The organism is Leeuwenhoekiella marinoflava DSM 3653 (assembly GCF_900129005.1).
Lineage (GTDB): Bacteria > Bacteroidota > Bacteroidia > Flavobacteriales > Flavobacteriaceae > Leeuwenhoekiella > Leeuwenhoekiella marinoflava.
On the sequence record NZ_FQUN01000010.1, the window covers coordinates 1 to 115,343 of the forward strand.

At 36.5% G+C, this 115,343-nt stretch carries 102 protein-coding genes, 1 tRNA gene, 2 other RNA genes and 3 pseudogenes (1 of these 108 running past the window's edge); 72 read left to right on the forward strand and 36 right to left on the reverse strand.

The features are described 5' to 3' along the window. Positions 1-389 (forward strand): annotated as a pseudogene (locus BUB91_RS09725) (Na+:solute symporter); the annotation flags it as partial. A 563-nt stretch (positions 390-952) separates the two neighbouring features. Here BUB91_RS09725 and BUB91_RS09730 read toward each other — a convergent pair. Then, on the reverse strand, positions 953-1,942 hold the full coding sequence (locus BUB91_RS09730) for a family 43 glycosylhydrolase (RefSeq protein ID WP_073099056.1): 990 nt from the start codon (positions 1,940-1,942) through the stop codon (positions 953-955). Positions 1,943-2,342: 400 nt separating this feature from the next. On the opposite strand from BUB91_RS09730, the gene BUB91_RS09735 reads away from it, so the two are divergent. The 4 genes from BUB91_RS09735 (at position 2,343) to BUB91_RS09750 (ending at position 6,315) form a co-directional block, all read left to right on the forward strand. Beyond that, the gene (locus BUB91_RS09735; RefSeq protein WP_073099057.1) at positions 2,343-2,822 is read left to right on the forward strand and encodes a hypothetical protein; all 480 of its coding nucleotides are present in this window, start codon (positions 2,343-2,345) and stop codon (positions 2,820-2,822) included. 108 nt (positions 2,823-2,930) lie between these two features. Then, complete coding sequence (locus tag BUB91_RS09740) at positions 2,931-3,494, forward strand: helix-turn-helix domain-containing protein (RefSeq protein WP_073099058.1); 564 nt, start codon at positions 2,931-2,933, stop codon at positions 3,492-3,494. A gap of 86 nt (positions 3,495-3,580) precedes the next feature. After that, the gene (locus BUB91_RS09745) at positions 3,581-6,001 is read left to right on the forward strand and encodes a heavy metal translocating P-type ATPase (protein ID WP_073099059.1); all 2,421 of its coding nucleotides are present in this window, start codon (positions 3,581-3,583) and stop codon (positions 5,999-6,001) included. Between the two features lie 92 nt (positions 6,002-6,093). Then, positions 6,094-6,315 (forward strand): heavy-metal-associated domain-containing protein, encoded by a 222-nt coding sequence (locus tag BUB91_RS09750; protein ID WP_073099060.1) that lies wholly within the window; start codon positions 6,094-6,096, stop codon positions 6,313-6,315. A 484-nt stretch (positions 6,316-6,799) separates the two neighbouring features. On the opposite strand, the gene BUB91_RS09755 is transcribed toward BUB91_RS09750, so the two are convergent. The 4 genes from BUB91_RS09755 to sbnA are packed head-to-tail and all read right to left on the reverse strand — an operon-like array spanning position 6,800 to position 11,418. Beyond that, entirely contained in the window at positions 6,800-7,216 is a 417-nt protein-coding gene (locus BUB91_RS09755) for a hypothetical protein (protein ID WP_073099061.1), read from the reverse strand. Between the two features lie 44 nt (positions 7,217-7,260). After that, positions 7,261-8,685 carry a Y4yA family PLP-dependent enzyme gene (locus tag BUB91_RS09760; RefSeq protein WP_073099062.1) on the reverse strand — a complete coding sequence of 475 codons (1,425 nt, stop codon included), beginning with the start codon at positions 8,683-8,685 and terminating at the stop codon, positions 7,261-7,263. After that, positions 8,675-10,438 carry an FAD/NAD(P)-binding protein gene (locus BUB91_RS09765; protein ID WP_073099063.1) on the reverse strand — a complete coding sequence of 588 codons (1,764 nt, stop codon included), beginning with the start codon at positions 10,436-10,438 and terminating at the stop codon, positions 8,675-8,677. The genes BUB91_RS09760 and BUB91_RS09765 overlap by 11 nt, the downstream gene beginning before the upstream one ends. Further along, positions 10,435-11,418, reverse strand: a complete 984-nt coding sequence (gene sbnA, locus BUB91_RS09770; RefSeq protein ID WP_073099064.1) for a 2,3-diaminopropionate biosynthesis protein SbnA — start codon at positions 11,416-11,418, stop codon at positions 10,435-10,437. Before sbnA ends, BUB91_RS09765 begins: the two co-directional genes overlap by 4 nt. Positions 11,419-11,598: 180 nt before the next feature. Between sbnA and BUB91_RS09775 the strand changes: the two genes are divergently transcribed. Beyond that, complete coding sequence (locus tag BUB91_RS09775) at positions 11,599-12,153, forward strand: DUF421 domain-containing protein (protein WP_073099065.1); 555 nt, start codon at positions 11,599-11,601, stop codon at positions 12,151-12,153. 35 nt (positions 12,154-12,188) lie between these two features. On the opposite strand, the gene BUB91_RS09780 is transcribed toward BUB91_RS09775, so the two are convergent. The 4 genes and pseudogenes from BUB91_RS09780 to BUB91_RS09795 all read right to left on the reverse strand — a co-directional run bounded on the left by BUB91_RS09780 (position 12,189) and on the right by BUB91_RS09795 (position 16,471). After that, positions 12,189-13,265, reverse strand: a complete 1,077-nt coding sequence (locus tag BUB91_RS09780; protein WP_073099066.1) for a sensor histidine kinase — start codon at positions 13,263-13,265, stop codon at positions 12,189-12,191. A 338-nt stretch (positions 13,266-13,603) separates the two neighbouring features. Beyond that, positions 13,604-13,873 (reverse strand): annotated as a pseudogene (locus tag BUB91_RS09785) (HipA domain-containing protein); the annotation flags it as partial. Positions 13,874-13,956: 83 nt separating this feature from the next. Beyond that, complete coding sequence (locus BUB91_RS09790) at positions 13,957-15,495, reverse strand: vanadium-dependent haloperoxidase (RefSeq protein ID WP_073099068.1); 1,539 nt, start codon at positions 15,493-15,495, stop codon at positions 13,957-13,959. Then, a complete protein-coding gene (locus BUB91_RS09795) occupies positions 15,485-16,471 on the reverse strand; it encodes a transporter family protein (RefSeq protein WP_073099069.1) in 987 nt (328 codons plus the stop codon). The genes BUB91_RS09790 and BUB91_RS09795 overlap by 11 nt, the downstream gene beginning before the upstream one ends. A gap of 216 nt (positions 16,472-16,687) precedes the next feature. Between BUB91_RS09795 and BUB91_RS09800 the strand changes: the two genes are divergently transcribed. Continuing rightward, on the forward strand, positions 16,688-17,959 hold the full coding sequence (locus tag BUB91_RS09800; protein ID WP_073099070.1) for a sensor histidine kinase: 1,272 nt from the start codon (positions 16,688-16,690) through the stop codon (positions 17,957-17,959). 4 nt (positions 17,960-17,963) lie between these two features. Next, positions 17,964-18,662, forward strand: a complete 699-nt coding sequence (locus tag BUB91_RS09805; RefSeq protein ID WP_073099071.1) for a response regulator transcription factor — start codon at positions 17,964-17,966, stop codon at positions 18,660-18,662. A 387-nt stretch (positions 18,663-19,049) separates the two neighbouring features. On the opposite strand, the pseudogene BUB91_RS09810 reads toward BUB91_RS09805, so the two are convergent. Then, positions 19,050-19,397 (reverse strand): annotated as a pseudogene (locus BUB91_RS09810) (single-stranded DNA-binding protein). Then, entirely contained in the window at positions 19,384-19,560 is a 177-nt protein-coding gene (locus BUB91_RS21015; protein WP_164917856.1) for a hypothetical protein, read from the reverse strand. The pseudogene BUB91_RS09810 and the gene BUB91_RS21015 overlap by 14 nt, the downstream one beginning before the upstream one ends. Positions 19,561-20,103: 543 nt before the next feature. Between BUB91_RS21015 and BUB91_RS09815 the strand changes: the two genes are divergently transcribed. From BUB91_RS09815 to BUB91_RS09855, 9 genes are all read left to right on the forward strand, one after another. Next, positions 20,104-23,319, forward strand: coding sequence for a SusC/RagA family TonB-linked outer membrane protein (locus tag BUB91_RS09815; protein ID WP_073099072.1), 3,216 nt, complete (start codon positions 20,104-20,106; stop codon positions 23,317-23,319). Positions 23,320-23,330: 11 nt separating this feature from the next. Then, the gene (locus tag BUB91_RS09820; RefSeq protein ID WP_073099073.1) at positions 23,331-24,773 is read left to right on the forward strand and encodes a SusD/RagB family nutrient-binding outer membrane lipoprotein; all 1,443 of its coding nucleotides are present in this window, start codon (positions 23,331-23,333) and stop codon (positions 24,771-24,773) included. A 68-nt stretch (positions 24,774-24,841) separates the two neighbouring features. Then, positions 24,842-26,512, forward strand: coding sequence for an alkaline phosphatase family protein (locus BUB91_RS09825; protein ID WP_073099226.1), 1,671 nt, complete (start codon positions 24,842-24,844; stop codon positions 26,510-26,512). Positions 26,513-26,519: 7 nt separating this feature from the next. After that, entirely contained in the window at positions 26,520-27,875 is a 1,356-nt protein-coding gene (gene pbfA, locus BUB91_RS09830; protein ID WP_073099074.1) for a (R)-1-hydroxy-2-aminoethylphosphonate ammonia-lyase, read from the forward strand. A gap of 5 nt (positions 27,876-27,880) precedes the next feature. Further along, entirely contained in the window at positions 27,881-29,464 is a 1,584-nt protein-coding gene (locus BUB91_RS09835) for a fibronectin type III domain-containing protein (protein WP_073099075.1), read from the forward strand. A gap of 12 nt (positions 29,465-29,476) precedes the next feature. Further along, positions 29,477-30,523, forward strand: a complete 1,047-nt coding sequence (locus BUB91_RS09840; protein WP_073099076.1) for an alkaline phosphatase family protein — start codon at positions 29,477-29,479, stop codon at positions 30,521-30,523. 152 nt (positions 30,524-30,675) lie between these two features. Next, on the forward strand, positions 30,676-31,953 hold the full coding sequence (locus tag BUB91_RS09845) for a DUF5690 family protein (RefSeq protein ID WP_175551007.1): 1,278 nt from the start codon (positions 30,676-30,678) through the stop codon (positions 31,951-31,953). After that, the gene (locus BUB91_RS09850; RefSeq protein ID WP_073099078.1) at positions 31,943-33,097 is read left to right on the forward strand and encodes a TIGR03364 family FAD-dependent oxidoreductase; all 1,155 of its coding nucleotides are present in this window, start codon (positions 31,943-31,945) and stop codon (positions 33,095-33,097) included. The genes BUB91_RS09845 and BUB91_RS09850 overlap by 11 nt, the downstream gene beginning before the upstream one ends. Positions 33,098-33,103: 6 nt before the next feature. After that, positions 33,104-33,787, forward strand: a complete 684-nt coding sequence (locus tag BUB91_RS09855; RefSeq protein ID WP_073099079.1) for a phosphonatase-like hydrolase — start codon at positions 33,104-33,106, stop codon at positions 33,785-33,787. A 30-nt stretch (positions 33,788-33,817) separates the two neighbouring features. On the opposite strand, the gene BUB91_RS09860 is transcribed toward BUB91_RS09855, so the two are convergent. Together BUB91_RS09860 and ffs are read right to left on the reverse strand one after the other, a co-directional pair. Then, positions 33,818-34,399 carry a helix-turn-helix domain-containing protein gene (locus BUB91_RS09860; protein ID WP_073099080.1) on the reverse strand — a complete coding sequence of 194 codons (582 nt, stop codon included), beginning with the start codon at positions 34,397-34,399 and terminating at the stop codon, positions 33,818-33,820. A gap of 99 nt (positions 34,400-34,498) precedes the next feature. Continuing rightward, positions 34,499-34,598: signal recognition particle sRNA small type (gene ffs, locus BUB91_RS09865), an RNA gene on the reverse strand. Between the two features lie 88 nt (positions 34,599-34,686). Between ffs and BUB91_RS09870 the strand changes: the two genes are divergently transcribed. The 9 genes from BUB91_RS09870 to BUB91_RS09910 all read left to right on the forward strand — a co-directional run bounded on the left by BUB91_RS09870 (position 34,687) and on the right by BUB91_RS09910 (position 45,064). Beyond that, positions 34,687-35,745: a glutaminyl-peptide cyclotransferase gene (locus BUB91_RS09870; protein WP_073099081.1), complete on the forward strand. Its 1,059-nt coding sequence runs from the start codon at positions 34,687-34,689 to the stop codon at positions 35,743-35,745. Between the two features lie 4 nt (positions 35,746-35,749). Next, the gene (locus BUB91_RS09875; RefSeq protein ID WP_317041337.1) at positions 35,750-37,303 is read left to right on the forward strand and encodes a hypothetical protein; all 1,554 of its coding nucleotides are present in this window, start codon (positions 35,750-35,752) and stop codon (positions 37,301-37,303) included. A 3-nt stretch (positions 37,304-37,306) separates the two neighbouring features. Further along, positions 37,307-39,808: a T9SS type B sorting domain-containing protein gene (locus BUB91_RS09880; RefSeq protein ID WP_083557903.1), complete on the forward strand. Its 2,502-nt coding sequence runs from the start codon at positions 37,307-37,309 to the stop codon at positions 39,806-39,808. Between the two features lie 3 nt (positions 39,809-39,811). Beyond that, a complete protein-coding gene (locus BUB91_RS09885) occupies positions 39,812-40,141 on the forward strand; it encodes a gamma-glutamylcyclotransferase family protein (protein ID WP_073099083.1) in 330 nt (109 codons plus the stop codon). A 269-nt stretch (positions 40,142-40,410) separates the two neighbouring features. After that, on the forward strand, positions 40,411-41,724 hold the full coding sequence (locus BUB91_RS09890; protein WP_073099084.1) for a hypothetical protein: 1,314 nt from the start codon (positions 40,411-40,413) through the stop codon (positions 41,722-41,724). Between the two features lie 140 nt (positions 41,725-41,864). Further along, positions 41,865-42,560 (forward strand): HAD family hydrolase, encoded by a 696-nt coding sequence (locus tag BUB91_RS09895; RefSeq protein WP_241652600.1) that lies wholly within the window; start codon positions 41,865-41,867, stop codon positions 42,558-42,560. 193 nt (positions 42,561-42,753) lie between these two features. Then, positions 42,754-43,800 (forward strand): M28 family metallopeptidase, encoded by a 1,047-nt coding sequence (locus BUB91_RS09900; RefSeq protein WP_073099086.1) that lies wholly within the window; start codon positions 42,754-42,756, stop codon positions 43,798-43,800. A 123-nt stretch (positions 43,801-43,923) separates the two neighbouring features. Further along, a complete protein-coding gene (locus BUB91_RS09905) occupies positions 43,924-44,529 on the forward strand; it encodes a GNAT family N-acetyltransferase (RefSeq protein ID WP_073099087.1) in 606 nt (201 codons plus the stop codon). A 1-nt stretch (position 44,530) separates the two neighbouring features. Further along, positions 44,531-45,064: a DUF1697 domain-containing protein gene (locus BUB91_RS09910; protein WP_073099088.1), complete on the forward strand. Its 534-nt coding sequence runs from the start codon at positions 44,531-44,533 to the stop codon at positions 45,062-45,064. Between the two features lie 144 nt (positions 45,065-45,208). Here the strand turns inward: BUB91_RS09910 and BUB91_RS21020 are convergent, their stop codons facing one another. After that, a complete protein-coding gene (locus tag BUB91_RS21020) occupies positions 45,209-45,385 on the reverse strand; it encodes a hypothetical protein (protein ID WP_164917855.1) in 177 nt (58 codons plus the stop codon). Positions 45,386-45,398: 13 nt separating this feature from the next. On the opposite strand from BUB91_RS21020, the gene BUB91_RS09915 reads away from it, so the two are divergent. The 3 genes from BUB91_RS09915 to BUB91_RS09925 all read left to right on the forward strand — a co-directional run bounded on the left by BUB91_RS09915 (position 45,399) and on the right by BUB91_RS09925 (position 47,572). Then, on the forward strand, positions 45,399-45,647 hold the full coding sequence (locus BUB91_RS09915; RefSeq protein WP_241652599.1) for a hypothetical protein: 249 nt from the start codon (positions 45,399-45,401) through the stop codon (positions 45,645-45,647). A 178-nt stretch (positions 45,648-45,825) separates the two neighbouring features. Next, positions 45,826-47,019, forward strand: a complete 1,194-nt coding sequence (locus BUB91_RS09920) for an ImmA/IrrE family metallo-endopeptidase (protein WP_073099089.1) — start codon at positions 45,826-45,828, stop codon at positions 47,017-47,019. A gap of 7 nt (positions 47,020-47,026) precedes the next feature. Continuing rightward, positions 47,027-47,572 carry a hypothetical protein gene (locus BUB91_RS09925; RefSeq protein WP_073099090.1) on the forward strand — a complete coding sequence of 182 codons (546 nt, stop codon included), beginning with the start codon at positions 47,027-47,029 and terminating at the stop codon, positions 47,570-47,572. A 1,043-nt stretch (positions 47,573-48,615) separates the two neighbouring features. Here BUB91_RS09925 and BUB91_RS09930 read toward each other — a convergent pair. The 3 genes from BUB91_RS09930 to BUB91_RS09940 all read right to left on the reverse strand — a co-directional run bounded on the left by BUB91_RS09930 (position 48,616) and on the right by BUB91_RS09940 (position 50,822). After that, positions 48,616-48,691, reverse strand: a tRNA-His gene (locus BUB91_RS09930). A 164-nt stretch (positions 48,692-48,855) separates the two neighbouring features. Continuing rightward, on the reverse strand, positions 48,856-49,572 hold the full coding sequence (bshB1, locus tag BUB91_RS09935; RefSeq protein ID WP_073099091.1) for a bacillithiol biosynthesis deacetylase BshB1: 717 nt from the start codon (positions 49,570-49,572) through the stop codon (positions 48,856-48,858). Positions 49,573-49,646: 74 nt separating this feature from the next. Further along, the gene (locus BUB91_RS09940) at positions 49,647-50,822 is read right to left on the reverse strand and encodes a trans-sulfuration enzyme family protein (RefSeq protein ID WP_073099092.1); all 1,176 of its coding nucleotides are present in this window, start codon (positions 50,820-50,822) and stop codon (positions 49,647-49,649) included. Between the two features lie 178 nt (positions 50,823-51,000). Between BUB91_RS09940 and BUB91_RS09945 the strand changes: the two genes are divergently transcribed. From BUB91_RS09945 to BUB91_RS09960, 4 genes are all read left to right on the forward strand, one after another. After that, positions 51,001-51,462 carry a GNAT family N-acetyltransferase gene (locus BUB91_RS09945; protein ID WP_073099093.1) on the forward strand — a complete coding sequence of 154 codons (462 nt, stop codon included), beginning with the start codon at positions 51,001-51,003 and terminating at the stop codon, positions 51,460-51,462. A 69-nt stretch (positions 51,463-51,531) separates the two neighbouring features. Next, entirely contained in the window at positions 51,532-52,335 is an 804-nt protein-coding gene (locus BUB91_RS09950; RefSeq protein ID WP_073099094.1) for an MBL fold metallo-hydrolase, read from the forward strand. A 133-nt stretch (positions 52,336-52,468) separates the two neighbouring features. Next, a complete protein-coding gene (locus tag BUB91_RS09955; protein WP_073099095.1) occupies positions 52,469-53,596 on the forward strand; it encodes a lactonase family protein in 1,128 nt (375 codons plus the stop codon). Between the two features lie 40 nt (positions 53,597-53,636). Beyond that, positions 53,637-53,867 (forward strand): hypothetical protein, encoded by a 231-nt coding sequence (locus BUB91_RS09960; protein ID WP_073099096.1) that lies wholly within the window; start codon positions 53,637-53,639, stop codon positions 53,865-53,867. A 24-nt stretch (positions 53,868-53,891) separates the two neighbouring features. Here BUB91_RS09960 and BUB91_RS09965 read toward each other — a convergent pair whose 3' ends face one another. The 3 genes from BUB91_RS09965 to BUB91_RS09975 all read right to left on the reverse strand — a co-directional run bounded on the left by BUB91_RS09965 (position 53,892) and on the right by BUB91_RS09975 (position 60,443). Then, complete coding sequence (locus tag BUB91_RS09965; RefSeq protein ID WP_073099097.1) at positions 53,892-55,526, reverse strand: amidohydrolase; 1,635 nt, start codon at positions 55,524-55,526, stop codon at positions 53,892-53,894. Between the two features lie 99 nt (positions 55,527-55,625). After that, complete coding sequence (locus tag BUB91_RS09970) at positions 55,626-57,374, reverse strand: TonB-dependent receptor (RefSeq protein ID WP_073099098.1); 1,749 nt, start codon at positions 57,372-57,374, stop codon at positions 55,626-55,628. 51 nt (positions 57,375-57,425) lie between these two features. Continuing rightward, positions 57,426-60,443, reverse strand: coding sequence for a tetratricopeptide repeat protein (locus BUB91_RS09975; RefSeq protein WP_073099099.1), 3,018 nt, complete (start codon positions 60,441-60,443; stop codon positions 57,426-57,428). Between the two features lie 232 nt (positions 60,444-60,675). Here BUB91_RS09975 and BUB91_RS09980 point away from each other — a divergent pair, with 232 nt between their 5' ends. Genes BUB91_RS09980 through BUB91_RS09990 form a run of 3 tightly spaced genes read left to right on the forward strand, consistent with a single transcriptional unit; the run spans position 60,676 to position 63,183 of the window. Then, positions 60,676-61,359 carry a cell division ATP-binding protein FtsE gene (locus tag BUB91_RS09980; protein ID WP_073099100.1) on the forward strand — a complete coding sequence of 228 codons (684 nt, stop codon included), beginning with the start codon at positions 60,676-60,678 and terminating at the stop codon, positions 61,357-61,359. 14 nt (positions 61,360-61,373) lie between these two features. Next, positions 61,374-62,261 (forward strand): glycosyltransferase, encoded by an 888-nt coding sequence (locus BUB91_RS09985; RefSeq protein ID WP_073099101.1) that lies wholly within the window; start codon positions 61,374-61,376, stop codon positions 62,259-62,261. Further along, positions 62,254-63,183, forward strand: coding sequence for a glycosyltransferase family 2 protein (locus tag BUB91_RS09990; protein ID WP_073099102.1), 930 nt, complete (start codon positions 62,254-62,256; stop codon positions 63,181-63,183). Before BUB91_RS09985 ends, BUB91_RS09990 begins: the two co-directional genes overlap by 8 nt. Here the strand turns inward: BUB91_RS09990 and BUB91_RS09995 are convergent. Then, positions 63,170-63,568, reverse strand: a complete 399-nt coding sequence (locus tag BUB91_RS09995) for a sugar 3,4-ketoisomerase (protein WP_073099103.1) — start codon at positions 63,566-63,568, stop codon at positions 63,170-63,172. The genes BUB91_RS09990 and BUB91_RS09995 overlap by 14 nt on opposite strands. Then, a complete protein-coding gene (locus BUB91_RS10000; RefSeq protein ID WP_073099104.1) occupies positions 63,555-64,571 on the reverse strand; it encodes a glycosyltransferase in 1,017 nt (338 codons plus the stop codon). Before BUB91_RS10000 ends, BUB91_RS09995 begins: the two co-directional genes overlap by 14 nt. 125 nt (positions 64,572-64,696) lie before the next feature. Between BUB91_RS10000 and BUB91_RS10005 the strand changes: the two genes are divergently transcribed. Then, on the forward strand, positions 64,697-65,902 hold the full coding sequence (locus tag BUB91_RS10005; RefSeq protein ID WP_073099105.1) for a glycosyltransferase family protein: 1,206 nt from the start codon (positions 64,697-64,699) through the stop codon (positions 65,900-65,902). On the opposite strand, the gene BUB91_RS10010 is transcribed toward BUB91_RS10005, so the two are convergent. The 5 genes from BUB91_RS10010 to BUB91_RS10030 are packed head-to-tail and all read right to left on the reverse strand — an operon-like array spanning position 65,817 to position 70,842. Then, positions 65,817-66,827: an acyltransferase family protein gene (locus tag BUB91_RS10010; RefSeq protein ID WP_164917854.1), complete on the reverse strand. Its 1,011-nt coding sequence runs from the start codon at positions 66,825-66,827 to the stop codon at positions 65,817-65,819. The two genes, BUB91_RS10005 and BUB91_RS10010, sit on opposite strands and share 86 nt — an antisense overlap. Further along, a complete protein-coding gene (locus BUB91_RS10015) occupies positions 66,821-68,113 on the reverse strand; it encodes an O-antigen translocase (protein ID WP_073099107.1) in 1,293 nt (430 codons plus the stop codon). Before BUB91_RS10015 ends, BUB91_RS10010 begins: the two co-directional genes overlap by 7 nt. Continuing rightward, the gene (locus BUB91_RS10020; protein WP_073099108.1) at positions 68,106-69,206 is read right to left on the reverse strand and encodes a DegT/DnrJ/EryC1/StrS family aminotransferase; all 1,101 of its coding nucleotides are present in this window, start codon (positions 69,204-69,206) and stop codon (positions 68,106-68,108) included. Before BUB91_RS10020 ends, BUB91_RS10015 begins: the two co-directional genes overlap by 8 nt. Beyond that, positions 69,203-70,204, reverse strand: a complete 1,002-nt coding sequence (locus BUB91_RS10025) for a GNAT family N-acetyltransferase (protein ID WP_073099109.1) — start codon at positions 70,202-70,204, stop codon at positions 69,203-69,205. Before BUB91_RS10025 ends, BUB91_RS10020 begins: the two co-directional genes overlap by 4 nt. Before the next feature lie 59 nt (positions 70,205-70,263). Beyond that, entirely contained in the window at positions 70,264-70,842 is a 579-nt protein-coding gene (locus BUB91_RS10030; RefSeq protein ID WP_073099110.1) for an RNA polymerase sigma factor, read from the reverse strand. 134 nt (positions 70,843-70,976) lie between these two features. Here BUB91_RS10030 and BUB91_RS10035 point away from each other — a divergent pair, with 134 nt between their 5' ends. The 3 genes from BUB91_RS10035 (at position 70,977) to BUB91_RS10045 (ending at position 77,510) form a co-directional block, all read left to right on the forward strand. Next, the gene (locus BUB91_RS10035; RefSeq protein ID WP_073099111.1) at positions 70,977-72,128 is read left to right on the forward strand and encodes a FecR family protein; all 1,152 of its coding nucleotides are present in this window, start codon (positions 70,977-70,979) and stop codon (positions 72,126-72,128) included. Between the two features lie 149 nt (positions 72,129-72,277). Beyond that, the gene (locus BUB91_RS10040) at positions 72,278-75,643 is read left to right on the forward strand and encodes a TonB-dependent receptor (protein WP_241652598.1); all 3,366 of its coding nucleotides are present in this window, start codon (positions 72,278-72,280) and stop codon (positions 75,641-75,643) included. 19 nt (positions 75,644-75,662) lie between these two features. Beyond that, positions 75,663-77,510, forward strand: a complete 1,848-nt coding sequence (locus BUB91_RS10045; protein ID WP_073099112.1) for a RagB/SusD family nutrient uptake outer membrane protein — start codon at positions 75,663-75,665, stop codon at positions 77,508-77,510. Between the two features lie 84 nt (positions 77,511-77,594). Here the strand turns inward: BUB91_RS10045 and BUB91_RS10050 are convergent, their stop codons facing one another. Both BUB91_RS10050 and typA read right to left on the reverse strand, forming a co-directional pair. Further along, on the reverse strand, positions 77,595-78,047 hold the full coding sequence (locus tag BUB91_RS10050) for a hypothetical protein (RefSeq protein ID WP_073099113.1): 453 nt from the start codon (positions 78,045-78,047) through the stop codon (positions 77,595-77,597). Between the two features lie 115 nt (positions 78,048-78,162). Further along, the gene (typA, locus tag BUB91_RS10055; protein WP_073099114.1) at positions 78,163-79,959 is read right to left on the reverse strand and encodes a translational GTPase TypA; all 1,797 of its coding nucleotides are present in this window, start codon (positions 79,957-79,959) and stop codon (positions 78,163-78,165) included. A 363-nt stretch (positions 79,960-80,322) separates the two neighbouring features. On the opposite strand from typA, the gene kdsA reads away from it, so the two are divergent. Further along, positions 80,323-81,141 carry a 3-deoxy-8-phosphooctulonate synthase gene (kdsA, locus tag BUB91_RS10060; RefSeq protein ID WP_073099115.1) on the forward strand — a complete coding sequence of 273 codons (819 nt, stop codon included), beginning with the start codon at positions 80,323-80,325 and terminating at the stop codon, positions 81,139-81,141. Between the two features lie 206 nt (positions 81,142-81,347). Continuing rightward, positions 81,348-83,249: a TlpA family protein disulfide reductase gene (locus BUB91_RS10065; protein ID WP_073099116.1), complete on the forward strand. Its 1,902-nt coding sequence runs from the start codon at positions 81,348-81,350 to the stop codon at positions 83,247-83,249. A 55-nt stretch (positions 83,250-83,304) separates the two neighbouring features. On the opposite strand, the gene BUB91_RS10070 is transcribed toward BUB91_RS10065, so the two are convergent. Continuing rightward, positions 83,305-83,649: a DUF1801 domain-containing protein gene (locus BUB91_RS10070; protein ID WP_073099117.1), complete on the reverse strand. Its 345-nt coding sequence runs from the start codon at positions 83,647-83,649 to the stop codon at positions 83,305-83,307. 227 nt (positions 83,650-83,876) lie between these two features. Between BUB91_RS10070 and BUB91_RS10075 the strand changes: the two genes are divergently transcribed. From BUB91_RS10075 to BUB91_RS10120, 10 genes are all read left to right on the forward strand, one after another. Next, positions 83,877-85,022 carry a hypothetical protein gene (locus tag BUB91_RS10075; protein ID WP_073099118.1) on the forward strand — a complete coding sequence of 382 codons (1,146 nt, stop codon included), beginning with the start codon at positions 83,877-83,879 and terminating at the stop codon, positions 85,020-85,022. A gap of 15 nt (positions 85,023-85,037) precedes the next feature. After that, the gene (locus BUB91_RS10080; RefSeq protein WP_073099119.1) at positions 85,038-86,648 is read left to right on the forward strand and encodes a BCCT family transporter; all 1,611 of its coding nucleotides are present in this window, start codon (positions 85,038-85,040) and stop codon (positions 86,646-86,648) included. Then, positions 86,649-87,506 (forward strand): universal stress protein, encoded by an 858-nt coding sequence (locus BUB91_RS10085; RefSeq protein WP_073099120.1) that lies wholly within the window; start codon positions 86,649-86,651, stop codon positions 87,504-87,506. It begins immediately after the preceding gene. 106 nt (positions 87,507-87,612) lie between these two features. After that, a complete protein-coding gene (locus BUB91_RS10090; protein ID WP_073099121.1) occupies positions 87,613-88,290 on the forward strand; it encodes a hypothetical protein in 678 nt (225 codons plus the stop codon). A gap of 24 nt (positions 88,291-88,314) precedes the next feature. Next, the gene (locus BUB91_RS10095; RefSeq protein WP_073099122.1) at positions 88,315-88,614 is read left to right on the forward strand and encodes a winged helix-turn-helix domain-containing protein; all 300 of its coding nucleotides are present in this window, start codon (positions 88,315-88,317) and stop codon (positions 88,612-88,614) included. Beyond that, entirely contained in the window at positions 88,607-89,122 is a 516-nt protein-coding gene (locus tag BUB91_RS10100) for a Coq4 family protein (RefSeq protein ID WP_073099123.1), read from the forward strand. Before BUB91_RS10095 ends, BUB91_RS10100 begins: the two co-directional genes overlap by 8 nt. Before the next feature lie 4 nt (positions 89,123-89,126). Then, positions 89,127-90,503: a cell envelope integrity protein CreD gene (gene creD, locus BUB91_RS10105; protein WP_073099124.1), complete on the forward strand. Its 1,377-nt coding sequence runs from the start codon at positions 89,127-89,129 to the stop codon at positions 90,501-90,503. 34 nt (positions 90,504-90,537) lie between these two features. Beyond that, positions 90,538-91,332 (forward strand): DoxX family protein, encoded by a 795-nt coding sequence (locus tag BUB91_RS10110; protein WP_241652597.1) that lies wholly within the window; start codon positions 90,538-90,540, stop codon positions 91,330-91,332. A 5-nt stretch (positions 91,333-91,337) separates the two neighbouring features. After that, the gene (locus BUB91_RS10115; protein ID WP_073099126.1) at positions 91,338-92,015 is read left to right on the forward strand and encodes a DUF1361 domain-containing protein; all 678 of its coding nucleotides are present in this window, start codon (positions 91,338-91,340) and stop codon (positions 92,013-92,015) included. Further along, positions 91,999-92,388, forward strand: coding sequence for a ribosomal maturation YjgA family protein (locus BUB91_RS10120; protein ID WP_073099127.1), 390 nt, complete (start codon positions 91,999-92,001; stop codon positions 92,386-92,388). Before BUB91_RS10115 ends, BUB91_RS10120 begins: the two co-directional genes overlap by 17 nt. A 176-nt stretch (positions 92,389-92,564) precedes the next feature. On the opposite strand, the gene BUB91_RS10125 is transcribed toward BUB91_RS10120, so the two are convergent. Then, positions 92,565-93,779, reverse strand: a complete 1,215-nt coding sequence (locus BUB91_RS10125) for an NAD(P)-dependent oxidoreductase (RefSeq protein ID WP_073099128.1) — start codon at positions 93,777-93,779, stop codon at positions 92,565-92,567. Between the two features lie 148 nt (positions 93,780-93,927). On the opposite strand from BUB91_RS10125, the gene BUB91_RS10130 reads away from it, so the two are divergent. The 10 genes from BUB91_RS10130 (at position 93,928) to BUB91_RS10175 (ending at position 101,194) form a co-directional block, all read left to right on the forward strand. Next, the gene (locus tag BUB91_RS10130) at positions 93,928-94,302 is read left to right on the forward strand and encodes a GIN domain-containing protein (RefSeq protein ID WP_073099129.1); all 375 of its coding nucleotides are present in this window, start codon (positions 93,928-93,930) and stop codon (positions 94,300-94,302) included. Between the two features lie 19 nt (positions 94,303-94,321). After that, positions 94,322-94,756: a GIN domain-containing protein gene (locus BUB91_RS10135; protein WP_073099130.1), complete on the forward strand. Its 435-nt coding sequence runs from the start codon at positions 94,322-94,324 to the stop codon at positions 94,754-94,756. A gap of 111 nt (positions 94,757-94,867) precedes the next feature. Then, positions 94,868-95,269: a transfer-messenger RNA gene (ssrA, locus tag BUB91_RS10140) on the forward strand. A gap of 284 nt (positions 95,270-95,553) precedes the next feature. Further along, the gene (locus BUB91_RS10145) at positions 95,554-96,798 is read left to right on the forward strand and encodes a site-specific integrase (protein ID WP_073099131.1); all 1,245 of its coding nucleotides are present in this window, start codon (positions 95,554-95,556) and stop codon (positions 96,796-96,798) included. 299 nt (positions 96,799-97,097) lie between these two features. Continuing rightward, entirely contained in the window at positions 97,098-97,385 is a 288-nt protein-coding gene (locus BUB91_RS10150; RefSeq protein WP_073099132.1) for a helix-turn-helix domain-containing protein, read from the forward strand. Positions 97,386-97,403: 18 nt separating this feature from the next. Then, on the forward strand, positions 97,404-98,582 hold the full coding sequence (locus BUB91_RS10155; RefSeq protein WP_073099133.1) for a virulence-associated E family protein: 1,179 nt from the start codon (positions 97,404-97,406) through the stop codon (positions 98,580-98,582). Positions 98,583-98,822: 240 nt separating this feature from the next. Beyond that, the gene (locus BUB91_RS10160) at positions 98,823-99,671 is read left to right on the forward strand and encodes a toprim domain-containing protein (RefSeq protein WP_073099134.1); all 849 of its coding nucleotides are present in this window, start codon (positions 98,823-98,825) and stop codon (positions 99,669-99,671) included. Between the two features lie 91 nt (positions 99,672-99,762). Then, positions 99,763-100,059, forward strand: coding sequence for a mobilization protein MbpA (mbpA, locus tag BUB91_RS10165; RefSeq protein WP_073099229.1), 297 nt, complete (start codon positions 99,763-99,765; stop codon positions 100,057-100,059). After that, positions 100,056-100,883 carry a relaxase/mobilization nuclease domain-containing protein gene (locus BUB91_RS10170; protein WP_073099135.1) on the forward strand — a complete coding sequence of 276 codons (828 nt, stop codon included), beginning with the start codon at positions 100,056-100,058 and terminating at the stop codon, positions 100,881-100,883. Before mbpA ends, BUB91_RS10170 begins: the two co-directional genes overlap by 4 nt. After that, positions 100,880-101,194: a DUF6730 family protein gene (locus BUB91_RS10175; RefSeq protein ID WP_073099136.1), complete on the forward strand. Its 315-nt coding sequence runs from the start codon at positions 100,880-100,882 to the stop codon at positions 101,192-101,194. Before BUB91_RS10170 ends, BUB91_RS10175 begins: the two co-directional genes overlap by 4 nt. Before the next feature lie 129 nt (positions 101,195-101,323). Here the strand turns inward: BUB91_RS10175 and BUB91_RS10180 are convergent, their stop codons facing one another. The 5 genes from BUB91_RS10180 to BUB91_RS10205 form a co-directional block, all read right to left on the reverse strand. Then, positions 101,324-101,608 carry a transposase gene (locus tag BUB91_RS10180; protein WP_073099137.1) on the reverse strand — a complete coding sequence of 95 codons (285 nt, stop codon included), beginning with the start codon at positions 101,606-101,608 and terminating at the stop codon, positions 101,324-101,326. A 295-nt stretch (positions 101,609-101,903) separates the two neighbouring features. Then, a complete protein-coding gene (locus BUB91_RS10190; protein ID WP_073099138.1) occupies positions 101,904-102,938 on the reverse strand; it encodes a hypothetical protein in 1,035 nt (344 codons plus the stop codon). Beyond that, the gene (locus BUB91_RS10195) at positions 102,935-104,254 is read right to left on the reverse strand and encodes a hypothetical protein (RefSeq protein WP_073099139.1); all 1,320 of its coding nucleotides are present in this window, start codon (positions 104,252-104,254) and stop codon (positions 102,935-102,937) included. Before BUB91_RS10195 ends, BUB91_RS10190 begins: the two co-directional genes overlap by 4 nt. Before the next feature lie 769 nt (positions 104,255-105,023). Continuing rightward, entirely contained in the window at positions 105,024-106,121 is a 1,098-nt protein-coding gene (locus tag BUB91_RS10200) for a hypothetical protein (protein WP_073099140.1), read from the reverse strand. A 2-nt stretch (positions 106,122-106,123) separates the two neighbouring features. After that, complete coding sequence (locus tag BUB91_RS10205; protein ID WP_073099141.1) at positions 106,124-106,921, reverse strand: RNA polymerase sigma factor; 798 nt, start codon at positions 106,919-106,921, stop codon at positions 106,124-106,126. A 161-nt stretch (positions 106,922-107,082) separates the two neighbouring features. On the opposite strand from BUB91_RS10205, the gene BUB91_RS10210 reads away from it, so the two are divergent. From BUB91_RS10210 to BUB91_RS10255, 10 genes are all read left to right on the forward strand, one after another. Then, positions 107,083-107,331 carry a hypothetical protein gene (locus BUB91_RS10210; RefSeq protein WP_073099142.1) on the forward strand — a complete coding sequence of 83 codons (249 nt, stop codon included), beginning with the start codon at positions 107,083-107,085 and terminating at the stop codon, positions 107,329-107,331. 360 nt (positions 107,332-107,691) lie between these two features. Beyond that, positions 107,692-108,126: a 4-fold beta flower protein gene (locus tag BUB91_RS10215; protein ID WP_073099143.1), complete on the forward strand. Its 435-nt coding sequence runs from the start codon at positions 107,692-107,694 to the stop codon at positions 108,124-108,126. 4 nt (positions 108,127-108,130) lie between these two features. Then, the gene (locus BUB91_RS10220) at positions 108,131-109,126 is read left to right on the forward strand and encodes a tetratricopeptide repeat protein (RefSeq protein WP_083557905.1); all 996 of its coding nucleotides are present in this window, start codon (positions 108,131-108,133) and stop codon (positions 109,124-109,126) included. After that, positions 109,126-109,392, forward strand: coding sequence for a hypothetical protein (locus tag BUB91_RS10225; protein WP_073099145.1), 267 nt, complete (start codon positions 109,126-109,128; stop codon positions 109,390-109,392). The genes BUB91_RS10220 and BUB91_RS10225 overlap by 1 nt, the downstream gene beginning before the upstream one ends. A 221-nt stretch (positions 109,393-109,613) precedes the next feature. Further along, the gene (locus BUB91_RS10230; RefSeq protein ID WP_128759345.1) at positions 109,614-110,366 is read left to right on the forward strand and encodes a hypothetical protein; all 753 of its coding nucleotides are present in this window, start codon (positions 109,614-109,616) and stop codon (positions 110,364-110,366) included. A gap of 687 nt (positions 110,367-111,053) precedes the next feature. Then, on the forward strand, positions 111,054-111,746 hold the full coding sequence (locus tag BUB91_RS10235; RefSeq protein WP_073099147.1) for a hypothetical protein: 693 nt from the start codon (positions 111,054-111,056) through the stop codon (positions 111,744-111,746). 8 nt (positions 111,747-111,754) lie between these two features. Next, a complete protein-coding gene (locus tag BUB91_RS10240; protein ID WP_073099148.1) occupies positions 111,755-111,985 on the forward strand; it encodes a hypothetical protein in 231 nt (76 codons plus the stop codon). 274 nt (positions 111,986-112,259) lie between these two features. After that, positions 112,260-113,627, forward strand: coding sequence for a dGTP triphosphohydrolase (gene dgt, locus BUB91_RS10245; protein WP_073099149.1), 1,368 nt, complete (start codon positions 112,260-112,262; stop codon positions 113,625-113,627). Between the two features lie 3 nt (positions 113,628-113,630). Then, on the forward strand, positions 113,631-114,401 hold the full coding sequence (locus BUB91_RS10250) for a nucleotidyltransferase family protein (protein WP_073099150.1): 771 nt from the start codon (positions 113,631-113,633) through the stop codon (positions 114,399-114,401). 145 nt (positions 114,402-114,546) lie between these two features. Continuing rightward, positions 114,547-115,343, forward strand: partial view of an HsdM family class I SAM-dependent methyltransferase gene (locus tag BUB91_RS10255; protein ID WP_073099151.1) — the 5' end (the start) only. The gene runs 2,143 nt beyond the window's last position; only the first 797 of its 2,940 coding nucleotides appear in the window; its start codon is at positions 114,547-114,549; the stop codon falls past the right edge of the window.

Consider the following 115,343-nt stretch of genomic DNA (forward strand, 5'->3'; position numbering starts at 1 on the left):
TGTTGCCTAATTGGTCAACCTATCCTGTTATTGTATTGCTCACTTCTATCGTTTGGCTTTCGGTAACCTTTTTGACCAAGCCTGAAAAAGATAAAACCTTATTCGATTTTTATAAACAAACACAACCCGGTGGTCCCGGTTGGGAGCGCATTATTGTAAAAGCACGCGCTGCGGGAACTGCTTTAGTAACGACCAATCAAAAATGGTCTGTACCGGCAGGAATACTGGCAACCCTTGTAGGTTGTGTTACAATATATGGTGCTCTGTTCAGCACCGGATACTGGATCTACGGTTATTATACCAAAGCCAGCATCCTAACGCTGCTCACGCTGATTGCAACTGTAGTTTTGGTGAAACTATGGCAGCGCATAAAAACGAGAGTTTTTTGAGTTTTTTTTAAATTGTTTCTGGTGAAAAGAGGCTATCTAAAAAGTATTTAGGTAGCCTTTTTTTAAATAAAAATTCTTTTTAAAAGAAGTGCTATTCCCTGTTCACTTAAGAGTAGATCCCTTGCCTTTTTCTTGAGACGAATCAGCTTATAATTACGCTTAATAATCCTATTTCCTTTGCTTTATGGCAGCTGTCCCGCAAAGGGCATCCCTAACAGTTCTGCGCCTGATAGCGATGAATCTGCTGCTTAAAACCATTCTTCGTTTCATTTTGGTAGCATCCAGTTTTATTCATCGCCTGGCCCATCGCACAGTAATACGTATCGGTTTCTTTAGCATAGAACAGATTATCTGGATGGAATGGGTTTTCTTAATGCTTTTTATCGCGTTGTTCTTTATAGAAGTAGTTGTATTTCACATAAGCAGTAATTTGCTTTTCTTCTAAATCAGTATAATTCTCTTTCATAAGCATGAAATTACTAAAAAACCGCAAAATAATCCAATAAAAAAGACTGCCTTTTCAGCCAGTCTCTTTTCTAGTTACACACTTTATGAGATAGTGCTTAGAATGCTTTAATTCCTGAAGGCTGTACATTTTCTATAAGTCCGTTTTTATTGAATTTTAAACTATCTACACATAGTTCACGTAATAAATCTATAGACTCTGGTGAATTAGGTGAATGTCTGTGATACAAGATATAATCTTGTTCATTTTTATTGAATATCGTATGATGTCCCGGGCTGTAGGTTATTGAATCTGAATCTGTACTTAAAATAGGACTTGTTTCAGCTTCTTCAAAAGGACCATAAGGATTATCTCCCATTGCATAACGCACTTTATAAGTGTCTTCGATAACTTTTCCGTCAGAATACATTAGGTAATAGATGTCATTTCTCTTTATCATTACAGGAGCTTCAAAATAATTCTCTGGAGTAACATCTTTAATCTCACCATCAAAAGTCACCATATCTTCTTTAAGCTTAACTACAAAACAATGGCCATTTACCCAGTTTAGACCTGAACCCCAATAAAGATAAGCCTGCCCATCATCATCTATAAAAGCTTCTGCATCTATCATGTGATATTCTGGAAAAAGATTTTTAGTAATTAAGGGAGTGTTATCTTCTTTAGCATTTTGCCAAGGACCACCCGGAGCGTCTGCTACACCTACCCAAACTTCACTTCCTACAGAAACATACATATAGAAACGTCCATTTTTTGCTTTAACCACAGATGGAGCCCAAACCATGGAATCGTTAGATGTTGGACTTGTACAAGCTTGCTTAGTGGGCCAATTTAATGTTTTCTCTTCCCAGTTTTTAAAATCGGTAGATTCAAAAAAAGCTAAATCCTCTTTTCCCCAAGGATCTTTGGTCGCATAGATATAAAATTTTCCTTTTGATAAAACAATAGAAGGATCTGCATAATACCCCTTAACTATTGGATTAGTGATTTTCTGATCTTCTGTAATTTTATCTGATACACTTTTAGTGGTATTCTTGCAGCAAATAAATATTGTAGCAATAAAAAAAAGTAGAGCAAGTTTCTTCATCGTTAATTTTTATAAATGATTTTAAAAATAATAAAAAACTCAATATGTAGTACATATTGAGTTTTTATCTTTTCAAAAAAATTAAATGCTGCTATTGATGAGCTTTGTTGATGTAACCCTATTTTCGATTTAGAATTATTAATAAAGAACCAAAATACAAGTAATAAGAGCCACCTAATTCACTCTTTAACAGTTACAAAGGAAAATCCAGATCATTTGTTTGAAGACTATTATTTTTAGAATGCGCAGCTCATTAGGGCAAGATACCCTCCACTATGTACAATGAAATCAATAAAAATACCGTTTATGGTCTAGTTAATAGACCAAATCTAAATTGATAGGGAGTTGTGTGTACTCGATGCTCAACACCTGTTGTTAACAAACTATAATTTTATTAATAATGACTTTTAAAAATCTATATATCTGCTTTTTTTGTCTTTCTATTTTAACTTCTTGCAACAATCAGAATTCAAAGAAAAAAGTGCGGGAACCATCACAAAATGAACAGCAAACAGATAGTAAGCAATTGGCGCCTGGCGAAGAATCAGCTTTTAACACCTCTGAAATTATAGAAAAATTACAAGGAACCTGGAAAGAAGTCCAGTACCCCTATCGTAGGATAACATTTGTGAAGAAGCAAGTCAAATTTGTAGAAGAAGGAACTCAGGTTAAGCCAGATTTTGAGCCTTTTGAAATTGCTCAAAATTGCACTTACGATAATTCAAACATAAAGAATGTAACATCTGAACAGCCAATTTTGAACTTACCGCATTCAGAAAGGTGCGAACAACTGAGCGTTTCGCAAGACTCACTAATGCTTAGTGGTTATTCACTCCATACTCAACAAACTTATGTAATCAAGTACTTAAAAATTGATTGACTATTCTCACCAATAGCTCAGGTTTTTATGTATGAAATTCCTCTTAATAAACCAGATAGTAAATGCTTCAAATATAATTATCTTTATCCCTTAATGAATGCATAATAAATGACCACACTCTTTATTAAAAATATGGTTTGTAACCGATGTATTCTCGTGGTACAAAACGAGTTGGATCAACTTGGTATGCAGGCGAAACATATTAAACTGGGAGAGGTGTTACTAAAGAAAGCCCCCACCAACGAAGAGAAAAAAAAGTTGAAAGAAGCTTTAATTTCTTTAGGTTTTCAACTCATTGACGATAAAAAAAGTCAACTTATTGAAAAAATAAAAAATGTGATTATTGATTTGGTTCATCATCAAAATAACCATACCAAATCCAACCTTTCTGAGGTGTTAAGTAGCAAGCTTCACCACGATTATAATTACTTATCCAATCTATTTTCAGAAGTAGAAGGCACCACTATCGAAAAATATTTCATATCTCAAAAAATAGAAAAAGTTAAAGAGCTATTGGTTTATGATGAATTGTCATTAAGTGAAATTGCTTTTCGTCTTCATTATTCAAGTGTCGCCTACCTCAGCAACCAATTTAAAAAAGTAACCGGACTCACCCCTAGTCATTTTAAAAAAATCCGAGAACATAAAAGAAAACCACTGGACGAAGTGTAAATCTTATAAATCAATTCCAAAATTCCACAACAATCTTCTTTCTTATTAGTGCCACCTTTGTGAGGTAGAATTAATACAGAAAAGAAATGGCAATATCTAGCAATAAAGAAATCATTTATCTTCCTTTAGAAGGTGTAGAAAGTGAACATTGTGCATTGATCGTTGAAAAAGGATTGGCACAGGTTAAAGGAATTGATAGCCACAAGGTAGAACTGAATAACCACAGGGCAGTTATTACCGTGAATAATGAAGAAGTAATTGCTGAAGCGGTAAACACCATTAAAGACCTTGGTTACGGTGTTACCACAGTTAAGAAAACTTTTCCTGTGCTTGGAATGACTTGTGCTTCTTGTGCAGGAAGTGCCGAAAGCATTGTAAAATATGAGTCTGGAGTTGTAAACGCTTCGGTTAATTTTGCTACAGGCAACCTTAGTGTTGAATACCTTCCTAATATGACGAATACCACAAAACTTCAAAAGGCAGTACAAGGGGTTGGGTACGATTTATTGATAGAAGATGAAACCTCACAACAAGAAACCCTAGAGGCTATTCACGCACAAAAGTTTAAACAATTAAAAAGAAAAACCATTTGGGCGGTTCTACTTTCACTACCGGTTGTCCTTATCGGAATGATTTTTATGGATATGCCTTATGCAAACTTAATTATGTGGGTATTTTCTACACCTGTTGTATTATGGTTGGGTAAAGACTTTTTTATAAATGCGTGGAAACAAGCAAAACATCGCTCTGCGAATATGGATACTTTAGTTGCGCTAAGTACAGGTATTGCTTATGTTTTTAGTGTGTTTAATATGATTTTCCCTCAATTTTGGGAAACAAGAGGTCTAGAAGTTCACGTTTATTTTGAAGCAGCTGCCGTAATTATTGCCTTTATTTTGTTAGGTAAATTGTTAGAAGAAAAAGCCAAGGGCAATACCTCTTCTGCCATTAAAAAATTAATGGGTTTACAACCTAAAACCGTTATTGTTATACAAGCAGATGGTACAGAAAAACAAACCCCTATTGAAGAGGTAAATACAGGAGCTGTTATACTTGTAAAACCCGGAGAAAAAATTGCCGTAGATGGTATCCTTATTTCAGGTAGTTCTTATGTAGATGAAAGTATGCTGAGTGGCGAGCCTTTACCTGTACTTAAAAATGAAAACGAAAAAGTTTTTGCAGGAACCATCAATCAAAAAGGAAGTTTTCAGTTTAAAGCCGTTAAGGTTGGCAAAGACACTATGCTTGCTCAAATCATTAAAATGGTACAAGATGCACAAGGCAGTAAAGCGCCCGTGCAAAAATTGGTAGACAAAATAGCAGGCATTTTTGTTCCTGTAGTAATGGGCATTGCAGTTTTAACCTTTATACTTTGGATAATTCTAGGAGGAGATAACGGAGCAGTTCAGGGTTTATTAGCGGCCATTACCGTATTGGTCATTGCTTGTCCCTGTGCTTTAGGATTGGCTACGCCCACGGCTATTATGGTAGGTGTAGGCAAAGGTGCTGAAAATGGAATTCTAATTAAAGATGCCGAAAGTCTCGAATTAGCTAAAAAGGTAAATGCCATCATATTAGACAAAACAGGAACAATCACTGAAGGTAAACCTGTGGTAACGGAAGTAAAATGGTTGAATAATAACGATGTTACTAAAGACATTCTTTTGAGTATTGAAAAACAATCAGAACATCCATTAGCAGACGCGGTAGTAAAACATTTGAATGACGTACCTACTACAGCTTCTTTATCTAATTTTAAAAGCATTACAGGCAAAGGTGCCAAAGCGGACCACAACAACGAAACTTATTTTGTAGGTAATAGAAAGCTGTTAGCTGAAAACAATATTACCATAGCAGATGAACTTTTAAAACAAGCCAATGAATGGGGTAAAAAGTCTAAAACTGTTATTTGGTTTGCCAATAGTAAGCAAACACTTTCTGTGCTTGCCATTTCAGATAAAATAAAAGAAACCTCTGTAGAAGCTATTCGGGAATTGCAAAATATGGGAATTGATCTGTATATGCTTACGGGTGATAATGAAGGAACAGCTAAAGCCATAGCACAACAAACAGGCATTAAGCAGTATAAGGCAGAGGTATTGCCACAACATAAAGCCGATTTCGTAAAAGAACTGCAACAACAAGGTAAAATTGTTGCTATGGTTGGTGATGGTATTAACGACAGTACTGCTCTTGCCATAGCTGATGTAAGTATAGCTATGGGAAAAGGAAGCGACATTGCTATGGATGTAGCCAAAATGACCATTATTTCTTCAGACCTCTCCAAAATACCACAGGCTATAAGATTATCTAAGCAAACGGTTGCAACCATCAAAGAAAATCTGTTTTGGGCGTTTATCTACAATCTTGTAGGCATTCCCATTGCCGCAGGTATTTTATATCCTATCAATGGCTTCCTATTAAATCCAATGATTGCAGGAGCCGCAATGGCATTAAGCAGTGTAAGTGTTGTCGCCAACAGCTTGCGTTTAAAGTGGAAACAGTAAGTCTTGTAAATCAAAAAAGAAATTGCATAACAAACCACAGTATTATTGTGCCGAAATTTGCAGTATGAAATAACATTTTAATTTTTAAAACAATGGGAAATAACAAAGAATTTCAATTTAAGACCAACCTTAATTGCGGGGGGTGTGTAGCCAAAGTTCAATCTGCTTTAGATGACGCAGAAGGACTTTCTCACTGGAATGTAGCTACCGACAATGCAGATAAAATACTTACCGTAAAATCAGAAGGTATAACTGAAGACGAAGTAATAACTATTATTAAAAGTAAAGGATTTAAAGTAGAGCCTTTGTTATAAAAATATAATGGCTATTCCAAAGAGCATATGAGTTAGGGAGAACGCAATCCAATAGCCAACATCATAAAGGCCATAAAGAACATAAGCCTTCTCAAAAAAAATGTCTGTATTCCTTGATGCTCTAATAATTTATTTTACAGGCTTGACATGAGTAGACGGGTTCTAACAATTGGTATTGCTCTATTTATAGGGTTTAATGCCTCTAAAAATCTAGTAAAAACGATTCAGGTAATCTTGTAATCCGAACCTGAAAATGTAAGTATTAGTCAGTTGAAAACGAAATTAAAAGCATTACCCAATATCCACGATTGATACGTTTGGACTATGGACGGCATTCATCATGTAGGCTCGTACAAACATTCAATATTCAGCATCCTACTGTTCAAATAGAAACAAGTGAGATTGAATGCAACCGGCTTATAGTTTAGATTAAATGGCGCTTAAAGGTTTCCCTACTTCTCTTTTTCTTTGACATAACGTTCTCCTACAATCCATATATTATATATAAAGCCGTAAAACTGAAAACAAGATGCGCCCCCAGAAGATTGAAGTAATACCAACGTTTCTTTAACGTTGCAGGCTTAAATTTTATGCTGAATAGGAGTTGCCACATGGCAATTCCTATTATTCCTTCAATCATACCAATAATCAAACCATTAATGAGAAAATTATTTTCCAGAAATTGGAGTAAAAATAACAGGAGATAGAGAAAACCAATTCCGGTAATGAAATGCAAGATCCAAGCTACAGGTTTAAAATTCTGCTTGCCCTTAAACAAGACACGATTCAGCCAGTATGGCTCTACCAGATTAATCTGGAAAATAAGTGTTATTACGTAACTAAAAGCAGTCATCAAGACTGTGCTGATAAATGTTGTTAATAATACACTAGCAAAGTCCATACGCTTAAAGTTTATGACACTGATTCATTTCAATGGCTGTATTTTTACGATTCTTCTTCAAAATCTGCTATCTGATACCGCGTCTTATTTTCGGCAACAGCCAGATTTATTGCACGCTCAAATAAATGGGCTTCCGTTTCAAAAAAGTGCATCATATAACCGGCGGTATTTACAAAAATGATGGTATCACCAGGTTCTGGAAGCTGGGGCAATTCGATTTTTCGTTTTAAAAGCACATCCCGCTCTAGACAGTAAGCACCAGTAAAATAAACTTCAACCGGCTGCGCATCGGGTCTTGGATTTTGAAAACCGACAAAAGGATCGAGTAAAAAATCGGCACTCGAACTTTTCAGCTGTGACATATTCATCTCCAGACCTATTAAATGGTTTCCTCGGGCGTCTATCTTGCGGTGCACCACGCGGGCTGCTGTGATTCCTACTTGATTAAGCAGACTTCTGCCGGGTTCCAATCTCAATTCGACATCCAAGTCTTCTAATCTTTGATACACAGGCTTATGAGACTTATTTTCAGTTCCTAATAGTTTTTTAAGAAAACTCCCCTTCGATTGCTTATTGTAATATGGGTATGTGGCTAATTTTCCTTCTACTGTTCCGTTTCTAATAGTAAATCCAAGACCGTCATTGTTGTAGGTAATTGCGTTTCGGTTTCCTAAAACAGCATCTTTTAAATGTTTTTGAAACTCAATCCATTGAGTTTCGTGCTTCAGGTAATTCATTAAAATTCCGCCGCCTATATCTATAAATGAAAAATTGAAACCTTGAATATTCAGTTTCTCAAGAAGATCTAAGGTTTGGTGCAAAGCTTCACCCCGCTGCCCAGTGCTGTAACCATCCAAATGAAAATGAAACCCTTCAACATTGAACTGCTGTCTCTTTGAATCTTTAAAGTAATGGAGCATCATCTCCTCCACCGCATCCACATCAAAGCCAAAACGGCTCATCAACTTATTTCCTTTATATTCAAAGCCTGAAATTCGAATCGCAATTTTAGCCTTTGTATTCAGGTCTTGACTTATTTCAAAAATCTGGTCGAGTTCATCTTCATTATCAACTACAATTAATACCCGGTTAGAAATCGCAAGTTTTAAGAGTTTCCTATTTTTTATCGCAGCTGTAGATATCAGATTATCTGGATTCAGCTGAAGGTTAACACCCTGTTCTAATTCCCGAAAACTCGCCGTGTCTACCCCAATCCCTGAGGAAATAGCTGCATTGATCAGGTTTTTAAATTTATTAGCTTTTCGTGCAAAAAACACTTTGCTTTTAAAACCATATGTACTTAAAACCTTCTGATATTCTTTACAATTTTCTTCAAAAGCGGGCAGGTTGTGAATATTTAAGGGCGATTGGTACGCTTCAAACAATTCCTTCTGAAGCTGTGTATCTTGTATAATATTCAGCATCCAGTCTGAAGTTAAGGGTTCTAATTGGGGTAGGTTATTTTTCATAGTAAGAGTATGCCATTTTCGTATCTTGAAGCTGTGCAACGGTATCTTTTGCCCATTGCGTCGCGGTATCGTTATGCTTTCTGGAAAGCGTGTCATTATCAAATAAAGTTCCTTCGGTTGGGGTGCCGTACAAGACTATTTTCTGGATCGAATTTCCCTCTATATTTATTGGATTTCCTTCCTGAGTACATCTAATTTCACCTAAATTATCCGATTGATTTTCAAAGGAGAATAGTCCGTTGCCATTCGAATACATCTCTGATTTTTTTTTGTTATGACCACGAGGCAATCGGGCATCCACATAATGTTGAAAATGTACTTTTTGAGTTACAGCATCTGTTTCCAATTGTTTAGAATGCATTGTTATTGTTGGATTTTTAGCAAACGAAAAATCTAATATTTCGGCATCCATTAAGGCTATCATTTTATGGATATTGATTTCAGGTGGTCCGTAAGAAATTCTATTGAATACCCCAAAATAATGCTGTTGAAATCGTATTTTGGAGGCTTCTGTCAATAAATTGTTGCGGTACAAATACTTAAAATCCTCAGCAAGAAAACGCCAGGCGGCCGCAGCTGCCACATACGGACTTGCTTCTTTTTTGTTTTCGTTTAGCCAAAATTTCCAGTAGGTTTTAACGGCTTGGTGTTGATTTTTTTTAGTATTTAATATCGAAAAAAGCAAATCATCTGCCGAAAAACGTTTTAACTCAGAATTTTTTTCGTGAAAACGGTCGATTGCTTTTTGAAGATTTTTAAAATCAGCATCAGGTTCAAAATTAAAATTACAGCGTTTAAACAAGCTATGATAAAATGCAGCAACAATATCTTGTTTTATAACGGGCAAAATATCTTTCTCGAAATCGAATTTCGCAGACGATTTTGGTAAGTTTTCAACAAAACGTTTCAGATAAAAACTCGTTTGTTTGAGCATTACAGTGTTGCTTCCGCGCGGGATTCCTGGAATTCCAGATCTTGAAAACGGTAAGATTAACTTGGGTTCGAGTCCGCTTTTACAATAGGCTAAACCTGAGACAGAAGATCCATTAAAATATCCTGATCGACCTTCGGTTAGTGCTAAAATAGTATCGATAGCCGTAAGACCGATTCCTTTACAGCTAACGATTTCCTGAGCACCTATATGCTTCATTGTTTCTGAGAAAGGATAGACAAAAGGAATCGTACAATCATTCTTTTTAGCATTTTCTAATCTACCGGTTATACTTGGCGAATGCCCCGTCGTGAGCAGTAAAGAATCAAAATACGGACTTTGAAAACCTATATCTTTAGTTTGAAGTTTAAATCGGGAACCCTCGTGCTTTATTCCCATCACAGTTGTGATATGTTTGTGTATGGTAATTTGTGGTTTTGCGTTAGCTACTAATTTCTCAAAATATGAGGTTAAATAACAACCTACCTCGTTTCGCGGTGCTATTTGGGTTTCTTCAAATTCTTCAGAATTCTTAGAACGCTGCGCCCGCCATTTGGTAAAAGGAAGTAGGTCACAAACAGGCAGTGGGTTTGTATGCGGTTTTAAAGAGATATATTGGTTGGGATAGTTCATCACTAAAAAATCTGGCTGATTGCAATCATAAACCCAACCTGTAGCAAAAGCATCCGTTTTGTTGAATAAATGAATCTGAATCTTTGGAATTTCGGTCTTCTCGTTTAAAAAAGCAAGAAGGCGTTCTAAACCATAAAACCCTTTGGGACCAAAGCCTACAATACCTATATGAATTTGTTCTGCGATCATCCGTTTAGTTTATTTGTAACCCATTCTTCATTATAAATCGTATCCAGATAGCGTTCTCCTCGATCGCAGAGTATTAAAACGACTTTTTGATCGCTAGGTATTGTTGCTGCGCGTTTTAAAAATGCTGAAACCACTGCCCCAGAGGAACCGCCCGCCAAAATACTTTCGGTACTCAGTAGTTTTTTACACCCGGTCACGCATTCCATATCCGAAACATGCACTACCTCTTCGATAGTCTTTCTATCCAGAAATTGTGAAGGAAGTCCCGCACCATGACCGGGTATAAAGCGGTCTTTGGGCTTATTGCCAAAAATCACACTACCCAGTGCATCTACGGCTACTAGTTTGGTTGAAAGATTTTCTGCCTTAATATAAGCTGCGCACCCCATTAAAGTGCCGCAAGTGCTAGTAGCCGCAAAAATATAATCGGCATCTGGCAAGTCGTGGGCTATCTCGGCCATAGTCTGATGGTGTGCTAATGGATTTGCCCTGTTGCCGTATTGATTGGTCCATACCGCTTTTGGTATTTTTTCCAACAATTGTTTTACACGTTTTAAGCGAGCTCCCAAATATCCGCCATCGGTACTTGGTTTTTCTACGATATCGACTTTTACGCCATAAGCTTTTAAGATTTTTAAAGTATGCTTATTTGCTTTAGGATCTACCACAATCACAAGCGGAATACTGTAATAGCTGCACACTTGGGCCAACCCAATTGCCATATTACCACTGCTGCTTTCAATCAAGGTCGTGTCAGGAGTAATTGTACCGTTTTTAATGCCTTCATTTAAAATAGAAAGTGAGGTCCGGTCTTTTATGCTACCTCCGGGATTTGCCATTTCCAGCTTACCATAAACATCGATCCCCGTAAGGGTTGACAATTGCTTTAGGTGAATTAAAGGTGTATAACCAACCGTATCGAGAATAGAATCCAACTGATGGGTGATAGGAAGAGTTGGAGAAGTTTGTGTGACTTTCATAGGGTTGAATTAATTGCTGATCTTTTAGAAGTTAAAGTTATATAATTAATAATTTTGCATTATTTACAATAACAATATTTAACACCCAGGCGTTAATTATTTTCCAATTGACTTTAAATCTATTCCTATAGTCTTTTAAAGTTTTATTTTAACTGTTAAATTCAAATAAATCAAATTCTTATGGAAACCTGGACACTTGCTTCCTTTTCTACCTTGCTGAAAGTATTTATATCATTATTAGCAATTTTCTCGATTATCATTCTTATTACGCGTATTTCGGGATTACGCACTTTTGCAAAAATGTCTAGTTTTGATTTTGCATCTACCATCGCAATAGGCTCTATACTGGCTTCGGTTGTAATGAATACCAACCAATCTCTTTTAAAAGGGAGTGTAGCGCTGGCTGGTATTGTACTATTTCAGACCGCGTTTTCGTATGGGGTTCGCAAGTCTAAAGCCATAAGCGATCTGTTAACCAATGCGCCGATGTTACTGATGTATGAAGGGGAAATACTTTATGAAAATCTAAATAAAACAAACGTAGGCGAAGATAATCTGATAGCCAAACTGCGAGAATCAAATGCATTACAAATGAAAGAAGTACGGGCAGTAATTCTTGAATCCACAGGAGATATGTCTGTGCTGCACAGTTCTGAAGGAACAATTCCGGATCGAAAAATTTTTCAAGGAGTTTCCGGAATACCCGCTTCCATTCAGGTCAAAATTAATGGATAAGTTACACTTTAAAATTTCAAATTAAACATATCAGGTCAAATAGCGTTTTTAAAAAAAAGGTTAAAGGTAGTGCCCTCGTTTTCTTTACTTTTCAGTTCTATCCTTCCAGCATTATCTTCGATCATTTTTTTGACGACATAAAGCCCCATCCCGGTACCCCGTATTGTTTTAGATAAGCGTAAGGCTTTTTCAAAAACCCGCTCTTGATGTTCAAGTGGTATTCCTATACCGTTATCCAGAACACTCAAAACCACAAATTCATCCTGAACTGTGGTAGTTATTTTGATTGTTGATTTTTTATTAGGATCACTAAACTTTACAGCATTATGAATCAGGTTATACAACACACTTCTCAAACTGCTTTTTGGGAAAACAAGTTCTCTGACCTTAAGATCTGTAGTGATTCGTATTTTTTTTTCTTTGATCTCTACTTTCAGGGCTGTAAGGATGTTTTCACAAATTGTTTCCACATTCAAAGCCTTATTAGTTAAGTTTTTATCCCCATCAGAAGTGAAGTCTTCCACTAATGATTGTAAGCTCTTAGAAGATGTTTTGAGCGTCGTAATCCATTTTTCAAATTGTACAGAATCGTTTTTTTTATGAGCCAGCAGCAGCCCGTCGGCAATTAAGGTTATGGCAGAAATGGGCTGTCTTATGTCGTGGGCGATCGCGTATTTGTGAGTTTCGTATTGCGAATTTAGTTTTTCAAGCTCTCTTAAAGCCATCAGGCGTTTTGTGATATCCACAAAAGTAATAATGACACCATTTATCAATTTTTCCTCATGCTCAATATAAGGTACAATATTCATCTGAAACCACTGCCCATCTGTGGTTTGCACCTCTTTTTCTAGGATTTTATTTGAGTTTTTTATGACTTCCTGTATGTCTTCAACCACATAATGGTAGCGCAAATTATCCTTTATATCAGCAATGTTTTTGCCTACATGGTCATAGGTAAGCGAAAACTGCCTCATCGCAGGTGGAGTAAAAATCCTCAGAATGAGGTCTGCATCTACAAATAGTTGTGGAATTATCGTATTCGAAAAATAATTGGAAAGGTCAAAATTAAGCTTTCGCAACTGTCTCGCATCAGTTCTTGGGGTTTTGATCATGGCGTTGAATCTAAACAATTATTTTTCAACAATATATAACAATAGAAGCCATTTACAGCAACATGCTAGAAATAACCTGTTTCTCTAAGTTAATGATAAGAGCTGGAGAATAAGTAGACTACGATGGTGATATATGTATTACAGAAACAATTAGGCTTAAGTGTGTATCTTGAGTAAGAACAGCCCTATCCCTACTCAAAAGAGTACATTGTTTAGACTTTAACATGAAAAAAATGAGGGTGTAATTTAACTTACCCTGAATTCTTCAAACCTATTTGTTTCGCAAGCAACTTCCAATCTTTAACCACTGTCATCACTTCTTCAAAAATAGTATTCATTTAATTTTCGTTCAAATGGAGAAACTCTCCAACGCTTTGGGCCAACTCGAAATCCAGCACATTATCATCAACATTAAGTGACAACTCATACTTCTCGATTGACGGATTTAAATCGTAGGCTGGCGACAGTCCCCGTCCTTTTTCTTTAAGAATGAACCCGTTATTGCGCAAATGGTCATCAGTATTAGAGATAGCAATATTAAAAACTATTCTGTGCCCTAGTTGGTATAGATAAATTTTTGTATAATGAACGGCCATTTGGTGTATGGTTTGTGCAACAGACTGTTGATATTATAAAAAATCAGGTAGAAGCCAATGACTGCAAGTGTAGGTCGTACCTAAATAGAAAATAATTAATCTGAACCATCGGCTTGTGCTTTGTGAATGGTATAATTGGCGATCTCTATACCTTGCCGGGTTCCTACGGTAGCATCAAAGCTCCAGTGAATACCCCCATAAACTCTGGAAATAGCTGCTTCTTCCGCCCAGTTTCTGACCAACTCCGCTTTCTCGGGAAAAATATACGCCAGAACTTCTGATGCCGCCGCAGAAAAAACACTGTGACCAGAAGTATAACTGGGAAAATTAGGAGTTCCGGCTATTGTTTTAAACCCCGGAATGGTCTGTATGGGCCGGGGATAATGATAGTAATATTTAGCATCCCAGCAACTTATTCCGGCATCCATCACTGCCATATTAAGATAAGCTAATGTGCGGGCAGCTCGCAACGGATTCATTTTATGTTCTACTATAAATTCGTTTGCAAATCGGTTCCAATGTCCCGGTGGCGTATAGGTGCCCAAGCCGTCCTGCCAGAAATTGGCGATTCTTCGTTTTTCCTCAGTCATATTTGAAGCGTGATCTTTCAGCAGTTGTACATCTTTTAGATACGATTCAGAGTCAATTGCCGGCGGGGCAACAGGTCTTACATCTTCCACATTGGTCACATTCCACATTTTGACTTTACCAAACAAAGGCGTAAGCCCTACAGGACGAGTAGGAAGTTCCAAATTCTCCCATTGCCATCCAAACCTGTTAAAGGCAGCTTGTTTTATAGAGTCGGAAACTGCTTTAGGGGTCTGGGCGTTTTTCATACCATCACTTGCAGCTCTTGTTAACGCCAGTTGAGCGACAGCATCGCCAATCGTTGATCCTGCAGCCAGATCGCTTGCCACGTTTGCTCCCGATACCCCAAGACTTTCTAAATGGTTCTGCTCTAGCTCTTGCAGATAGGTGGCTTCTAAAGGAAAGAGTGCCGTAAGTATTTTTCGGGATACCCGGGCAAGAACTGCCCCGTCTGATGGATAAGACGGAAGCGTATTAGGCTCATAGGCAAAAGAAATTGAGGTATCCTGCTGGTAGGGAGCTTTCCTGTTGTACCGGTATTTATAATGCCAGGCAGCAATCAATCCATCAAATTGCGCAACAGAGAGATATGCAAGGGCTCTGCCGGCATAAGGAGGATGTGCAAAAGGAAAACCCGGAGGTCCGTCTGGAGTAGCTGGAGAGGGCAGCGTATAAGAATCATCATCATTAGGTCCCGGAATGATATTGTACTTTGCAATAAGCTCCAGAGCAATCTCATTCCATCTTACAACAGGATTATTTCCCCAGTAAGCCAAGGATTCTCTTTGGGAATCAGTCATTTGCCCAATGGCGCTTTTTAAAGCCGTTACTTCTGCTTTATAACTTTGAGAAGTTATCTCCTTTGGAGCTTCAAGAGTAATGGAAGATACCTGATCAAAAAGTACCGGTTTCCATGTACCTCCATTTTCATCAAGACCTGTAAAGGAATATTCTTCATATTCCAGGTAGGTTGGCAGGTCTTTTTCGCAGGAGACACAAAGAATTATTCCACAGAAGAGAAAAAATAAAAAAGGTTTAGTTATCATCGAATCCTGTATTAGTTTTTTTTACGAAATTGAATTGATACGTGAGACCCATACTGACATTTGTAAATTTTCCTGTATTTAGTCCATGTACAACCTGGCTGTAATTACCCACAGCACCCAGCCCCTTTGCAAATGGAAAATAATATTGAAGCGAAACACCAATTCTGTCAAAGGTCACCTTGTTTGTAGGCTGTGCGGCATTATAAGCTCTTATATCATCGCCGCTGGTCGATTTGATACCGGTGTAATTGAGTTCAAAACGCAGGGTATTGCTAAAAAACCATTTTCCGATTACGGCTTCGACATTCCAGGCGTTGGGAACGTCCATAAACGAAGTATAATAACTGCCGTCATTATAGTAATAATCGCGTTCAGCTTCGGTGTAGCCTCTCCAAAGATGACCTGCCATACCTCGTGCGTAAAAACCGTTGTTAAGTTGGTATTTTACAATACCGCGCAAAGCAAACTCCGGAGCACCTAACCCCAGACTGTACGGCATATAATCTGATAAATAGTTCGTGGCAGGAGTTGAAAACCCTGCACCTGTTAAGATGTAAAGATTCCCGTTTCCGAGTTCTTTTTCCAGGATTTTATACTTAAGAGCCAGGGTTAGATCCTGAAATCCTTTAGCTCCTTCAAACCGGCCTCCGTTAGGGTTTGATGATTCTGTTTTGACATAAGGAAGTCCTATATATAGATTAAGGTCATTAAAAATACCCACCGCTACCATGGGTAAGAGGGTTTGCCTGCTAACCGTCGCTATGGTCTGATTTTCTCGTAAACGCTCCCCTTCCCAGTATTGGTCAAATGCTCCGTAGTCATAACTTACCAGAAAGCAAACATTTTTAGAAGGCATCATTAATGCATCTGTGGGAGTTTGCGCAACCAGTGTTGATTTTAGAAAAAATAAGCTCAAAAAAACAGTACACTTAAAAGCTTGTTGAACTGTTGTATAATTAAGGAGTGATCTAATCATTAACTAGTGTCTTAAAATCCAAAGCGTCTTAAATGGGTAGCTTATGAGGAAGGTTTTGTGATTGTACCAATGTGCAGGTATAGAGATTTATGGTTTTGACGAATGTAGTTTCTTAAATAAGAACACGGAATTAATGAAAAAACAAATAGATTAATGAAAGATTAATCCTGCCAATAAAATACTAAACCGAAAGGTATTTTTTGTTTATTTGGAAGTATGTTAAAGAAAAGAACGCTTTACCTGTTGGTTTTTATAATTTCTGCGATTGGTCTTTTAGTCGTTCAATACCAGTATTTGAAGGTAGGTCTGGTATTGGCAAATTCTCAATTTTCTAAAAAAATAGACGAGGTTCGTGCGGTGATTTCTAAAGACCTCTCAGAATATAATGCGTTGACCTATTCTTTAGGCAGAACGCTTCGGGAGGATGCATCCCAACTTGCTATAGATCTGGATAGTCTGCAGAAAATGAATCAGTATTACCTAAACGATTACCTGGCTTATCAGCTGCAAGTATCGGGCATAGATGCTCCGTTTTCATACACCTTATCTTCAAAAGATTCGGTAACGTATCTTCTTTCACAACAAACTTTTTCAAACGAGGAAGAACTTAAATTTTATCCTATTCCCATAAAAGGATACCTCTCAGACAGTTTGGGAAAGGACCTGGTGCTTCAACTGGGTTTCAGTGATATTAACTCCTACTTTTTAAATCAGCTTAACGGACTTACGATTCCGGGACTGGTTTTTCTTTGTGCAATCATTCTTGTGGTTATCTGGGTGCTTCGGTCATTTTACTGGCAGAGTACGCTAATCACCACGACTAATGATTTTATCAATAATCTCACACACGAATTAAAAACGCCGGTCTTTTCGATAGGTATAGCAACTAAAATTTTAGAAGAAGAAATTCCACCTGAAAAGCAAAACATTCTCGAGCTTATTAAGCGGGAAACGCAACGACTTAAAATACATATTGATAAGGTATTGGAACTGGCGAGTCTGGAATCGGGTAAACGAATCATTCACTTGGAAGCGGTCGATTTAAGACCAATCATAGCGAGAATAGCTGATGATTTTAAGGTGCTGGGAACCTATGACAACATTGATTTTAGCTACACTCTTGAAGAAGGTCCCTATTGTATTAAAGGCGAAATCTTTCACCTTGAGAATGCTTTGTTTAATCTTTTAGATAATGCAAAGAAGTATTCAAAACACCCAAAAATACATCTGGAAGTAAAAAAGGAAGCGTCACAGCTTTGTATTGTGGTCCGGGATAATGGCAAAGGAATCAGTAAAAAAGAGATTAAACGGATTTTTACAAAATATTACCGAATTAAAAATGACGATTTACATGCTGTTAAAGGCTATGGGCTGGGATTGACTTATGTGAAGAAAATTGTAAAACTTCACGGAGGTAAATTAAAAGTAAGCAGTAAGCCGATGTCTGGAACGCAATTCACGATCCTACTGAAACTCTTAAAAAATTAAAACTATGTATACTATTTTACTGGTTGAAGATGATACCTCTTTAGGATATTTGCTTACTGAATATCTTAGTATCAAAGGCTTTAAAATGAGCTGGACTAAAAATGCAGAAGAGGCGTTGCAGCTTTTAGAGTCGTATTCTTATGACCTGATTATACTTGATGTGATGCTGCCTGATTTGACCGGATTTGATTTGGCAAAAAAAATAGCAGCGACATTTAATACAATTCCTTTTCTTTTTTTGACGGCCAGATCCTTAAAGGTTGATGTTTTAAAGGGTTTTGCTCTTGGGGCTGTAGATTATCTTAAAAAGCCTATAGATGAAGAAGAACTTGTCGTACGCATAAACGCTTTACTCTCCAGATTGTCTCAGAATCCCTCACAAGAGGAAAATGCGCAGGAATTTAAGCTGGGTAACTACCTGTTGAATGCGCGCAATATGGAGCTTATTTTTGAAGGGAAGCCCACTCGTTTGACTTCAAAAGAATGTGAACTTCTTGTGTTTTTGGCTATGCAAAAAAATCAGTTGTGCAGCCATAAAGAGATTCTAATCACACTATGGGGTAAAAATGATTACTTCAACCGAAAGAGCTTAAATGTTTTTATTTCCCGCTTACGAAAATACCTGTCGCAAGATGATTCCCTAAAAATTGAAAATATTCACAGACGGGGTTTTATACTCAGAGAATGGGGATTAGAAAAGTAAACTTTTAGTCTTATTTTTTTGTCCTCGGCGCTTCTCTAGAAATCTTTTTTAAAACTAAAAATAACAGTCAGAAACTGATTTAAGATTTAGAATCTAACTGCTTCTTAAAGTATATAATGCTCTTTTATGCTTCAGTACAAACTCGCAGACAACAAAGGAAACGCTCTGGTGGATTCATATTGTAATCTGAAATGCAAAAAGGATTTGCAGAAATTCTATAAAATTAAAAGAAAGTATCTCCAATACTATTTATAAGGTTTTGATTTAGTTTATAAGCTAAATTTGTGATCGCTCTCGTATTTGTTTACTTTGCGTACTCATTTTAATAGGTTTTAAAGTGATTAATTAGAGGGCGAAACTTTGAGCGGCAACGCCCTCTTTTTAGATTTAAGATTTTGATCTTAGTAACAGGATTTCAAAAGGCTTATACTTCGGTTACATAGCGTTTGATGCCATCTTTATCCTCATAGCTTCGGGATTTGAGTTTCCCGGTCAGCGCTAACTCTTTGCCTTTTGGTGCGTAGTTTTCAATAAGTTCTGCCGTCTTTCCCCAGGCGACAACGGTGTGTCATTGGGTATCCTGCACCTTCTCCCCTTTTGAATTTTTGTAAAACGTATTAGTAGCTAATGAAAAACGAACTACTTTTTTACCGCTCTCCAGCGTGGTTACTGTAGGCTCACCCCTACATTTCCGATTAACTGTACTTGATTTTGATCGTACTCATAAAGTAATATTTATAAAATTAATTAGGCTGTCTAAACCCTTCAGACAGTTTACATTTGTATTGTAAAAAAATGATTTACTTATCTTATCCTGAGCGTTTTCCTTTCCTGCCAGCAGGTTTGTTTTTGATTGTTTTGATCCCGCTTCTTGTTGTATGTTTTGAACTGATTTCATAATACTTCTTTTTGATTTACTTCCCTTAGCGCCTATAGCCGTTCCTTTTTTTATTGCTGATACACCTTCAAGAATTGAATTAGTAAGGACATATAAAAGCGCGGTATAAGCGGTTATGCTTTCCGGCTAACTTCAAACTCTTGGTATTTTACTTTCAAAAAAAAAGAGAATACAGCGATGCTGCTGAAGGATAAAAAACAGCCGAAGCAGGAGCAACATGAATATAGAGTGGTATTGTATTTGAAAGTTAAAAAGGTCCTATTCAAAAATAGAACGAAATAGAAATGCATTTAACGGTATTGGCATAGAGACACTTCCAAAAAATTAAGAAAGCTTTTTATAAATAATATCTAATTAACATTCATCTGTATTATCAACGATATAGTGGATTATTCTTTAAATTAAATTAACATATCTATGTAAAATGCGCCACTTTCTTCAAGTTTCGTTAAGGATTTATTAAAGCATAATTATTTACATATAGTCACTTTTTAACCACATTTGCGATTGATTGTTTACTAATATTAATAATTAATCCAAACAATGAAAAAACTAATTTATGTAACACACATTACCTTGTTCTTATTAACCTCTATTTTATTTGCACAGGATAGAACACTTCAAGGTACGGTAACTGACACTAATGGGATGCCCTTACCGGGAGCCAGTATTGTGGTAAAAAATACAACCATAGGAGTAGTGACAGATTTTGACGGAAATTTTACAATCAACATTCCTGAAAACGAGAATGTGATTGAGGCAACTTTTATGGGGTTTAAATCGCAGGAGTTAAATGTTACCGGTAAGACTACCCTAACAATAGTTCTTGAAGAAGATGCTCAAGGCCTTGATGAAGTTGTAGTAACAGCCTTAGGTATTAAACGGGAAACCAAGAAACTTTCATATGCTGTACAAAAAGTTGATGGCAATGAACTTGCAGAAGCCAAAGAAACTAACGTAGTAAACTCCCTTTCCGGCAAAATGGCCGGGGTACGGGTTACAGGCGGTAACAGTGGTGTAGGTTCTAGTTCCCAAATTATTATTCGTGGAGAAAACTCATTAAATCCCAGTCCTAATGCAAATTCACCTTTATTTGTTGTTGACGGAATCCCTATCAACAATAATGTAAATAATGCAGGTGGTGACGGCAATATGGGTGTAGACTTTGGCAATGGCGCGATGGACATCAATCCGGACGATGTTGCAGAAATGACTGTACTTAAAGGTCCTAACGCTACGGCTCTTTATGGTTCCCGTGGTGCCAATGGAGTGGTTTTGATCACTACAAAATCAGGCAAAGGCTCTAAAGGAATCGGAGTATCATTTAATCACAATACTACTTTTGAAACCCTTTTAACCTTACCAAAATATCAAAACGAATATGGTCAGGGCTCTAACGGTCAATTTGCATTTAACGATGGAGGACAAAATCGCTCAGTAACCGGTGGAATCAACGATCATGTTGATGAAAGCTGGGGACCTGCACTTAACGGTCAGTTGATTCCGCAGCACGACAGTCCTACTACAAGCGGATTCAGAGCAGGAGATGTAAACTTGCGTCCGCGTAACCCGGACGGGAGTTTTGCTGATGAAATTATAGCCACTCCCTTTAGTGCACAGCCTGACAATATAAGAGACTTCTTTGAAACCGGTTTTACGATGAGCAATAATATTGCATTAACCGGAGCCAATAAAGACGGAAACTTTAGAGTTTCCTTTACAGACTTAAACAGTGAGAGTATTGTTCCGAACTCTAATTTTAAAAGACGTACGTATGCGATAAATGGGGCCTATAACCTCACAGACTGGTTAAAGGTTAGTGCCTCAATGAACTATGTAAATTCTAATTCCGATAACCGGCCCAATAACTCCTACGGTACTGAAAATGTTATGTATTTATGGATCTGGTTTGGTCGTCACATTAATATGAATGGACTTAGAGATTACTGGCAACCGGGACTTGAAAATACACAACAGTTTAACTACAATTACAATTACCACGACAATCCGTTTTTTACTGTGTTTGAGAATACGAACTCCTTTAACCGGGATCGTATCATTACCAACATGCGTGCAGACCTTAAACTAGCTGACGGTTTAGACCTAATGTTCCGTACAGGTCTGGATTATTCAAACGAACTGGATATGCGTAAAAGAGCCTATTCTACACAGCGTTTCCCTAACGGGCAATACCGGGAGGATTATATCTATGCCCAGGAGCAAAATACTGACTTCTTGTTATCTTATAATAAGATGCTTACAGAAGATTTTGAATTTGGAGTATCTGCCGGTGCAAACCATCGTGTGGCAAAAAACAGATATCAGCGTATAAGCGCCAACTCCCTTTCAATCCCTGCTATTTATAACTTTGGTAATGCAGCAGAACCGCTTACTACCAGTGATTACGACAGTGAATTCCGGGTAAACAGTGTATACGCTTTTGGTAATATAGCTTATAAAAACTATCTGTTTTTAGACTTAACTGCCAGAAACGACTGGTCTTCTACCCTTCCCGAAGATAACAACAGCTACTTTTATCCGTCAGCAGGTATTAGCGCTATTCTTTCTGATATGTTTGAACTGCCGCAAGCCATTAGTTTTGCTAAACTTAGAGCAGGTTATGCAGTGGTAGGTAATGATACCAACCCTTACAATCTGGCAGCGACCTACGGTTTTGGAGATACCTTTAACGGATTCTCCAGAGTATATTCTCCTTCAGAATTGAAAAATTCTGATTTAAAGCCCGAAAAAACCAATTCAATAGAACTGGGTGCTGATTTGCGTTTCTTCAGCAATCGCTTAGGCCTTGATGTGGCGATATATCAGTCTACTACTAAAAACCAGATCATATCACTTCCGGTTTCTAACACTTCAGGATTTAGTTCTCGGGTGATTAATGCAGGCGAAGTTCAAAATCGCGGATTGGAGATCACATTAAGTGCAACGCCTTTACGTACAGAAAATTTTAAATGGAATTCTTCGGTAAACTTTACAATGAACCGAGGAAAAGTTATTGAACTTACTGACGAACTTGACTTCTATACCATTAAGAACAATTACCTAACTGTAGGTGCTGCTATTGGGGAGCGAATAGGAGATTTATATGGCACAGGCTTTCAAAAGGTAAACGATCCTAACAGCCAGTATAACGGTCAATGGATTATAAACCCTGATTCCGGACTGCCTATTGTAGATAACGAACTGAAAAAATTAGGAAATTACAGTCCGGATTTTATGGTTGGATTCCAAAACAGCTTTCAATATAAAAATTTCAATTTCAGCTTTTTATTTGACTGGCGACAAGGAGGGGAATTTCACTCTCGTACTGTTGCCATAGGTGGTACAACCGGTATGCTAGACTTTACCGTTCCCGGTCGTGAAACCGGCATTGTGGCAGAAGGGGTTATCGATAATGGAAACGGCTCCTATACCCCAAACACTAAAAATGTTTCCGCTTCTAATTATTACTCACACGTGTATGACAGAAGTAATGAGGAAAGCTCCATGTTTGATGCTACCTATGTAAAGTTGCGAGAAGTTAAACTGGGTTATACGCTACCTAAAAAATGGTTTGAAACTGTTCCTTTCTCCTCGGCTACCATTTCCTTAGTGGGAAGAAACCTGGCATTATGGACCGAAAATGATCATGTTGACCCAGAAACAATCTCATTCTCTGGGGGCTCTATTGTTCCCGGGGTTGAAGATATGGCCTTACCCAGCACCCGCAGTTTTGGTGTAAATGTTAATCTAGAATTTTAAGAAAGCACACAATGAAAACAAGTAATATATTACAGATTCTTGTACTGGCCTGTATTTTATTTACAGCCTGTACCGATAATTTTGACGAGATTAACTCTAACCCAAATGCACCTGAAGGAGTAAGCGCTAACCTGCTGACTTCTACGGTAACATCAGAAATTACCAGAACACTAACTCAAGAAGGTTATAGTGACGGAAACTCCATCACGCAGTTGATGGCTAAAAATAACTTTCCGGGCTTTGCGCAATTTGATTGGGGCGATCAAGGTATGTGGAACTTTTTCTACGGAATTCTTCCGGAAATAGATGATATTCTTCAGATATCACGAAACGAAGAAACCCAGAATAGCACCTACGAAGGGATTGCGCTTACTTTACGCGCACTTTGCTTTGCAAATCTTACAGATTTATATGGAAACGTTCCGTATTCTGAAGCTTTAGCGGGAGATACAGAGAATATTTTCACGCCGGTTTACGATTCTCAGGAAATGATTTATAACGGTGTGCTCCAGGATTTAGCAGATGCTGATGCCGCTTTGGCTGTAAATCAAAGTATCACAGGCACCACCGGAGATGTAATTTACAACGGAAATCCTACTCAATGGCGAAAACTAGCCAACTCCCTAAGATTGCGTTATCTCCTACGCATCTCAAAACAACGTGATGTCTCTCAGGAAATGCAAGCTGTTGTAAGCACAGGAAATTATATCCAAACCAATGCTGATAACGCTACACTTACCTACAGCGGAACTTCTAATACAGATTCCTGGCCGGAAAGTACGGGACGTATAGGTGGTTTCGATGAAAAAAGTCTTTGTGATACAGCTTTGGAATACTTCAACACCTTTAACGATCCTAGATTAGATATCTGGTTTGATCGAAATAGTGAAGGCAACTGGGTGGGAATGCCTATTGGTCTCAATCAGGATAACGCACGCGCTTTTGACGATGCCAACAGCCCAAGTCGCTTAGATGTAGAATTGTTTTACAATTCGGCTACCCAAGCAGAAGCTTATATCATTAAAAATTCTGAGGTACAGTTTATTCTTGCCGAAGCTTCTGAAAGGGGTATTATTACGGGTGATGCAGCGGCATATTACAATGCCGGTGTTCGTGCAAGCTTATCGTACTGGGGTGTGGCAGATACGGTTATTGACAGTTATCTCGCTCAACCAGCTGTTGCCTATAATGGTTCTCTTGAATTGTTGTTAACTCAAAAAACTATCGCCTTGTGGAATGTGGATTATCAAGGATGGATGAACTACAGAAGAACCGGCCTTCCTGCATTAGAACCGGGACCAGATACGCTTAACGGAGCACTTTATCCTGTACGCTTCTTATATCCTTCTTCAGAACAAACGCTGAATACTGCTAACTATCAGGCTGCAGTAAGCGCCATGGGTGGAGATACTATCAACGTTAAAGGATGGTGGGAAACCGGAAATCGTTATTAATTCAATAATTAAAAAATCAGGTTGGGTTGCTCATTGAGTTGGGCAACCTCAACTTGTTTTATTTCAGTATGAAACATAAAAATTATCTTTTTAAAAGTCTCAAAGCAGGTCTACTGATTGCCACTGTGTTCTTGAGCTCCTGCACAACAGAAAGTACACCAGATCTGGGCATTAAACATATCATTGTTATAGGAGTTGACGGTCTGAGTCCTGACGGAATTAACAAAGCTCAGACCTCGGTGATTGACAGCTTGATAAAAAATGGCGCATCTACATTTGAAGCACGATCTGTATTACCTTCAAGTTCTAGCTCTAACTGGGCCAGTATGATTATGGGTGCAGATACAGAGCAACATGGTATTACTTCTAACGGTTGGGAAATAAACAATTATACCCTTCCGGCTGTAGTTTCAGGACATGATAGCAGATTCCCTACCATTTTCACCTTATTTCATGATCAAAAACCAGAAGCTCACGTAGGTGCTATCTACGATTGGGATGGTTTTGGCAGATTGTACAATCCAGAGGATGTAGCTTTTGATATTAACGGAGACCTCGAAGACGGCACGACACAAGACGCAAGCTCCTACATTAAAGAGCATAAGCCCGACTTTACTTTTATTCACTTGGATCACGTTGACCACGCAGGGCATAGCGAAGGGCACGGTACCGATTCTTATTACAAAGCTGTTGAAAAAGCAGATAGTCTCATTGGCACCATCATCCAAGCCACTAAAGACACAGGTATTTTCGAAAATACGCTATTTATTATATCTGCAGATCATGGCGGGCTAGGAAAAGGGCACGGCGGAGAATCCTTAGCCGAAGTAAATATTCCATTTATACTTTACGGAGCAGGAGTAAAAAAAGGATATACAATTGAAGAAACTGTTTATCAATATGATAATGCTGCGACCGTTGCTTTTGCAGCTGGTTTAGAAACACCGCAGGCGTGGATTGGCAGACCTGTGAAAAGTGCTTTTACAGGTTATGAAAAACCGGTTTTACCTTACAAAAAACAACAGCAACTCAGTACTCCCGTTCTATTACCCGAAAACGGACCCTATGCACCTCCTGGTGGATTATTTACCGAATCGAAAGTTGAAGTAAACCTAAACAACCCTAATACAATAGGAAACATCTATTATACGCTGGATGGTTCTGATCCTTCCGTTGAAAGCGGTATAAAATATACCGCTCCATTTTCAGTAGACAGCACAACGCTGGTTCGTGCTATTGTTGCAGAAGAAGGAAAAACAAGCAGTACAATTGCTGCAGGGAGTTACCGGTTAATTTCTACACAGAAAAAACCCGGAATTTTATTCAATATATACCCCTTAGAAAATCTTACTTCCTTACCTGACTTCAGAAATCTGAAAACATCCCAAACCGGAAATATTATGGAGTTTGAGAGCGGCATCCTTGACAGTCTGGACTCCGCAGCAAGTACTGCGGTAGTTTTTACTTCAGTATTAAAAATAGATACAGCCGGAAGCTATACGTTTTATACCAACAGCGATGATGGAAGTAAACTTTATATAAACGGGAAACTCGTAGTTGACAACAATGGGGACCACGGTGTACAGGAGCGCAGCGGCACTATAAATCTAAAAAAAGGCATGCATTCTATTAAAATTGAATATTTTAACGGTGGCGGCGGTTACTATCTGGATGCTCAATACAAAGGTCCGGGTATTGGAAAACAAATCATTCCGGCAGATAAATTAAGCCAGAATTAAACGCAATATGAAAAATAAGCTTTCTAAAAACGAATTGATTGTTGAAGGAGACATCAATCTATCTGAAGGACGAAAAAAATGGTTAGCAGAAGAAGTTGATGAGGCAACAAAAGATCTACTGGCTAAAGATGCACAATACTTTTTGCACCAGGCTTTATCTACACCTTGCATGGACGTTCTGGCTCATGCAAAAGGTCCGTTTATCACCAATACTTCAGGTAAAAACTATTTTGACTTTCACGGAAACAATGTGCATCAAATAGGGTTTTCCCATCCTAAACTTATTGAAGCGCTTAAAAAACAATTAGATCAACTTACCTTTTCTACCCGCAGGTATACCAATGAAACGGCTATTAATTTTGCCGAAAAACTCACAAGCCTCACTCCCGGTTTAGATAAAATACTGATGACACCTAATGGCAGTTCTGCAGTTGGGATCGCCCTTAAACTGGCTCGTGCGGTAACGGGTAAATATAAAGTGTTGTCGTTTTGGGATTCCTTTCACGGCGCATCTCTAGATGTGGTAAGCGTAAGCGGCGAATCGGTTTTTAGAGAACAAATGGGACCTTTGATGCCCGCTGTAGAGCATATTCCACCTCCCATAACCTATCGTGGTATTTATGAAAATAACGAAGATAAAGCGATAGAATATTTAGAGTATATCTTGGCGAAAGACAATCAGATTGGAGCATTTTTAGCAGAAACGGTTCGCAACACAGACGCACAGATTCCGTCTAAAAAATTCTGGAAAGCAGCCCGAAAACTCTGTGACAAACATGATGTGCTCTTGATTCTTGACGAAATCCCAATCGCTTTGGGTCGCACGGGAAAACTATTTGCTTACGAACATTTTGATATTGTACCAGACATTCTTTGCTTAGGTAAAGGTCTTGGCGGCGGCATCATACCACAGGCAGCGATTGTTACTAAAAGTGAATACGACCGGTTTAACCACATTTCGCTGGGTCATTATACGTTTGAAAAAAGTCCGATGGGAGCAGCAGCAGCCTTAACTACACTGCAAATTATTGAGGAGGAACACCTACTGGAGCATGTAGTTTATTTAGAAGGAATGGTGCAAGCTACCTTAAATGATTTCCAACATAAATACAAAATCATTGGAGACATAAGAGGTCTTGGTTTACTCTGGGGTATAGAACTCGTAAAAGACCGTACAACTAAAGAAAAAGCTACCGCTGAAGCTGAAGCAATTATGTATGAATGCCTAAAAAATGGACTGAGCTTTAAAGTCTCTAAAGGAAATGTTTTACAACTCTGCCCGGCACTTAGCATTACAACCACACAGCTTGCGGAGGGTCTGGCTATTTTAGAAAACGCATTAGAAAAAATCACTAAATCTTAAAAACGATGAAACACATCATAGGTCTTAGCTTGCTTATTATCAGTTTTTGCACTACGATGCAGGCACAACGAAATAGCTTTCTTGTAAAACCCTATTTACAAGATGCAGAGCCCACATCTATAATTATTAAATGGGAAACCGAGTTTGATGGAGAAAGCACTGTAGAATGGGGTTTGACGGCAAAACTGGGAAATAAAACAACAGGTAATTCAAATAAAGTAAATTTTGGAGAATCGCGTTTACACGAAGTTCAGCTTACCGGCTTAAAACGCTTTACCACCTACTATTACCGGGTAAAAACCGGAAAACTTAAATCTGATATTCTTCAGTTTAAAACCCCTCCATTTTCTGGAGAAGCAGCTTCTTTCAACCTGATTGCAATGAGCGATATGCAAATAGACCGCAGTCAACCTGATAAATTTAGTGAAGTAGTGAATGAAGGTATTCTAAACTATCTGGAGCAGCAATTTGGCGGAAAGGTTCCAGACAATTTAGCTTTGGTTATGATTCCCGGAGATCTCGTGGCTCAGGGAAGTGATTATAAACAGTGGCAAACCGATTTTTTCAGACCTTCAGAAAAACTTTTTTCTCAAGTTCCTGTATATCCCGTTCCTGGAAATCATGAGCAAAACTCTCAATTTTTCTTCAAATACTTCAGCCTTCCAGAAAACGGAGATCCCGCATATGCAGAACACTGGTGGTACAAAGACTACGGCAACGTTCGTATTATTGGGCTCGACTCCAATAAAGGCTATCGCGATATGAGAGAGCAATATGAATGGCTCAAGCAGGTTTTGAAAGACACCGAAGAAGAAGAAGATATTGACTTTGTTTTTGCCCAACTGCATCATCCGTATAAATCAGAATTATGGATTCCGGGTGAAGAGGAAACCACCGGAAAAGTGGTTAAGATGCTAGAAACTTTTTCAGATAAAACCGGTAAACCCAGCATTCACTTTTTTGGACATACACACGGGTATTCCCGGGGACAGTCACGCGATCACAACCACTTGTGGGTAAATGTAGCTTCCGCAGGGGGTGCTATTGACAATTGGGGTGAATTTGAAGGCAGGGATTACGATGAGTTTACCGTGACCCAAGACGAATATGGTTTTGTGATGGTCAATGTAGATCCTAATCCTGCAGATCCAAAAATCAGTCTCAAACGCATTAGCCGCGGTAATGTTCAGAATCCTAAAGACAATACTGTTACTGATAGTATTACCGTATATAAAATAAATCAAAAGCCCGATGCACCTGTTGGGATTGCTCCAAAAGAAGAAAGTTTGCCTATCACTGCTATCACGCTGAAAGCATCTCCGTTTAGTGGAGGAAGAGTTTCTAGTAAACACACCGCTTCGCATTGGCAAGTGTCTACAACAACCAACTTTGAAAAACCGGTTACAGACAGTTGGAAACAAAATGAAAATTGGTATTACGAAGAAAACAGACAAAAAGGTGATGACCTTACTGATGAAGATTTATCACGCCTACACCCCTCAACGACCTATTACTGGCGCGTGCGGTATCGCGATCAATATTTAGGATGGAGTGACTGGTCTGATGTATTAACCTTTAAAACTAACTAAGTATTTGTCATTATGAAGATTAAAAAAATAGCATTCCTTCTTTTCGTGGTCAGCTTAAATCTTTTCAACACACAGGCTCAGAGCAACGAGGATCAAAAAGTCATACTAATCACGTTAGACGGATTTCGCTGGCAAGAACTTTTTAGTGGCGCCGATCCCAAACTTATTCGTAACACTCAATATGTTCACGATACGACGGGTTTAAAGTCTAAGTTTTGGCGGGAAACTGAAGCAGAACGCCGGGAAGCTTTGTTACCTTTTATCTGGAATGAAGTGGTTAATCAGGGTGAAATTCACGGAAATCGCAAGTCTGGAAGCAGGGTTAATTTAACCAACGCTATGTGGTTTTCTTATCCCGGGTATAACGAGATACTCACCGGTAAAGCAGATGATAAAAACATCAGGAGTAATGATAAAATATACAACCCTAATGTGACCGTTTTAGAAGAGTTGAACAATACTTCTAAATACAAAGGCAAAGTCGCAGCCTTTACCAGTTGGGATGTTTTTCCGTATATCATCAATGATAAACGCAGTGGTATTCCTGTAAATGCAGCTTTTGATTCGGCTAAAGACACACCTTTATCAGACCGAGAAATCTTCCTTAATAAATTACAAAAAGAGATTCCGAGTCCGTGGGGAAGTGTACGTCTAGATGCTTTTACTCATAATTATGCTTTGGAATATATGCAAAAAAACCATCCAAGTCTGGTGTATATAGCCTACGGCGAAACAGACGATTTTGCACACGACGGAGCATACGATGCCTATTTAAATTCTGCACATACTACCGATACGATGATCAAAGAATTATGGAACTATGTACAATCTGATCCTTTTTATGAAGACAAGACTACCATTATCATTACAACAGACCATGGTCGTGGTACAGAACCCCTGGACACCTGGAGAAGCCATGGGAGTACTATCTCTGGTGCAGATCAAACCTGGATGATTATTCTAGGCTCACAAGCCATCAAAACAGGTGAGGTTAAAGAAAAAGAACAACTCTATACTAATCAAATAGCCCATTGTATCAAAAAAATGCTGGATCATTAAAATGTTTACAATAACGAAACATGAAGTCTTAAAATAACACTTATTTTTACTAATTGTAAATTTTTAAGACTTTTGTTTAAGTTTGTTTAATTGGATTTTTTAGAACCAGTCGGGAGTTTTTACAATCGGCTGGTTTATTTTAAATGAAAAGTATGAGCATAAAAACACAAGATATTAAGTTCATTAGTCGTGCGTCAATAGCTGCTTTTGGAGCTTATTTCTGCATGTATGCGTTTAGAAAACCTTTTGCAGTTGCCACTTTTGAAAATTTAAGTGTTCTGGGAATCGATTATAAAATACTGCTCATTATCGCTCAGGTTCTGGGTTATATGCTCTCCAAATTTATAGGAATCAAAGTCATTTCTGAATTAGAATCTAAATGGCGTCTTGTCTATTTGTTAGGACTCATTGGCATTTCTGAAGTCGCTCTGCTCTTTTTTGGTTTTGTCCCGCAGCCTTATAATATTTTGTTCATGTTTTTCAATGGTCTGCCGCTGGGTATGATTTGGGGCATTGTTTTTTCCTATTTGGAAGGCCGAAAATTTACCGAAATACTCGGGGTGATTTTATGTACCAGTTTTATTGTTTCAAGCGGGGTTGTAAAGTCTATTGGCCTATATGTTATGACCTCTTGGGGAGTTTCACAGTTTTGGATGCCCGCCGTAACCGGAGCTTTGTTCATTTTACCCTTACTCTTTTTTGCTAAACTGTTAGAAACAATTCCCCCTCCTACGGCTGAAGACGAGTCTTTACGTATTGCACGGGTTCCTATGCATAAAAAAGATCGACAAGAAGTGTTGAAACAATTTACCTTACCCCTTTTTATACTTATTCTCTTTTATACGATTTTAACTGCTTTTAGAGATTTACGCGACAATTACGCCAGAGAGCTCTGGGAAGGTCTGGGTTATGCTGATGATATTTCGGTTTATAGTACCTCTGAGATTGCAGTAGCATTACTTGTCTTACTCATTTTAGCTTCGGTCTATACCATAAAAAATAATTTTAAGGCACTGCTTACCTATCATGGCATTTTACTCATGGGTACATTTTCTGTAGGTATAGCCACGCTTCTTTTACAGGGGGGGTATCTAAATCCTTTTTACTGGATGGTCATCACCGGATTTGGACTCTACATTTGTTATGTCCCTTTTAACGCTCTATTTTTTGATCGGTTTATCGCTGCATTCCGCATTAAAGGCAACGCCGGTTTTTTAATTTATCTCGCAGATGCTTTTGGATATATGGGCAGTATGGGTGTTTTGTTTTATAAAAACTTCGGAATGAATGAAATATCCTGGTTAGCTTTTTTTATTAACGGTGCTTATCTGCTTTCGGTATTGGGAACATGTAGTGTTATCGTTTCTTATTTCTATTTAAAAAATAAACACCGCAACGCCAATCTTAACGTTCTAATTCATGAAAACTAAATATGACCTGCTTGTCGTAGGCGGAGGTGTTTTGGGTACGTTTCACGCTTACCACGCTTTAAACAAGGGTTTGCGTGTAGCTATCCTTGAACAAAGCGCGATGCCACAAGGCGCAACCACACGTAATTTTGGTCAGGTAGTACCTTCGGGTATGAATACGAAATGGCAAAATTATGGTCGGGAAAGTCTGCGTATCTATAAGGAAATTCAGGAGCTTTTTGATATTACGATTCGTCAAAATGGGTCTGTATATCTTGCATCTAATGCCGAAGAATTGCAGCTTCTCGAAGAACTCGCTGCTATAAATAAGCAAAACAATTATACTTCTACAATGCTAACTAAAGAGGAGTGTCTGGCAAAACATCCCGGTTTACGTGCAGATTATGTACAAGCAGGCTTGTTTTTTCCTGATGAAGTTACGGTAGAGCCGCGCACGATGATTCACCGCCTACAGCAATTTTTGGTAGCTCAAAAAAAGTTGGATTTATTTACAAATACGAAAGCTATACAAATTGATCAAAACAACGATGAAGTTGTAATCACCACTGCAGATAGAAGCACTTTCAAAGCTAATCAAACATTAATTTGCAACGGAAGTGATTTTAAAACACTTTACCCACAGCTTTTTGCAGACAGCGACTTACAGCTCTCCAAATTGCAAATGCTACAAACTAAACCACAGCAAAACTATAAACTTCCCGGTTCTATTTTAACAGGTTTGTCTATACGTCGTTACGAAGCCTTTTATGAATGTCCTTCTTTTAAGACAATTAAAGCCAAAGAAAACCCAGATAGTTTAGAAAAAAAATGGGGAGTACATATTCTTTTTAAACAGGCAGCAGATGGTTCTGTGATTTTAGGCGACTCTCATGAATATGCTGATGCAGATCGCATTGAAGATTTAGGGTACGGTCTCAATATGGATATTGATAATTTTATGATTGCCGAAGCTAAAAAAATCATTGATCTCCCTACTTATGAAATTCAGGATCGCTGGTATGGGATTTACTCTCAATGTAAAACACAGGATATATTTCTAGAAACCATAGTAGAACGCATTCACATCGCCACCGGAATTGGTGGAAAAGGAATGACCGGAAGCGCAGGTTTCTCAAAAGAACACCTCAACACAATACTTAATTAATACTGTATGAAAACCATAAAACTTGTCGTTTTTGATATGGCAGGAACTACCGTAAATGAAAATAATATTGTTTATAAAACCGTACAGAAAGTCATCAACGACTTAGGCTATACTGTAACTCTTGATAATGTATTAGAATTTGGAGCAGGCAAAGAAAAACATCAGGCGATTACCGATGTTTTACAAAACTGCACCAACTCTTCAGCTGTTAAGAAAGAAGCTGCAACAGCCTTTACAGCCTTTAAACCCGAATTAGAAGTTGCTTATGACACGCTCGAAATTGGCACATTTGACGGGATGCTTTCTTTCTTCAAGAAACTAAAGAATCATCATATTCGGGTGGTTCTCAATACCGGTTATGATGCCAAAACAGCCGCGAAATTACTGGCGAAATTAGCGTGGAATATAGGTGAGGAAATAGATATGCTCATCACAGCAGATGATGTAAAAAATGGAAGGCCGGCACCCGATATGATTCACAAAGCCATGCAGCAGTTTGAGATTACCGATCCCTCTTATGTGCTCAAAGCTGGAGATTCTGAAATAGATATCATTGAAGGAAAAAATGCTAATTGTGGCTTAACCATAGGTGTTTTAAGCGGAGCACAAACTAGAGAACAGTTAGAAGCTGCAAAGCCAGATTATATTCTTAATTTAGTAACTGAGCTTGAAAGTATTTTACTAAACTAACCCCCTACTTTTTAGATGTTGAAAGCGGTATTAGCTTTCAGCATCTTTTAAATAAAAGTAAAGCACCAGCATAGATGTAGGTGTATCACTCCGGTTAATAGGCACATGGGGTATTCTGCCATCAAAGAATATAGCGTCTCCTTCGTGTAGCGTGACTTCTTCTTCGCCAATATTGTAGACACAGCTACCAGATAGCATATACTTAAATTCATATGCGTCTGTTTCTACTTTAGCACGTTCAGAACCGGGTTGAATCTCAAGTAAAACGGCTTCAAAAGCTATAAAAGCAAGTGACTTACCAAAGATAGATTTGTATTGAAATCCTTTAGCATCATCTTCTTTTTCTATTATTGAATTTTCAGCTTTGCGCGAAACGATAAACGCCGTTTTTCCGCTTTGCGGAAGGCTGTTAAAAAACGCAGCCACTTCGGTTTCTAAAGCATTGATGATATTTAACAATACCGGAAGCGAAGGTATGGTTCTTCCGTTTTCTATACGAGAGATCAAACCGTTACTCACAGCAGCATTTGCAGCTACCGTATTTATAGTTAATCCTTTCTCTTTTCTAATTTCTCGAATGCGCTTCCCTATTCCTATTATATAGTCTTCCAAATATCTAGTTTTACTATTTGTAAATATCTAGTTCTGAAATAAATTTACCTAATTATTAGGTCTATAAATATCAATTATCACGTAACTATAAGGCATAAAAAAAGGCAAGCTACCTACATCACACCGCTACGACCATCTACCCTTGCTGCGTTCCCGCCCTGGGGGAATTCGACAGGAGCTGGTTGTGTAGGACTTGCCGGGTGCAAATATACAGCAATCAAACAGCAAACCAAACGTTTTTTAAACTGAATTTATTGATTTAACTTGACAACAAAATTATCATACCTATGCGCAGTTATAATCTTCTCGCTATCTTAACCTTAAGTCTTACGATTCTCTCATGTGGCAACGGAAAAGATTTGAGTAAAAGCTTTACTTTAACACTAAACAAGCCCGAAGCGACTCTAAAAAACGGAGATCAAGTAACAATAAACCTCAAACCTAAGGGTGATATTAGTATAGATTCTATCGTTTATTCTTTTAACGGAAAAGTACTAGACCGCAAAAAAGACTTAAGCAGCACTGATGCAACTCTCCATGTCACGAAACTGGGTGAAAAAAAGCTGGAAGCTGAAGTTTATGCAGATGGGAAACACGCTACCATATCCGCTACGCTCACTTTTGTAGCTTTAGAGGCACCGGTTTTATATACTTATGAAATAGTAAATACATATCCACATAATGAAACTTCTTATACTCAAGGACTGGAGTTTCACGGCGACACTTTATATGAAAGTGTAGGTGAATACGGGAAGTCTGGTTTGTTAAAAACCGACTTAAAAACCGGAAGAATCCTAAAACGCATTGATCTTGCCAAGAATTTTTTCGCCGAAGGCTTAACAATATTAGACTCCAGATTGATTCAATTGACATGGAGAGAGAATCAAGGTTTTGTTTACGACTTAAACACTTTTGAAAAAACCGATACCTTCAATTATGGAAAAAGTAAAGAAGGCTGGGGTCTTTGCAACGATGGCAATACCATATACAAATCTGATGGCACAGAAAAAATATGGCTTTTAGATGCAGAAACTTATGCTGAAGAAGAATTCATTCAAGTTGTAGATTCTAAAAAACTACGCTCTAAATACAATGAGCTAGAATGGGTTAAGGGTAAAATCTATGCTAACAGCTACCAGTTTGATAGTATTTCTATAATTAATCCAGAAACCGGTGCGATTGAAGGCGTTGTTGATTTGAGACCGCTAAAGAAACAGGTAAATTCTATAGAAGATGCCGGTAATGAAGTTCTCAACGGGATCGCTTATAACCCCAAAACAGACCAGCTTTACGTCACAGGTAAACATTGGGACAAATTGTTTGAGATTCGTCTGATCAAGAAATAATCTGTTGAAAAATCTACTAAAAACCGGACTTCTATTCCTTGCTATCTTTGCTGCTACGCTTTTTATGAGTGCGTGCCGGGAAGATTTTGAACCCACACGCAGTGAAGGGAACCTGAGTTTTTCTAAAGACACGGTTTTTTTAGATACGGTTTTTTCAAATATTGGGAGCAGCACTTATACTTTAAAGGTTTACAACAATTCAACTAATCTTATCTCGATACCTTATGTTGGTTTATCGCAAGGCGAAAACTCCAAGTACAGGCTTAATGTTGACGGCCTGGCCGGGAAGGTTTTTGAAAACATAGAAATTCTATCTAAAGACAGTATTTATATTTTTATAGAAACTACTGTAGATGCAGCCATTCAAACCGAAAACAGCTTTGTCTACACAGATCAGATACGGTTTGACTCAGGTTCTAACCTGCAAACTGTAGAACTCGTAACCCTCGTTCAAGATGCAATTTTTCTATATCCAGATCGAAATGCGGCAGGCATTAAAGAAACCTTAGCAACTGGTGTTGACCAAACCGGAGCTCCCATAACGGTTGAAGGTTTTCTGCTAGAAGATGATCAATTGAATTTTACCAACCAAAAACCCTATGTGATTTACGGCTATGCCGGAATACCTTCGGGAAAAACACTGCAAATTGATGCCGGGGCTCGGTTACATTTTCATGAAAACAGCGGACTCATTTTTGCTAATGGATCACGTTTAGAAGCAACTGGTACGTTGAGTGAAAATCTAGAATTACTTGAAAATGAAATCATTTTTGAAGGTGACCGCTTAGAACCGGAATACAGCGAAATCCCCGGTCAATGGGGAACGCTTTGGTTTACTCCCGGCAGTACAGCTTCATTAGATTACGTCACCATAAAAAATAACAATATTGGTATTCTCGTTGATGGCAATACCGGAAGTAAGAATCCGGATTTTAATATAAATAATACGCAGATTTATAATTCGTCAAATGTTGGATTATACGGTTTAACCGCATCCATTCTTGGGAAGAATGTAGTTATTGGCAATTCAGGTATTTCCAATTTATGGTTGCGATTGGGAGGCAACTATAAGTTTACTCACAGTACATTTGCTAATTACTGGTCTCAAAGTTTCAGAAGTACAGCTGCAGTACAACTCGATAATTATTTAGAAACCGACTCAGAATTATTAATTGCTACATTAGAGCGGGCTACATTTAGCAACTGTATTATCTATGGAAATCAATCTCAGGAAATCAGTTTAAAAGCTATAGCAACCGCTGATTTTAATTTCAGCTTTTCACATTCCTTAATCAAATTTGATGATCCTTTTGATGAATTTGCTGATGAAGCCAATTACGATTTCAATAATGAGAGTATTTATTTAAATATGCTATTCAGCGAGAATCCTGATTTTAGAAATTCAGCTATAAACGACTATAGAATTGGTGATGATTCCGCTGCAAAAAATCTAGGTGATCCCAGCACAGCCCTTAAAGTTCCTTTAGATATTTTAGGAGAATCCAGATTAAATCGGGCAGACTCAGGTGCCTATCAAGCAACACTTTTTGAAGATTAGACTATGAACATAAAATTATCTAAACTACTTTCTCTACTTCTACTCTTCTTGCTTGGTATAAATTCTACTTACGCTCAAGCTCCAATATTAGAAGCTGATGCAGATCAAATTTATTGTCCGTTATCAAGTATTACTATAGCCCCTGATTTTGACCTTCAAAACCCCGGAGGATCTCCTATAGATGCACTTTATATACAGATTTCTTCTGGTTACGAAAGAGGAACAGATTTTTTAGAAATTATCAACTTGCCCAACCTTACTCAATCTTTTAATCCTAGTAATGCAAAGCTTACACTCAACTTTTCTAATACCGTCACCACTTCCGAAATCATTGCTGCGGTCAGAGCTGTTACTTTTAGAAGTTCACGAGCAAACATAAGTGGTAGACGTGTATTTTCAATAACCATAGGTCAGGCAAATTATTTGGCCTCTACAGACCATTATTATGAGTATGTCCCCGATAATTTAATTACTTGGCAAGCTGCTAAAACTGAAGCTGAGGGAAGAACCTACTATGGTTTACAAGGATATTTAGCGACATTAACTTCTCTAGAAGAAGCTGTTTTATGTGGAGAACAAACCCAAGGCGCCGGATGGATCGGTGGTACAGACGAAGCACAGGAAGGAGTTTGGGAATGGGTTACCGGCCCCGAAGGTCTTGCGGGAGGTGTTGAGTTTTGGCGAGATGGTCCAAATGGTAGCACAACACTGTTTGCCTATTGGAATAGCGGTGAACCCAACAATGTAAATGGCGGTGAAAACTATGCTCATATTACTGCTCCGGGTATTGGTATTCCCGGCTCCTGGAATGATCTCAGAACAACCGGGGAGACTAACGTAGACTTTCAGCCTAAAGGCTATCTTGTAGAATACGGTGGGATGCCCGGTGATCCATCACTAAAAATTGCTACCTCAACTAGTATCAGCATACCCACTACTACTGTGACAGGAGATACACGCTGTGGCTCAGGATCTGTAAACTTAAGTGCTACTACAACAGATGGGATCTTGAATTGGTACGATGCTCCATCTGGTGGAAATCTGATTCATACAGGAACTAATTATAATCCAACAATTAATACAACTCAAAATTTTTATGTAGCTGGCGAAGCTTTAGGTTGTAATACCGGTGGTCGTAAAACAGTTACCGCAACAATACTTGATGTAGTAGATGCAGCCGATACAATCACCATTACAAATTGTGATGAAGACGGAACTCCAGATGGCTTTACAGATTTTAATCTAAACAATAGCATTCCGTTTATTACCAATGATACTGGTGTTCAAGTTACTTTTTATCAAACCCGATTTGACGCAGACACTAATTCTGGCACTAATGTAATTGCACCCGAGTCTTATAATAATCAAAATGGCAGCACAATCTATTCTTATACAGAAAATGCAAATGGCTGTTTTAAAGTTTCAATATTAAACCTTAAAGTTTCGACTACTTCCTTTCCTTCTAATTACGTCTATAATTTAACAGAATGTGATACAGACGGTGAAGTAGATGGTTTTCATAATTTTGATTTAACTGAAGCTACTGTTGCTATGCTTGGTCAATTTCCATCTGGGAGCAATTTAGAAGTATCTTATTATAAAAATGAACAAGATGCCCTTCTTGCTAACAACGAAATTACATCTCAAAATTCGTATACCAATGAAATTGTAGATTCTCAGACTCTTTATGTTCGCGTAGAAAATACTTCATCAGGTTCTTGTTTTGGAATAGGACCGCACCTACAGTTAACTGTAGAACCCATACCGGTATTTGATGTTTTAAACGAAGGGAAATTTTGCAGTAATGCCAGCTCTTTTACACTTGAAACAATTAATGCTCGTGATTTGTATACTTATAATTGGACTGATGACACAGGTACCACAATAGGTAATACTCCTTCTATTGTTGTAACCACTCCTGGTATATACACAGTTACAGCAGCAACTACATACGGTTGTGAGTCAGTGCCCAAAACAATTGAAGTTATTGCTTCTGAAGTTGCTACATTAGATATCAGTACTATTGAAGTTACAACCGAAAACGAAATCAATACTATTCGTATTACAGATCTCAACCAGCTGGGAATAGGTGATTATGAGTTTGCTTTAGATGATGCCCTGGGACCCTATCAGGATGAAGCTGTTTTCAGGGATGTAGCTATAGGTTTTAGAATGCTCTACGTACGTGATAAAAATGGATGCGGCATAAGCAATATCGAAATTCCTGTATTGGGTTTTCCGAAATATTTCACTCCTAATAATGATGGTTATCACGATGAATGGGGAGCAGCAGGATTAGATAATTTTAATTTTACTGCAATCACCGTTTATATCTATAACCGCTACGGAAAACTACTTAAATCACTAGTTGGCTTCGATCAAAACTGGGATGGAACCGTAAGAGATAAAACCTTACCTTCTGATGAATATTGGTATACAGCTCTACTGACTGATTCTTCTGGTGAACTGAAAGAATACAAAGGACACTTCAGTTTAAAACGATAAAAAATGCCTCTCTTATTTACTTACGGAACACTTCAAGATATAGAAATTCAAAAAAAATTATTTGGCCGAAAACTCGACGGTGAAAAAGATATCCTGAAAAAATACAAATTAGGAACCATCAAAATTCCTGAAAATCAGGAACAGACACAGACTTATTTTATTGCAATGCATACAGGAAATAAAAGTGATGAAATTGAAGGAACTGTATATGAATTAAGAGACTTTGAATTGAACATTGCGGACGAATATGAAGGTTACTTTTATAAACGAAAACATGTTTTATTAGCATCTAATAAAAAGGTTATTATTTACTGTAAACCAGATGATAAATAACTTAGTTTAAAATGTTAATTATTTATTAAAATAAATAATTTATACACTATTGAGATTGCCTTATTTTTACTAAATTCTATTCTGTTGCTAATAAAAACCAATCATCAACAGCACATTACGGAATTCCTCATCAATTTCAACCTGTAAATCCTGCTATACGTCTAGCTAAACAAGCAAATACAGATTAAATCCTTTTTTATCAGTTGAATAACACCGCATCTAGATTACTAAAAACGGCTTCAATATTTTAGCGTAAAATCTAAAAGCCGATGAGAATAGTTTTTGTACTTATTTTAAGTTTTATTACCCAATTTACTGGCGCTCAAAAACTGAGTCACTTAGATGGTAATGTGACTATTTCTCTTGAAGATGAAACGATAGATGCAACTTACAAAATCACTCATCTTCCGATAGACACCCAAACGCTTTCATTCAGACTTAATGAATACATCAAAGTAGAATCAATTTCTCTTAACGGGGATCGAATCGCATCAAGCAAGGTCCCTCAAGACTGTAAAGATTGCCTGATTTATACCGTTTTGGTTGGTTGTGAAATTGAAATCAATCCACAATCAGAACTTACCATTGTTACCAAAGGTAAATTCAAAAAGTTTGAAGATTTAAAAGATGCTAAACGCTACAAAGGTCAATTAGTTTATTCAAACGGAGTTTTAAGAGCAGGGAATACAGACAAATGGTATCCTGAAATTGTAAACAAGTCGAGTAATGTTTCAGATTATATGAACCCATTTATATACACCTATTCTATAACAGCAAATTGTGATGAATGCGATAACATTTATATAGGTAAAGGCAAACCTCAACCCAGTGGTTCTGTTTTCACAAATGACAATGTAGCAGGAGATTTAGTACTACTAGCAGGAGATTTAAACTATCATACTGGTAAATATGCTAACTATATAAATGTTCCTGAAAAAGACATTCCGCAATTAGAAACTAAGTTTGCAAAAACTCGCGGATTTTTAGAAGAATTGACTCAGACATCAGATCACAATAAAGTAGTATATGCTCAGATAAGTTCTCCTGTTTATGGCAACGAAAGCACTTATAATACCATCATCAATACAGCTCAAAACGTAGATGCGAATAAAGTAGATTATGCTATTAAAGAGAGTGATGCCTATTATTATCTGGCCAGCAATTTCAAACCGGAAAATCAAGTAGACAGAATGCTTTTACAGTCATTAGCAAAATACGTAAAACTTAGGTACCTAAAAAAATACAGTCCTAATCAATATAACTCACTCAACAGCTATCTTGCTAAAAATGCTGTAGCATCAACACCCACTTCTGGTCAAACGCGTTTGCAGGCATTGCTTATAACTCCTGAACAGTTTGTAGATCTAGAAAGTGCGATTGGTGAAGTTGAAATGTCTCGCTTTATCAGCAATATGTTTCAAAATCTAAAAGTAGGCAAACGCAGCCTACAATCATTTACTGATAGCATGAATCAAATTACTGAGAGAACAGATTATATTAATCAGCTTGAAAAAACCTTAATTTATCAATTTGAAATGAGATCTATTATTCCTGAAAGCGAAGAGGTTATTACTGAATATTAATCTTGAATTAACAACACGATAAACTTTTACTCTTAAGTCGCTATTTATATCTTAATAGCGGCTTTTTTTTTGCTCCACTCCCCGCTTTAAAATCAACACTATCCTGTATATTCGTTTTTTAATTTCAAAAAAGCTGCATATTGAATTCTCAAAAAACTAAAATACCCGTAAAAGCACTCATTTTTGATATGGATGGGACGATGATAGACAATATGATGATTCACCACCGTGCCTGGCAAAAAAAGCTTCAAGAACTTGGGCTTGAAATGACACTGGAAGATGTTAAACGGGACATACACGGCGTAAACAACGAAATCATCAAAAGGCTTTTTGACGATCGTTTTACCGATAAAGAAGTAGCTCAGATCGCTTGGGATAAAGAAGCCGCTTATCGCGAAATCTATGCTGATCAAATAAAATTGCTTCCGGGTTTACAAGAGTTTCTTGATACTGCAAAAGAACTGGGCATCCCCATGGGGATAGGTACTGCTGCGCCTAAAGAAAATGCAGAGTTTGCTATGGAGGCCTTAGAACTTCAACCGTATTTTAAAACGGTTGTACACTCAGATATGGTAGCGCGTGGAAAACCTGATCCACAAGTATTTAAGATGGTAGCAGATGACCTTAATATCAACCTTAAAGATTGTTTGATTTTTGAAGACAGTCCCACCGGTGCTCAGGCTGCTGCCAATGGAAATTCAAAATCAATCATACTTACTACTACGCATACTCAGGATGAATTTTCAAGCATAAACGGAATTCAAACCTTTATAAAAGACTACAAAACCCTCAGTCTGATTAAAGATGAAAATAGAAACTTTTATCTTCAGTTTTAAAATTTCAATATAAAAACCTTCACTAAAAAATTTTCAAGCAATAGCCTTAGATTTTTTTTAAACACATTGACTTTAAATAAAAATGCATACCTTAAAATGAGATCTTTTTTGAATTTTAGGCAAGCCTTAGCGCGTTTTAATCTCGATTATCCAGTAAAAGTGTATTTTTAGGGCTTTAAAAAAATAATCATTTATGAAAAAAATAATGTTAATGACCGGAGTACTTGCAAGTATTCTTCTTGTAAAGTGCGGTCCTAAAATGAATGAATCTTCTAAGCGTTCTGGTAAAAGTGTAGATCTAACAAATGTTGATCCAATGCCTTTTGCTGAAAGTATTACAGCAGACGAGTTAAAAGAAATGCTGTATGTGTATGCTTCTGACGAATTTGAAGGTCGTAATACGGGTGAACCGGGACAGAAAAAAGCAGCAGAATATCTTAAAGATTTTTACGTAAGTCAGGATATCCCAGCAGCTTTAGACAGCACCTATTTTCAGACAGTACCAGAAAGCTTTTTTAGAGCAGGAAGTGGTATAAAAGCTTCTGAAAATGTTGTTGCCTATATTAAAGGGAGTACTAAGCCTGAAGAGTATATCGTTGTTTCGGCACATTTAGATCACGTAGGTGTTCGTGAAGATGGTGAGGTATTTAATGGCGCTGATGATGATGGTTCTGGCACTGTAGGTGTATTAGAGATTGCTGAAGCTTTCAATAAAGCTGTAGAAGCAGGTTACAGACCACAACGCTCTATAGTTTTCTTACACGTAACGGGCGAGGAAAAAGGGTTGTACGGTTCGCGTTATTATGCTGAGAATCCTATTTTCCCTATCGCAAATACTGTAGCCGATTTAAATATTGATATGATTGGTCGTGTTGATGATGCACACGCAGATAATGAAAATTACATCTATTTAATAGGTTCTGATAAGTTGAGTACTGAGCTAGATAGCATTTCTACTGCTGTTAACAACACGTATATGAATATTGATTTGGATTATACTTATAATGATGAAAACGATCCTAATCGTTTTTATTACCGTTCTGACCATTACAACTTTGCTAAGCAAGGTGTACCTATCATCTTTTACTTTAATGGTGTGCATGCTGATTACCATAAAGTTTCTGATACTCCAGATAAAATCAATTATCCTATGCTTGCAAAACGTGCACAACTTGTGTTTTTAACAGCTTGGGAATTAGCAAATCGCAAAGACCGAATTGTAGTTGATAAAACTTCGTAATACTTGGTAAAATGATTATCTCGATTATTGAGTAAAAATTTTAAAAGAGCCTCTTCTATTTGGAGGCTCTTTTTTTATTTAAAACCTAATTTTATCACAACAACCATTTCCTATTAACGAATTATGAAACACTGGATTGATAAAATCTTACATTTTAAAAGCGAAAGCGTTACGCTTATTCCTTTAAAAGCAGAGCATAAAGACGGACTTCTAAAAGCAGCTTCAGATGGTAAACTCTGGGAATTGTGGTATACTTCTGTTCCTGATGCCAACTCAATAGACTCTTATATTGCTACTGCTTTAGACCAAAAAGAAAAGGGGCTAGAATATCCGTTCACCATAATAGATACACAAACTGAAGCGCTTATAGGTTGTACCCGTTTCTACAATTTACAACCCGAGCACAGACGGCTGGAAATAGGATATACCTGGTATGCCAAAAGTTATCAACGCACTGCTGCAAATACACAATGTAAGTATTTGCTTTTACAATACGCATTTGAAGAATTGAACTGTATCGCTGTACAAATCGTCACCAACTGGTTTAATATAAAATCTCGAGAAGCTATTGCGCGTCTTGGTGCAAAACAGGATGGTATTCTGCGCAATCATCGTCTTAATGCAGACGGAAGCTATCGCGATACTGTTGTTTTTTCTATTACAGAAAGTGAGTGGATTGGTGTAAAGAAATCATTAGATTATAAATTGAACCTCTATAAAAACTTATAATATGCAACAGTATATTGCGCTCTTGCGCGGGATAAATGTAGGTGGACACCGAAAAGTACCGATGGCAACGCTACGCCAACTAATGAGTGATCTAAACTTTAAAGAGGTAAAAACCTACATACAAAGCGGGAACATCATTTTTCTATCTGATGAGAAACATACCGAAACACAATTAGCTAAAATTATAAGTAATGCTATTTTAGAAGAATTTGGATTTGAGGTTCCTGCAGTTGTTAAAACTGCTGATGCTATAAAAAAGGCTGTTGAAGCAAATCCGTTTAGTGCTGAACCTATTGAAACCTTACATCTTACTTTTTTAAGTGAAATACCAAAACCGGAAGATGTTGCAGCTTTAGACCAAAACAGCTTTGCTCCTGATCAGTTTATAACAAGTACTTCTTATGCATACTTAAATATTCCCGGGAAATACCATAAAACTAAAATCTCAAATGCTTTCTTTGAGAAAAAACTAAACCTTAGCGCCACCACCCGCAACTGGAAGACCGTTTTGAAGTTGGTTGAATTAATAAAGTAATTCTTTATTCTTAGAGTCAACCTTTAAATACATAAAATATGAAGTATGAAGTTGGAAATGCCGGATATCCGTATTTATTTAGATATAGACCTGATACTAAATACACACTAGATGAAATTAAAAATAACATTGCACTGCGTTTTTTTATTCAGTTTTATAATATTCGTCATAATGATGTTTAAATTCAGATTGCATTAAGTCAGATGTTATACCACCAAATTGGATTTCAAATCCGTCGCTGTCCATTCCAATAAAATATGCTCCCCAACCTTTCAATTCGGTTTGCTTGTTGTCGAAAACTTTTAATTCGGGAATTATCATTGTATTGATAAACTTGTCTTCTGGAGAATCATCATTAATTCCAATTCCATTTTTAAGCAATGTTCATCACTGGAAAAAGCCCGAACGAAAACGGAAAAACCTGATTCGTTTGGGGATTGACTATGATCACGCCTATGCTTGGAGCCGTACCAGAATGGGCGGTTGGGCAGTTGCCCAGAGTCCTATTTTGCGTACCACCATTACCGTAGAACGCTTAAAAATGAAAGGTTATGTTAGTCTAATCGAATACTACAATCGATGAGTTTCATTGTTGAACCGCCCAGTACGAGACCTGTACGCTGGGTGGTGTGAGGGGTGCACTCCATCATTTGTTGGCGGAACCATCCACTCGATTGGGTGTATTTTTTTGAGGGTAATTACCCTTTTTTTTATATTTTAATAAAAAATTAGTCTATATTCGCAGGGTTAATACTCTTTTTATGAACGAGTCCAGTTTAGATAATCTTTTAAAATCAATTTTTTCTGACAGCGAAGACCTTGATGTTAGAGGGGAATTTGAGGAGAAATTGAAAGAATACAATATTAGTAAAACTAAAGCATTAAAACTCCTGAAAATTGACAAGGATGTTTTTGAACAAATTATCTCTGGTACTGCGAAGCAACCTAATCTAATTCATGTTATTAAACTTGCTGAGTTTTTGGATATTGACATAAATCGCTTTGTAAAAGTTGTTTTAAAGAATCAAAATGAAGAGAACGTTACGTCAATTGATAATGCAAGAAAAGCTACTTTTTTATTAAAGAATTTTGATGTCAAGACGTTGACGAAATTAGGTTTTTTTGAATCTGATTATGGAACTGATGAACTTGTACAGAAAGTTTTAGATTTTTTCGGATATGAATCTATCCGAGAATATGAGGAAGAACTTGAAGAACCGTTATATAGTCGTACAAAAAGGAATTTTTCTGATAAGATGAAAGATTTCTGGGTAAAGTCTGCGTATCAAACCTTCAAGATTATCGATAATCCCCACGAATATGACAGAGAGAGATTAAAGGACTTAATAATAAAGTTAAAGCCATATTCGCAAGATGTTCAGGATGGGTTGTACACTGTTTGTAAAGCTTTATATAACATTGGAATTACTGTAATCTTTCAAGATTACTTATCTACCACTCAAGTTAGAGGAGGAACATTTATTATTAATGGAAAACCTTGTGTAGTTATTACAGATTTTAATAAAAAATATTCAACAATTTGGTTTACACTTATGCACGAGTTGCATCATGTATTATTTGATTTTGACCTTATTGAGAAAAATAGTTTTCATTTGACTGGAGATGATGATTTGTTTCTTATTGAAGAAAAAGCTGACTCTTTTGCAAGAGATTATTTTCTCTCTGTGGATAAATTCAAGTATATCAAAAAATACATTAATAATTCTTTCCTAGTTTCAAAATTTGCTAATGAGAATGAAATCCATGAATCATTAGTTTACACATTTTTTACTTGGTACATGGATAAGTTATACAACAAAAGTTATCATGCGGCATTTAGAGAATTTTATCCAAACTACAAAAATGCAGTTGGTAAGTTAAATCCAATTTCTTGGAATGATGATAGTATCAAAGTGGCTAGTGAAAGAATAAGAAATATTTTAGAAATTAAATAATTACAACATGGCTGAAGATAATAAAAAGAAAAAAGAAGAATTAAGCGAGGCAGATATTGAAAGAATGGAATTGCTGCAAAAAGCTAATGAAAAAGTTGGCAAGCAATTATCCATAAATACTGAAAAAGGTAATCTTGAGGAAGTTGATGAACTTAGAGAACTTATTGGCAAAGAATTCGAAGATCCTGAGGAAAAGTATAATATTTATTACAGAGGAATAAGAAGACTTTTAATGGATTATCTGCCAAAAGGTAAAGAGTTTAAGGAAGCAAGAGACATTATTTATGACGAAAAGAATATTTTCTTAAATCTTGGGAAAAAGAAGTCTGATAATAATGGCATTCGGAAATCAGATGGACGTATGACTTTTCAACCTGTTATGAATGAAATATTGGACATTATAGTTTCATGGGTAGCAGAATCCCAAAATCCATTTGATCTCTACAGAGAATTTTATGAATTGAACGAAAGACATGGTTATGGACATGAACAATACGATAAAACTTCTCTTAGTATTGCAAAATCTATGTATAAGTTAAGTGAAAAGGACTAAAATCGTAATTAAAAATTACACCCAACTTGTTATATCAACACTAAATATATACATATCCCCGCAAAATTTGCGGGATATCATCACTTTTTGACAATGATATCCGTTTAGTCCTGATAGGACTTGATGCTTTAATGATAAGATACTGTACAATCAAAACTGACTCCCCTCGCAGATACCTAGCCGCTACCCTATTTCAAATTTATTTACTTCCTTTTATAGTACCGCTTTCCTCAATAGCTTCTGGCAGTTAACGTGCAGGCAAAGTCGGAGTGCCACCACACTCCTACCACAGTGCAACCACATTCCTACCACACTTTACCACACTTTTTATGGTTAAATACGGTAGCAAAGTGGTTATAAGTTAGTAGCGCCTAGACTAATCTCAGAACGATACGCTTAGTAGACCGGGAGTAAAATAGGAGTGTGAGAAAAATCGGTTTAGGTATTGGGATAGCATACTTATTATTAAGGATTTATCGCAGTATTCCGGAGGGCAAACCGCTATACTTAGACAGCTGGCTATTTCATAACAAACTCTTATCAGCTTTTTAAAACAGCTTTTTAGGGATTGTGTTTCTTGAAAAGGTAGCATTGCATCCGTAACTATTTGATGAGCCTCAGCCTTGTACCTCCCATAGCGTTAGCATACCGTTACCCTGCCTTTGCTATGCAGTATCCCCGGGTGAAACGTGGGTGAACCTCGGGTGGACTACGGGTGAACCTTGGGTGAATGGAGCTCTGGAAATGTTTAAAATGGAATAATGGCAGCACGGAGTACTCGCTGCAGGTAGTATGGCAAGCTGCTCTTTAAGATCTAACTTATAAAAAAAAGCCTTCCCCCTATCCTAGGCTGTGCGGTTAAGATAAAAGTGTCTTAGCCTAGCGTTGCTAATATAAGGCATTTTTAAGGCCTTGTCAAGAGGTGAGCCTATACAGATCATTAGACTTTGCTGAGCAGCGTTTACTAAATTAGTGTCTTCCTATTTTCCACAAAACACTATAAACGAAAAAATCCCTGCATTTCTGCAAGGATTTTTACTTCCGGGTGGAAGATCGGTCTCGAACCGACGACCTCCTGAACCACAATCAGGCGCTCTAACCAACTGAGCTACAACCACCATTTGTTATTTTTGTCAAGCTTTATCTTGACTTGGTGCTCTAACCTCCCGATAGCTATCGGGATGAGCTACAACCACCATTTTAAAACATATTTCGCTAGCGAATTATGCGGGTGCAAATGTAATGCAAATCCATATTATGGACAATACATTCTTTCAAAAAATTTATATCAAATCAAAAATAGAGTCCACAGCCGGGTAGCGCTCTACGGTAAAACCTTCTGCATAGTCCGTCCCTATAAGTCTTCCTAAGTCCTGAGCCCTATATTTTACACTATCTTGAAAGTTCTTACTAGAAATTGGGGTATTACTATCTGGATTATTAGGATCGTAAAACTGAGAGCTATATGCTAAAACAGACTCCATTTTTACATCCATAAAACCACTTATATCAACAACTACATCAGGTTGCAGGTTTTTCCATTGAATGTAATGATACACATGTTTTGGTCTCCAGGCTTCCTGAGCTTCTCCATCCAGAGTTGTCACAACCTTTTTCAATCCGCTTAGAAAGCAAGCATCACTTGCTAATTTGCTTCCTTTACCGTGATCAATATGTCTATCATCAATGGCATTACACAACACGATTTCAGGTCTGTATTTGCGTATGATCTCAATAATTCTCAGTTGAGATTCTTTATCATTCACAAAAAAACCGTCTGCTAGTGCTATATTTTCCCGCGTACTCAATCCAAGAATTTCAGCAGCTGTTGCTGCCTCTTGATCTCGTATTTCTGCTGAACCACGAGTTCCCAATTCACCACGAGTTAAATCTAATATTCCGGTTTTTTTACCTCTACTGGCTTCCTTTGCAAGTACTCCACTACAAGAAAGTTCTACGTCATCAGGATGTGCACCTATCGCAAGTATATCTAATTTCAATTGGCTTATTTTTAATTCAATTGTATAAGTCGGTCTTTAAACATTTTACTAACCCCTATTCTGTAGTAATTAGGTTATAAACTAAAATTCAAACTGTCTTTAACCACTTTTTCTAACGCTTGTTCCAAATCTGCAATAAGATCTGCCTTATCTTCTATCCCTACAGAAAAACGTAATAGACCATCAGCGATACCTTGGTGAGCACGCTCTTCTGCACTTAATAAAGCATGTGAAGTTTGTGCAGGAGATAAAATTGTAGACTCTACTCCTGCTAAACTCATAGAAGGTTTTATAAGTTTTAATTCTTTTAAAAATGCTTCAGCATCTAGTTCGTCAGCAAGTTCAAAAGATAACATTCCGCCAAAACCGCTCATTTGTGATTTTGCTAATGCATAATCCGGATGCGATTTTAATCCGGGATAATACACAGCTTTAATATGAGTATTTTGATTCAACCACTTCGCCAGTTTTTTAGCATTTTTATTTTGTTGTTTTACCCGTAAAACTAAAGTCTTTAAACTGCGCTCCAACATCCAAACGGTAAAATCGCTTAAGCTTCCACCTAGATTTTTGGCCTTATGCCAAATCTGTTCCATATGTGCTGCAGATGCAGCAACAGCTCCCGCAAGAATATCACTATGACCGCCCATATATTTGGTAGCACTGTGAATAATGACATCTATACCAAACTCCGCAGGATTCTGATTTACAGGAGAAGCAAATGTATTGTCTATCATACTTACAATACCTTTAGATTTTGCCAACTCAGACACCATTTTCATATCGGTTACCGTCATTAACGGGTTGGAAGGTGTTTCGATATAAACCACTTTAGTATTGGGTTGTATTGCCTTTTCAAAATCAGCTTTTTGCAATCCGTCGGTAAACGTATATTCAATTCCCATTTTAGAAAACTCCTCTTCAACGAGATTAAACGTCCCACCGTACAAAGTCTTCTGTAAAACAATGTGATCCCCGGCATTTAAAAAAGCAAGCAAGGCTGTACTTACAGCTGCCATACCGCTACCAAAAACCATCCCGGCTTCTGTACCTTCTAATGCCGCAATCTTTTTGCCAAGCATTTCTTGATTAGGAGTATTAAAATACCGCGGATAACGCTTCACATCAACATCTTCATAAGCATAAGACGTTGACATATAAATAGGTGAAATCGCTCCTTTAAACTGCTTATCTGCTACCTCACCTACGTGTGTACAAATGGTATTTAAACCCGGTTTTTGCTTGGTCATAATTCTATTTTTGTAAATCGCCTCAAGGCAAGCCCACAAGGAAATTATTTGTATTTAATTTAAAAACCGAATTTACAAAAAGACCATTTAAAATGACGTTAAGACTCTTCTAATTGAAAGGATATTTAAGCATACATCTGCTTTTTCTGTTATAACTTCGCTTGCTCTAAATTTTTATATGAATCTTACTTTTGATACCTATAAGCCTCAATATGCTGACGCTTTTAAACAACTCAACCTGCACTGGCTGGAGCGGTTTTTTACGGTAGAACCTCACGATGATGATGTTTTAAGCGACCCCGAAACCCACATTATAAAACCCGGAGGAGAAATCCTGATAGCGCTTCTTGACAATAAAGTCGTTGGTGTAGTGGCGCTGATGCCTGATGAAAACGGGGAGTATGAACTCACAAAAATGGCAGTTGATGTAATGTTGAGAGGTCAAAAAATAGGACAACAACTTTTAGCTCATTCGCTAGATTTTGCAAGTCATAAAGGTTTAAAAACACTTATTTTATACTCAAGTCGTAAGTTAGAAAATGCCATTCACCTCTATCGTAAATATGGCTTTGTAGAAGAACCGCTGCAACAACCCAATCCGTATCTGCGAGCCGACATAAAAATGCGGATTCAACTTTAAGGTTTTACAATTTCTTTAATAGCCTAACCGGCTTATTATTAGTTTATTTGCTATTAAAACTACTGCGAAATGAAAAAACTTATACTTACAGCGTTTACAGCTATGGCACTTATTAGCTGTAAAAATGAAAACAAATCTACAGAAGAGTCAGCTTCAGAAACTGAAGAAATGGCAATGACCGAAGATTCAAAAGCTGTAGAAACTGAGTTTAACATCACTCCTATTGAGCACGCCACTGCTGTATTTGATTTTGGCGATAGCGTTTTTTATATCGACCCTGTGGGTGGCGCTGAAGCATTTGAAGGGCAACCAAAACCAGATGTGATTTTGGTTACAGATATACATGGAGATCATTTAAATGAAGAAACGCTTGCTGCAGTTGCTGTTTCTTCAACCACAATATTTGCACCACAAGCTGTTGTAGATGCATTAAAAACTGATCTCAAAAATCAAGTTACGATCATTAATAATGACGAAACAAAGAATTGGGATGGTTATTCTTTAACCGCAATCCCCATGTACAATTTGCGTGAAGAAGCTAAGCAGTTTCACACTAAAGGTCGTGGTAATGGTTATGTTTTAGAAAAAAATGGGCTGCGTATTTATTTCTCAGGTGATACAGAAGACATCCCGGAGATGCGCAATCTTAAAGATATTGACAAAGCATTTATTTGTATGAATCTACCGTATACAATGACCGTAGCAAGTGCAGCAGATGGCGTTATTGCTTTTAAACCTAAAGAAGTATATCCATATCATTTTAGAGGTCAGGACGGACTAAGCGATGTAGAAAAATTTAAAGGCATCGTAGACTCTGCAAATATAGGAACAGAGGTTATCTTTCTAGACTGGTATCCTAACGGAGCTCAATAAAAGAAGTGAAAATTAAGTCTAATCCCGATTCTAAGTATCAAGTTTAGACTTTCAAAAACAGAAGCTTCAATACGGCAGAATACGTTATTTTTAATGTCCATTAATGCGGAAAATCAACCTAAAATCATTCCTTATGAAATCTGTCTTTTTTAGCCTGAGTTTGATTCTTTTATGTGCTTGTAAAAACACTGAAACAAAAACTGAAAATACTATGAATACTCAGGAAGAACTTAAAAACGAAATTCCTTTTTATGTTGGCACCTATACAGATGGAGACAGCGAAGGTATTTATAAACTAAGTTTACTTGAAGACGGAAGTTTTACAAAACCGGTACTTGCCGCTAAAGCTTCTAATCCTTCTTTTCTAAGTTTCAATTCTAAGAAAGACATTCTTCTCGCTGTAAATGAAAATGACCCGGGTACTATTGAATCTTTTAAAGTTGAAGGTGATACCTTACTGCAAGTTAGTAAATCACAAACCGGTGGTGCACACCCCTGCTTTGTTACTATAAACGATAAGGGTTATGTTTTGGTTGCTAATTATTCCGGTGGGAATTTAGGACTTCTTAAACTGGATAATAAAGACGGGAATTTATCTGAACTGCTGGATGTAGAACAGCACGAAGGTAAAGGGACTACAGATCGTCAGGAAGGTCCACACGCACATTCAGCGTGGTTTATACCAGACGGAAGCGAAATTATTTCAGCTGATTTAGGAACCAATCAATTGTGGTTCTCAAAAATCAATACTAAAACAAACAAGCTAGAACCGGCTAAAACTCCAAAACTAGATTTCCCTGAGGGCGCTGGCCCACGTCACTTGGTTTTCCATCCTAAAAATGACTTTATCTATGTTTTAAACGAACTCGACAATACCATTGCTCAGGTTGCAAAAAACGATGAAAACTATTCGATTACAAGTATCACTTCTATTTTACCGGAAGGTTTTGCAGAGTACAGCAAAGCGGCAGATATACACATCAGCAAAGACGGAAAGTTTATATATGCTTCAAACCGCGGTCATAATAGCATCGCCATTCTTGAAGTGACTGCAGATGGGAGTTTAAGCCTATTAGCTAACGAACCGACAAAAGGAAAGGATCCTCGTAATTTTCAGTTGACACCCGATGAAAATTTTGTGCTTGTTGCTAACCAAAACAGTGATAATCTGGTTTCGTATAAGCGTGATTCAAAAACCGGATTGATGACTTATGTTTCTGAAATAAGCACTCCAGCGCCTGTTTGTATTTTGTTTGAGTAGTAGAATTTATTATATTTTGATCTATTCAAAATATAATATTATGAAACGCTTTGCAGTTATTTTTTTAAGCACGCTCGCATTTATAATCTGTTATATCGCTATTTGGTATCTAACCCTGTGGATTTTCCCTAACTTTAAAGGAGCTCTAAAAGCTGCTGTCTGTGCCGGAATTACTGTGATTTTAACTCCTAAAGTATCACACATTTCATCACAGTCAGGTAGACAAACAGTGATTTCCTGGTTACTATTAGGTAAAAGCTGGGTGGTCTAGTTCTGAGTGACATACCATTTTCACCTACTTTACCTGTTTACCGCCTAACCAAGTTTGATTAACTTTTAAATTAGGGATTGAATCCTCGTCTACGGTCATAATATCTTGATCCATGATGATAAAGTCTGCAAATTTACCAGACTCTATGCTTCCTTTTTCAGCTTCTTCAAAATTAGAATAAGCAGCCCAAATAGTCATTCCCCGTAAAGTTTCCTCACGAGATAATGCATCTTTCATCTGAAAACCGTTTTCGGGATATTGCATCAAATCCTTTCGGGCTACTGAAGCATAAAACGTGTAAAACGGACTCACTTGCTCCACCGGAAAATCTGTTCCTAATGCGATGATACCTGCTTCATCTAATAATTTTTTATAAGCATAAGCGCCTTTCATACGGCGTCCTCCCAGACGTTCTTTTGCCCAATACATATCACTGGTAGCGTGCGTAGGCTGTACCGATGGTAAAATATTATCATCAAAATAATCAAAATCTTCCGGTGAAATTATCTGCGCATGTTCCACTTTCCAACGGCGATCTGATTGGCCCTTTAATGCTTTTTCATACGCTTTGAGCACTACAGTATTGGCTGAATCTCCAATAGCGTGGGTATTCATCTGCAAATCGGTTTTTGCTAGTTTTTGAGCCAAACTATAAATACTATCTACAGGAGTAACCATTGCTCCATAATGTTTATGTCTATCGCTATACGGTTCGCGTAAAGTTGCTCCTCTCGATCCCAGAGCGCCATCTCCATAAACCTTAACCGAACGTACGTTAAGCTTATCGGTTTTTAAAATTCCTTTTTTTATAAAATAATCTACATCTGCAGTATTGTTACTAATCATTGCATAAACACGCATATCAAGCGCATCTGCTTTTTGTAAACTGTCAATAAGCATAATCGTGCTTCGGTCTAACCCGGCATCATTCACTGTTGTTAAACCGTAATCAAAACAATATTTCTGAGCATCCTGTAAAGCTTCTACAGCTTGTTCCCGAGTCATTTTTGGCATAATCGCATTTACCAACTCCATCGCGTTGTCAATAAGAACACCGGTAATCTGATTGTTTTCTTTGATAATTTCACCGCCTTTGATACGTGTAGTGTTGTCTATCTTAGCAAGAGCTAATGCTTTTTGATTCACTAGTAGCGCGTGCCCATCAATACGCTGTAAAACCACCGGAATATCTGGAAATAACGAATCTAATTTACTCTTGTTAGGAAACTCTTTTAAATCCCAGTCGTTTTGATCCCAACCGCGACCATAAATAAATTCAGAAGGATTTTCAGTTTGGAAACCGGTTACCCGTTGTACAACCTCATCGTAACTTTGAGTACCTACTAAATCAACATTTTGGAGCGTTTGACCAAATCTAAAAAAGTGACAATGTGCATCAATCAGACCTGGTAAAACTGTTTTCCCTTTTAAATCATGAATTTGGTCAGACTGATAATTTGCCTGAATAGAATCGGTAAGGCCAATGGCAACAAACTTGCCATCTTTAACCGCAAAAGCTTCCGCTTTAGCAAACTCTTTATCTACCGTATAAACCGTTCCATTTATAAAAATCGCATCAACAGCTATTTTATCTGATGTATGATTTTGGCAGCTGCCAAATAATGATAAAGCTAAAAGGAGAAAAATTACAGTACGCATAACAAATTATTTTTGACGAATGTACAAATTAAGATAGCAACCTGTAAAACAAAAAAACTCCCGAAATTCGGGAGTTTTCAATGTCAATTTTTATAAAAATTACCAATCAAAACGATAGGTAGCTCCTGCCATTCCTTGAATACCTTGCACCGGATAATTTACCCAACGCTGGTAATTGTTACCCAATGCATTATTAACCCGTACAAAAAAGCTCAACTGATCGTTTAGGCGATACCCTGCATGAGCATTTGCATCAAAAAAGTTCTCTACATTAACTGTTTGCGGATTAGATGCAATAAAATTAGTTTTTATATCTACCTGATCTTTGCGCTCACCAACATAGAATAACGTCACACCAGCAAACCAATGTTCATCAATCTGATAATCTGCAAAAAATGAAGCTTTAAAATCAGGTAAATTCCATGCTTCCTCTTCTACACTGGTATCATAAGAAAATACTTCTCCATTTACACGCATTTTCAAGTTGCTGTTTACGTCAAAATTTAATTCCCCAAAAAGCGATAGCGTTTTTAAGTTGTCGTTTACCACACCAAATGAGTTTCCATACTGATAGTTCTCTGCTCCTGTAACTGTTGTCTCAGAAACAGATCTAAAGTTATTTCGATATAAAAGCCTGTTATCTTGAGCTAAATAACTAGCGCGTAAGTTATAACTCATAGCACTGCTCAATTTACCTTTAATACCCGCGTATAAATCGTATTTCTGATCTGTAGGAGAAAGTGAATCTATTGTAGGTGAAATAAACGGATTTTCGGTAGCTAGCTCTTGATAGCTGTTTTGCATCAAGCCCCCTTCTAGACCACCATAAGCAATGAAATATTCGTCAACTACGTTATACGAAGCCCGTACACTAGGATAGATATTGATGTTTGTTTCCTCTTCATTAGGGTTTAAATCTGTTGCAACAGTAATACCTAAATCTAAGGTCAAATCGTCTTTTAAGATTTGCAAACTAGGATTAGCGCTCACTATTAAATGACTGTATTCTATTGCTGTAGAATTCACATAATTGCGATCAAAACTTCCGTTTAGGTAATCTAATTTTAAGTCTAAGCTAATTTTTTGATCTGTAATTGGAATCATAAATTCCGGAGCTACGACAGCTCTAATTTCACTAGACTCATAAGAATCTCCAAAATATCCTACTCGAGCCGTAGCACCTTCAAAAAAGCCTTCGTTAAACTCAATACCTCCACTCAAACCGGCCTGAAAATAACTATGAACAGGATCTATTGATTCAATCAAGGTAGGAGAAGTAGCTACTGCCTCATCTACACCATACCAATTGAATAATTTATGACCTACATCTAAATCTGTATGCCAGTTGAAATCACGATTGCGAGAAGAATAATTTAAATTAAGGTCTGTATCGTAAAACTGATTATCTAAAACCACATCTTCGATCTCTCCTTGTGACGAATTGTGATTTAAATATATACCGAAATTAGAATCGCGGTCTATCTCAAAATTACTGTAAAATTCAGCTAAAGCTGTTGTGTATGTACCAAAGCCTAAGCGTACATAATTATCGAACAACTTCACTCTTTTTACTTTTTCTACCTGAGCGGCCTTAGCTTTAGCAGGCGTAAAGGTCGAAGCTACAGGAACAGAAAATATCCCATAGGTCACTTTTTTCTTAGCCGTATTAACCGAATCGTTAAGACTAGGTGTCGCTTTTACTTTAAATGCGTCACCTATTTCTGGCGTATAGGGTTTTACAACATTTACTACCTCGGTACCCAAATTATCTTTATCCTGAGCTTGTGCAATTCCTATTACACTCCAAATTAAAGCTGTAGTGAAAATTGATTTTATATTCTTAATCATAATTGATTTTCTAATTAGGTGTTTCAACAACTGAAAGCGTTCTGTTGAATTTTAGTTTTCTTCTAAAGATGAATTCGTTTTAGCTTCAGCTGCTTTAATACGTACTAATTCTTGTTGAGCTTCTGCTACAACTTCAGGATAATCACTAAAGTTTGAAATCACGTTATCTAAAATATAGGTCGCCTGATACGCATCTTTCAGTTCATAAAAATTCTTTGCCATTAGCACAAGACCTTTTGCGCCATATTCTTTATAACCGCTATAATCTTTAGCCAGTTTTTGCACCGAAACATTAGAGTCTTTATAGTCAGCATTTTTGTTCTTGAAATAAGCGTCGTAATACAAGGCTTCAGCTGCCAATGCACCGGTTGCAATTTTTGAAACTTCGGCATAAGCACTTGCAGCTCTACTCTCATTACCAGTTTGCATTGCACTTCGCGCAATGATTACCTGAGCGTCACTTTTTACTTTATTATCTATTTTAGAATTGCTCAACACCTGCTCTGCATAACTCACCGCATTCTCGTACTGCTTAAGTTCATAATACGATTTCATCAAGTTACTTTGAGCAAAAATGAGATTCTGTGCACTGTCTGCTTCATTTTCTAGACGCTTCAATACAGGCACCGCATCTGTATAATTACGTTCACTAAGATATACCTGACCTAAACGAGCTAAAGCTTGTTCTGTAAATTCGCTGCGTTGTTTTTCAATCACATATTTATAATGTGGAATGGTCTTCGGAAATTCATTCTTACCAAAATAAAGTTGGCCCAAATAGAAATGTGCTTCCATTGCCCGTTGCCCATTAGGATAATCGCGCAGGTATTTTTCAAAATTCTGAATCGCTTCAGGATTGTTGCTGCCCACCAATTGTTTTTCTGCTGAAGAGAATGCAGCATCATCTAGTTCTGCATCTTCTACCGAAATATAATCGAGACTATTTGCCCAGCGACCGTATTCTTCAACCTGCCCCTTATCTATATAAATCAATTTAGCAGAAGCTACCGCCTGAACACCTTCTGGAGTTCCCGGATAGTCCTGAGCAACTCGTTTAAAAAGATTTAAGGCCTGATCACTTCGGTTTGTATTGTCATAAATAAGCGCTTTTTTCAGCTGTGCTTTAGCAGAAAATTTACTTTTAGGAATTTCTCTAACTAAACGATCATAAGCTTGAATTCCGCGTTCGTTATCACCGGTAGCAACATAGGTATTCCCCAATTCATACAAAGCATCATCCCGATAACTAGACTGTGGAAACTGATTAGCAAAATTGCTAAGACCTTCTATCTTTTGAGCGTTACGATCTACAAAACCATAGCTTATAGATTTCTGAAAAGTTGCGTAATCCTTATTTCCACCGGGCATTGCGATCGCTTCGTTATACGCTTCCATTGCCGGCCAGTATTCACTATCAATAAAGTGACTATCACCTAAACGCATATACGCATCCATTTTTCTCACATTATCTGCAGCAGCTGATTTTGTATACTGACTGAAATATTTTGTAGCCTGATTGTAGTTTTTCTTCTTAAAATAGGCGTAACCTAAGTTATACGCCAGATTATCATATTCTGACAAGGAGCGCGCCGCACTGTTTTGCTCAAACTGCTTAAACGTAAGCAGTGCATCATCAATACGGTTTATGGTGTATTCACTTTCTGCTTTCCAATAGAGTGCTCGAGCTGTAAATTCTGCGGTGCGGGGTTCACTCAAGGATTTTTCAAAATTGAGGATTGCCCCCTGAAAATCCCCGTCGTTATATAATTCGATTCCACGATAAAAAGCAACTTTTTGATAAGCAACTTTATCATCAAAATTGCGGTTGTTCTCAATAAGGTCCATCGCCCCTTCATAATTCTTGGAAGTGATATAAGAGTCAATAAGTAAGTTTTGAAGTTGCTGACGCTCCGGCGTATCAGGATACTGGTCTAAGTAATTACTGATTGCTACCGGTGCAGGCTCATACGCATTACCTATCTCATAACTCAGCTTTGCATAATTAAGACCACTATCTTCTTTAATTTTCGGCTCAAAGTCCATTTGATACGCATTGCGAAAAGCATTCAATGCTTCTTGCTTTTTATCAGATTTGAGATATGCGTCAGCAAGATGATAGTATGCATTTTGAGCAACGCTGTTTTTTCCGTCTATAATTTTATTGAATTCGCCAATTGCAGCAGCATAATCGCCTTGCTTGTAATATGCATAACCCAATTGGTAATAATCGGTATTCGTCCATTTACCGCGTTTCCCACGATATTCTTTTAAATATGGAAGCGCTTCATCAAACTGACCGAGGTTAAAATAACTTTCACCAATAATCTTATTCAATTCAGATTGATCCAGTCTGTTTGCAGTAGGCAATTGCTCTTTAGCAAGCTTTATAGCTTCCTGAAAGTTCCCTTGCTTAAAATTGAGATCTGCTTTAAAATAACTCAGGTCTTCGCGGGTTCCTTCTTCGGCTTCTACTTCTTCAAAAAGCTGACTTGCCTCTTCATAGTCATCGTTTTCGTATGCCATAAAACCTTCATAATACTTAGCCTGAGCTCCATATTTTTCAGAATTACGCACCCGGCTGAAATATACTTTTGCCTCTTGCGGACTTTTAGTTTTTAAGTGCACATAGCCCATATTGAAGTTATAACGCTCCAATTCATTCCAGTTTAAACGAGATAAATCTACCTGCTCGTACCAGCGTTTAGCAACAGAATACTTTCCGTTCTCATAATAATAATCAGCCACATCTTTATAAGCTGAGTTGCGTTTGGTACTGGTAGGATATTCTTTTACAAATTTTTGCATCGCGGCATCGGCTCCACTCTGATTGAGACGTACTGCTGCATTGGCGATATAATACGCACAATCACCTTCTATAGTAGGATCTGTGGTTTTCTCTTTTATTTCTGAAAAAACAGTCTGAGCTGCCAGATACTGTTTGCTGTTATACAGCGTTAGTGCCTTGTTATACTGGGCAAGTTCGTTTGTGAAAGCTGCAGATTGTTGCGCGGTAACAACCGGCAAAGTGAGCAGCATGAGTAGTGCCAGAACGGCATATTTCTTAATCATAAATGTCGTGTTAAGTTGCAAAAGCAGCACTATTTAGAACCTTAAATTCTAAAAGCAACTACCGTTAATAACGTTACAAAACTAGGATAATTATATATAGGGAGGCCTTCTTATAAATAAGTTCTTAATGCTTATTTTAAACGAGTTTTCAACAGCTTAGAGAAGTTCTTCAAATGAAATACTTATTGTATTTTTGACATTAGATAAATCTATCAACTCTTAGTCATTTTCTATGTCTACACCGGTATTGCAACTTCAAAATGCTTCTATTTTTCAACGCGAAAGCCTTATTCTTTCTGATGTGAGCCTCAGTATCAACAAAGGTGAATTTGTATACCTCATCGGTAAAACCGGAAGTGGAAAAAGTAGTTTTATGAAAACGCTTTATGGGGATTTACCCCTACAACAAGGGCAAGGAACCATTGTAGATTATGACCTGAAAACGCTTAAAGAAAAACATATACCTTTTTTAAGACGGAAATTAGGCGTAGTCTTTCAGGATTTTAAACTACTGAATGACCGAACTGTAAAAGAGAATCTCAAGTTTGTCTTAAAAGCTACCGGTTGGAAGAATCAAAGTGAAATGGATTCTAAAATTGATGAGGTCCTCGATAAAGTTGGAATGAAAACCAAAGGATTTAAATATCCGTACCAACTCTCAGGTGGTGAGCAGCAACGGGTTGCAATCGCCCGTGCTCTTCTGAATGACCCGGAGTTGATTCTTGCCGATGAACCTACCGGAAATCTTGATCCGCAAACTTCTGTAGAAGTAATGGGCGTCTTACAAGAGATCAATAAAAACGGAAACACCATTCTTATGGCAACCCACGATTATGCGCTGTTACTCAAATATCCTTCAAAAACCCTTAAATGCGACGGAAATAAGATTTTTGAAGTCGTACAAAAAACGATTTAAATATCTTCAGGGATATGCTATCTATCCTCATACCGGTTTATAACACTTCGGTAACCGAATTGGTTTCTCGAATTCGCGGGATGCTTGAATTTGTGGATATTGATTATGAAATCAGAATAGCTGATGATGCTTCTACTAACGAAATTTCAAAAGCCGAAAATCAAGCACTGACTAAAAATCAAAACTGTTACTACCACGCATTAACTATAAATAAAGGTAGAACAGCTACCCGTCAGTTTTTAGCAGAAAATGCACAATACAATAATTTGTTGTTTTTTGATGCAGATGTAATGCCGCTACGCGAAAATTTCCTAGAAGTGATTCTTGAATATGTAGGCAAAGCTTCGGTTGTTTTTGGAGGAGTGGCTTATCCTGAAAAACCAACTGATAAAACCCAATTTCTACGTTATTACTACGGAAAAAGCAGAGAAGCAAAATCTGCTGCTGTCCGCAATAAAAAGCCTTACTTATCCTTGATTAGTCAGCATGTATTGATTGAAAAATCAGTTTTTCTAGCTTGTAATCCTGCTGAAGAAAATGCTTACGGACTGGATATCTACTTTTCCTATTCACTTCAAAAACGAAATGTATCTGTTTTACACATTGACAATCCTACTATTCATTTTGGTCTGGAAACTAACGCTCAGTACTTGTTAAAAACACAAGAAGGTTTACTAACAATGGTTAACCTTGAAAAAGCCGAAAAACTCCCTGACGATTTCCGCCCACTACAACATTTAGCTTCGACCTTAAAAAAAATAGGCATTCAAAAACAGGTTGTGAAAATCATTAAAAAGCAAGAATCACAAATCGTTAAAAACCTCTGTAGTATTAAACCCAACCTGTGTTTATTTGACCTGTACCGTCTTTGTTATTACTTAAAACTGAAGCAGGATGCCTAAGATTAGTGTCATAATCCCGGTTTATAATAAAGCTGCCTATTTGCAAGAAACCATTCAATCTGTGTTAGCGCAAAGTTTTACAGATTTTGAATTGATTCTTATAAATGATGGTTCTACAGATCACAGTTTGGATATTTTACAACGTTTTTCAGATGCCCGTATTCGCATTATCAATCAGGAAAATCAAGGTTTATCTCAAACCAGAAACACCGGTGTTTTAGCTTCTAAAGCTGATCTTATCGCCTTGCTAGACGCAGACGATCTCTGGCTTTTTGATCATTTAGAATCACTTATAAAACTTACGAATACTTTTCCTGAAGCCGATTTGTTTGCCACCGGTTATGAAGATTTGTACCACAGCAGAAATCCTATAAAACCCAAACTAAATCTTGATCTAAAAAAAAGGCAACTCATCACAGATTTCTTTAAGGCTAGTCTACATCAACCTTTAATAATACCCAGCTGCATGGCTTTCACTAAAGCTGGTTTCTTGGCTATAGAAGGCTTTAAAAATTCAATCACTTACTCAGAAGATGTTGATTTTTTGATACGAGCGAACCTCAAATTCAAATTAGCTTATGATCCAAAGACGACTTGTCTATATCGCTTAGATGTACCTCATCAAATAAGCAGTCAAAAAAAGAGCGAACTTCAAGTTCCTAAATTTGGTGCAATCCTTCGGGCTAATCCTGAAAACCAATCGCTATGGAAGTATATTCAGTTTAAACGGTACTTTTTGTGCATTTTTTATAAAACCGAGGGAAGAATGGATTTGTTTAAAGAGCTTATAGAGAAACTGGATCCTTCGGTACTCAATAACAAACAACGTTTTCTATTAAATTCTCCAAGACTCGTCTTGATTGTAATCCGAAAAGTAAAATTATTTTTATTGCGAAGAGGCTTTCGCTTTACGACTTTTTAAACGCTAAAAATTCATCAAAGTTTCTGATGTAGTCTGACTCCTCAAAGACATCGCTTGCCAAAACCAAACAAATCCCTCCACTGGAAAAATTATCGAGTTCGCGCCAATATCCATTAGGAATCAACAAACCTTCATCGGGTTTGTTGAGGGTGTAAATTTGAGTTTCAAAACCGGTATTAATCAGCACATCAAAACTACCGGAAAGTGCAATTAAAAATTCGCTCTGCTCTATATGCGCGTGACCACCGCGAGATGCACCACTTGGAACATCGTATAAGTAATAAACCCGCTTAAATGCAAACGGCAAAATATCGTTCTCCAATACCGAAAGATTGCCTCTGCAGTCTTGAATTTTAGAAAGTTTTATACGCTCAATACGATTCATAAACTTGATTCAAATAATGCTCCCACTGGTTAGCGATCTTAAGAGCATCAAATTTACAAATACCTGAGCGGCTTGAAACTTTAAATTGATTTCTTAATTCCTCATCGAAAGCCAATTTATTCATCGCTTGTGTCAAGGCTTCAAAATCATTATGAGGAATTAAAATCCCATTAGTGCCGTCAAGTATTTCTGCCGGACCGGTGGGACAATCAGTTGCTACAACCGGCGTTCCGCAGGCCAAACTTTCTAAAATAACCCGAGGAAATCCTTCAAACTTGCTGCACAGTACCGTATAAAGTGCATTTGCGACATAGGGTTCGGGATCTTTTACAAAACCTTCAAAAACAACCTGCTTTTCCAAACCCATTTTTTTAGCTAAAGCCTTGAGCGCATCAAGTGTTTCTCCTCGGCCCAGAATACGTAAGTCAATATTCACTTGTGGCAACTTGCTTTTTGCGTAGGCTTCAATCAATTTGTCTACCTGTTTCACTCCCGGAATCAAACGTCCAGAAGCGAGAATATACTTACGTTCAATGTGAGTTGGTATCGCATAGCTTTCCTGATAATCCTTCAGGTTTATAGCGTTAGGAATTACCGAAATGTTTTTCAGTTTGAAACGATCTTCAATACTCAATTTAATACCTTCCGTCAACACGCAAATCGGTTTTGTTTCAAAAAGTTTTCTGGTAAGCGTCGACGTTTTAGGAAAATAATAATCCAAATGCGAACTACGCACCATATAAACCGTTTTGACTTTTCGGTATAAGAACTTCTGAATCAAAAGTTCTTTTAAGGCACTTTTTCGCATCCTAAAATCTAGAACAATATCAACCTCCTGAACTTTTAAATATGTTTTAAATAGTTGTAAGCGTCTCGCTTTATTCAGTAGATCGTTGCGTTCATTTTTGTGCAAACCCAGATTCAATAACTGAGCTTTAAACTTGTAGCCTATTGTGTTCGTTATCGTCACCAAATGTACATTAAAACCTTTATCAGAAAGCATTTCGGTTAGCAAAGCAGCAGATCGCTCTGCCCCACCACCGGCTAGTGACTCAACGAGAATACAGATATTTTGAGGTTTTGATTTCAGAGATTATGTATCTTATCACGCTAAATGTAACGCAATTTATGAGAATTCTACTCGTAGGAGAATACAGCAATTTGCACAACAGCTTAAAATCTGGCTTAATCCAGGCCGGTCATCAGGTTACACTCATCAGTACCGGTGATGCGTTTAAAAAATTTCCTGCAGATGTAAAATTTAGTGCAAAGCGTATTGAAGGCAGTAGTTTGCTACGTTTTCTACGAAAAGTAATTTTTAAGATTTTTCGGGTAGACATTGCTTTTCTTGAAATAGGATACAGATGTTTGGACTGGTTGGTGGATCAGAAAAATTATGATGTGATTCAGCTTATTAATGAGTACCCATTAAAAACGCCTTATTTTTTTGAAAAAAGAATTTTTAAACGCCTGAGAAGCCTGACTTCCAAAATGATTGTATTGGCCTGTGGTGATGATTATATCTATCTCAAAAATATAGACAAACTGCCGCATCACCCTATTCTTCAACACCCGGGTATTGGTTTTCCGTTTAGTGACAAATACCTGACCCAAAAGCACAAAGTTTATCACGATTTTGTATTTCAACAAAAAGATTTGATCATCAGTTCTGACCTGGATTATCATTCGGTTTATAATGGAATTAAAGACTATTACGGACTAATACCTAATCCTGTAGACCTAAGTAATTTTTATCTAAAACCTAAAAAAGAGACTTCTAGGATTGTAATTTTTCACGGAATAAACCACACCAATTATTACAAAAAAGGAAATGATTATTTTGATGCTGCCTTAGCAATTATTCAACAGAAATATCAGGATAAAATTGAGGTCATTTCTGTTACTAGTATTCCATATGCTGAATATATACAATCGTATAATGAGGCTGATATCGTTCTTGATCAAACCTATGCGCTGGATCAGGGTTATAACGCATTAGAAGCTATGGCGCAGGGAAAAGTGGTCTTTACCGGCGCCGGAGCATTGTTTTGTAAAACCTATCATTTAAAACCGAATAGCGTTGCGATTCATACCATTCCTAATGCTGAAAAAATTGCAGCAGATCTGGAAAAACTTATTTTAAATCCGAATCGTATTCAAGAAATTGGTCAGGCTGCGCGACTTTTTATCGAAAAACATCACGATTATAAAGTTGTCGCCAACAACTATATGGAAGCCTGGAAAACGATTAAAGCCAAACTCGACGAATCTTCTGCTTCAGCGGAAGCTCAAAATACTGATACGAAACCATGCAAACCAATAGAATCACTATAAAACTCAAGGTATTGAATTGCCAATCTGGGAAAACGACCTCATAGTGATTTACGAATCGGCGAGCATATCGTAAAATAAGCTGATGCCACAGGTAAAAACCAAAACTGAGTTCGCCTAAAAACAAAGCGACTTTATTAGATAAAAGTCTGGAAAAAATTCCTTTTTGTTGAGCAAATACACCAATAAATAGCGTCATCGGCAACCAATAATAAACAGAATACCGAACCACTTTTGGGAAGGATTCGGCAATCACATAAAACAAGATGAGTAACGCTATTGCCGCCAGTTCGTAATAGGTGAAAACCGACTTATAAACCTGAAAAGAATCTTTCCGAAGCAATTTATAAAGCAAAATCCCTAAGCCGAAATCAAAAATTCTTAGAAACGGATTGATGTAAAAAAACCAGTGTTTTAAATACTCTGGAGTGGTAATCATGAAGACTAAAATCACTCCACTGGAAGCGATAAAAAACAAAACTAAAAACGTCTTAGAAAGCTTTAGTGCACATCGCAACAAGACCGGAAATAAGAAGTAAAAGAAAAATAAATCTGAGATACTCCACGCCACACTGTTAAACGAAAAATAATAAGATGCATCAGGTATAAAACTTTGCAGCATAAAAACAGCCGCTAAAAAGCTCATCCACCATTGCGTTGAATTTTCAGCAAATACTTCTAAAGTCAAGGGTATAGCTGCCAGTAAAGTCAAGAAATATAACGGATACAACCTGCTTAACCGCAGCTTTAAAAAACGACTCAGGCTGATCTTTTTATTGGTAATTCTTTCGGCATAAACATAGGAAAGAATAAAGCCGCTCAACGCATAAAAAAAGGCATGACCAATGGCATCTTCCAGAACCTTTATATGATGTAAAAACACCAAAAAAGCAAAAACAAAACGTAAAGAAGCCAGCGATTTTAGCACGTTTTTACAAATAAAGACTTTCGAAATATAACCAATAGCATCAGAAAATAAGCAATATAACTCACCAAATGCCCCATGGAAGCACCCACAAAACCAAATCTTGAAACCAAGAGTGTACTGCTAAAATAGATGACACTTAAGGAGATTATTTGTGTAATTATAAACGCCCTTAATTTATTTTTTGCGATTAACTGATAGGCTATAACCAGGCTTGCTACTCTAAAGAAATCCCCGGCTAATTGCCAAATAAACAAGGTTTTCATCTGTAAAAAATCAGCATTATAAACCAATTTTATAATCCATATTTTCAAAACATAAACAAGAATTAATCCCAAACCAAAAAGCGGTAAAATGGTTTTATAAAAGTTAAAAACCTCCGTTTTAAATTCTTTTTTAGTCTGTATTACTGAAAGTTTGGGCAACACATAAAGCGTCAATAAAGTTGTAGCAAACATCAAATAATAATCAGATAATCTCAGCATCGCATCCCAATAACCTGCTTTTTCGAGTCCATCGACCACGATAATGCGTTGCCTGATACTGATATAAACCCACGGAGAAACTATGGCTGAAAACAAAGTCATGCCGCCATACGATGCCAACTTCTTCAAAACGGAATACTTTACAGGCAATAAAAAAATTGTGATTAAATAACCACGCTCTTTATATAAGGCAACAGCTGTAACCAGCAAACCTACCACGGCGCTTAATACCAAACTCAGCAATGCCCCAAAAATTTGCATTCTGATAATTAAAAAAACAGACAATAGCACTCCTAAAACGTTTGTAGCAATATTGATATAGATGACTTTTTTATAATCTCCCACTCCATTAACAACATTAAGAATCAATGTATTCAAGGTGAAAATTGGTAACACCACTGCAGCAAACCGAAGAATGCTGGTAAAATTATATGTACTACTAAAAACCAAATCATTTATCTGCGGAGCAGCTATAAAAAGGATCAAGCCTAGCACTACCGAAGCCAGACAACCTATTTTTAAAGAAGTTGAAACAAGATTGTTTAGCTTTGATTCTTCTTCTTTATATTCGGCAGCATATTTAACAACACCGTTGTTGATTCCTAATTGACTAATGCTTTGAACAGAATTTAAAAAGTTGCGCAAGTCTCCCAGAATTGCCATTCCTGAAGCCCCTAAATAAATAGCAATCAACTTAGAGGTAACGAGACCACAAACAATACGAACCGAAATACGCAGGGTATTTACAGAGCTGACTTTTAATAAGATATTCTGCTGTATGAGCTGTCGCAGAAACCTAAGCATGGTATTGATTTAAAACTTTTATAATACGGTCAATTTCTAGTTTAGAAAGTACAGGGTTAAGCGGAATACTCACACAGGTATTGGCGACATGCTCTGTAATGGGGAAACTTAGATATGCGTATGATTTTAAAGCTTGCTGTTGATAAGGCGGTACAGGATAATGCAATAAATAACCAATTCCATTCAAGTCTAAATACGATAAAAAAGAAGCACGATCTTTTACCAGAATCACAAAAAGATAAAACACGTGATTTGCAGATCCAAGCCAAAAGGGAAGCTTGATCAACGGATTTTTGATTTCGGCTAAATAACGTATAGCAAGATTCTGACGGGTTTGATTTTCAGCAGATACACTCTTCAGCTTTTCACTTAAAAATAAGGCCTGTAAGGCATCTAATCGTGAATTAAACCCCACATATTCATTAGTATGAGCGGCACTTCTCCCGTAGTTCCTCAGGCTCTTTAGTATTGTCGCTAGGTTAGCATCTGAAGTGGTAATCGCTCCCCCATCTCCCAAAGCTCCCAGATTTTTAGTAGGATAAAAACTGAATGCTGCCGTTTCACCAAAACTGCCTGCTTTTTTCTCTTGCAATGTTGCTCCGTGCGCCTGACTTGCATCTTCAACAACCAATAAGTCGTGTTCTTTAGCATAAGCCAAAATAGCATTCATCGGTCCCAGTTGACCATATAAATGGGTGATTAAAATAGCTTTTACCGAAGCTTCAGGCTTAGATAACAATTCTAAATCTATATTGAAGATTGCGCTTTCAATCTCTACAAAAACCGGTTTTAACCCGGCGTGTAAAACCGCCAATACTGTTGCGATATAAGAATTTGCAGCCAACAAAACTGAATCTCCCTTTTTGAGTTTCCCTTGTATTTTATAAGCTTCAAAAATGAGGCGTAGCGCATCAAGTCCGCTGCCCGTGCCAATACAGTAATCTGTACCGCAAAAGTTTGCAAATTGGCTCTCAAAAGCCACTACTGCATCGCCGAGAATATAATTTCCGTTAGCTAGAAATTCTGAGAATTTAGTTTTAAAAACATCCTCATAAGGAGCATTGAGCTTTTTTAAATCTAAAAACGGAATCATAAAACAACATCTTTTAGATAATGTGCATTCTCTGTACTTACGCGATAAGTACGCTGAACACGAGTACGCGCTCCAAAGGTTTCTTTCCAGAATTGGAGTCCGTTATTGAGTTTTAAACCGGCTTGCTCATTAGAAGTTCCGAAATCAAAATACCATTTATCTACGTATTTTTCTTCAATTAAATACCGAAATAGTAAATCTAAAGCTCCTTGCTTACGACCTTGCGGACTAGCAGAAATATACTGAACGTGCGCTACAGGGCGGGTTTCAAAAATGGTTGCTCCAGCACATATTTTCCCTTTCTTATCAAGCACATTAAATTGATGAATATTGTATTTAAATCGCTCTGCCAGAAACGTGATTTCTTCTAATGAATGAGTAGGTTCCGCATGATGGCGTGCTTCTAGATTGGGTTCTAAAATCTGTTTCCAGAATGGCTCAAAATCTTTTGTCTTTTGTATTTGTAATCCTGCCTTCTGAGCTTGATTAAACGTGCTTTTTCTAGATGAATTCAGTGGAATTCTATTGCGGTAATCAATAACCGAAGCAGTCTCTGCTTTTACAAGTGTAGCTTTGGTCAAAAATAAAAGGTAATCGATTTCGTCTCCCGGTAACTCCTGATAAAACTGAGGCAAGACTTTAATTTCTAATATATTTATTCCGCTTTGCCAAAGAAAATTCAATACCGCTTCAAAAATTTCTAAAACTTCTTTTAGTCGTATTTCGGCTTCTAAAACCAAGCCGCCATAAGTTAATCCCTGATGTGAATACACTGTGTCTCCCACTTTGTTTGCAGGCAAAACAGCAACTACTTTTTCATCTTTAAAAATAAGTAAGCTGTGATCTTCAAAACGGTCTTGATGATACTCCATAAAATCCCTATGAAAAAGAAAAGAAGTATTCTTAGAACCTTTATATATTCCGTTAAGTGAAGCCACAAAACGATCCCATCTGGATTTATAATCTGTTGTGTAGGCTTTTATAGATAGTTTAGACAAAAAATATATTTTAATGTGAAAGTAATAAAATAAGCATTTAAATAATGCCTATTACAAAATCACAATTTGCAGTCTTTTAATAGAAAGAGCATCATATAAAGTTTAATCTCTAACTTTTTGCGTAAAATCTTAAATGCTTTACTTATCTGAGCCTCTACAGTTTTTACAGATATATTAAGATATTGTGCTATTTCTTTATTAGTAAGACCGTCTTTTCTGCTCAATAAAAACACCTCTTTACACTTGGGCGAAAGCTTTTCTATCTCATTAAATATCTCTGACATAATTTTCTCTAAGCCTTCATCATCGCTATCCTTTGCAATTTTCTCTAAACTTTCGTGATACTTTTTTTCAAGTTTTATAATAGCGTTCTCTTTCTTGTAATGATTTATAAATTCGTTATAAGCACTTTTATATAAATAACTTTTTAATGAAGTATTTATAGCTAAACGCTCCCGCTTTTCCCAGATTTTCATAAATACATTTTGGAGAATGTCTTTTGCCGAAGCTTTGTCATTCGTCAATGAAAACACATATCCCATAAGTGAAGGACTGTATTTTTCAATTAAAAATGCGTGTGCATTTTTATCACCTTGTTTTAAGGCAAGTATCCAAGTATTGTTGATTTGTTCACACATTATTAATAAAACGTTTTATCAAGCTGGAATTAAGCTTATATATTTTGATAAAAATTAAATATATGAAAAAAATATTATGAAAATATTAGGGTTTTCTAAATGAGACTTGTCTTAGCTATATAACTCAATAATAAATGACTCAAAATAGCATTGAAAATTCATTAATCAAATTCTTAACTGGGCAAGCCTCCGAAAACGATATAGAGATATTATCTGAATGGATAAAAGATGATAAAAATCAGAAGACATTTGATGAATATGTGAAACTTCATTTTGAAGTTTCAACAGTACTTCAAAACGAAGAAGTTGCTCCTTTAAAAAATAAACTTCTTTCTAAAATTTCTGAAAACAAAAAAAAGAATGCAAAAAAAATCACCAGAATACGTATTCTAAGCTATGCTGCTTTAGTCGTTTTTCTCATAACAGGAGGTTATTTCTCTGCTACACAATATTTACTCCCCTTACTAAATAATACAGAGCAAACTATTCAAGAAAAATTTGTCATTCTTGAAACCGAAGAGGGGGATATGATAAAACTACTTCCTGCAAAGCAAAAAGTAATTACAAATGCTCAAGGCAATCCTATAGGTAATCAAAAGGGAGATAAACTGGTTTACCTCAATGACACTCATGTTTCAGAACCCTCATCTGTTAGCATAAGCATTCCTAATGGTAAAAAATTTAATATCGTTCTGGCAGATGGCACAAGCATTTATCTCAATTCAGGTAGTACATTAAGGTATCCTACATTTTTTAAAAAAGATATTCCTAGATCTGTGACCCTTTCGGGTGAAGCTTTTTTTGACGTTGCTGAAGACAAAAATCACCCCTTTATTGTGGAGGCTGATGCTATGAAAATTAAAGTTTTGGGAACCCAATTTAATGTCAATAATTATGCTGAAAACAAAGATGTACACACCGTTCTGGTTGAAGGTTCGGTGAATCTTTTCAACTCTAAAAAAACTGATGATGTATTACTAAAGCCTAATCAAAAAGCTAATTGGAATAAAACAGATAATACTATAAAAATTGAAAACGTAAACCCGTATAGATATACCGCGTGGATGGAAGGAAAATTAATTTTTAGAAATGCAAAATTTACTGAAATAAGCCGTGCGCTTGAAAGAAAATACGATGTAGAAATAGAAGTAGAAAACAAAGAACTTGAAAAAGAAATCTTTGATGCTTCGTTTGATATTGAAACCATTAGAGAGGTTTTAGAATCTTTTAAAAGAAGTTATTCTTTTGAATATCGTATCGAGAAAAATCACATTATCATCTATTAAAATCAACTTTAAATTACTAAAAACATGAAGCAACAACTACGCGGTCCAACTTCTATAAATCAAAAAAAACCAGAAAATGCGCCAACATTCCCTGGTTTTATACTCTGATTTAAAACAAATTTTAAACCATTATTAACTACAAGCAAATTATGAAAAAACACTCACAAAGATGGAGTGCTAATCGTTCTATTTATCTATTAAATTTAAAAATGAGCATTACTGCTGTACTTCTTACCTTAATTTCAATTTTTCAGGTTCAGGCTAATTCTTATTCTCAAAATAAAATATCATTAGATCTTGAACAGGTTTCAGTTATTGATGTTATCCATGCTATTGAATCAAAATCAAATTATAAATTTCTCTTCAATAGAAAAGATGTAAATCTTGAACAAAAAGTTACTGTACTTGTAAATGATAAACCTATTAATCATGTTCTTGAAAAAATGTTTAGAAATTCTACTATTGATTATGAAGTTCTAAATAATCAGATTATACTTAAAAAAGCTGTATCTGATAATTTGCAATCAGAAAAACAAAATCAGTATAAAATATCAGGAAAAATACTTGATCCTACCGGCCAGCCACTTCCAGGAGCAAACATTATTGAAAAAGGGACTAAAACCGGAGCTACTTCTGAATTTGACGGGAGTTTTACGCTTAATGTTAGTGACCCGAATGCAATTCTGATCGTATCTTATATTGGATTTACAACTCAAGAAATTCCACTTGAAGGCAAAACAAGTGTTTCTGTAAAACTGGAAGAAAATGCTGCCAGTCTTGATGAGTTAGTAGTTGTAGGCTACGGAAAACAAAAAAAGTATTCCGTAATTAGTTCAGTTGCTACCGTAGAACCTGAAGAATTACAAACAAGCTCGTCACGGTCTCTCAGTAATAATCTTGCAGGGAGATTAGCCGGTGTAATCGCTGTGCAACGTTCTGGAGAAACGGGTTATGACAATTCTCAATTCTGGATTCGAGGGATTTCTTCTTTTGCCGGTAATTCTGCTCCTCTTGTATTAGTAGATGGTATAGAACGATCGCTTAATAACATAGACCCTGCAGAAATAGCGACATTTTCTATACTTAAAGATGCTGCAGCTAGTGCAGTTTATGGAGTGCGTGGTGCAAACGGTGTAATATTAATAACAACAAAACGAGGGAAAATTGCTAAGCCAAGTTTTAATGCTCGTTACGAGCACAGTCTAACACAACCTGTTCAATTACCAGAATTTGTGGGCGCTGCAGAGTATCTTGAAATACTAAATTCTATTGCACGGGAAGAAGGCACTACTGAACCCTACTCACAAGAACGAATTGATAACATACGCTCTGGAGTAGACCCAGATTTATATCCGGATGTCAACTGGCTCGATGAAATCACAAAAAACAATGCATCGAGCGACCGGCTTAACCTTACTGTAACAGGAGGTACAGAGCTTTTACGCTATGCATTTGTTGCTTCTTATTATGGCGAAAATGGTATTATTGAAACAGACCCAAACCAAGAATGGGATTCTTCTCCTCACCTAGATCGTTATAACCTAAGGTCTAATCTTGATTTGAATATGACGCCCACTACACTATTTAGGGTAAGTATAGGAGGTTTTCTTCAGGATTTGAGGAGAGCGCCCCAGTCTGTAGATGATTTATTCAATTTAGCTTTTGAAACACCTCCTTATCAGCATCCTACTCAATATTCTTCAGGAGAAATACCTGTTCAGCCAGAAAGATCAAATCCCTGGGCTCTTGCAACACAAACCGGTTATGAGCGTCAAAGTGCCAGTAAGCTTGAATCTCTGTTTTCAGTTGAGCAAGATCTAGATTTTCTAATTCAGGGGCTATCTACAACCTTCAAATTTTCATTTGATCGCTATAATGCAAATAGTGTTACCCGTAGAAAAGATCCTGATTATTTTAACCCTTCAACCGGAAGGCTAGATGACGGTTCTTTAGATTTAACGATTTACAGATATGGTCAGGATTTTCTAGGTTATGAAACCGGTTCTGAATGGGGTAATAAAGCTGTATATCTTGAAGGAAGAGTAGAGTATTCTCACAATTTTAAAGGTGACCATCAAGTAGATGGTTTGTTTTTGTACAATCAACGTAATTATGATAATGGTGACAGACTACCTTACAGAAATCAAGGGTTTGCAGGGCGTACCTCTTATTCTTACAAAAGAAAATACATAGCAGAATTCAATTTTGGTTATAACGGTTCAGAAAACTTTGCAAAAGGAAAGCGTTATGGGTTTTTCCCTTCAGTAGCAGCTGGTTGGATTGTTTCTGAAGAAGATTTTATAAAAGACATTAAAGCAATATCCAATCTTAAGTTAAGAGCTTCTTATGGCCTTGTTGGTAATGATCAATTGGGAGGTCGTAGATTTCCTTATATAACAACCATTGGAGACACAAATGGTTACACATGGGGTGTTAATAATGATTATCAAAGAGCAGGTCGATGGGAAGGCGATTATGGTGTACCTAACTTAACTTGGGAAACAGTAGCCAAAGCAAATATAGGTGTCAATTTAGGATTGTGGGAAAGCATCAACATTACTGCAGATATCTTTAAGGAACAACGTAGCGATATCTTTATGCAAAGACGTACTGTACCAGGATCTTCAGGTTTTATAAATAATCCGTGGGCAAATTATGGTAAAGTAAAAAACCAAGGATTTGAAGTTTCTTTAGATATCAATAAAAGGTTTTCTGATGATTTTTCGATAAGAGGCTGGGGGAATTTCAGCTATGCGCATAACGAAATATTGGAACAGGATGAACCTGTTGCAGTGATAGGTACAAACCGTTCTTCTACTGGTCAATCTGTAGGTCAAATTTTTGGACTTGTAGATGATGGTTTGTTTACTAATGAAGACTTTACCGACATTGATAATGGTATACTTAATGACGGTATACCCAATCATACTTTTGGTCCTGTGAGACCGGGAGACATTAAATATAAAGATATTAATGGAGATGGTAGAATTGATGACCTAGACAATACTCCTATAGGTGGAACCTATACGCCAGAAATCGTTTACGGTTTTGGTTTCAATATGCAGTATAAAAGTTTTGATTTGGGGCTTTTTTTTCAAGGAAATGCTAAAACTTACAGAATAATTGGTGGTCAATACTTTATTCCCGGTACTGGTGCCGGAGCTCTGGGGAATATTTACTCTAATGTTAATGACCGTTGGATGGCAGATAACCCCAGACAAGATGTTTTCTGGCCTCGCTTATCTAATCAAACTAATGCTAATAATGCTGCCGCTTCTACATGGTGGCTTAGAAACATGAGCATGCTACGCCTTAAGAATGCAGAGGTTGGTTATACGTTTCCAAAAAGTCTAACTGAAAAAATAAGCAGTAATAACGCACGGCTGTATTTAAGAGGAAATAATATTCTTACGTTTTCTTCTTTTGATCTCTGGGATCCGGAAATTGACACCTCTACAGGATTCAGATACCCTCCTATTGAGTCTATAGCATTAGGTTTAGATATAAGTTTCTAATTAAGATAAATAATAGAATATGAAAATTTTTAAATACATAACTGTCATTGTCTTGACAGTGACAGTTACGTCTTGCTCAGACTATCTGGATAAAGAACCAGAAGATCAGCTTACACTTAATAAAGTTTTTAATGACAGAACCAGAACTGAAGACTGGCTTGCGGGATTATATTCTAGCATCCCAGATCCTTATTTTGCAATGGTAAAAGATATAGGTTATGATGCGCTAGGTGATGATTTAGCTCCTTCCACCGGCTGGGAACAATTTGGATGGAATGTTATTTCCAAACAAACCGGTAACTGGAGTCCTTCGTCATCTTGGGATAGCAATTACTGGGATTTACTTCCTAAAAGAATCAGGTCTGCTTATATATTTATTGACAATGTACAGGCGTTACCTTCTCAAAAGGTAACAGAAGAAGACGTTGTAATTATGAAAAATGAAGCCCGTTTTCTGATCGCTTATTATAATTTCCTGCTAATTCAAGCATATGGTCCGGTTCCTTTTAATGAAGGTATACGTACAGCCGATGAAGACTTACTGAATGAAAGAAGGCCTTTTGATGAATTAGTTTCTTGGATCGATAATGAGTTGAAACAAGTTTCAGAAGAATTACCTGCAACATATACAGATGGCTCTAAGTTTGGTCGTGCAACTTCTGTAATGGCTCTTGCTGTAAGAGCTCGTATGTTATTATTCGCTGCGAGTCCATTAGTTAATGGCAATCAAGACTACTCAGGCTATACAAACAGTTTGGGAGAACCTCTTTTTAATAGCACATATAGCCCAGAAAAATGGGTTAGGGCAAGTATCGCGTGTAAAGAACTTATTGATGCTGCAAATCAGGCTGGTCACGACTTGTATTATGAGTACAACGATGATGGCTCAATAGATCCTTTTTTATCCTATCAAAATATGATGTTTAGAAAGACTACTGATGGTAATACCGAAATACTCTTTGCCCGTCCTGACGTAAATCATTGGGAATATGACAAACATGCACAACCCAGAGGTACCGGCGGTAACGGAGGTTTAGGAGTTACGCAATCGCTGGTAGATGCTTTTTTTATGGAAAACGGATTGCCAATTGAAGATCCTAACTCTGGTTATGTAGAGAAAGGTTTTTCTGAGGAAGCAGAAATTAGAAATACAAAATGGATTGAAGTTCAGGGTAATCAAGACGGAAAAGAAGGTCAAGTAACGCTGCCAGACACTTATAATATGTATACGCATCGTGAGCCTCGTTTTTATATTTCGGTTTTATATAACCGGGCATGGTATCGCAGAGAAAACCGTACTACGCGATTTATGCTTGAAGAATGGGACGGTGGCCCAACTCACGATGCACCTCAAAATGGATATATGGCTCGTAAAAAGGTACATCCAGATCACGACCCTAGAGCAGGTACTAATCCTTATCGCCCGGGAATTCTTTACAGACTGGGAGAGGCTTATTTAAATTATGCAGAAGCGCTTAACGAAAGTGACCCGGGTAATCCTGACATTTTAAAATATGTTAACCTCATTAGAGAACGCGCTGGAATTCCAGATTTACCGAATGGTATGAGTCAGGATGATATGCGAGATGCTATACACAGAGAAAGACGTGTTGAACTCAACTGTGAGATGGGGTTAAGATACCACGATATTCGCCGTTGGAAAATAGGAGAACAAACACTGGATGGAAAATTTTATGGAATGAACTTCTTTGGTTCTCAACCTTGTGATGATGATAGCAACCCCGATTGCTTTTTTACAAGGAAAGTATATCAAGAACGTGAATTTTCTAAAAAGAATTATTGGGTACCTATTCACCAGACAGAAATAGATATCAATCCAGATTTGGTACAAAATCCATTCTGGTAAGTTTTATGAGGTTTTATGCCCCCTTACTAGTTTTAAGGTCTGGGGGTGTATTTCTTAGAAAAACAGAATAAACCTCAATAACATTTAATTCAAATCAACTAAAATTTTATAAACTCCGGTCTGGCTGTCTAATTCAAATTCAGCATTACGGATTTCTATTTCATTATATTTTGTAAATGAGCAGCAATCATCAGTTGTTCTTTCAGCATTTACATATAAATTAAACACCGTGTCCTCACCTACTTTGACCTCAAGATTTACGATTTCGGTTTCCCAACCCACTTTAGAAATTTGGATTAAGTCAATTTGGTTTTCAGCAATAAATTGAAACTCTCTTTCTGTATCATTGATGGTATTTACAATCGCTATATCTTCAGGGTCATAAGTATCGTTTGTAAAAATATTCTCTCCAGTTTCAGTATTAACTAGTTCAAATATAAAACCTTGAGGCGGTGTAAAACATTCTCCACAATCATCATTCTTACACGATTGAAATAGCGAAGCGATTACAATTAAGACAAGGTAGACTTTTTTCATTTTGACATTTAGATTATAGATGCATTTATAATAAAAAAGTTGCGTGATTTTGAAGAACAAAAAAGCACCTCCTTTACAGGAAGTGCTTTCTTATATATCAATAAACGCTTAAAATCTAGATAGATTTATTACGCTTACGTTCATTTTCAGTAAGTAACACTTTACGCAAACGTAAAAAGTTAGGCGTTACTTCAACGTACTCATCTTTTTGAATATATTCTAATGCTTCTTCTAAAGAGAATTTGATAGCTGGTACAATCTTAGCTTTATCATCTGCTCCAGAAGAACGTACGTTAGAAAGTTTTTTGGTTTTGGTAATGTTTACCGTCATATCATCCTGACGGCTGTTTTCACCAATAACCTGACCTTCATAAATATCTTCACCCGGATCAACAAAGAATTTACCACGATCTTGAAGTTTATCAATAGAATATGGGATTGCAGATCCTTTTTCCATAGAAACCAATGAACCGTTGTTACGACCAGGAATCTCTCCTTTAAGTGGTTGATATTCTAAGAAACGGTGTGCCATAATAGCTTCACCGGCAGTAGCGGTAAGCAACTGGTTACGTAAACCTATGATACCACGAGAAGGAATCAAAAACTGGCAAACCATACGCTCACCTTTAGCTTCCATACTCAACATCTCTCCTTTTCTGATAGATACCATCTCAACAGCTTTACCAGAAACATTTTCCGGTAGATCAATTGTCAATTCTTCAATTGGCTCACATTTCACACCATCAATTTCTTTAATGATTACCTGTGGCTGACCAATTTGCAGTTCGTAGCCTTCACGACGCATCGTCTCGATTAAAACCGAAAGGTGCAGCACCCCGCGACCAAAAACCATAAACTTATCTGCACTGTTAGTTTCTTCAACACGCAAGGCAAGGTTCTTCTCTAATTCTTTAAATAAACGGTCTTTAATATGACGTGAAGTCACAAACTTACCGTCTTTACCAAAGAAAGGAGAATCGTTAATTGTGAAAAGCATACTCATCGTAGGCTCATCTATAGCAATGGTTTTTAAAGCTTCAGGGTTTTCAAAATCTGCAACAGTATCACCTATTTCAAAACCTTCAAGACCTACTAGCGCACAAATGTCACCGGCAAGTACTTCTTCCACTTTTATACGTCCAAGACCTTCAAAAGTATGAAGTTCTTTAATTTTAGTTTTCTTAACTGATCCGTCACGCTTTACAAGAGAAACATTCATTCCTTCTTTTAATGTACCACGTTGTAAGCGACCTATCGCGATACGACCCGTAAATGAAGAGAAATCTAATGAAGTGATCAACATCTGCACAGTACCTTCTTCGATTTTAGGAGCAGGAATATGTTCCATAACCATATCAAGAAGTGGTTCTATATTTTCAGTCTCATTTTCCCAATGATCACTCATCCAATTGTTCTTAGCAGAACCATAAACTGTCGGGAAATCAAGTTGCCATTCTTCAGCACCTAATTCAAACATTAAGTCAAAAACCTTCTCGTGAACTTCTTCTGGAGTACAGTTTTCTTTATCTACTTTATTGATAACCACACAAGGCTTAAGACCTAAGTCTATTGCTTTCTGAAGTACAAAACGCGTTTGTGGCATAGGTCCTTCAAAGGCATCTACCAGAAGTAACACACCATCTGCCATGTTTAAAACACGTTCTACTTCTCCACCAAAATCGGCGTGACCAGGAGTATCAATAATATTAATTTTTGTACCCTTGTACATAACCGAAACGTTCTTAGACGTAATGGTAATACCACGTTCACGCTCTAAGTCGTTATTATCAAGAATTAGATCGCCGGTATTTTCGTTTTCACGAAACAACTGACAGTGGTACATAATTTTGTCAACTAGGGTTGTTTTACCGTGGTCAACGTGCGCAATAATCGCAATGTTTTTAATTTCCATAAGATGCCCTTATTTTAAGGGCGCAAATATAGTGGTAATTAATGACTTATTGACACCTTATTCCATATTATGTTTTAAGCAGATTTTCACTCCTATCGTTATAGTTAATAAATTGATAATCAATAGTTAAATATATTGATGAATTTTTATTCTTCTTGCATTTGAAATCCAAAGAATTTGCAGGTTCAGCGCATAAGCTCAAAAATTAAGTTTTAAATCCATCTGTTTTTTAGATCTTAAAAGTTTTAATTAATAATGTAACAGTGCCGCCTAATTATCACTTTGGGTATTCAATTTTGTATTTTGAATTTCCGATTTCGTATTTCCAATGCCTTATCTTTACACTCTAAATTTTTCAAAAAAATGAAATTGAATTCCATCCCAAAACTAAAACATACAGATACTAACAACTTCTTTCTTCTGGCAGGACCTTGCGCAATAGAAGGCGAGGAAATGGCGTTACGCATAGCGGAAAAAATTGTCTCCATAACAGATAAACTTCAAATTCCTTATGTGTTTAAAGGAAGTTTTAAAAAAGCCAACCGAAGCCGTATCGATAGTTTTACAGGGATTGGCGATGAGAAAGCATTGAAGATCTTACGTAAAGTTTCTGAGACTTTTGATATACCAACAGTTACTGACATTCACGTGAATGAAGATGCTGCGATGGCTGCAGAATATGTAGATGTATTGCAAATACCGGCGTTCCTCGTACGTCAGACCGATCTTGTTGTCGCTGCAGCCGAAACCGGAAAAGTTGTAAATCTCAAAAAAGGACAATTTATGAGTCCGGAAGCGATGAAACACGCGGTAATCAAAGTTACCGATACCGGTAACGAAAAGGTATGGATCACAGACCGCGGGACGATGTTCGGCTATCAGGACCTTATCGTAGATTTTAGAGGAGTACCCACAATGCGAAGCTATGCTCCAACAGTTCTTGATGTGACGCACAGTTTGCAGCAACCCAACCAAAGCAGCGGGGTTACAGGCGGTCGCCCGGAACTTATAGGCACAATGGCAAAAGCAGGAATTGCCGCAGGCGTAGATGGTCTTTTTATCGAGACCCATTTTGATCCTGCAAATGCGAAAAGTGACGGCGCAAATATGCTAGATCTTAGCTTACTTGAAGGTTTATTAACAAAGCTGGTAGCCATCAGAAAAGTAGTTGCTGAAGACTAAAACACATTTAACAAAATAAGAATCTCATAATTTTAAGGATTGCTAAAGCACACACTTTAGCAATCCTTTATTTTTTTGAGCGCTATTTTATTAATCTGATTGAAAAGATCAATTTTCAACCTTAAACTGAATCTTAAAAGACTGCACATCAATCTACTATAAACTAAATTCTTAGTACATTTATAAGCAATCAAAAATACGATTATATGAAAAACTTGCGAATTCCGGCAGTATTGGCGTTTACTGCACTAACTATCTTTTCGTGCTCAGACGAGCCTAAAGAAACGCCTTTGACTATAGGGAATCTTGAACTTTCAGAAACCAAACCTTCTCCCGGTGATAGTTTAAAATTGGCCTATTCTGCAACAGACTCAATAACTGAAGCATTTTATGTGTACACGGTAAAATCAAAATCCTACCCAGAAGATATTGACTTGATCAAAGATGGTGAGCGATTCACAGGAGCCCTAAAAATTCCTGATTCTGCTGATGGGTTGATTTTCAATTTTAAAGTAGGAGAAGAATATGAAGCTAATGATGAAAAAGGCTACACGGTGAATTTATATGATTCTGAAGGCGTGATAATCCCCGGCTCTCAAGTTGCTATTGCGCATTATATTTCTGGACGCGGTAGTTATTATGGTGTAAAAACTGAACCTGATTCTACCTTAGCGGCTTACAAGAAAGCCATTGCAGATAATCCTGCCAGTAAAGAAGACTGGTTGATGCCACAAATTTACATGATGAGCCGTTTAGATTCAGAGCAAGCGAATGTACTGGCAGATGAGACTATTGCATCTTATTCAGATAAAGAGCTGTCTGAAGAAGATTATACGAAGTTGATTCAGTTATACCGTTTTAGAAAAGATCAGCCAAAATCAGATTCTTTAACCGGTGTTTTAAGTTCAAAATATCCTAAAAGCGATCTTGCTTTAAACAATTATGTAACGGCGATGCGCCAAGCTTCAGATATGGAAGCAAAGCTTAAAGTTTTAGAAGATTTTAAAGAAAATGCAGGCGTTGAAGGCCCCCAACTCGATTTTATGTACCGCACCATAGCAACTACATATTTTGAAGAAGGTGACACCGAAAACTTTGAGCTATATATGGATAAAGCTTCTGATGATGCTTCTAAAGCATCTATGCTCAATAATCTGGCATGGAATCGTGCAGAACAGGGTGAAGAATTGAGTATTGCAGAACGTATGTCAAAAAAATCTTTAGATATTGTAGATGCTCAAAAATCTGACAAACCTGATTATTATACCCAAAGTCAGTTTGAAAAGAGTCTAGCATCTACACAAGCAATGTACTCAGACACCTACGGGTTGATCTTATTTAAGCAAGGAAAAATCAAAGAAGCTATTGCAGCTCAAGAAATGGCAGTTGCTAACAGGACTTCCCCTGATGTATATGAGCGTTACGTGCAGTTTCTAATAGCAGACGAGCAATATGGCAAGGTGTTTGAAAAAGCTTCAGAACTGGTAGAAGAAGGTAATGCTACAACTAAGACTAAAGAATACTTGGCTACTGCCTATACAAACACTGATCACGAAGAAGACTTTGACAGCTACCTCAGCAGTTTGGAAAAAATCGCTCACGACAAAGCTTTGGCCGAATTAAAAAAAGAAATGCTTGACGAAGAAGCTCCTACTTTCAATTTGAAAAATCTTAAAGGTGAACAAATTGCACTGGCAGATTTAAAAGGAAAGACTGTGGTACTCGATTTCTGGGCAACCTGGTGCGGACCATGTAAAGTTTCATTCCCGGGAATGCAAAAAGCGGTAACTAAATACGCTGATAACGAAAACGTAGAATTCCTTTTTATTGATACATGGGAAAGCACCAGTGGTGAAGCACGTGAAAAAGGCGTGAGTGATTTCATCACCGAAAATGACTATACCTTCAATGTACTTATGGATACGCCTAAAGAAGAAGGAAGCAGAGAATATGATGTGGTTTCTGCGTATGAAGTAGATGGAATTCCTACTAAATTCGTTTTAGGGCCTGACGGAAAAATTAAGTTTAAAGCCGTAGGCTTTGATGGTAATACAGACGGTCTTGTTGAAGAATTAGATATGATGATTGGTCTCGCAAGCGGACAATAAATACAGAATTTAAAATTCAAAAAATCCGTGTCGGTTATCAACTGACACGGATTTTTTATTTTAACGATTTTAACTGCATTAAAAATCCAATCAACACTTCAGCATCAATATCTTCAATTTTGTGATACCGTAACGAGCGAAGGTTCTTTCTACCTTCTCCGGCTGTTAGCTTATTGTGAGGGTCGTTAAGTAAAATACCTTTTGGGAAACTCAATTCTACAAAATTCTTTCTAAAATTTAGAAAGCAAAACATCTTTCCATTTAAATAATAAAACGGTAAATGCCATTTAAAAAGCAACTGAGCTTCCGGAATAGTACTTTCTACAAGCATTTGCAGCTCAAGAAGTAAACTTTTAAAAGGCTCTGGTTTAGATAAAATATAAGCTTCAGCTGGATTCATTCTTATAAGAAATTACGATTAAATATAAATAATTTAACTGCTATCTATCGCGGTAAAATTAATCCAATTTAGCTGCTAATAGGAGTCGATTTATACTCGCTTCGATCCTAATTTTCTAGAAAAATCAATGCTTAGCAGAATGTTAAAGGCGTAAGTTTTTGAGATAAATCAAAACTATTTACAAAAAAACATTCTATTTTCCCCGATTAACCTTCCTTATTGCTAAAATGTCTCAAATTTTAAAGCTTTTTAATTTTATTAGGATTTTCTGGTTTCTAATATTACCCCTTGTATGTTTTGGTCAGGAAAAAGAAAAACCAAGGCTTGAACTGGGTGGTGCCTTTCGAGTTAATTATGTGTATTCTTCCTGGAAAGAAGAACAAAAAACAAAAGGAGGTGAGTTTGGGTATGATATGTTTAGGATTAATGCTAAAGCTTCTTATAAGAATATTTTTTTAAATGCGGAGTACAGACTGTATTCTGAAGCTTTTGGTGGAGGGTTTCTAAAACAAGGATGGGTAGGATATAAATTTAATAAAAAAGACGAACTTCATGCAGGCTTAGTGTATGTCCCTTTTGGGATTAAACAATACAATTCTCATAACTGGTTTTTTAATATCACGTATTACGTGGGACTTGAAGATGATCATGATATGGGCTTAAAATATCTGCATACGGGAGATAAATGGGATTACGCTTTTGCTTTTCTAAAAAATGCTGAAGAATTAAATTTTGGAGGTGGCGTAGAAAATAGCTCTAGTAGATATTCATACGATGTAGTTGGTAGAAATAAGGAAACCAATCAATTTAATGGGAAAGTCGTACGCAAACTTGGGCAACACATCAAACATAGAATAGGTTTTTCGGGGCAGTATGGTAGTCTGTATAATATAGATACCAACAAGAATGGTCACCATTATGCTCTTGGGCTACATTATGAGATGAACTGGAAAAACTGGAATTTAAAAACAGAAGCAATTACTGTTTCTCATGCTCCAGAAAATGCACCGGGCGAATCAAATAAGATTATAAAAATGGGCGCATACGGCACTCCATATGAAGTTGCCAGCGATTTTAACATGTACACCGCTGCTGTTTCCAAGAAAATTTCAGTAAACTGGGGACCTATCTCTCAAATTGAAGTCTATAATGACTTCGGTTATATGCAGAAAAAAGAAAAAGAATTTACAGATTCTTTTCAAAATGTAACCGGTCTGTTAGTTACAGCCGGTCAAGTATATACCTACATAGATTATGCTGCTGGTTATAACCACTCATGGTTAGGCGGCAATTTTGTAGATGATTTTTCAGCAGGTAATCCTGATGCAAAATGGGAAGCTCGTTTTAATATAAATATTGGATACTACTTTTAATAGAAATAAAATTTTATGGCAAAGAAAATTACGCGAAGTGATGAAAAGAAATCAATATTTGGTCTAGAAGTAAATGGACCGGTATTTTTTACCTCTACGATATTTATCATCATAAGTATTGCACTTACGATCATATTTGAAGAAAAGGCACAAAAAATATTTAGCGACATTCAACATACTGTGGCAGAAAAAGCAGACTGGTTCTTTGTGCTTTGTATAAATCTGTTCTTGATATTTCTTACCTATCTGGCGTTAGGTAAATACGGAAAACTTAGAATTGGGGGGCAAAAAGCAAAACCAGAGTACAAAACAGGGTCTTGGTTTGCGATGCTCTTTAGTGCAGGTATGGGTATTGGTTTGCTCTTTTTTGGAGTTGCAGAACCTGTAGACCACCTTTTAAATCCGCCCACGGCAGAACCCAAGTCTGTGGCAGCAGCTATAGAAGCAATGAATTTTACATTTTTACACTGGGGCTTTCATGCTTGGGGTGTGTACGCTTTAGTAGGTTTGGCACTCTCCTACTTCACGTATTCCAGAGGTTTACCGTTAACAATACGATCCATATTTTACCCGTTCTTAGGAGATAAAATCTACGGGAGAACAGGTGACATTATAGATATTTTTGCAGTGCTTGCTACACTTTTTGGACTTGCAACGTCATTAGGTTTTGGTGTTCAACAAATTGCCAGTGGCCTCAATCACGTATTTGGTATACCTGATGGGACACTAACACAAATTCTTCTCATTGCCGGCATTACATTAATTGCCACAATGTCTGTAGTATTAGGAGTAGATAAAGGAGTGCGTATTTTAAGCGAATGGAATATGCGCATAGCTATAATTTTATTACTTCTTGCTGTAATTCTAGGCCCTACGCTATTTATTTTTCGCTCCTTTGTTGAAAATACGGGAAGCTATATTTTCAACTTCTTGAAAATCTCTACTTGGGTAGAAACCTATGAAGGAAGCTCTTGGCAAAATAACCAAACTGTTTTTTACTGGGGTTGGTGGATAGGTTGGTCTCCATTTGTAGGAATGTTTATTGCGCGTATTTCTAAAGGACGCACGATTAGAGAATTTATTCTAGGTGTTTTATTAATACCATCATTGGTTACGTTTTTCTGGATGTCTGCATTTGGTAGTGTCGCTATTCAGCAAGTCTTGAATGGTGATATGACTATAGTTGCAGCTGTAAAAGATGATGTCGCTACTGCGCTATTTATATTTTTTCAAGATTACCCATTATCGATGGTGATTAATGTGGTTGCTGTTATTCTTATTGCAGGTTTCTTCATTACTTCATCAGATTCAGGATCACTTGTAGTAGATAGTTTAACTTCTGGTGGAAAAATTGAAGCACCGGTAGGGCAACGTATTTTCTGGGCAGTGACCGAAGGCACTGTTGCTGCTGTTCTTTTATTTGGTGGGGGGCTTGAAGCGCTTCAAACCGCAACCATTGTAACCGGACTACCTTTTGCCATAATCTTACTTATTATGTGTTATTCACTCTATATAGGACTCCGGGAGGATTATCAAAAATTAGAAAAGAAAAAATCTGAAAAGCAAATGGACGACTATGAAGATGTCGTTAAAGAAATTGTTGCTCGAAGAAATAAAAAAGACTAAATGGAAAAAGTAAAAAACATACTGGTTGCTTTAGACCTCTCATTTTTAGACAACCACCTCATTGAATACACCTCTTTTCTTGCTGAAAAGTTTGAGGCTGAAAACGTATATTTTGTTCACAATATCAAGAAATATGAGATCTCTGATCTATTTAAAGAAGAGCTGAATCAGTTAAATCTTGACCAACTTATAGGTGATGAGCTTAACGAGAAAGTAGCAAACCGCTTTTCTGCAAATGTGAATTGGGAAGTGCTAATTTCTGAAGATTCTAATACAGAATCACTCATGCATTATATCGCAAATAAATATCAGATCAATCTTGCTATTGTAGGGAATAAAGCTGCTAAAGATGGGACAGGTGTGGTCACTTCAAAGTTGCTAAGATTGCTCAAGTGTAGTATACTTACGGTACCTAAAACAACTGAGCTAAACTTAGAAACGGTATGGGTAGGTACAGACTTTTCTAGTCATTCAAGAAAGTCTTTTTTCTTTGCTGAAGAGCTTAGAGGCAAGCAACCCATTACCCTAAATGCATTACATATTGCACAAGTTCCTATTCAATTTTCTCCATATGTTGCCCGAGAAAATGCGCAAGAAAAAATAGAACAACATATGCGTCAGAAATCTGCTAAATTCTTTAAAAAACTTGCGGTAACAGATCCTGATAATCACGAATTTCTTTTTGCAAAAGACAAAAGTATCAGTCAGAAATTTCTAGTTGAAATTGAAAAACGCAAACCTAGCTTGGTTATCTTATCTGATAAAGGAGGTAGTAATATTTCAACTTTATTAATCGGTAGTCTTACTGAAGAACTCTTTAATGAAACCTTGAGTAGTCCCCTACTGGTAGTACGATAGTTTAGAACTAAAGTCAAAATTTAAAGCTTCGCATTTTTGCGAGGCTTTTTTTATTCTTGTTTTGTAAACAATTTTATCTTTACTTTGTAATTCAAAGTACTTTTGTATGGATAATAAAAACTATCTTAAAGACATCAACGACATCAAAACCATGATGAGCAGATCTTCTCGCTTTATGTCGCTAAGCGGACTCTCAGGTGTCCTTGCAGGTATCTATGCTCTAATTGCTGCACTATACGCTCATTTTAGATTATCTGATATCCCTGACTACGCTGATAAACCAGCGATTGTGGCTACTTTCGGAGATTTTGTATCGGCTTATAGGCTTGTTAACGATTTAGTTCTAACTGCTTGTATCACGCTAACCGTTTCCATCCTTACGGGAGCTATACTTACTATGCGTAAAGCCAAAAAGCAAAATGAAAAAATCTGGAATCCCGTCTCAAAACGGCTACTCGTAAATTTTGGGCTTCCCCTAATAACCGGCGGAATCTTCTGCATCGTGTTAATACAGTATCACATTATAGGATTAGTTGCTCCTGCAATGCTTATTTTCTACGGTCTTTCTCTCTTAAACGCCAGTAAATTCACAATAGGTGATATTAAGTATCTGGGCTTAGCCAATGTTATAATAGGTCTTGTCGCTACACAGTTTGTGGGTTATGGTTTGTATTTTTGGGCATTAGGATTTGGAGTTTTCCACATTATTTACGGAACGATTTTGTACAATAAATACGACCGTCCCTCCCCTGGCCCCTCCCAAAAGGAGGGGAATATCAATTAATTCATTCATAAATTTCAACATAGATTGAAAAACATCATTCAACATATAAATAAAGCTTTTGATCACCGGGTACGCCTGGGAATTATGAGTATTTTGATGGTAAATGATTTTGCCGACTTCAATATGCTGAAAGAATTGTTGGGCGCCACAGACGGAAATATTGCCAGTCATACCAAAGCACTAGAAAAAGAAGCTTATATCAGCATTGAAAAATCATTTATTAACCGAAAGCCCAATACTAGATATATCGTTACTGCATCTGGCAGGGAAGCTTTTACCAAACATATTGAAGCTTTAGAAAAACTTATCAATCCTAATGAATAAATCTATTTTTTTATCAATTAACTTTGAATTTCAAAGTACTTTAATACTAATAAGAGAACTCTTTGTAGGCGCCTCTTTTGATTTAACTAGTCGCATTTATGTGAAGTTTAAACACGTAAAACCTTGGGGTATTTCCCGGAAAGAATTATTACAATATCCAGAAAACACACTGGGTTTTCATCTAGGATGTTTTTTATTGAAACACAACTACGAACCGCAACCGCGATGTGAGAATCACGATGTTTTTCACGTACTTACGGGTTATCAAACCGATACCGCTCAAGAAATTGCGCTTCAATTCTTTCTCTACGGAAATGGGAAAAGAAGTCCCTTTTTGCTGCTAGCAATGATTGCCGGTTACTTCCTCTACCCTGATCATTACACGTCTTTTAAGAAAGCACAAAGCCGTGGTCAAAAAACAAAATCGCTACATCACTTGAACTACAAAGCACTGCTTAATACTTCAATCATAACTTTTAAAAACGCATTTAACATCAATCAATTATAATCTTATGGACACGCAAAAATCACAAACTCCTAATCGTTTTATTAGCTGGTTAAAAACCTCTATCACCGCTCGTATGTTTATGGTAGGTTTTCTCACCTTAATCCTGCTTATTCCGTTATTTTTTGTTCAAGATCTCATTGAAGAACGCGCACAACGTCAGGAAGAAGTTGTATCAGAAATCAATGAAAAATGGGGAGAAGAGGTACTCATTTATGGTCCTGTTTTAAAAATACCCTATACGGTTTCAGTAAAAAAAGTTATTCAAAATAGAGACTCTAAAGCTTTTGAAACGCAATATATAGAGGAAGAAAAAATAGCCTATTTCTTTCCGAAGGAATTAAACCTTAAAACTCATGTAAACACCGAAATAAAAAAAAGAAGTTTATACAAAACCAGTGTTTATAATTCTGAAACGCACTTTGAAGGTTCTTTTGCTATTCCTGATTTTTCTGATGCTCCTGCCGAACCCAATCAGATTTTATGGGAAAAAGCACGCATAATTTTTCAAACCTCAAATTTGAAAGGCGTTAATGAGCAAGTGACCATTAAATTAAATGGCAATTCTTATCCGTTCTCTTCAAAGTACGAAAAGCGAAATCCTACCGATCTTTCTCATTTAAAGCTTTTTACAATGGAAACGACTTCTGTAAAACCGGAAAATCTTCCACAGGAAAACACCATGAAATTTGAGATGGATTTACACATAAACGGAAGCGAACAATTACGTTTTATTCCTACCGGAAAAACTACGGAAGCACAGGTTACTTCAGACTGGGAAACCAATAATTTTACCGGTAATTATCTACCGTATAATGAAGATAAACTTGATGGTAAAGGCTTTGATGCAAAATGGAAAGTATTGGATATAAACAGACCTTTTCCACAAGAATTTTTTCAAGGTTTGCCTGATCTTACTGAGTTTGCTTTTGGCGTTAACTTTAAAATTCCGGTAGATGAATATCAAAAAAGTGAGCGAACAGCCAAGTATGGTTTTCTCGTTATTGGGCTTACGTTTCTTATCTTTTTTCTAATTCAAACACTTAGTAAAATTCATATCCACCCCTTTCAATATTTAATGATCGGGCTTGCATTAATTATGTTTTATACCCTCCTGATTTCAATCTCTGAACACAGCAGCTATTTAAATGCTTATCTCGTTGCAAGTGTTGCCATAATCCTATTGATATCATTTTACGCGCGCAGTATACTCAAGAATATTAAATTCCCGGCTTTTATAGCTTTTTCACTTACACTGCTGTATAGTTTTATCTATGTGATCATTCAACTTGAAAATTACGCGTTGCTTGTGGGCAGTATTGGTCTTTTTATCATTCTGGCTTTGGTGATGTATGTATCTAGAAAGATCGATTGGAATTCCTAAATTCATAATTAAAAACCATGCAATAGTGAAAACTATGAACAAGTCATTTCTTTCTTTTTATACCAATGTGCGCAGCAATTTCTGGCACGCTGGCTTCTATCTATTTTGCAGGTGTACGCTCGCTTTGGGTTTTATAGTTGCCGGTTGGGTCAAAATCATAGACGAGCGTTTTGCCAGCGGACTTGCTGTAAAACATCCTATGGGAGCTTTTCTTGAAGCTTTACATCATACCGGATTTTACTATCCATTTATTGGTATTGCTCAGATTGCAGCAGCTGTATTGTTATTCATTCCACGTACAGCGCTGCTGGGTGCATTGGTATATTTCCCCATCATTTTAAACATTTTTGTACTGTCGTTGGCCGTGCGTTTTGAAGGTTCATTAGTTACTTCAACACTAATGGTTTTAGCCAACTTATATATCCTACTCTACAATTACGACCGTCTCAAATTTATTTTGCCTTTCAGTGATAAATCACTGAAATATGACCCTCCACTTACGCTTAGAGAGACAGAAAATGATCCTCATTTTAAGAAAGACGTACCCTTGCGTATAAATTTCAATTTAGCCAGTATAAAATCACCTCTGGTTTCAAAAAAGTTTCCTTGGGTATTTTTGGGAATGATAATCCTCATTTCTGTGATTACGATGTTTGCATCTAACAGACTTTTTGAACTAATGCCCCGCAACAATTATGGTGATTGTGTAAGCCGACTTGAAAGCCGAACTCCTGAAAAAGCAGGTTTTGATTTTTGCAATTGCATACACAATCAAGGAAAATCTCTTGATAAGTGCCTGAAAGATTATGAAGAAATCAATAAAAAATAATAGCTATGAAAGAGTTTATTCTCACTAAATATGCTACACTCAAATATCTATTTATAGCGCTTCTAGTCTGCTTCTTGCTACTGGTATTCCGAATTAAAACTACGCATGATACATTTGGATTATTTCTGGTGTGGAACCTCTTTCTGGCTTTTATTCCTTTGGGTATTGTATGGTTTATGCAATTCAATAAAAAACTATTTCTCAATCCTATAAAAAAGATTTTAACACTAGTGTTATGGTTGCTATTCTTACCCAACGCGCCCTATGTTCTAACAGATTTGATTCACCTGTCTTACAGTCCGTCGCAATGGTTTATTTATGATGCAATGGTTATTCTAGCATTTGCAGGAATAAGCTTGTATTTTGGTTTTCAATCTATTTTAGAATTGCGCAGATTGCTAAAAAATAAAATTAATAAAAAACTCCTAAATATAGCTACGCTTTCCATTTTGGTACTTTGTGGTTTTGGTGTTTATCTAGGCAGAGTAGTCCGATTCAATTCGTGGGATCTGGTTACCAATCCTTTTGAGTTATTTACTACTATTTTTCAATTTCTCATTAACCCAATAGAGCATAAACTAGTATGGCTGTTTACTTTAGTTTTTGAGATATTTTTAAACGCCGCTTTTTATATTTTTCAGCTTTGGCACAATTCGATAGGTAATTATGATACTACGCAGTAAACGTTTACTTTATATAATCGGCTTTGTTATCCTTTTGGGGATTGAAACAGCCATCGCAACGTATTTAAAGACCGGATTTATACGAGCTAATCTGGGCGATTTTCTTGTAGTCATTTTATTGTATTGCTTGTTGATGGCTTGCAGCAATATTTCCGTAAAAACCGGATTGTTTATGACGCTCGCGATTTCTTTTTTAATAGAATTGTTACAGCTGGTAAACCTTCCACAATACATCCCAGAAGAATATAAAAACGTAGCTACATTAGTTTTTGGAAGTCATTTCTCGTGGCTTGATCTTTTGATGTATGTATTAGGTATTGTGTTGGTTTGGGGAATTGAAAACTTCAAAGCCCCTCTTATCACTAACCCTTGAGTCCTAAACAATTTATTGAATTCAACAAAAGAGTTTTGTTTCTCGACTGCGCTCAAAGTGACATTTTTTAAATGTGAAAAATCATTGTATCCCCATCTTTCTTCCTCAAAAGAAGAAAGCTCAATTGATTTTTAAGTTCTACCTCGTACTTTGTATTTTACATTGCTTAAATAGCCTTATTCTTTTCCATCTACATAATCCTGCAGATAGCTGAAACGTGGCGTTAGTTTTCCTTCTTTAGTCATACGAGCGCGTTGTAAGATTCCGTCTTTATCGTCGTTGAAAAAAGCCGGAAGCACATTGTCTATAAACATTTCGCCAAAACCTTCACTGGCATCTTTAGGCAATTCGCATGGTAAATTATCTACTGCCATAACGGTAATCGCTCCCGGGGCATCAAACGCGACTTCCTGTTCTGCTTGAGGATCATAGCCATAAAATGGTTCAGCAATCGTAGAAGCTCGCAAAGTAGAGGCCACAGGACCATCAATATCGCAAGAGATATCTGCAACAACTTCAATATTAAAATCAGAAAGTTTAGCTTGCTCACGCGTAAACAAATATGGTGCTCCATCACCATAAAAATGACCTGCTATAAACAGCTGTGTTACTTTCGCAAAGCGTAAAAAATCAGATTCGTAATGAGCCGAATCTTTCATAAAATTAGCCAGACTCCCTTTTTCACCATCCGTACGCTTGTTGTAATCCATCACACTTAACTGACAAAATACGGGTACTTTAAACGTCTTACTCAAATACTCTCCTACCGAAACTTTCTTAACTCCTTTTTTCTCTAAAATCTCCCGGGCTCCGGCAGCCACTTTTCCGGTACCGGAAAGGCATATTTTAATTGGCGGCAATTCGATCTTAGCCAATTGCGCATGCAAGGCATTTACATCGATTAGCGTATTTGCGGGTGGAAGACTAAACGTTTTATGACGCAATCCATAGGCCCGGAAACCGTTATATGTCCCTACCAAACCGGCATAATATCCAAACCCAATCAAGCGCAAACCACTTCTTCGAGTGATCACTTCATGATCATAGAGTTCTATATTTTTTTCTAAAACCGCTTTTAAAAGTTCGCGATTATACGGTTGTTTTTTAATCGTATGACTGAAAAAGAAATACTTCTTATTAGGGATTAATGCATCAATAGGCACTTCTTTAACCCCCAGCATAACATCTGCATCAGAAACATCCTCTTTAACTTCAAACTCTGCTTTCTCATAAGCAACATCGGGAAATACGCGTATGGGTGAACTTTCAACAACAAATGAAGCTTTAGGAAATAATTCTTGCGCACGGGACATCGCTATAGGTGATAGTACCGAGCGGCGATCTGGTGGTGATTTACGTTCTTGTAAGAGTGCAAAGTTTAATACAGCCATAAAATGCTTTTTGAGAAAATTACAAATTTATAGAGATACGAGCACAGTCTTTTTAAGTCAACTTTAATATGTTATTGGCAAATGTTTAATAATGCATTGACTGGCTTTGCAGCTATTATCAATTATATTGTTTAAAACGTAAAATTATATGAAAAATATATTTGGTCTAGGTATGACGCTAGCACTATTAACCACTTCTTGTGGAGCTCAACAATCTAAAATTAAAGGAGATCGCGATGTGATTTCGGTAAATGGAAACCTACAGACAGGTATTAATACTATTGAAGTTGATAATGGTATTGAGGTCGAACTTGTGCAGGCGAAGAGCAATGATTATGTATTAACTACAGATCGTAACCTTATAAGCGTAGTAGACTTTAAAGTAAAAGATAGCGTACTGCATATTAATACCAACATGAAAATCACGCGTTCTAAAAAACTAGAGGTCTATCTCAAAATGCAGAATCCTCAACACATAATCCTTAAAGGCGATAGCGATCTAGATACCCCCAGGGCAAATTGAAGTACCATACTTCTCTGTTATGGCAAAAAGCTCATCTCAAATTGATTTAAATATAACGAGCCAAAAAACCAGAATAAATCTTTCTGAAAAATCAGGTGGCGAGGTCAATACAAAGACTCAAGATCTTGAAATAAAGATGACCGGGCGTACCGATCTGGATGGAAAGTATACCGCTGGCGAAACCTTATTGACAATGGCTGATAATGCTGAATTTAATCCCAGAGGGAAATCTAACACCCTAAATTTAACCCTAACCGGAAAAGCAGATTACAGAGGTGATGAGTATGATACTAAAGAAGCAATAATCTCCTTAAGTGACCGAAGTAATGCTAAAATTAGTGCTACAGATAAGTTAGCGGTTTCTGCCCAAGACAAAGCTACCGTGAATGTTTACGGAAAACCAGAAATCAATGTAAAAGCCTTAAACGATGATGCACAAATAAATAAAAAATAGTCTTTGAATAATCTTTAAAGTGTAAAGATACTTTAGCTTTTTATCGCATTAAAAATTCGTATCTTTGCACACCTTTTTCAGTTTTATATTTTTAGAGTTGAAAAATAACTTGGGGTCGATTTGGTTTTGACAGCGGGTCTAATTGAGTAGTAAGCACGTCGAGCGCTGGGACACAAGCTCGTAAATCTCATGTTTCACACTTTTTAAACGGCGAGAATAACTACGCCATGGCTGCATAATCCGAATTACAGTAGGATTTACTTAATCTCATACAAGGTATGAGACCATGATACCTCTGAAAAGCCTTGGTTTACGGCGTTTCGCTTAGAGGTACCGAAAAAGTAAACATAGCTATTGCAGGATCTTGATGTGATAGTGAAACTTAATTGAGAATAAGGTACCAGTTGGTAGTTGCCGACCGGCTGTTGCTCGAAAATCAATTGGCAAATAAACGTGTAGAAAGCTATTGAGTTGCCTGTTTGCACGGCGGTTCGAACCCGCCCGACTCCACTTTTTGAGTTTTAAACTCATTTAAAAACCCTGTAAATTATTGATTTACAGGGTTTTTCATTTTATTTGATATCATATAATATCGATTAAATGCAAAAAAATCGGGACCCTTTAGGCAGGTCCCGCCATTATTGAGCTTAGGGGGTCTCGCCAAGCTCATAACACCCTCTTTTTTAGTTTTTTACAAAAGTTAAAGTTTTTTGACCCTAAAAAATCATTTACTAATTTGACTTCAAGGTTCATATCCTACCTGCCACGAAGGTTCGGGAGTTACATAAATAGAAGTCATGAAAAATAACTATTACGCACTATTTCATCTTATAAAAAGGAAAATTAATAAAAGAGGTTTAGCACCTATTTACCTTAGATTGACTGTTGACGGAAAACGAAAAGAACACAGTATTTCTAGAAGAGTCGATCCTAGGAAATGGAATTCACGTCAGGAAAAAGCTTTAGGTAATAGCCGTGAAGCAGTGGAAATAAATACGCACATTAGTAACTTGAGGCATAAGCTCAATCAAATTCATCAAAATTACATTGAAAATGATAAATACATTAGTGCCAATTCATTGATCAAAGAATTAAGAGGTGAAAATGATATTGTCAAAATGACTCTTGAAATTTTTAAAGAACATAACGAAAATTTAGACCAACTGATTGGAAAAGATATTTCTAAAGCTTCGGCACAGCGCTATTGGACTTGTTATAACCATATACAACACTTTATCAAAGAGCAGTATAAAGAAGATGATTTTCGGCTAAAGGATATTGATTATAATTTCATTACGAAGTTTGAACATTACCTGAAAACCAAACGTAACTGCAATCACAACTCTGCATTAAAATACGTGAACAACTTCAAAAAAATTATTCGTATAGCTCTAGCAAATAAATGGATGGATCACGACCCGCTGATCAATTACCGTGTAAAGTTTGAACCTGTCGAACGAGAGTTTCTGAGCCAAGAGGAAGTTGACGCACTCTGCAGCCAAGAGCTACATTTTGATAGATTGAAGTTAGTACGGGATATGTTTATTTTTTCTTGCTATACCGGTTTAGCTTATTCTGATGTTGAGAAGCTTTCTAAGTCTGATATCACTTTGGGAATAGACGGCAGCAGATGGATTCGAATTAATCGAACTAAAACAGGTACAAAAAGCAGTATTCCACTCCTTCCAGTAGCTGAACAGATTCTTGAGCGTTACGAAAATCATCCTGAAGTAGAAAATTCTGAGCGTGTGATCCCTGTTTTTAGTAATCAAAAGTCTAATGCTTTTCTGAAAGAAATAGCAATTATGTGTGGTATAACTAAACCACTAACAACACACTTAGCCCGACATACCTTCGCCACTACAATTACTTTAACAAACGGGGTTCCAATCGAAACTGTAAGTAAAATGCTAGGACATCAGTCTTTACGCACAACACAGCACTATGCAAAAATAGTTGATCGGAAAATTAGCGATGACATGAATATTTTGAAGGCTAAACTCGCTGCACAAAAGTCAAAGAAAGAGTCCAAAATGGAATAGAGCTTAACCTTATCTAAGCCTTTTTCATTATCGAACAGCAGTTTAAATTCTTCATAGAAATGTTCATAACTCCGTAAAACTGTTTGGCGATGCATCGTATTGGATAATATTTAATAACAAATGAATTCAATCTATACCAAACAAAGTCAAATAATATAAAAGTCTAATTGCAAGCTATTTGTAAATAACTCTTCTCTCAAAAAAGGGTGTTTAAACTTTCACTTTTTTACTTTTAATTCAAGAATTCTACTTAATCAAACAAAGCGCTTTGTTCACTATTCACATTAAAAAAGGATACGATGAACATACTTAAATTAGACGAAAGACTCGAGCGAATCGAATCGCTTTTACTTGCCAATAAGAAAGTACTTACCCTAGAGGAAGCTTGCGACTATGCAGGAATATCTAGAAGCTATCTTTATAAATTAACCTCTACCGGTACTATACCCCATAGTAAACCTAATGGTAAACTCATTTATTTTGAGCGGGAAGAACTCGAGCAGTGGTTGCTACAAAACAAAATGTTTTCAGAGGTCGATTCAGGAGAATCAACAAAGTACCATTCAAAAGGATCAAGAATTTCATAGACCTATAAAACTAAAGCTATGGAAACTAATAAACTCTATCATGTAGCAGATCCTAAAAAGAAGACTGTTTACGATTACACCATTGAATACTTATTTGAGAAGTATGATATTCTCTATAATGAGATATCACACGACTTTCAAATATCTCTAAAAGGAAAGCGTCAATGGAGCTATCTGAACCTGAATTCGTTGATTATTGAACTGACTAAAGCAGGTATTGATATCAGTACTTCTAAATTAGAGATTCTAATCAAGTCAGAACTGATCCTTAAATACAATCCAATTCGAGAATACTTCGACTCTCTGAAGCCTTGGGATGGTAAAGATTATATCGAAAAACTAGCTTCTTTCGTTCCGCTTTATGAATATGAAGTATTTGTATATCATTTTAAGAAATGGCTGGTTAGAGCTATCAAATGCGCTCTGGAGCCTGCTTATTTCAACAAGCAGGCTCTAATTATCAGCCATAGCGGTCAGAGTTCGGGCAAGTCCACCTGGTGCCGCTATCTCTGCCCACCCGAATTAGCAGAATATATGGCGGAAGATATCAATAGTGATAAAGATGCGCGTATTCAACTATGCCGAAACTTCCTGTATAATCTCGACGAACTGGCAGTACTTTCTAAGAATGATGTGAATGCGCTTAAAGCTTTTTTCTCAAAGACCTTTATCAACGAGCGTTTGCCTTATGACCGCAAGAATACGATACTTCCAAGAATTTGCTCCTTTATGGGTTCGACCAATATGTCTTCCTTTTTAAATGATGAAACCGGTTCTGTTCGCTGGCTGTGCTTTGAGCTGATGGGGCCTATAGACTTCAATTATAAAAACGAAGTAGCCATTCGAGACGTTTGGAGCCAGGCTTATCATTTGGCTTATAAAGATCCTGATTTTAATCCTGAGCTCACAGTTAAGGATGTCAATGAAAATGAGGAGCGCAACCAGCGATATACTAAAATGACCACCGAGCAGGAACTTATTGCCAAGTACTATGAAAAGTCTACCCACGAAAAAGATTTTGTAACGGCCACAGACATCATGGTGAGTCTAAATTGTTTGAACATCCGCATCAGCCAGGTCAATCTGGGGCGTGCCCTTTCAGGCTTTGGTTTTCAAAAGATCAAACACCCCAAACGCAGAATTTACGGCTATTTAGCAAAGCGAAAGTTCACAGAATCGCCTTATGAACTAGGCTGATGAAAGAAAAAAGAGTAAAACCTCTTACCATTCTACCACAAATCTTCTGAGACCTTATAAACACTAGTCTTGTTTGTGGTAGGATCTTAATAAATCATCTTACCACAATCCTACCCATCTTACCACAAATCTGTGGTAGGATGGGTAAGAAAAAAAACAACCTACCCAGGCCATCAAGCCCCGTGTTTACTGGGATGGGTAAGATGGTAGGATGTTTTGGGATTTTTAAACTATTTACAGATGAAAAAAGAAAAACTATCGTGTGAAAATGCCCGAAAAATATCCATCGTTAAGGCGCTGGAATTTTTAGGACACTATCCCACCCGCAATACGGAAAAGGAAGCTTGGTTTTTGAGTCCCCTGCGGTCAGAAACCCAAGCCTCCTTTAAAGTTTCTAAAAAATTGAACTGCTGGTACGATCACGGACTCGGTAAAGGTGGTAATTGCATCGATCTGATCTGTGCATTCTCCAATGTATCTGTGAGTGGTGCCATAGAATTTTTAGCTCAGATTAATACCGGGAAACCTCCAATTCAAGAGCAAAATAATCTAAGGCAATCTCGAATTCAAATTAAAGATGTAAAGTTCATTCAACATCCAGCGTTATTACAGTATTTAAAGAAACGAAAAATCAGCCTGACAATAGCAAATACCTTTTGTAGGGAAGTTCACTACACTGTTGGTAATGCCTATTGTTTTTCCATTGGACTAAAAAACAATTCTGAAGGATGGGAACTTCGAAACAAGTATTTCAAATCATCTAGTTCACCAAAAGATCTAACCTGGATCAATAATAAATCTCAAAACTTGATTGTCCTAGAGGGAATGTTTGATTTGTTATCGGTGATTACCGTATCTCCAAATTTAAAACGAGAAGCTGATTTTTTGATCTTAAACTCCGTTGTATTTGCGGATAAAGCACTTCCCTGTTTTGATAATTATGAAGTTATTGAATTGTATTTGGATCGAGATGAAGCTGGAAGAAAGACCACAGGGTTCTTCTTAAATGAAAATTCAAAATGCATTGATAAATCTGAGTTCTATTCTGATGAAAAAGACCTGAATGCCTGGCTGATGAAAAAGAAATAAAACTGATTTCTGGAGAGCAGGGCAAGATGTGTGGCTGTGGCCACAATCTTGCTTTGCTCCCGATGGTTGCAAAGAAAAAAATTACAAAAAAATGAAGCGAGCACTTATCAAATTCAGATGCAGCGTTTATGAGAAAAAATTGCTGCAGGTAAAAGCAAAAGCTGCAGGTACTTCTTTGAGTGCTTTTTGCAGAAATAGCTTAATGGAACAACAGATCACTCAGCGTATGAGTGAAGAGCATATGTACACCTATAAAATGCTGGTCAAGTATCACAATAACTTTAAACGCATCGGTAATATGTATAAAAAAGGAAACCAAAAGCTCAGCCAGGAAGTCATTGTAGTGGCTGAAGAAATCAAAAAACATTTAAAAACCATACTCAAATGATTGGCAAAGGAAGTTCCATATCCAGTACGCTCGGCGCTTTGAGATATGGCAACAACAAAGAGAAAGAAGCTGAGCAGGTATACAGTGATCTAATCGTCGGAGAAACTGCAGAGGAAATCGCTCAGGAATTTAAAGCCGTTCAGGAGCTCAATCAAATCTGTGAGCGTAATACCTTGAGTTTTATTTTAAGTCCAACCGTTCGTGATGGAGAAAATCTCAGCAACCGCGAACTCGGCGCACTTACCAAAAGCTTTATTCAGCAAATGAAATTGCAGGAGCGCCAGGCAGTAGCTTATGTGCATCGGGATAAAGAGCATACCCACGTGCACCTTTATGTCAATCGTATCGATCTCAACGGCAGGGCATACAACGACAGTTTTATAGGAAAGCAAAGTCAATTGGCAGCAGAGCGGACTGCCCGAGAATTGGGACTTCAAACGGTGAAAGATGTGCAGTATGAAAAAAGCCGGGAGCTCAGCAGAATCCGAGCTGAAATACAAAAAGCACATCAAAATGCCATCAGTCAGGATAGATCAAAAGATCTGCAGACCTATATTAACCGGATGCGTGAGCAGCAGATTAACGTAATACCGGTAATCAATAAATCCAAGCAGCTTCAGGGATTTCGGTTTGAATATCAAGGGCAAAGTATCAAAGGAAGTGCCGTTCACCGATCGATGTCTGCCAGTAATTTGCTCAAATCAATCCACCGCGAAAAAAGTATTGCTCTATCCGGAAGAAGCGTCACCATTGCACCAAGTTTGGCCAAAGCCCTGGCCAAAAAGGTTATAAAAATTGTAATCGATAAAGGAATTGGAATATGACAAAGCTTGAACTAATATCAGAATTGCTCGTTGAAGAATTACACAGCTTCAAATTAGAGGTTAGCAGATTAGAACTTATTGAAAAGAATCTCAAGAAGACACGCATTAAAGCCGACAGTTCACAAATTGAAAAGTTAGTTGAGGAACATCTTAAAAAACTACACATAGATCAAAAAGCCCAACAGGAAAATCGCAAAGAAATACTAAAGCGTATTAAACATTCCCGGACGGTTCCGAATTGGCTGATAGTGCTAGCGCTACTTCTTTTTCTTTCACAAGCATTTAGTATTGTATATCTGCTGCTGCGCTAATAAGTGGTACAGGAATTAATTTTTTCTTTCAAAAAAACCAGTCTTTAGTGAAGGCCTTTCCGAAAGAAAAAATTATTGGGAAGGGATTTAAGTAAGGTGATACTTTGTATTGAAAAGTAATTTTACGTCTTAACACCATCTTATTTTATAGGCTTTATTTTCTTCTAATTTCAGGCTCATTTTGTGAACGCTTATATTTAAGATGTCAGTATCATAAAGCTCCTTGATGTGACCGAAGATATCCCGGTAACTCAACCCAAGACCATGGAGACTAATGATCTTTTCAGAAAGGTTATCTGCCAGAATGGTTTGACGTTTTTTAACCAGTTCCGGTTCAAAACTGCTTTGACGATCTTGAGGAGTCTCAATATCAAAAGAGTCAAAACCACTCTTGAGTTTTTTTTCCTTTACCATTGCGCTTATTGCCCTTGGCGCGTTCATCGTTGTCCAGATGGGAATCCATCTAAGCAGAAAGTGCCTTTTCTATTACGTTCTTAAGCATAGGTGCAAAAGCACCGTCTTTACCAAACAAACTCTTGCCAGACATAAACTGGTCAAGCACTTTCTTCTCAAACTCTTATTGTTCTTTTGTAGTCATAATTCTGTTTGAATGAAATTAATAAATAATCCTATTCAGACAGAGTTTAGTTTACACCCTCTAACCATTTGCTTAAACAGAGTAGCTAAGCGGTTAATAGGATAGTGTCATCTAATGTAAAATATCAATAATCAGTTTTGCTGGAACATCGTTTTCCTGAAATTTTGCTTTTAATTGATCCTGACTTTTAATAAGTTCTACTCTATGTGCATCTAGCTTATTACGGATTAGAACCGTATTATTGTCTAATTTTTTAATTGTTCTTTCCACTACTAGTTTCAGATCTTTCACACTGGTGGCACCGTCAATTTCTTCTTGGTTAATATTGGTTGCAGCAGCTATCTGTAGAGATAAATTTGCTAAACTCAATATATTACCCATAGTATTTAATGTATTCTGAGCTTTGCTAGCTCGTTGAATTTCTGAAAGATCATTTTCAAGATCAATAGTTAATTGATCAATCTTTTCAGTTTGTTCTAAGTATTTGTTTTTTAAAGCATAGAAATTATTGAATGCTTCTGCATCATTCATCTCTATTTCTAGTGTCTCAAAGACTCCATTTATTATACTGATCTTATTATTAAACTCAAAAGATCTCTGAACGTCTATATTGCTGACAACACTTAATGCTTGTACGTTAAGATCTTTATAAAAGTACTGATCAATTAATCCATAATTAAACACAACTCCCCTTCTGTTTAAAAAATTTCTTTTGTTAGTGATCCATATATAAAAAGATTTAGCTTGGGAAGGCCTCATCATTACAGATGGATTTGGTTCATTAGTTACACCTGGTTCATTATAGGATTTAGCTAATACAAAAAGAGGAGAGCTACCAAATCCAAGATTTTCAATTGGACTATATTCAACAGCACCTGACATCATATGGATCCTTGCTTTCACTCTGTATAAGGCTCCGGAATTTGAATTCCATTTCAATAATTCTTGTAGTCTATCTTTCTCGCCTTCAATCGAACTAAATGCGGATCGTCTTGCTTGTGCGTTTTCTATTTGAGGAATAGCTCTTTTTAAAAATCGATTGAAATTTGTAAAGGTTCTAACATCCCTTCTAGTTTGAGCAAATGAAGTTTGGGTTATACATAATGTGAATACCAAGATCAAAGCTAATGTTAAAGTCTTTTTCATAATAGTTCAAGGTATTCCTTAATTCTGTTTTTAGAATTGTAAGCTATTGTTATAGCCATTGAGCATAAGCTAATCTCAGCTCTTAGCAAATTAATTTCCTTCAGTGCTAAATTTATCTTGCTTTCACTATCGCGATCTGATTTCCAAGGAATATTTTTATTCATTACATGATCTTCAACTTGATCACGATTATATCCTGCTGGTATATTGAAATGCTCATATACATAAACATAATCGCCTGTTTTTGGTTCTAGAAGCTCCACCTGTTGCTTTCCTTTAGCATATCTAGTTTGAACAACTTCAATATCAACAAAGTTAGCGTTGAGATCTGTATTTAGCGTTGATTTCAATTTAGTCAAACGACTATATATTCTCGAAGTAATCCTGATTATATTTGAAGAATCCCAGGTTCCACCTTTTGAATCAAAATCAACTCCAGTTATATTTTCTGGACCAAATCCAGCAAACATAACTGTTGGATTATCGATAACTTTCGACTCTTGAGATGCATTTACTTTATAGTTTTTAAGACCTAAACGTACCGCTAATTGATCGTTGTCGAAACTACTTATTAAAGCATCATGTTTTGCTATCGCCTTATTTTGAACGTCATAGATCGAGCCAGGTTGATCACTTAGCATATCATTAAACCATGAGTCATATTTTACGATTGCTGCTTTAATAACAGCAATTGGGTAATTCAAATTAGTTCTTCCTGCTATTTCTAAACTTAAAGCAAGCGGTAAAATTAAGCATGCATCCGGTCCCTTTCCTTCTTTAGAGTCTCGTAATATAGAAAGACATTGATCTGCAGTTGTAATTATATCAACGACCTCATTTTTAACTTCCTCATTATCAAAAATTCTAGGGTTCTCGATACTTGCCGCAATCATATTATCATTATATCTTCTAGCAGCAGCGCTAATCTCACCTAGTAGTTCTGTCTTATATTGTATCTCTAATTCTTTTCTGATTTGATGTGGTAAGCTATTAATAGCGTTTTGAATCTCAACCAAGGAAAATTGAATACTATTTAATTGCTCATTTATGACCTTTAGCATCCCATTTTGATATTTCATCATAGCTATCATAGGATCTCCAGGACCGCTTGAAAAGGAGTTGATCAGTGACATACCAGTTTGCGCTATTGCCATAGCGGTCATAGGGTCTACAGCTAATATCTCTGGAGAATGAATTGAAATCAATTCTGAAGAATTTCCAAGTGTTGTTTTTGGCATTAACAAAACGCCAATAGAAGTAAGTGTCACCATTTTTGTAAATGATCGCCTATTAAATTCTTCATTTTGTGATTTCATTATTATAGATTTATTTAAAAATATAAAAAATAAATCTATAATTGATTATTCCTCAAAACATTGGGTTTATTAATTCAAGACTAGTTACTCCGCTGAGGTAGTAAGCATACTAAGCAATATACCTAAGTGGACAATTTTTCGTCTTTTAAAATTTAGAATGATACAGTAATATTCCACTGCTTTAAAATGAAGATCCGCATTGGCTCTTGATCTTAAAACTACTTCTTTCTCTTTGACAAGCATTTAGTATTGTCTACCTACTGCTACGCCAATAAATGAAATAGGAATTAATTTTTTCTTTCAAAAAAACCTTGCTACAGTGAAGGCCTTTCCGAAAGAAAAAATAATGGGAAGTGACTAAAGGTAGAATGACTATTTCGGTTTCGATAAATACAGGACTTAGAGCCCTTAGACTGTCAATCCCAGAATCTTCATTTTTAACGTAAAAACAGGCTCAGTTCAATAAAATCAATGATTTTTTAGCGTAAAAATGTTGTGTTAAAGTATAAGCGAACTCACGCCGTTGTATATGCCCCGTGACATTTAGTGAGTATCTGAAATCTCACTTTACGGGTGTACAAGCACCCTCTACCCCTAGGGGTTATTTTAAGCTTCTTCGTACTAATCCTCTTTTTTGTTTCATCAGCAGCATTACCTAGCTTTTTTTTAGCAATGAGTCGATGACACGCCGTTGTATATGTCCCGCGACATTTAGTGAGTGTCTGCCACCTCACTTCACGGGTGTACAAGCACCCTCAGACCTATAAGGTTAATCGATAAGCAGTTCTATGCCTGCTTTCTTTGCTTTGTATTCTATTTTTTTAGTTAGTTCGTAATAGTTCCAGTTTCTAAGCACAAAGTTTTCTTCTTGTGCTGCCTCTATCTTGGCTTCCTGATTGATGAGAATCAAAGTGCCGGCCTGGTGCTTCACACAAAAGTCAATGAGCTTTCTGCTGTACACGTGCAAGCGCTGATTCACATAATTGATTTCCTTTTCCCGAAACTTATCTACAGCTTTGAGTTTGCGTTTACGTCCATGACCTCCCCGGGAATGTACTGATCCCGTCAAAGCTCTTTTACGTGCAGCCTGAATGGCTAGTCTACGGTATAAAAACTCTTCTTTGGTTCCTATAGTCATTCGATTGCGACCAATCTTGACGGTAATGGGGTATTCTAATGACAAGGAAGCTTCCGCTATTACCTGAGGTTTTAGAGCGTGCTGTTCTTGCTCGATATCAAAGACTGCCAACCAAAAGATCTTCCCGTCTTTGAGTTTGATTTCTGAGGTGCGCAATCGGGTTTCTCCTTTTAGTACCCGGTGCAACAAACTGCGCTTATCGGAGAAGTCCCGCCCCAAATAGGTGCGAAACGGAATTTGAAACAACCGAAAACAAAAGGCACCTCGATCTTCGTCATAGTGGAATCCCCACATACAACGTGGAGCAAAGGGAAAGCCGATATCCCTTCTGAAATTTTTAAGGGAGCGTTCCCCGCTCCAGTACTGGGGTCTGTTTTTCTGAAACGAACTCTCCAGATTTCTGTTTAAGCTCGATAAGACTTCCGTAGGGATTTGACCTTTAAAGCGGTCAGAGACCACCCGGTAGGTACTGTTGATTCGTGAACGGTTTAAGATCCCGTTTTCGTGTTTTTTGACATCGGCAAGCTTGTATTGGATATCTTCTGTAAAGTAAAAAAACTCCTTGATCATTTCCTGGCAGTACAGGTGCGTTACTATGATGTTTGCCGCTTTAAAGCAGCAGTATTGCCAGTCGTAGAGTTTAGCCATTGCCTCTTTACGTGCTTCATAATCCGGCAGGTCTATATTAAGTTGAATCTTTCGGGTAAGGCTGAGGGTTTTGGTTTTCATAATCAGGCGGATTTTAAATGCTGTTCGTGGTTTTCTTGTAAAAACTTATACGCCGTTGTAAAGGCACGATGCACTTCTTTTTGAGATAAGTTCAGCTCTGCAGCGATGGCTGCAAACGAGTATTGCTGTTCACAGCGAAGTTCCAATACACGGGCTTGCTGTTCGGTGATTTCAACCAAAGGTTTTGATTGCTCTTCACCTGTCTTATCTGTTTTTAGAATGTATCCCTGATTGAGGATCGTTTTGATCTCGGCAATAGTTTGCTTCATCATATTACTGGCTTCGGTGATGCTGATGCCTAGCTGCTCTGAAAGAGTTTTGTATTTAAAACCATGTTGAAAGCAGAGTTCAATCAGGCGTTTACGCTGCGATCCCAAAAGCGGTAGTATATTGACCACTTGCTCATAATCCTTTTGCTTTTTTTGTTGGTCTATCAAATGATCATCCACTGCAGCCGGATCATATCCCAACATATAATCCTGATAATTCGGAAAGTTATCCAATGCATAAAAATCCCGGTCAAACTGATTTTTAGGACGGGCGTAGTACCATTTGCATTCGCTACTAATCACCGTATACAAGAAATTGACCAAATGCTGAGGCGATTCGATTTGCTCGCGTTTATCCCAAAGGATTAAAAAGGCATCCTGCACCAAGGTTTCTACTACAAAGACATCTTTGATTAAACTCCTACCCATCCAGTAAATGCGCCGGTGATATTCCTTATAGATGGCTTTAAAGGCTAATGGGCAGCCTTGTTTGAATCCATTATAGTGCTTATCTATTTGAAATCGCTTCATAATATTACCCGTTTTTAATACTAGATTTTGCTCTATTATTCATTTATTTATCATTCACTCAATATTGCAAAGCCATAGCTATGAGGTAAATATAAAAATAAATATTAGTAATTGTCAAACTTGACAATTATTTCACACTTTTTGATTCGATATTCGTATTCATGCAAGATTGGAGAAAGGAATATCGCAAAGAATTTGCAAAACATTTGAAGAGGCTAATTGATAATAGCAATTATGATATTGCAACTATTGCTTCAATAGGTGACATAGAAAGTAAATCTATTTATAGAATACTTGCTGATGAAAATGAACCAAAAATCACTACTCTTCTACCAATAGCGAAAGGATTAGGGTTACATCCTAAAGACTTATACGACTTTGACTTTTCATTCGATATTAAAGAAAAATAGATAAGACTTTTTAAAGATCAGAAATTCTTCAGTCCCAAGCCATAATACATATTTTATATTCTATTATGAGCTTTGAGTGGGCCTTTGTCTAGGGATGTTATAATGCTGTATCCCTGTTTTTTAATACAGAATATTCTAGTATAATCCTGATATAATTTTACAGAAAACATTCTAAATCCTGAAGTATTTATATATTTTAGTGAGATTAGGGAATTACTTATGCTGGTTTATATAGTAAGGGGTAATATGGTTCTATCAATCGATAAACCTGAATTAAAGTTCCTGTTATCCCGGAAAATTGATGGGATAATGGATATATTTATCTTTATATAATGAGTTAGCACACATACGAAACAAACTATGAGCAAAAAATTTAACTTTCTGATTTTATTATTATTTGTAGCTTTCACAGCCAATGCGCAAGAAACTACTCTATTCGATAGTCAAGGAAATGCAAGAGCGTATATTGACTACGATGATGATGCAACTATCTATTTGTGGAACGGAAAAGCAGTTGCCTTTTTGGAAAATGATGGAGGAGATATGTGTGTTTTCGGATTTAATGGAAACTTTTTAGGTTGGTATGAAAACGGAATCGTACGTGATGAAAATGGAGATGCAGTTGGAGCAAGAGACGGAGCAACAAATATGATTACTAATATTGAACCAATCAAAAGCATTCAAGAAATTTCACCAATTAGACCAATAACGCCTATAACACCAATTAAACCAATTTTCAGTAATAGTTGGAGTTCGGAATCACTTACCGAATTCTTATATTCTGGTAAAAATTAAGATTATGAAAAAATTACTATCAATTATTTTTATGCTAATATCTATTGTCGCTTTTGCACAAAACAGATATTCAAAAGTTACAACATCGAGTTTTAAACCAATGTCATACAGCGAATTATCAAATGTTGCAATGACACTTCAAAAAAGATATAATGAAAATCAAAAATATCTTTACGCTATGAAAAATTGGATTTTAGAATTGAAACCACAAATTAAAGAACAAAAATTTATTGATAGACTAAATGGAGAATACTCTGTTTTAACATCAATGGAAGATGACGATTTAGCTCGTGCTACCAAAGCTTTAAAACAGAGAGAAAATTCAATAAGAGAAGTAATCTCGGAATATAATAGTTGGATTAATCAACAGAATAGTAACACTACTTCAAATCAAACGACAAATACCACTAACAATGTTGTCACTTCAAAAGAAAACACACCAGAAAACTATCTGCAACTTGCAAGTGAATTTTTGCAAAAAGAGAACTATCCAAAAGCAATTTCATATTTATCAAGGTATTTAGAAAATGACCCAAAAAACACAAACGTGCTTTTCTATCGAGCAATGGCTAAAGGACAATTAAATGATAATTATGGAGCTATATCTGATTATGAAAAAATAATTGAAAATAATTCTAACTATCCTATCACAGTTGCAAAATTTGCAACGGTTTACAACAACAAAGCTTATGCTCTTGTTAAGTTAAAAAAATATAAAGATGCGTTACCTTTTGTAAATAAAGCTCTGGAAATAGATGAAAAGGAATGGTTTATTTGGGACACCAGAGGCGAGATTTATTTCAACATTGGCAAATATGATGATGCAATATCAGATTTAAGTAAAGCTATTAAAATTAAAAAACACGATAATTCATATTATTTAAGAGGACTTGCTTATATCAAGAAAGGGAATAAAGAAAAAGGCTGTAAAGATTTATCAAAAGCTGGCGAGTTAGGAAATGGAGATGCCTATGAGGCAATTAACGAAAATTGTAATTAATGGAACTAAATGAACATCAAATCCAAGATTTAAAACTATCGGATTTAAAACATATTGTTGGAAAAACAATTAAAATTACACTTAAAAACCCAATCAAAATAAAAGGTTTAGAGGAAGAACAAAACGAGTTAATTGGCATCGTAAACCAAATTGGTTTGGCGGCAAATGCACCGAATTTACCTGTTGACATAAATATTACGATTTCGGGAACAGAAATAACCAAAAACGTTAATATTTTCGGAATGGAAAAACTGGAATGGGAATAAGTACGTGTGCTAACAATGTATATAAAACATAGCTATTACAGGCTTTTCGAGAGGTTTGTGTGTATTTGTAAAGACCGCCAAATTTTTAAATTTGGCTTTTAGTAAAATAATGATAAAAAGAAAAATTTAAAAATTCGGCTCGTGTATAATCCGAAACGAAAGCGTCTTTTTACACGCTACGTTTCATATACGGAGACGTTACCCACAAGCAAAAATAAATAGTGACAAAAAAGAAAATGCAATATGGAATTTGCAGATTATGCAAAACAGAAACGGATTTAAGCTTTGAGCATATTCCACCAAAATCCGCATTTAATAAAACTACAAGATATTTTTCAGTTCCATTTAAAGAATATACTAAATCAAAAAATTGGCTGAATTACAAACCAAAAGGTAAGGTCAATCAAGGCGGTTTAGGATATTATTCTCTTTGTGAGAAATGTAACGGATTTTTGAATGATAATTATGTCAGAGCTTATGCGGATTGGGCAAAGTTTGGGATGGCTGCAATTTCGAAATCTCAAACCAACTATAATGTTTGGTCTGTTTATGATAAAAATCCATTTCGAATATTAAAGCAAATCATTTCGATGTTTATTTCGATGAATGATCCTCATTTTTCAAAATCATATCCTGAATTATTAAAATTTGTAAATGAACCTGAATCAAGAAACTTATCTGAACGATATAAAGTCTTTGTTTATTTAAAAAGTCGTGGACAAATCAGAACAATTAATTGGAGTGCAACAAATTTTTACGGTCAAGTATGTGAATTTGCCTTTTCTCCTTTCGGTTATATATTAAACATAGATAATCAAAACGGAATTGACCATTTAACAGAAATTACTGAATGGAAAAATTACACAGATGAAAGAAGTCATGACTTTGATATTGGTCTTTATGATTACCCAACTCATCTACCTATTCCAACTCATTATGCTACAAAAGAAGAAATCGAATCAAAACATAACTAAAAAGCCAGTGGGTAATCGAGTAGGCGGCCGTGAGCGGTAAGCCCACGGTGTACCTCTCACACCAAAATCGTACGGGTCTCGTATACGGCGGTTCGTAAACCATCACACCAAGGCTCTTTTCACCCTTGGACTATCCTCTAGTTTAGGCATAGGCTACACAAGTTGTGTTCCTATGCGAATTTTGAAGAGGATTACGTTCGGTCCTTCCCTAATTGTGAGACCTATGCATTTTCGCTGCAACTCGTTTCCCTTAGGTACTATGACCTCTGCTGACTTCTCCTGTACCAACACGTGGTACTGGAGACTCCCCAGGTAAGAGCATCTTCTTTCCCCCGATCCCTGCTGTATCTACATTAATGCACTTTTGGTATTCTTTGGGCTTTACAATGATGTGGTGCTTACCCATGCATAAATGCCTCTTTATACGGTTACTGTTCGTCAATACCGGGTTTTGTAGTCCCGCTTTCTACAGATGTGACCTAAAGGTCACAACCCTTGCGGCTTACTAATGGTTCAAGGCGTTACCCCTGCAAATAAGGAACTTGCACCATCTAGATTAATATTTTACCTTTCGGTAAATTAAAAATGCTCATACAGGCACTCACAATCTGTATATTGCATAGCTACCCTTCGGGATAATTACGAAATCATACACAGGGAACGTTAGCATAAATGTAGAACCAAACAATGAGACTAAATAACAAAGAACTTTTTGAATTCTTTAAATCATTGGAGATTGAAGTGCTCTATCACGCGAACACGACACTAACATCCATTACTTACATAAATCAAAACGGACTATTATCTCGTGGAGCAATAGAAAACCTTGGACTAAGCCAAACACATCAAAGTTCTGATAATATTGATAAGGTTCTAGGCGTTTGGAATGACGTTTTTTTAGATACAACGGATTTACATACTTATTTCATTAGACAGAATTATTATGGTCCAATATTATTCGAATTTGATGTAAGCTTACTTAATAATACCGAATATGAAATTTGGATAACAAAAAATAATCCTATCTATTGGAAAAAAGAGACTCCAATTGAAAAAAGATATTTTCAGAGCGTTGCAGAACTCCGCGATAATTGGAAAAAATATTCAAGGCAAAAAATGATGGTGACAATACGAAATAATTCTAGTCCTATATTATTCGAATCAGTCAGAAGAGTCTTAGTCGATGACCCTCGTGTCACGCTTACAGATGAGAATATTGAATTGTTTAATGAGACTGTCAAACTCATAAAAGAAAATGTTCCAGACGGTCACATCCTTAAGGGAAAATTTAAAACTAGAGAGTGTGAATATTGTTGGTGTAGAGACAATTACCTCAAGCAAGTAAGTGTCACTGATCTAAAAAGACTATTTTTAAACTAAATGATATTATGGAAGAATTATATAAATGCAAAAACTGTCAGACCAACATTGTTATCGTTGAAGACAATCTATTTTATTCAGATGAAAAGTCAGAAGTCCAAATTTCATGCCCTGCCTGTGATCATAAATTAGATACTAGACTTACTGATGGATGGTTTTTTATCCAAACTGAAATAGAATTCAAAAAAGAAAAAGAAATTGAAAGTAAAAAAGAAAGACTCCCATATCCAATGATGTAAAACACTTCTACTAATAAAGCTGATAGTCGTTGTATAACTACTCAAATCTTAAACAATTCTTGTTTAAGATTCTATCGCGGTCTTTGCCTAGAAGATCACTACACAGTTGTTTCCTCAATTTTTAAATACTGAAATGTCTAAACATTTTAATGAGATTAAGGAATTTCGTAAGCTGGTTTATTTTGGAAAGAGTAACTTGGCCTTATCAATTATTTATCAGTAAGATAAGTCGTGACTACACCTTTAAAAAATAAAATATTTTTATAAGAAACCTATGAGCTACAAGAGTAAATGGAAATTAATACTTGATGAAAAAAGATTTAGAGATAAATCACACACAATAGAAAGTGATGGTAGAAATACTTTTGAGAATGACTATGGTCGACTTATTTCTAGTGCTCCTATACGACGTTTACAAGATAAAACTCAAGTATTTCCATTAGAACAAAGTGACTATATAAGAACTAGATTAACACATTCTCTAGAGGTTTCGTATTTAGCTAGTTCAATAGGTCAAAGTATTGAAAATTACTTGCTAAAAAAAAAGGAATTAGATTTTGATTTAAAAGGAAATTTAAGTTCCTTACTTCGTGTTGCTGGATTAGTTCACGATTTAGGAAATCCACCTTTTGGGCATTTTGGAGAAGAGGCTATAAAAAAATTCTTTTCAAATTACTTTTCTGAAAACCAAACAACCTTAAGCAAACTTGAAAAAGCAGATTTTAAAAACTTTGATGGAAATGTTCAGACTTTTAGAATATTATCAAAACTATATTATTTTGGGGATGAGTTTGGTTATAATCTTAATTATTCAAGTCTTGCATCCATTATCAAATATCCGTCAAATTCTGTAGATGGTAATAAAAAACCAACAACAGAAATTGCCAAAAAGAAATTTGGGTATTTTGTTACAGAAACAGCAACGTATAAAAAAATAAACGATTACTTAAAATTAGGAAATAGAAGACATCCCGTAGTATATCTTTTAGAATCCGCTGATGACATTGCATATAGTGCTGCTGACATTGAGGACGGAGTAAAACTTGGAATAATCGGAGTTAAGGATATTGAAGAAATTTTTAGTAAGAAATTAGACAAGAACAAAAAAGATGTTCTTGAAAATTTAGAATATTTGAAATCAATGTATTCTAAAGCACCAAATGTTGATACCTCATTAATAATCCAAAAATTCAGAATTTTCACGCAAAAAATTATGTTAGAAGCTATTGTAAAATGCTTTGAAGAAAATTATGATGATATTATGCAAGGAAAATTAGAAGATGAGATTATAGATATTTCGGACGCTAAAGATATTAGAAAAGCATATAAAACACTACAATTTAAAGTTTTTGATGAAAAGAGTATTTTAAAGAAAGAAATCGCTGGTTGGGAGGCTATTTATGGTTTACTTGACATTTTTGTAAAAGCATCAAAAAGTGATTCTTTTCAGGCTAATGGAAACAATTTAGAAGCTCGTTTATATAAAATCATATCATCTAGTCATAGAAAAGTTTATGAAGACATTGAAAATTACTCAAATCCTGAATATAAAAAACTGCAATTAATTGTCGACTTTATAAGCGGTATGACAGATACTTATGCTATTAGATTATTTCAAGAATTAAAAGGTATTAAAATATAATTAGTGGACTACAACGAATTAAAGAGAAAATTCCAATTACATTTTGCTTTAGAACTAAATTCTAAACCAAAATTAAAATTTCTTATGTATGATATTTTTGTTTTCGGAAGCGCATATATTGTTGGCGGCTACTTAAGAGACTTTCTTAATTCCATAGCTTCAAGAGACATAGATATAATTGTTGATTTAGATAACGAAAAGCTTTTAGAAATAATCCAAAACTCTGAAGTCGAATACACAATAAATAGGCATAAAGGAATAAAATTACATTTTCCTAATATTACAGTTGATATGTGGAGTATTGAAAACAATTGGGCTTTTAAAAATGAACTTGTAAAATTGAATGATAAAGATAAATTACAAAGTATAGCAAAAGGATGCTTTTATAATTATGATTCTTTAGTAGTAAACCTTCATTCTTTTAATATGAATATTCAGTACTATTTGAATTTTAAAGCTGAGAAAAAATTAGAAATTCTTCAGAAATCTCCACTTTACAAAATTTTAAATCCAACTACAGAAGCGAATATTTTAAGAGCTTTTTATTTAAAAAAGATTTATCACATAGACTTTTCTTCGAATACAAAAAAGTATCTAATTGACAAAATTGGAGAAATTACTGACAAAAGATTAAATCCACTTCTTCAATTAGAGTTAACTAAAGCAAGTTATAAAAAATATACCTCAAGCCTCTCTGAAAGCGAAATCGAATCTTCGATTCTAGAACTTTACAAAGAAAATAATTTCGATAAGCAAATTTATCTTAAATTATAAAATACTATTCTAGTATAAATAGACTAAAGTTTCGAAAAAGCCTACGCTAATAAGTAAATAATTCAACACTATATTATTGATTTATCCTTCACCAACTGGGTGATAAAAATGTATTTTTGTCTTAAATTACAGGTATTATCCAAAAATGTCAACACAACTATTTGAGCAACATATCATTGACTTAAATTTCTCATTATTAGATAGTGAGAAGAAGAAAAGTGGTGTTTTGCTTACGGATAGTTTTGAACGGTTAAATGTTGAAGCAGTATCCCCAAATATCCTTTTTGCTCTCGAAACTGCTAAGAGTAAATTTCACGCAGATGCCGTTTTCTTTCGATATTTTCAGGATGGTAGAGGGTTTATTCCTCAATTATATCTATTTGACTACACAAATAAGAGTCTTACTAATGAGGAGAGAAATAGAGTCCACATCCAAATGTGGAATGGTTATCAGGTTCCCGCATATATTCTCATTGAAAAATCTTCTGTAAGCATATTTGATTCTAGAAAAAGACCTAAAGAAAACAAGGATAGTTACACTAAAGAAATTGTCATAATTACAGGAGAAGCTATTAAAGATTATAATGCGAAAGAGTTTGATAACGGAATATTTTGGGATGAACAAAATGAAAATAACTTTCGTTTTGAAGAATCAGCTACAAAGGATCTAATCAGAGGTTTAAAAGGTATCTTTAGAAGTTTTATTGAAGAGTCAGAATTGGATCGACACGTTGCATTAAAACTCTTAGTTCAGAGCCTTCTAATAAAATATTTGGAAGAAAGAGATGAGAAAAGTGCCAGCGGCTATTTTGCAGGGACCTATTTCAAGAAAAACTTTCAATGTTCCAACTTTTGTGATACGATAAGAAATGGGAAGCTTCTAGATTTATTAGACCAATTAGCTAAAGATTTTAATGGTAAAATATTCGAATGGGATAAAGA

Bases quoted from the DNA above. Each gene is read 5' to 3' on its own strand.
- BUB91_RS09730 (WP_073099056.1), bottom strand. From the start codon at position 1,942: ATGAAGAAACTTGCTCTACTTTTTTTTATTGCTACAATATTTATTTGC.
- BUB91_RS09735 (WP_073099057.1), top strand. From the start codon at position 2,343: ATGACTTTTAAAAATCTATATATCTGCTTTTTTTGTCTTTCTATTTTA.
- BUB91_RS09740 (WP_073099058.1), top strand. From the start codon at position 2,931: ATGACCACACTCTTTATTAAAAATATGGTTTGTAACCGATGTATTCTC.
- BUB91_RS09745 (WP_073099059.1), top strand. From the start codon at position 3,581: ATGGCAATATCTAGCAATAAAGAAATCATTTATCTTCCTTTAGAAGGT.
- BUB91_RS09750 (WP_073099060.1), top strand. From the start codon at position 6,094: ATGGGAAATAACAAAGAATTTCAATTTAAGACCAACCTTAATTGCGGG.
- BUB91_RS09755 (WP_073099061.1), bottom strand. From the start codon at position 7,216: ATGGACTTTGCTAGTGTATTATTAACAACATTTATCAGCACAGTCTTG.
- BUB91_RS09760 (WP_073099062.1), bottom strand. From the start codon at position 8,685: ATGAAAAATAACCTACCCCAATTAGAACCCTTAACTTCAGACTGGATG.
- BUB91_RS09765 (WP_073099063.1), bottom strand. From the start codon at position 10,438: ATGATCGCAGAACAAATTCATATAGGTATTGTAGGCTTTGGTCCCAAA.
- sbnA (WP_073099064.1), bottom strand. From the start codon at position 11,418: ATGAAAGTCACACAAACTTCTCCAACTCTTCCTATCACCCATCAGTTG.
- BUB91_RS09775 (WP_073099065.1), top strand. From the start codon at position 11,599: ATGGAAACCTGGACACTTGCTTCCTTTTCTACCTTGCTGAAAGTATTT.
- BUB91_RS09780 (WP_073099066.1), bottom strand. From the start codon at position 13,265: ATGATCAAAACCCCAAGAACTGATGCGAGACAGTTGCGAAAGCTTAAT.
- BUB91_RS09790 (WP_073099068.1), bottom strand. From the start codon at position 15,495: ATGATAACTAAACCTTTTTTATTTTTTCTCTTCTGTGGAATAATTCTT.
- BUB91_RS09795 (WP_073099069.1), bottom strand. From the start codon at position 16,471: ATGATTAGATCACTCCTTAATTATACAACAGTTCAACAAGCTTTTAAG.
- BUB91_RS09800 (WP_073099070.1), top strand. From the start codon at position 16,688: ATGTTAAAGAAAAGAACGCTTTACCTGTTGGTTTTTATAATTTCTGCG.
- BUB91_RS09805 (WP_073099071.1), top strand. From the start codon at position 17,964: ATGTATACTATTTTACTGGTTGAAGATGATACCTCTTTAGGATATTTG.
- BUB91_RS21015 (WP_164917856.1), bottom strand. From the start codon at position 19,560: ATGAAATCAGTTCAAAACATACAACAAGAAGCGGGATCAAAACAATCA.
- BUB91_RS09815 (WP_073099072.1), top strand. From the start codon at position 20,104: ATGAAAAAACTAATTTATGTAACACACATTACCTTGTTCTTATTAACC.
- BUB91_RS09820 (WP_073099073.1), top strand. From the start codon at position 23,331: ATGAAAACAAGTAATATATTACAGATTCTTGTACTGGCCTGTATTTTA.
- BUB91_RS09825 (WP_073099226.1), top strand. From the start codon at position 24,842: ATGAAACATAAAAATTATCTTTTTAAAAGTCTCAAAGCAGGTCTACTG.
- pbfA (WP_073099074.1), top strand. From the start codon at position 26,520: ATGAAAAATAAGCTTTCTAAAAACGAATTGATTGTTGAAGGAGACATC.
- BUB91_RS09835 (WP_073099075.1), top strand. From the start codon at position 27,881: ATGAAACACATCATAGGTCTTAGCTTGCTTATTATCAGTTTTTGCACT.
- BUB91_RS09840 (WP_073099076.1), top strand. From the start codon at position 29,477: ATGAAGATTAAAAAAATAGCATTCCTTCTTTTCGTGGTCAGCTTAAAT.
- BUB91_RS09845 (WP_175551007.1), top strand. From the start codon at position 30,676: ATGAGCATAAAAACACAAGATATTAAGTTCATTAGTCGTGCGTCAATA.
- BUB91_RS09850 (WP_073099078.1), top strand. From the start codon at position 31,943: ATGAAAACTAAATATGACCTGCTTGTCGTAGGCGGAGGTGTTTTGGGT.
- BUB91_RS09855 (WP_073099079.1), top strand. From the start codon at position 33,104: ATGAAAACCATAAAACTTGTCGTTTTTGATATGGCAGGAACTACCGTA.
- BUB91_RS09870 (WP_073099081.1), top strand. From the start codon at position 34,687: ATGCGCAGTTATAATCTTCTCGCTATCTTAACCTTAAGTCTTACGATT.
- BUB91_RS09880 (WP_083557903.1), top strand. From the start codon at position 37,307: ATGAACATAAAATTATCTAAACTACTTTCTCTACTTCTACTCTTCTTG.
- BUB91_RS09885 (WP_073099083.1), top strand. From the start codon at position 39,812: ATGCCTCTCTTATTTACTTACGGAACACTTCAAGATATAGAAATTCAA.
- BUB91_RS09890 (WP_073099084.1), top strand. From the start codon at position 40,411: ATGAGAATAGTTTTTGTACTTATTTTAAGTTTTATTACCCAATTTACT.
- BUB91_RS09900 (WP_073099086.1), top strand. From the start codon at position 42,754: ATGAAAAAAATAATGTTAATGACCGGAGTACTTGCAAGTATTCTTCTT.
- BUB91_RS09905 (WP_073099087.1), top strand. From the start codon at position 43,924: ATGAAACACTGGATTGATAAAATCTTACATTTTAAAAGCGAAAGCGTT.
- BUB91_RS09910 (WP_073099088.1), top strand. From the start codon at position 44,531: ATGCAACAGTATATTGCGCTCTTGCGCGGGATAAATGTAGGTGGACAC.
- BUB91_RS21020 (WP_164917855.1), bottom strand. From the start codon at position 45,385: ATGATAATTCCCGAATTAAAAGTTTTCGACAACAAGCAAACCGAATTG.
- BUB91_RS09920 (WP_073099089.1), top strand. From the start codon at position 45,826: ATGAACGAGTCCAGTTTAGATAATCTTTTAAAATCAATTTTTTCTGAC.
- BUB91_RS09925 (WP_073099090.1), top strand. From the start codon at position 47,027: ATGGCTGAAGATAATAAAAAGAAAAAAGAAGAATTAAGCGAGGCAGAT.
- BUB91_RS09940 (WP_073099092.1), bottom strand. From the start codon at position 50,822: ATGACCAAGCAAAAACCGGGTTTAAATACCATTTGTACACACGTAGGT.
- BUB91_RS09945 (WP_073099093.1), top strand. From the start codon at position 51,001: ATGAATCTTACTTTTGATACCTATAAGCCTCAATATGCTGACGCTTTT.
- BUB91_RS09950 (WP_073099094.1), top strand. From the start codon at position 51,532: ATGAAAAAACTTATACTTACAGCGTTTACAGCTATGGCACTTATTAGC.
- BUB91_RS09955 (WP_073099095.1), top strand. From the start codon at position 52,469: ATGAAATCTGTCTTTTTTAGCCTGAGTTTGATTCTTTTATGTGCTTGT.
- BUB91_RS09960 (WP_073099096.1), top strand. From the start codon at position 53,637: ATGAAACGCTTTGCAGTTATTTTTTTAAGCACGCTCGCATTTATAATC.
- BUB91_RS09965 (WP_073099097.1), bottom strand. From the start codon at position 55,526: ATGCGTACTGTAATTTTTCTCCTTTTAGCTTTATCATTATTTGGCAGC.
- BUB91_RS09970 (WP_073099098.1), bottom strand. From the start codon at position 57,374: ATGATTAAGAATATAAAATCAATTTTCACTACAGCTTTAATTTGGAGT.
- BUB91_RS09975 (WP_073099099.1), bottom strand. From the start codon at position 60,443: ATGATTAAGAAATATGCCGTTCTGGCACTACTCATGCTGCTCACTTTG.
- BUB91_RS09980 (WP_073099100.1), top strand. From the start codon at position 60,676: ATGTCTACACCGGTATTGCAACTTCAAAATGCTTCTATTTTTCAACGC.
- BUB91_RS09985 (WP_073099101.1), top strand. From the start codon at position 61,374: ATGCTATCTATCCTCATACCGGTTTATAACACTTCGGTAACCGAATTG.
- BUB91_RS09990 (WP_073099102.1), top strand. From the start codon at position 62,254: ATGCCTAAGATTAGTGTCATAATCCCGGTTTATAATAAAGCTGCCTAT.
- BUB91_RS09995 (WP_073099103.1), bottom strand. From the start codon at position 63,568: ATGAATCGTATTGAGCGTATAAAACTTTCTAAAATTCAAGACTGCAGA.
- BUB91_RS10000 (WP_073099104.1), bottom strand. From the start codon at position 64,571: ATGCTTTCTGATAAAGGTTTTAATGTACATTTGGTGACGATAACGAAC.
- BUB91_RS10005 (WP_073099105.1), top strand. From the start codon at position 64,697: ATGAGAATTCTACTCGTAGGAGAATACAGCAATTTGCACAACAGCTTA.
- BUB91_RS10015 (WP_073099107.1), bottom strand. From the start codon at position 68,113: ATGCTTAGGTTTCTGCGACAGCTCATACAGCAGAATATCTTATTAAAA.
- BUB91_RS10020 (WP_073099108.1), bottom strand. From the start codon at position 69,206: ATGATTCCGTTTTTAGATTTAAAAAAGCTCAATGCTCCTTATGAGGAT.
- BUB91_RS10030 (WP_073099110.1), bottom strand. From the start codon at position 70,842: ATGTGTGAACAAATCAACAATACTTGGATACTTGCCTTAAAACAAGGT.
- BUB91_RS10035 (WP_073099111.1), top strand. From the start codon at position 70,977: ATGACTCAAAATAGCATTGAAAATTCATTAATCAAATTCTTAACTGGG.
- BUB91_RS10040 (WP_241652598.1), top strand. From the start codon at position 72,278: ATGAAAAAACACTCACAAAGATGGAGTGCTAATCGTTCTATTTATCTA.
- BUB91_RS10045 (WP_073099112.1), top strand. From the start codon at position 75,663: ATGAAAATTTTTAAATACATAACTGTCATTGTCTTGACAGTGACAGTT.
- BUB91_RS10050 (WP_073099113.1), bottom strand. From the start codon at position 78,047: ATGAAAAAAGTCTACCTTGTCTTAATTGTAATCGCTTCGCTATTTCAA.
- typA (WP_073099114.1), bottom strand. From the start codon at position 79,959: ATGGAAATTAAAAACATTGCGATTATTGCGCACGTTGACCACGGTAAA.
- kdsA (WP_073099115.1), top strand. From the start codon at position 80,323: ATGAAATTGAATTCCATCCCAAAACTAAAACATACAGATACTAACAAC.
- BUB91_RS10065 (WP_073099116.1), top strand. From the start codon at position 81,348: ATGAAAAACTTGCGAATTCCGGCAGTATTGGCGTTTACTGCACTAACT.
- BUB91_RS10070 (WP_073099117.1), bottom strand. From the start codon at position 83,649: ATGAATCCAGCTGAAGCTTATATTTTATCTAAACCAGAGCCTTTTAAA.
- BUB91_RS10075 (WP_073099118.1), top strand. From the start codon at position 83,877: ATGTCTCAAATTTTAAAGCTTTTTAATTTTATTAGGATTTTCTGGTTT.
- BUB91_RS10080 (WP_073099119.1), top strand. From the start codon at position 85,038: ATGGCAAAGAAAATTACGCGAAGTGATGAAAAGAAATCAATATTTGGT.
- BUB91_RS10085 (WP_073099120.1), top strand. From the start codon at position 86,649: ATGGAAAAAGTAAAAAACATACTGGTTGCTTTAGACCTCTCATTTTTA.
- BUB91_RS10090 (WP_073099121.1), top strand. From the start codon at position 87,613: ATGGATAATAAAAACTATCTTAAAGACATCAACGACATCAAAACCATG.
- BUB91_RS10100 (WP_073099123.1), top strand. From the start codon at position 88,607: ATGAATAAATCTATTTTTTTATCAATTAACTTTGAATTTCAAAGTACT.
- creD (WP_073099124.1), top strand. From the start codon at position 89,127: ATGGACACGCAAAAATCACAAACTCCTAATCGTTTTATTAGCTGGTTA.
- BUB91_RS10110 (WP_241652597.1), top strand. From the start codon at position 90,538: ATGAACAAGTCATTTCTTTCTTTTTATACCAATGTGCGCAGCAATTTC.
- BUB91_RS10115 (WP_073099126.1), top strand. From the start codon at position 91,338: ATGAAAGAGTTTATTCTCACTAAATATGCTACACTCAAATATCTATTT.
- BUB91_RS10120 (WP_073099127.1), top strand. From the start codon at position 91,999: ATGATACTACGCAGTAAACGTTTACTTTATATAATCGGCTTTGTTATC.
- BUB91_RS10125 (WP_073099128.1), bottom strand. From the start codon at position 93,779: ATGGCTGTATTAAACTTTGCACTCTTACAAGAACGTAAATCACCACCA.
- BUB91_RS10130 (WP_073099129.1), top strand. From the start codon at position 93,928: ATGAAAAATATATTTGGTCTAGGTATGACGCTAGCACTATTAACCACT.
- BUB91_RS10135 (WP_073099130.1), top strand. From the start codon at position 94,322: ATGGCAAAAAGCTCATCTCAAATTGATTTAAATATAACGAGCCAAAAA.
- BUB91_RS10145 (WP_073099131.1), top strand. From the start codon at position 95,554: ATGAAAAATAACTATTACGCACTATTTCATCTTATAAAAAGGAAAATT.
- BUB91_RS10150 (WP_073099132.1), top strand. From the start codon at position 97,098: ATGAACATACTTAAATTAGACGAAAGACTCGAGCGAATCGAATCGCTT.
- BUB91_RS10155 (WP_073099133.1), top strand. From the start codon at position 97,404: ATGGAAACTAATAAACTCTATCATGTAGCAGATCCTAAAAAGAAGACT.
- BUB91_RS10160 (WP_073099134.1), top strand. From the start codon at position 98,823: ATGAAAAAAGAAAAACTATCGTGTGAAAATGCCCGAAAAATATCCATC.
- mbpA (WP_073099229.1), top strand. From the start codon at position 99,763: ATGAAGCGAGCACTTATCAAATTCAGATGCAGCGTTTATGAGAAAAAA.
- BUB91_RS10170 (WP_073099135.1), top strand. From the start codon at position 100,056: ATGATTGGCAAAGGAAGTTCCATATCCAGTACGCTCGGCGCTTTGAGA.
- BUB91_RS10175 (WP_073099136.1), top strand. From the start codon at position 100,880: ATGACAAAGCTTGAACTAATATCAGAATTGCTCGTTGAAGAATTACAC.
- BUB91_RS10180 (WP_073099137.1), bottom strand. From the start codon at position 101,608: ATGGTAAAGGAAAAAAAACTCAAGAGTGGTTTTGACTCTTTTGATATT.
- BUB91_RS10190 (WP_073099138.1), bottom strand. From the start codon at position 102,938: ATGAAAAAGACTTTAACATTAGCTTTGATCTTGGTATTCACATTATGT.
- BUB91_RS10195 (WP_073099139.1), bottom strand. From the start codon at position 104,254: ATGAAATCACAAAATGAAGAATTTAATAGGCGATCATTTACAAAAATG.
- BUB91_RS10200 (WP_073099140.1), bottom strand. From the start codon at position 106,121: ATGAAAACCAAAACCCTCAGCCTTACCCGAAAGATTCAACTTAATATA.
- BUB91_RS10205 (WP_073099141.1), bottom strand. From the start codon at position 106,921: ATGAAGCGATTTCAAATAGATAAGCACTATAATGGATTCAAACAAGGC.
- BUB91_RS10210 (WP_073099142.1), top strand. From the start codon at position 107,083: ATGCAAGATTGGAGAAAGGAATATCGCAAAGAATTTGCAAAACATTTG.
- BUB91_RS10215 (WP_073099143.1), top strand. From the start codon at position 107,692: ATGAGCAAAAAATTTAACTTTCTGATTTTATTATTATTTGTAGCTTTC.
- BUB91_RS10220 (WP_083557905.1), top strand. From the start codon at position 108,131: ATGAAAAAATTACTATCAATTATTTTTATGCTAATATCTATTGTCGCT.
- BUB91_RS10225 (WP_073099145.1), top strand. From the start codon at position 109,126: ATGGAACTAAATGAACATCAAATCCAAGATTTAAAACTATCGGATTTA.
- BUB91_RS10235 (WP_073099147.1), top strand. From the start codon at position 111,054: ATGAGACTAAATAACAAAGAACTTTTTGAATTCTTTAAATCATTGGAG.
- BUB91_RS10240 (WP_073099148.1), top strand. From the start codon at position 111,755: ATGGAAGAATTATATAAATGCAAAAACTGTCAGACCAACATTGTTATC.
- dgt (WP_073099149.1), top strand. From the start codon at position 112,260: ATGAGCTACAAGAGTAAATGGAAATTAATACTTGATGAAAAAAGATTT.